This is a genomic window from Spirosoma sp. KCTC 42546, from assembly GCF_006965485.1.
Lineage (GTDB): Bacteria > Bacteroidota > Bacteroidia > Cytophagales > Spirosomataceae > Spirosoma.
Genome location: NZ_CP041360.1, coordinates 3,762,501 through 3,877,843 on the forward strand (window position 1 = coordinate 3,762,501; position 115,343 = coordinate 3,877,843).

At 47.1% G+C, this 115,343-nt stretch carries 94 protein-coding genes and 2 rRNA genes (2 of these 96 cut by a window edge); 61 read left to right on the forward strand and 35 right to left on the reverse strand.

The features are described 5' to 3' along the window. From EXU85_RS15280 to EXU85_RS15300, 5 genes are all read left to right on the forward strand, one after another. A 23S ribosomal RNA gene (locus EXU85_RS15280) occupies window positions 1-1,070 on the forward strand; it begins 1,762 nt to the left of the window's first position. 133 nt (window positions 1,071-1,203) lie between these two features. Further along, window positions 1,204-1,314: ribosomal RNA gene (rrf, locus tag EXU85_RS15285) — 5S ribosomal RNA — on the forward strand. 129 nt (window positions 1,315-1,443) lie between these two features. After that, window positions 1,444-1,941 carry a (2Fe-2S)-binding protein gene (locus tag EXU85_RS15290; RefSeq protein WP_142772923.1) on the forward strand — a complete coding sequence of 166 codons (498 nt, stop codon included), beginning with the start codon at window positions 1,444-1,446 and terminating at the stop codon, window positions 1,939-1,941. A gap of 2 nt (window positions 1,942-1,943) precedes the next feature. Next, the gene (locus EXU85_RS15295; protein WP_142772924.1) at window positions 1,944-4,100 is read left to right on the forward strand and encodes a xanthine dehydrogenase family protein molybdopterin-binding subunit; all 2,157 of its coding nucleotides are present in this window, start codon (window positions 1,944-1,946) and stop codon (window positions 4,098-4,100) included. Between the two features lie 124 nt (window positions 4,101-4,224). Beyond that, window positions 4,225-4,521 carry an antibiotic biosynthesis monooxygenase gene (locus EXU85_RS15300; protein WP_142772925.1) on the forward strand — a complete coding sequence of 99 codons (297 nt, stop codon included), beginning with the start codon at window positions 4,225-4,227 and terminating at the stop codon, window positions 4,519-4,521. Between the two features lie 73 nt (window positions 4,522-4,594). On the opposite strand, the gene EXU85_RS15305 is transcribed toward EXU85_RS15300, so the two are convergent. After that, complete coding sequence (locus EXU85_RS15305; protein ID WP_246859566.1) at window positions 4,595-4,969, reverse strand: hypothetical protein; 375 nt, start codon at window positions 4,967-4,969, stop codon at window positions 4,595-4,597. Between the two features lie 400 nt (window positions 4,970-5,369). On the opposite strand from EXU85_RS15305, the gene EXU85_RS15310 reads away from it, so the two are divergent. Both EXU85_RS15310 and EXU85_RS15315 read left to right on the forward strand, forming a co-directional pair. Next, window positions 5,370-5,894, forward strand: coding sequence for a GreA/GreB family elongation factor (locus EXU85_RS15310; protein WP_142772926.1), 525 nt, complete (start codon window positions 5,370-5,372; stop codon window positions 5,892-5,894). Between the two features lie 314 nt (window positions 5,895-6,208). Further along, complete coding sequence (locus tag EXU85_RS15315) at window positions 6,209-7,291, forward strand: Gfo/Idh/MocA family protein (RefSeq protein WP_142772927.1); 1,083 nt, start codon at window positions 6,209-6,211, stop codon at window positions 7,289-7,291. Between the two features lie 109 nt (window positions 7,292-7,400). On the opposite strand, the gene EXU85_RS15320 is transcribed toward EXU85_RS15315, so the two are convergent. The 9 genes from EXU85_RS15320 to EXU85_RS15360 all read right to left on the reverse strand — a co-directional run bounded on the left by EXU85_RS15320 (window position 7,401) and on the right by EXU85_RS15360 (window position 14,361). Next, window positions 7,401-9,056, reverse strand: a complete 1,656-nt coding sequence (locus EXU85_RS15320; RefSeq protein WP_142772928.1) for a D-alanine--D-alanine ligase — start codon at window positions 9,054-9,056, stop codon at window positions 7,401-7,403. A 178-nt stretch (window positions 9,057-9,234) separates the two neighbouring features. Continuing rightward, window positions 9,235-9,312, reverse strand: a complete 78-nt coding sequence (locus EXU85_RS36155) for a DUF433 domain-containing protein (protein ID WP_371732044.1) — start codon at window positions 9,310-9,312, stop codon at window positions 9,235-9,237. Between the two features lie 61 nt (window positions 9,313-9,373). After that, the gene (locus tag EXU85_RS15330; RefSeq protein WP_142772929.1) at window positions 9,374-9,640 is read right to left on the reverse strand and encodes a NifU family protein; all 267 of its coding nucleotides are present in this window, start codon (window positions 9,638-9,640) and stop codon (window positions 9,374-9,376) included. Window positions 9,641-9,681: 41 nt separating this feature from the next. Next, window positions 9,682-10,785 carry an Mrp/NBP35 family ATP-binding protein gene (locus tag EXU85_RS15335; RefSeq protein ID WP_142772930.1) on the reverse strand — a complete coding sequence of 368 codons (1,104 nt, stop codon included), beginning with the start codon at window positions 10,783-10,785 and terminating at the stop codon, window positions 9,682-9,684. A gap of 112 nt (window positions 10,786-10,897) precedes the next feature. Then, on the reverse strand, window positions 10,898-11,896 hold the full coding sequence (locus EXU85_RS15340; protein WP_142772931.1) for a GSCFA domain-containing protein: 999 nt from the start codon (window positions 11,894-11,896) through the stop codon (window positions 10,898-10,900). A gap of 209 nt (window positions 11,897-12,105) precedes the next feature. Next, window positions 12,106-12,549 carry a 50S ribosomal protein L9 gene (rplI, locus tag EXU85_RS15345; protein ID WP_142772932.1) on the reverse strand — a complete coding sequence of 148 codons (444 nt, stop codon included), beginning with the start codon at window positions 12,547-12,549 and terminating at the stop codon, window positions 12,106-12,108. Between the two features lie 92 nt (window positions 12,550-12,641). Next, window positions 12,642-12,893 (reverse strand): 30S ribosomal protein S18, encoded by a 252-nt coding sequence (gene rpsR, locus EXU85_RS15350; RefSeq protein WP_018620831.1) that lies wholly within the window; start codon window positions 12,891-12,893, stop codon window positions 12,642-12,644. Between the two features lie 2 nt (window positions 12,894-12,895). Further along, window positions 12,896-13,270, reverse strand: coding sequence for a 30S ribosomal protein S6 (rpsF, locus tag EXU85_RS15355; RefSeq protein ID WP_142772933.1), 375 nt, complete (start codon window positions 13,268-13,270; stop codon window positions 12,896-12,898). A gap of 149 nt (window positions 13,271-13,419) precedes the next feature. Beyond that, window positions 13,420-14,361: a hypothetical protein gene (locus EXU85_RS15360; protein WP_142772934.1), complete on the reverse strand. Its 942-nt coding sequence runs from the start codon at window positions 14,359-14,361 to the stop codon at window positions 13,420-13,422. Between the two features lie 189 nt (window positions 14,362-14,550). Between EXU85_RS15360 and EXU85_RS15365 the strand changes: the two genes are divergently transcribed. From EXU85_RS15365 to EXU85_RS15390, 6 genes are all read left to right on the forward strand, one after another. Then, a complete protein-coding gene (locus tag EXU85_RS15365) occupies window positions 14,551-15,210 on the forward strand; it encodes a YggS family pyridoxal phosphate-dependent enzyme (protein ID WP_142772935.1) in 660 nt (219 codons plus the stop codon). Between the two features lie 96 nt (window positions 15,211-15,306). Further along, a complete protein-coding gene (locus EXU85_RS15370) occupies window positions 15,307-15,684 on the forward strand; it encodes a DUF423 domain-containing protein (RefSeq protein ID WP_142772936.1) in 378 nt (125 codons plus the stop codon). A 110-nt stretch (window positions 15,685-15,794) separates the two neighbouring features. Continuing rightward, complete coding sequence (locus EXU85_RS15375; protein WP_142772937.1) at window positions 15,795-17,390, forward strand: peptide chain release factor 3; 1,596 nt, start codon at window positions 15,795-15,797, stop codon at window positions 17,388-17,390. Window positions 17,391-17,486: 96 nt separating this feature from the next. Continuing rightward, complete coding sequence (locus EXU85_RS15380; protein WP_142772938.1) at window positions 17,487-17,819, forward strand: hypothetical protein; 333 nt, start codon at window positions 17,487-17,489, stop codon at window positions 17,817-17,819. 109 nt (window positions 17,820-17,928) lie between these two features. Beyond that, window positions 17,929-18,138 (forward strand): hypothetical protein, encoded by a 210-nt coding sequence (locus EXU85_RS15385; protein WP_210422469.1) that lies wholly within the window; start codon window positions 17,929-17,931, stop codon window positions 18,136-18,138. Window positions 18,139-18,826: 688 nt separating this feature from the next. Continuing rightward, window positions 18,827-21,250, forward strand: coding sequence for an ABC transporter permease (locus EXU85_RS15390; RefSeq protein ID WP_142772939.1), 2,424 nt, complete (start codon window positions 18,827-18,829; stop codon window positions 21,248-21,250). 44 nt (window positions 21,251-21,294) lie between these two features. On the opposite strand, the gene EXU85_RS15395 is transcribed toward EXU85_RS15390, so the two are convergent. The 3 genes from EXU85_RS15395 to EXU85_RS15405 form a co-directional block, all read right to left on the reverse strand. Next, complete coding sequence (locus EXU85_RS15395) at window positions 21,295-21,687, reverse strand: barstar family protein (RefSeq protein ID WP_142772940.1); 393 nt, start codon at window positions 21,685-21,687, stop codon at window positions 21,295-21,297. Between the two features lie 468 nt (window positions 21,688-22,155). Next, complete coding sequence (locus EXU85_RS15400; protein WP_142772941.1) at window positions 22,156-23,043, reverse strand: AraC family transcriptional regulator; 888 nt, start codon at window positions 23,041-23,043, stop codon at window positions 22,156-22,158. 74 nt (window positions 23,044-23,117) lie between these two features. Further along, window positions 23,118-23,942, reverse strand: coding sequence for an SDR family NAD(P)-dependent oxidoreductase (locus EXU85_RS15405; protein WP_142772942.1), 825 nt, complete (start codon window positions 23,940-23,942; stop codon window positions 23,118-23,120). Between the two features lie 570 nt (window positions 23,943-24,512). Between EXU85_RS15405 and EXU85_RS15410 the strand changes: the two genes are divergently transcribed. Then, on the forward strand, window positions 24,513-24,950 hold the full coding sequence (locus EXU85_RS15410) for a hypothetical protein (RefSeq protein ID WP_142772943.1): 438 nt from the start codon (window positions 24,513-24,515) through the stop codon (window positions 24,948-24,950). 233 nt (window positions 24,951-25,183) lie between these two features. On the opposite strand, the gene EXU85_RS15415 is transcribed toward EXU85_RS15410, so the two are convergent. Then, window positions 25,184-25,453, reverse strand: coding sequence for a hypothetical protein (locus EXU85_RS15415; protein ID WP_142772944.1), 270 nt, complete (start codon window positions 25,451-25,453; stop codon window positions 25,184-25,186). 147 nt (window positions 25,454-25,600) lie between these two features. Here EXU85_RS15415 and EXU85_RS35365 point away from each other — a divergent pair, with 147 nt between their 5' ends. The 21 genes from EXU85_RS35365 (at window position 25,601) to EXU85_RS15510 (ending at window position 57,772) form a co-directional block, all read left to right on the forward strand. After that, window positions 25,601-25,738: a hypothetical protein gene (locus EXU85_RS35365; RefSeq protein ID WP_168207798.1), complete on the forward strand. Its 138-nt coding sequence runs from the start codon at window positions 25,601-25,603 to the stop codon at window positions 25,736-25,738. A 52-nt stretch (window positions 25,739-25,790) separates the two neighbouring features. Next, a complete protein-coding gene (locus EXU85_RS15420; protein WP_142772945.1) occupies window positions 25,791-26,438 on the forward strand; it encodes a hypothetical protein in 648 nt (215 codons plus the stop codon). A gap of 605 nt (window positions 26,439-27,043) precedes the next feature. Further along, entirely contained in the window at window positions 27,044-27,385 is a 342-nt protein-coding gene (locus EXU85_RS15425; RefSeq protein WP_142772946.1) for a FecR domain-containing protein, read from the forward strand. 23 nt (window positions 27,386-27,408) lie between these two features. Further along, window positions 27,409-30,879 carry a TonB-dependent receptor gene (locus EXU85_RS15430; RefSeq protein WP_142772947.1) on the forward strand — a complete coding sequence of 1,157 codons (3,471 nt, stop codon included), beginning with the start codon at window positions 27,409-27,411 and terminating at the stop codon, window positions 30,877-30,879. Between the two features lie 31 nt (window positions 30,880-30,910). After that, on the forward strand, window positions 30,911-32,383 hold the full coding sequence (locus EXU85_RS15435) for a RagB/SusD family nutrient uptake outer membrane protein (protein WP_371732017.1): 1,473 nt from the start codon (window positions 30,911-30,913) through the stop codon (window positions 32,381-32,383). A gap of 119 nt (window positions 32,384-32,502) precedes the next feature. Then, complete coding sequence (locus tag EXU85_RS15440) at window positions 32,503-35,235, forward strand: hypothetical protein (RefSeq protein ID WP_142772948.1); 2,733 nt, start codon at window positions 32,503-32,505, stop codon at window positions 35,233-35,235. Between the two features lie 16 nt (window positions 35,236-35,251). Further along, complete coding sequence (locus EXU85_RS15445) at window positions 35,252-37,408, forward strand: glycoside hydrolase family 20 zincin-like fold domain-containing protein (RefSeq protein WP_142772949.1); 2,157 nt, start codon at window positions 35,252-35,254, stop codon at window positions 37,406-37,408. Window positions 37,409-37,472: 64 nt separating this feature from the next. Then, window positions 37,473-40,109, forward strand: a complete 2,637-nt coding sequence (locus EXU85_RS15450) for a hypothetical protein (protein ID WP_142772950.1) — start codon at window positions 37,473-37,475, stop codon at window positions 40,107-40,109. 71 nt (window positions 40,110-40,180) lie between these two features. Beyond that, a complete protein-coding gene (locus EXU85_RS15455) occupies window positions 40,181-42,313 on the forward strand; it encodes a glycoside hydrolase family 20 zincin-like fold domain-containing protein (RefSeq protein ID WP_142772951.1) in 2,133 nt (710 codons plus the stop codon). 11 nt (window positions 42,314-42,324) lie between these two features. Then, a complete protein-coding gene (locus EXU85_RS15460; protein ID WP_142772952.1) occupies window positions 42,325-43,422 on the forward strand; it encodes a hypothetical protein in 1,098 nt (365 codons plus the stop codon). A 39-nt stretch (window positions 43,423-43,461) separates the two neighbouring features. Next, complete coding sequence (locus EXU85_RS15465) at window positions 43,462-44,199, forward strand: (Fe-S)-binding protein (RefSeq protein WP_142772953.1); 738 nt, start codon at window positions 43,462-43,464, stop codon at window positions 44,197-44,199. Next, window positions 44,199-45,602 carry a lactate utilization protein B gene (locus EXU85_RS15470; protein ID WP_142772954.1) on the forward strand — a complete coding sequence of 468 codons (1,404 nt, stop codon included), beginning with the start codon at window positions 44,199-44,201 and terminating at the stop codon, window positions 45,600-45,602. Before EXU85_RS15465 ends, EXU85_RS15470 begins: the two co-directional genes overlap by 1 nt. A 55-nt stretch (window positions 45,603-45,657) precedes the next feature. Further along, window positions 45,658-46,269 carry an LUD domain-containing protein gene (locus tag EXU85_RS15475; protein WP_142772955.1) on the forward strand — a complete coding sequence of 204 codons (612 nt, stop codon included), beginning with the start codon at window positions 45,658-45,660 and terminating at the stop codon, window positions 46,267-46,269. Between the two features lie 94 nt (window positions 46,270-46,363). Beyond that, a complete protein-coding gene (locus EXU85_RS35785; protein WP_246859567.1) occupies window positions 46,364-46,678 on the forward strand; it encodes a hypothetical protein in 315 nt (104 codons plus the stop codon). A gap of 399 nt (window positions 46,679-47,077) precedes the next feature. After that, on the forward strand, window positions 47,078-47,695 hold the full coding sequence (locus EXU85_RS35790; protein WP_246859568.1) for a hypothetical protein: 618 nt from the start codon (window positions 47,078-47,080) through the stop codon (window positions 47,693-47,695). 368 nt (window positions 47,696-48,063) lie between these two features. Further along, window positions 48,064-48,732, forward strand: coding sequence for an RNA polymerase sigma-70 factor (locus EXU85_RS15485; protein WP_142772956.1), 669 nt, complete (start codon window positions 48,064-48,066; stop codon window positions 48,730-48,732). 10 nt (window positions 48,733-48,742) lie between these two features. After that, window positions 48,743-49,750 carry a FecR family protein gene (locus EXU85_RS15490; RefSeq protein ID WP_168207799.1) on the forward strand — a complete coding sequence of 336 codons (1,008 nt, stop codon included), beginning with the start codon at window positions 48,743-48,745 and terminating at the stop codon, window positions 49,748-49,750. Between the two features lie 24 nt (window positions 49,751-49,774). Then, on the forward strand, window positions 49,775-53,242 hold the full coding sequence (locus EXU85_RS15495; protein WP_142772958.1) for a TonB-dependent receptor: 3,468 nt from the start codon (window positions 49,775-49,777) through the stop codon (window positions 53,240-53,242). Between the two features lie 26 nt (window positions 53,243-53,268). Then, on the forward strand, window positions 53,269-54,711 hold the full coding sequence (locus EXU85_RS15500; protein WP_142772959.1) for a RagB/SusD family nutrient uptake outer membrane protein: 1,443 nt from the start codon (window positions 53,269-53,271) through the stop codon (window positions 54,709-54,711). A 55-nt stretch (window positions 54,712-54,766) separates the two neighbouring features. Beyond that, on the forward strand, window positions 54,767-56,314 hold the full coding sequence (locus EXU85_RS15505; RefSeq protein ID WP_142772960.1) for a hypothetical protein: 1,548 nt from the start codon (window positions 54,767-54,769) through the stop codon (window positions 56,312-56,314). 54 nt (window positions 56,315-56,368) lie between these two features. Continuing rightward, window positions 56,369-57,772, forward strand: coding sequence for a hypothetical protein (locus tag EXU85_RS15510; protein ID WP_142772961.1), 1,404 nt, complete (start codon window positions 56,369-56,371; stop codon window positions 57,770-57,772). A 456-nt stretch (window positions 57,773-58,228) separates the two neighbouring features. Here the strand turns inward: EXU85_RS15510 and EXU85_RS15525 are convergent, their stop codons facing one another. Then, window positions 58,229-60,643 (reverse strand): ABC transporter permease, encoded by a 2,415-nt coding sequence (locus EXU85_RS15525; RefSeq protein WP_142772962.1) that lies wholly within the window; start codon window positions 60,641-60,643, stop codon window positions 58,229-58,231. A 520-nt stretch (window positions 60,644-61,163) separates the two neighbouring features. Here EXU85_RS15525 and EXU85_RS15530 point away from each other — a divergent pair. The 4 genes from EXU85_RS15530 (at window position 61,164) to EXU85_RS15545 (ending at window position 66,654) form a co-directional block, all read left to right on the forward strand. Further along, window positions 61,164-61,493: a DUF4377 domain-containing protein gene (locus EXU85_RS15530; protein ID WP_142772963.1), complete on the forward strand. Its 330-nt coding sequence runs from the start codon at window positions 61,164-61,166 to the stop codon at window positions 61,491-61,493. A gap of 360 nt (window positions 61,494-61,853) precedes the next feature. Then, window positions 61,854-63,611 carry a CocE/NonD family hydrolase gene (locus tag EXU85_RS15535; RefSeq protein ID WP_142772964.1) on the forward strand — a complete coding sequence of 586 codons (1,758 nt, stop codon included), beginning with the start codon at window positions 61,854-61,856 and terminating at the stop codon, window positions 63,609-63,611. 335 nt (window positions 63,612-63,946) lie between these two features. Continuing rightward, entirely contained in the window at window positions 63,947-65,704 is a 1,758-nt protein-coding gene (locus EXU85_RS15540) for a gliding motility-associated C-terminal domain-containing protein (RefSeq protein WP_142772965.1), read from the forward strand. Between the two features lie 338 nt (window positions 65,705-66,042). Then, window positions 66,043-66,654 carry an outer membrane beta-barrel protein gene (locus EXU85_RS15545; RefSeq protein WP_142772966.1) on the forward strand — a complete coding sequence of 204 codons (612 nt, stop codon included), beginning with the start codon at window positions 66,043-66,045 and terminating at the stop codon, window positions 66,652-66,654. Window positions 66,655-66,811: 157 nt separating this feature from the next. Here the strand turns inward: EXU85_RS15545 and EXU85_RS15550 are convergent, their stop codons facing one another. Continuing rightward, window positions 66,812-68,101 carry a choice-of-anchor Q domain-containing protein gene (locus EXU85_RS15550; RefSeq protein WP_142772967.1) on the reverse strand — a complete coding sequence of 430 codons (1,290 nt, stop codon included), beginning with the start codon at window positions 68,099-68,101 and terminating at the stop codon, window positions 66,812-66,814. 147 nt (window positions 68,102-68,248) lie between these two features. On the opposite strand from EXU85_RS15550, the gene EXU85_RS15555 reads away from it, so the two are divergent. Genes EXU85_RS15555 through EXU85_RS15565 form a run of 3 tightly spaced genes read left to right on the forward strand, consistent with a single transcriptional unit; the run spans window position 68,249 to window position 69,830 of the window. Beyond that, on the forward strand, window positions 68,249-68,782 hold the full coding sequence (locus EXU85_RS15555) for a dCMP deaminase family protein (RefSeq protein ID WP_142772968.1): 534 nt from the start codon (window positions 68,249-68,251) through the stop codon (window positions 68,780-68,782). Continuing rightward, window positions 68,779-69,378, forward strand: coding sequence for an ACP phosphodiesterase (locus tag EXU85_RS15560; RefSeq protein WP_142772969.1), 600 nt, complete (start codon window positions 68,779-68,781; stop codon window positions 69,376-69,378). Before EXU85_RS15555 ends, EXU85_RS15560 begins: the two co-directional genes overlap by 4 nt. Window positions 69,379-69,380: 2 nt before the next feature. Next, window positions 69,381-69,830 carry a rhodanese-like domain-containing protein gene (locus tag EXU85_RS15565; protein ID WP_142772970.1) on the forward strand — a complete coding sequence of 150 codons (450 nt, stop codon included), beginning with the start codon at window positions 69,381-69,383 and terminating at the stop codon, window positions 69,828-69,830. 18 nt (window positions 69,831-69,848) lie between these two features. Here EXU85_RS15565 and EXU85_RS15570 read toward each other — a convergent pair whose 3' ends face one another. The 5 genes from EXU85_RS15570 to EXU85_RS15590 form a co-directional block, all read right to left on the reverse strand. Continuing rightward, window positions 69,849-71,624 carry an alpha-L-fucosidase gene (locus tag EXU85_RS15570; protein WP_142772971.1) on the reverse strand — a complete coding sequence of 592 codons (1,776 nt, stop codon included), beginning with the start codon at window positions 71,622-71,624 and terminating at the stop codon, window positions 69,849-69,851. An 86-nt stretch (window positions 71,625-71,710) separates the two neighbouring features. Beyond that, entirely contained in the window at window positions 71,711-73,096 is a 1,386-nt protein-coding gene (locus EXU85_RS15575; RefSeq protein WP_142772972.1) for an APC family permease, read from the reverse strand. Between the two features lie 379 nt (window positions 73,097-73,475). After that, window positions 73,476-74,402: a DUF3445 domain-containing protein gene (locus tag EXU85_RS15580; protein ID WP_142772973.1), complete on the reverse strand. Its 927-nt coding sequence runs from the start codon at window positions 74,400-74,402 to the stop codon at window positions 73,476-73,478. Window positions 74,403-74,421: 19 nt separating this feature from the next. Beyond that, window positions 74,422-75,492 carry a mandelate racemase/muconate lactonizing enzyme family protein gene (locus EXU85_RS15585; protein WP_142772974.1) on the reverse strand — a complete coding sequence of 357 codons (1,071 nt, stop codon included), beginning with the start codon at window positions 75,490-75,492 and terminating at the stop codon, window positions 74,422-74,424. Further along, complete coding sequence (locus tag EXU85_RS15590; protein ID WP_142772975.1) at window positions 75,482-76,546, reverse strand: DUF1611 domain-containing protein; 1,065 nt, start codon at window positions 76,544-76,546, stop codon at window positions 75,482-75,484. The genes EXU85_RS15585 and EXU85_RS15590 overlap by 11 nt, the downstream gene beginning before the upstream one ends. A gap of 156 nt (window positions 76,547-76,702) precedes the next feature. Here EXU85_RS15590 and EXU85_RS15595 point away from each other — a divergent pair, with 156 nt between their 5' ends. Beyond that, complete coding sequence (locus EXU85_RS15595; protein WP_142772976.1) at window positions 76,703-77,176, forward strand: Lrp/AsnC family transcriptional regulator; 474 nt, start codon at window positions 76,703-76,705, stop codon at window positions 77,174-77,176. Continuing rightward, window positions 77,173-79,698 carry a serine hydrolase gene (locus EXU85_RS15600; protein ID WP_142772977.1) on the forward strand — a complete coding sequence of 842 codons (2,526 nt, stop codon included), beginning with the start codon at window positions 77,173-77,175 and terminating at the stop codon, window positions 79,696-79,698. The genes EXU85_RS15595 and EXU85_RS15600 overlap by 4 nt, the downstream gene beginning before the upstream one ends. A 149-nt stretch (window positions 79,699-79,847) precedes the next feature. Here EXU85_RS15600 and EXU85_RS15605 read toward each other — a convergent pair whose 3' ends face one another. From EXU85_RS15605 to EXU85_RS15635, 7 genes are all read right to left on the reverse strand, one after another. Next, the gene (locus EXU85_RS15605) at window positions 79,848-80,768 is read right to left on the reverse strand and encodes an AraC family transcriptional regulator (protein ID WP_142772978.1); all 921 of its coding nucleotides are present in this window, start codon (window positions 80,766-80,768) and stop codon (window positions 79,848-79,850) included. A 2-nt stretch (window positions 80,769-80,770) separates the two neighbouring features. Continuing rightward, window positions 80,771-81,781, reverse strand: a complete 1,011-nt coding sequence (locus EXU85_RS15610) for an aldo/keto reductase (protein ID WP_142772979.1) — start codon at window positions 81,779-81,781, stop codon at window positions 80,771-80,773. A gap of 116 nt (window positions 81,782-81,897) precedes the next feature. Continuing rightward, window positions 81,898-83,058: an NAD(P)/FAD-dependent oxidoreductase gene (locus EXU85_RS15615; protein WP_142772980.1), complete on the reverse strand. Its 1,161-nt coding sequence runs from the start codon at window positions 83,056-83,058 to the stop codon at window positions 81,898-81,900. A gap of 30 nt (window positions 83,059-83,088) precedes the next feature. Continuing rightward, complete coding sequence (locus EXU85_RS15620; protein WP_142772981.1) at window positions 83,089-83,847, reverse strand: AraC family transcriptional regulator; 759 nt, start codon at window positions 83,845-83,847, stop codon at window positions 83,089-83,091. A gap of 338 nt (window positions 83,848-84,185) precedes the next feature. Further along, window positions 84,186-84,629: a VOC family protein gene (locus tag EXU85_RS15625; protein ID WP_142772982.1), complete on the reverse strand. Its 444-nt coding sequence runs from the start codon at window positions 84,627-84,629 to the stop codon at window positions 84,186-84,188. 221 nt (window positions 84,630-84,850) lie between these two features. Then, a complete protein-coding gene (locus EXU85_RS15630) occupies window positions 84,851-86,068 on the reverse strand; it encodes a hypothetical protein (protein WP_142772983.1) in 1,218 nt (405 codons plus the stop codon). Window positions 86,069-86,423: 355 nt separating this feature from the next. After that, entirely contained in the window at window positions 86,424-88,250 is a 1,827-nt protein-coding gene (locus EXU85_RS15635; RefSeq protein ID WP_142772984.1) for a CocE/NonD family hydrolase, read from the reverse strand. 308 nt (window positions 88,251-88,558) lie between these two features. Here EXU85_RS15635 and holA point away from each other — a divergent pair, with 308 nt between their 5' ends. Beyond that, window positions 88,559-89,593, forward strand: a complete 1,035-nt coding sequence (gene holA, locus EXU85_RS15640) for a DNA polymerase III subunit delta (protein WP_142772985.1) — start codon at window positions 88,559-88,561, stop codon at window positions 89,591-89,593. Between the two features lie 82 nt (window positions 89,594-89,675). Here holA and EXU85_RS15645 read toward each other — a convergent pair whose 3' ends face one another. Both EXU85_RS15645 and EXU85_RS15650 read right to left on the reverse strand, forming a co-directional pair. Beyond that, a complete protein-coding gene (locus tag EXU85_RS15645; RefSeq protein WP_142772986.1) occupies window positions 89,676-90,608 on the reverse strand; it encodes an SPFH domain-containing protein in 933 nt (310 codons plus the stop codon). 91 nt (window positions 90,609-90,699) lie between these two features. Beyond that, complete coding sequence (locus EXU85_RS15650) at window positions 90,700-92,337, reverse strand: S1C family serine protease (RefSeq protein WP_142772987.1); 1,638 nt, start codon at window positions 92,335-92,337, stop codon at window positions 90,700-90,702. Between the two features lie 194 nt (window positions 92,338-92,531). On the opposite strand from EXU85_RS15650, the gene EXU85_RS15655 reads away from it, so the two are divergent. The 5 genes from EXU85_RS15655 to EXU85_RS15675 all read left to right on the forward strand — a co-directional run bounded on the left by EXU85_RS15655 (window position 92,532) and on the right by EXU85_RS15675 (window position 98,171). Beyond that, the gene (locus tag EXU85_RS15655; RefSeq protein WP_168207800.1) at window positions 92,532-93,806 is read left to right on the forward strand and encodes a histidine kinase; all 1,275 of its coding nucleotides are present in this window, start codon (window positions 92,532-92,534) and stop codon (window positions 93,804-93,806) included. 6 nt (window positions 93,807-93,812) lie between these two features. Continuing rightward, window positions 93,813-94,574: a LytTR family DNA-binding domain-containing protein gene (locus EXU85_RS15660; RefSeq protein WP_142772989.1), complete on the forward strand. Its 762-nt coding sequence runs from the start codon at window positions 93,813-93,815 to the stop codon at window positions 94,572-94,574. A 261-nt stretch (window positions 94,575-94,835) separates the two neighbouring features. Then, entirely contained in the window at window positions 94,836-97,181 is a 2,346-nt protein-coding gene (locus EXU85_RS15665) for a TonB-dependent receptor (protein WP_246859570.1), read from the forward strand. 43 nt (window positions 97,182-97,224) lie between these two features. Then, window positions 97,225-97,782, forward strand: a complete 558-nt coding sequence (locus tag EXU85_RS15670) for a hypothetical protein (RefSeq protein ID WP_142772991.1) — start codon at window positions 97,225-97,227, stop codon at window positions 97,780-97,782. 161 nt (window positions 97,783-97,943) lie between these two features. Then, on the forward strand, window positions 97,944-98,171 hold the full coding sequence (locus tag EXU85_RS15675; RefSeq protein WP_142772992.1) for a hypothetical protein: 228 nt from the start codon (window positions 97,944-97,946) through the stop codon (window positions 98,169-98,171). A 605-nt stretch (window positions 98,172-98,776) separates the two neighbouring features. Here the strand turns inward: EXU85_RS15675 and EXU85_RS15680 are convergent. From EXU85_RS15680 to EXU85_RS15690, 3 genes are all read right to left on the reverse strand, one after another. Beyond that, window positions 98,777-99,715 (reverse strand): dienelactone hydrolase family protein, encoded by a 939-nt coding sequence (locus EXU85_RS15680; protein ID WP_142772993.1) that lies wholly within the window; start codon window positions 99,713-99,715, stop codon window positions 98,777-98,779. 96 nt (window positions 99,716-99,811) lie between these two features. Beyond that, window positions 99,812-100,750, reverse strand: coding sequence for a sugar phosphate isomerase/epimerase (locus EXU85_RS15685; RefSeq protein WP_142772994.1), 939 nt, complete (start codon window positions 100,748-100,750; stop codon window positions 99,812-99,814). A gap of 171 nt (window positions 100,751-100,921) precedes the next feature. Beyond that, window positions 100,922-102,832 carry a sensor histidine kinase gene (locus EXU85_RS15690; RefSeq protein ID WP_142772995.1) on the reverse strand — a complete coding sequence of 637 codons (1,911 nt, stop codon included), beginning with the start codon at window positions 102,830-102,832 and terminating at the stop codon, window positions 100,922-100,924. Between the two features lie 635 nt (window positions 102,833-103,467). Between EXU85_RS15690 and EXU85_RS15695 the strand changes: the two genes are divergently transcribed. The 9 genes from EXU85_RS15695 (at window position 103,468) to EXU85_RS15725 (ending at window position 110,152) form a co-directional block, all read left to right on the forward strand. Then, on the forward strand, window positions 103,468-103,956 hold the full coding sequence (locus EXU85_RS15695) for a hypothetical protein (RefSeq protein ID WP_142772996.1): 489 nt from the start codon (window positions 103,468-103,470) through the stop codon (window positions 103,954-103,956). A gap of 232 nt (window positions 103,957-104,188) precedes the next feature. Beyond that, window positions 104,189-104,815: a helix-turn-helix domain-containing protein gene (locus EXU85_RS15700; protein WP_142772997.1), complete on the forward strand. Its 627-nt coding sequence runs from the start codon at window positions 104,189-104,191 to the stop codon at window positions 104,813-104,815. A gap of 21 nt (window positions 104,816-104,836) precedes the next feature. Beyond that, a complete protein-coding gene (gene hemF, locus EXU85_RS15705) occupies window positions 104,837-105,766 on the forward strand; it encodes an oxygen-dependent coproporphyrinogen oxidase (RefSeq protein ID WP_210422470.1) in 930 nt (309 codons plus the stop codon). Window positions 105,767-105,886: 120 nt separating this feature from the next. Beyond that, on the forward strand, window positions 105,887-106,720 hold the full coding sequence (locus tag EXU85_RS15710) for an IS982 family transposase (protein WP_142772998.1): 834 nt from the start codon (window positions 105,887-105,889) through the stop codon (window positions 106,718-106,720). 148 nt (window positions 106,721-106,868) lie between these two features. Then, window positions 106,869-107,153, forward strand: a complete 285-nt coding sequence (locus tag EXU85_RS15715) for an osmoprotectant transporter permease (protein ID WP_142772999.1) — start codon at window positions 106,869-106,871, stop codon at window positions 107,151-107,153. 110 nt (window positions 107,154-107,263) lie between these two features. Further along, window positions 107,264-107,428, forward strand: coding sequence for a hypothetical protein (locus EXU85_RS35370; protein WP_168207801.1), 165 nt, complete (start codon window positions 107,264-107,266; stop codon window positions 107,426-107,428). A 159-nt stretch (window positions 107,429-107,587) separates the two neighbouring features. Then, window positions 107,588-107,725 (forward strand): hypothetical protein, encoded by a 138-nt coding sequence (locus EXU85_RS35375; protein ID WP_168207802.1) that lies wholly within the window; start codon window positions 107,588-107,590, stop codon window positions 107,723-107,725. Between the two features lie 70 nt (window positions 107,726-107,795). Next, the gene (locus tag EXU85_RS36160) at window positions 107,796-107,984 is read left to right on the forward strand and encodes an ATP-binding protein (RefSeq protein ID WP_142773000.1); all 189 of its coding nucleotides are present in this window, start codon (window positions 107,796-107,798) and stop codon (window positions 107,982-107,984) included. Between the two features lie 1,691 nt (window positions 107,985-109,675). Next, window positions 109,676-110,152 (forward strand): FKBP-type peptidyl-prolyl cis-trans isomerase, encoded by a 477-nt coding sequence (locus EXU85_RS15725; RefSeq protein WP_142773001.1) that lies wholly within the window; start codon window positions 109,676-109,678, stop codon window positions 110,150-110,152. A 1,101-nt stretch (window positions 110,153-111,253) separates the two neighbouring features. On the opposite strand, the gene EXU85_RS15730 is transcribed toward EXU85_RS15725, so the two are convergent. After that, the gene (locus EXU85_RS15730; RefSeq protein ID WP_142773002.1) at window positions 111,254-112,027 is read right to left on the reverse strand and encodes a hypothetical protein; all 774 of its coding nucleotides are present in this window, start codon (window positions 112,025-112,027) and stop codon (window positions 111,254-111,256) included. Window positions 112,028-112,094: 67 nt separating this feature from the next. Then, on the reverse strand, window positions 112,095-113,357 hold the full coding sequence (locus EXU85_RS15735) for an aspartyl protease family protein (RefSeq protein ID WP_142773003.1): 1,263 nt from the start codon (window positions 113,355-113,357) through the stop codon (window positions 112,095-112,097). Window positions 113,358-113,634: 277 nt separating this feature from the next. Here EXU85_RS15735 and EXU85_RS15740 point away from each other — a divergent pair, with 277 nt between their 5' ends. Continuing rightward, on the forward strand, window positions 113,635-114,729 hold the full coding sequence (locus EXU85_RS15740) for a sensor histidine kinase (RefSeq protein WP_142773004.1): 1,095 nt from the start codon (window positions 113,635-113,637) through the stop codon (window positions 114,727-114,729). Beyond that, window positions 114,701-115,343, forward strand: partial view of a LytTR family DNA-binding domain-containing protein gene (locus EXU85_RS15745; protein WP_142773005.1) — the 5' portion only. Its footprint extends 83 nt past the window's final position; only the first 643 of its 726 coding nucleotides appear in the window; it begins with the start codon at window positions 114,701-114,703; the stop codon falls past the right edge of the window. Before EXU85_RS15740 ends, EXU85_RS15745 begins: the two co-directional genes overlap by 29 nt.

Here is a 115,343-nt window from a genome sequence, read left to right on the forward strand (position 1 = left end):
AAAGTTGACGCATAGGGTCTGACACCTGCCCGGTGCTGGAAGGTTAAGGGGGAGCTTAGGGGTAACTCGAAGGTTTGAACTGAAGCCCCAGTAAACGGCGGCCGTAACTATAACGGTCCTAAGGTAGCGAAATTCCTTGTCGGGTAAGTTCCGACCTGCACGAATGGTGTAACGATCTGGGCACTGTCTCAACCATGAGTTCGGTGAAATTGTAGTAGCGGTGAAGATGCCGCTTACCCGCCACGGGACGGAAAGACCCCGTGCACCTTTACTACAGCTTAACATTGAATGCCGGTCAGTCATGTGTAGGATAGGCGGGAGATTGCGAAGGGGTGTCGCCAGGCATGCTGGAATCAACCTTGAAATACCGCCCTTGGCTTACTGGCGTTCTAACTGGAGACAGGACCGTGTTTGGTGGGTAGTTTGACTGGGGTGGTCACCTCCGAAAGGGTAACGGAGGTTTCCCAAGGTCCGCTCATGCCGGACGGTAATCGGCAGGGGAGTGCAATAGCAGAAGCGGGCTTGACAGTGAGGCCTACAAGCCGATCTGGTGCGAAAGCAGGGTATAGTGATCCGGTGGTTCCGCATGGAAGGGCCATCGCTCAAAGGATAAAAGGTACGCCGGGGATAACAGGCTGATCTCCCCCAAGAGCTCACATCGACGGGGAGGTTTGGCACCTCGATGTCGGCTCGTCACATCCTGGGGCTGGAGAAGGTTCCAAGGGTTCGGCTGTTCGCCGATTAAAGTGGCACGCGAGCTGGGTTCAGAACGTCGTGAGACAGTTCGGTCCCTATCTGTGGTGGGCGTTGGAATATTGACGGGCTCTGTCCTTAGTACGAGAGGACCGGGATGGACTCACCGCTGGCGAATCGGTTGTTTGGCCGCAGGCACGGCCGAGTAGCTACGTGGGGAACAGATAAGCGCTGAAAGCATCTAAGTGCGAAACTGGCCTGAAGATGAATGTTCCGGTATAAAGGGGTGTTGTAGACGACGACGTTGATAGGCGGTAGGTGTAGGCATCGAGAGGTGTTAAGCCGAGCCGTACTAATGGCCCCGGACGCGTGTTTGTGATTTTGCTTACGAAAGAATGCTTTAAAGGATATCCAGTCTTAATCAGAAGTTGAATGCAAATCAGAGTCTCTCTCTGTGGGGAAAAAGACATATAAAGCTATTGATCGTAACCGATCAGAAGGGTCAATCAGGTTGGTGCTGGTAAGGCGGGTGTTCACCTCTTCCATCTCGAACAGAGCCGTTAAGCCCCGTACTGCCGATGGTACTGCTGTCACAAGCGGGAGAGTAGGAAGGTGCCACCTGAATGAAATAAGTAAAAGGCCTGTCCAAACGGACAGGCCTTTTTGCGTTTGCTCACTTTTAAATGAGTAGACATGACTAATTACCCCTTTTCTTTATCTTAGCTACTCTTAGTCAACTTAATAAACCAAATGGCTATCTTCAAACTGCAAATTAACGGTCGGGCTTATCAGGCCGATGTAGAATCAGACACACCCCTTTTGTGGGTTCTGCGTGATAATCTCGGATTAGTTGGTACCAAATATGGCTGTGGCATTGCACAGTGTGGTGCCTGCACCGTGCATCTGAATGGTGAAGCCACTCGTTCCTGCGTTTTGCCTGTATCGGCAGTTGGAAAATCTAAGGTAACAACAATTGAGGGTTTATCCGCGAATGGAACCCACCCTGTTCAACTTGCCTGGGACAAAATAGACGTGCCTCAATGCGGTTATTGCCAGGCTGGTCAGATTATGACGGCTGCTGCATTACTCAAGCGAAACCCAAAGCCTTCTCAATCTGAAATCGACGATACCATGACGGCTAACCTCTGCCGGTGCGGAACGTATCACCGGATTCGTGAGGCCGTAAAAGTAGCTTCTGAAACGACGACAACTACGTCTACTCCTTCTAAAACGTCAAAAATTAAATAGCCATGCAGACGTTAGCCAATACGAACCGAAGGAATTTTCTGAAAATAGCTGCTCTTACCGGAGGTGGACTAGTATTAAATTTTAGCTGGACTGATGCTGAAGCATTAACATCACCCGATACTATAGCAGCAATCGCCCCTGCGGGTGCAGACTTTAATAGTTATCTATCCATAAGTCCACAAGGAATAATAACCATTCTGTCGCCAAATCCTGAGGTTGGACAAGGTATTAAAACGGCCTTTCCAATTATAGTAGCTGAAGAATTAGACGCAGACTGGACAAAGGTAGTTGTGGAGCAAGCTCCCCTCGATACGAAGAAATTTGAACGGCAGGTTGCCGGAGGAAGTGGGTCCATCCCGCATTCATGGAAACGTCTTCGTGTTGCTGGAGCGACCGCTCGTCAGATGTTGCTCGAAGCGGCTGCCAAACGCTGGAGCGTACCCGTTTCTGAATGCACAACTGCCAAAGGAATTGTTTGGCACAAGACTAGTAATCGTCAGTTAGGTTACGGCGAACTGGCTACAGAAGCTGCTCAACTGCCTGTTCCTGCTGATGTTAAGCTTAAAGAGATTAAAGATTTTAAGCTGATTGGCACGACAGTAAAGAACGTTGATAACCCGAAAATCATCACGGGCAAGCCGTTGTTTGGACTCGATTTTTACCGGGATGGTATGTTGTTTGCCATGATACAACGCCCTGCTTTTGGCTATAAGTTGAAGTCTCTGAATGCGTCAGCAGCCAAAGCTATGCCAGGTATTGTCGATGTGGTAACATTCGATAATAACGTGGCTGTTGTTGGGAAATCGACCTGGCAGGTAAAAAAGGCGAAGGATGCGCTGAAAATTGACTGGGAGAAAGCCGATGCGCTGGAAAGTACGGCCGACCATAACAAGCTATTCAAAGAGATGCTCGACGGTTCAAATGCAACTGTTCGACGGAAAGATGGCGATGTTGACACGGCTTTTAAGAATGCAGCAAAAGTTGTTAAAGCCGAATATCAATGCCCGTTCCTGCCGCATAATCCGCTGGAGCCCATGAACTTCTTTGCGCATGTAAGACCTGACGGTGTCGAATTGGTTGGACCTACGCAAACTCCTGAATTGGCGCGAAATGAGACGGCTAAACTACTCGGTATTTCTCCTGACAAAGTTTCTGTTCAGCTTACTCGTATGGGAGGAGGATTTGGTCGACGGCTCAAGGCCGACTATGTGATCGAAGCTGTGCAGGTATCAAAATTGGTCAATGCTCCGGTTAAGTTGGTCTGGTCTCGCGAGGATGATATGACTGGTGGTAGCTATCGTCCGGCTGTTCGTTATCGCTTCGAAGCCGCCCTGGATGCGCAAGGGAATATGATTGGCTACAAACTGCGCGGTGCAAGTATCAACGCTGGCAACGCAACGCGGGAGGATAACTTCCCCTCAGGAGCAGTTGACAATCTATTAATAGACAGTGTTGACCACAAGTCACCCATCACAACGGGTCCCTGGCGTGCGCCCATTACTAACTTCCTCGCGTTTGCCGAACAGGCGTTTATTGATGAAGTGGCGCAGGCGGCTGGTAAAGACCCTGTACAATTCCGGCTGGAGCTACTGGACAAAGCTAAACAGAAACCGGTTGGTGCTATTAAATACGATATCGATCGGATGAAAGGCGTTATCGAATTAGCTGCCGAAAAATCGGGATGGGGTAAAAAGAAAGGCGCTGACGGGAAACTGCTAGCGCAGGGCTTTAGTGTTTACTTCTCACACCGATCTTATGTTGCACAGGTAGGTGAAGTCGTTATGCAGAAAGGTAAACCTGTAGTACAGAAAGTCTATTCTGCGGCTGATTGTGGTGTTGTTATCAATCAAAGCGGCTCTCAGCAGCAAGTTCGTGGGTGCATTGTTGATGGTATTGGCCACGCCATGTACGGCAGCATGACATTCAAAGATGGGGTCCCGCAGCAGAAGAATTTCAACGAATATCGACTTATTCGACTGAATGAAATACCCGAAATAGAGGTGCATTTTGTTCAGAATGAACTAGAACCTACCGGTTTAGGCGAGCCGTCTTTACCACCAGCGGGTGCAGCTGTTGCGAATGCTATTTACAAAGCTACAGGCAAACGGTTACGGAGCCAGCCATTTATAGAGCAGGAAGAATTCAAAGGCGTCTCGTAGTTTTCGTCCATTTTGTGCCAGAGTAGCGTATAGTGTTGTCCCGGATTACCTTTGGATTTCAGCGTTTAAATGACAGAGCTTTAAGTTCAATATGCTTATTGTTAATGTTTAACCACTAACCCATATGTATGCACGTGTCATTCAATTTCCATTAAAGCCTGACAGTATATCCGAAGCCGTTGACTATTTCAGAACGTCAGTAGGACCAGCGCTAAAAGAACTTGAGGGTTTTAAAAATAGCCGTATGCTGACTAACCCATCTACCAATCAAGGATTGATGGTAACAATCTGGGAATCAGAAGCACATCGACAGGCCGCTGAAACGAGTGGTTTTCTGCAAGGTATCCTTAAAAAAATGGGAGATTATTTCGCGGGGCTACCTACAATTGACTATTATGAAGTGAATGTGCAGGTAGCGTAAGTCAGTTACTTTTCCAGTCATAACAAAGCCCAGATTTAAAAACCTGGGCTTTGTTATGACTGGAAAAGATGGTTTACTGCATAGCAACAATACGTTCGCTTTTCTTGATTGGCGCGGTCTGTAACGTTACCTCTTTAATAATGCTACCTTCGCGTGAACTTAATTCAATTTCATACGTCCCATCAGCCAAATCATTGACATCTAGTTTAACCGCATAGGTTAACTCTTTTTTGCTGATATTCTTCCTGAATAGAACTTCATGACTTTTGTTGCTAAGTGTAAGTACAACAGTGGATTCTGCATTTTTCTTTACCGCTACCCGAATTTGATTGGTAGATGTTACAAATGCACTGGCATCAAAAGACAGGGCCTTAGGCGTAGTAGGATTGGTTAACGTAGAGGCACTCATTAGAAGGGTAGCTGCTACTTTGCTCATTAGTGTAATCATGGCTGTATTGTGTTTAGTGTTTTAAAAAGTGGTTGTTTACTGTTCGTACAAGGTAGTCCAAAGGACGTGCCAACTAATTATAGTATTGATATTCAGTGAATTGTGTTCGTGTGCCTATTTTGGCAATGTCCGTAACTGGACAATCTTCGTTCACTTGCGGACATAAGTTATTCGTGCGGCTTGAATCAGATGCGTACTCAGTATAAGGTGCTGGAATCATAGGCTAATTAAAGAAAGGATAATGATGCGTTTTGGTCAAAACTCAATTCTGAATGGGAAGGTGAGTCTGGTTTAGGAACTATAGTTATCCACGGTGTTTACTAGTGTTGAATTCGCTTTGACCGAATTCTGAACAACGGTAAACCTGGACTGTTGTAGTTGACATAAAAAGGTCAATGATATGAGCAGGGCTTTTCTTAAAAACGAATCTGCAGACGATCCAGTCGTTATTCCCGCGCGCGCACCCTTACCAGTAGGGTCAACCAATTATGTTACACCACGTGGTATTGCACTACTACTAGCTGAACGGGATGATCTGGAACGAGAACACGCACAGGTGCAAACCAGTGAACGGGATGAAACAGAACGTACCCGAGAATTAGCGTTACTGAATGGTCGTCTTGGGGCAATCAACCAGCGCATTGCTACGGCCAAAGTTGTAGCTAAACATGATCAAGCGCAGGACTCAGTAATTCGGTTTGGGGCCACTGTTACCTTTCGTACTTATCAGGTAAAAAACACCCAGATAGAACGAAAGCTGACCATTGTAGGTGTTGATGAAGCCGATGCAACGAATGGTCGAATTGCGTTTACTGCTCCAGTAGCACGACTACTGTTAGGTAAACATGTAGGTGAACGGATTGTACTCAAGACACCTCAAGGTGAGAATACAATGGAAATTATTGCGATTTCCTATGACGACTGAACTACATCAGGATCAGAAAATAACATCGTTAGTAAATATCCGTAAGAATCTTCTTTACTGACAGTGATTATTTACTGTCCTAAACCGGCACCAAGACAGATTCTCACAAACCAGTTTCGTTATTTTGTTGGCTAGAGGTTTGGTGAAAAACTCTAGCCATTGAGCGGAAACAGACTACGGACAGTATGATTGTGCCGCACCAATAACCAACCGCTAACCTGAATTCGCTGATAAGTGATAAACCTTTGACTCAGGCGGAGTATTTTTGCTCCGCCTGATTTGTGAAAATTAGTCGTAAGATTCTAAAAACAAGTATGTCAATACCTACTCAACCCATTCGGGTACTCGTTGTCGGATGCGGCAATATGGGCGCTTCTCATGCCATCGCTTATAAGACCATCGGTGGATTCGACATTTGTGGCATCGTCTCTACTGGTAACAGTAAAGTCGTTTTAAATGAACGTTTGGGTGGTGGATACACCCTGTACGATGATTATGCAACAGCATTAAAGGCAACACAACCCGATGCTGTTTGTATTTCAACCTACCCCGACACGCACGAAGCATTTGCCATTATGGCTTTTGAACAAGGGTGCCATGTGTTTATGGAAAAACCTATTGCTGATACCGTTGAGGGTGCAAAGCGAGTTATGGCTGCGGCCCAGAAAGCTGGAAAAAAATTAGCGGTAGGGTATATTTTACGGCACCACCCCTCCTGGGAAAAGTTTGTTGAAGTGGCCCAGAGCTTAGGTAAACCGCTGGTGATGCGGATGAATCTCAATCAGCAGAGTCACGGTACAATGTGGACCGTTCACCGCAATCTGATGAAAAGTCTAAGCCCGATTGTTGATTGTGGCGTCCATTACATTGATGTCATGTGCCAGATGACTCGCTCCAAACCTTTACAAGTCAACGCAATTGGTGCGCGGCTCACCAACGATATTCCCGCTGGAAATTATAATTACGGTCAGCTACAGATCCGGTTTGAAGACGGGTCGGTGGGTTGGTACGAAGCCGGTTGGGGGCCGATGATGAGCGAAACGGCCTTCTTTGTGAAAGACGTAATTGGACCGGATGGATGCGTATCCATTGTTGCGAAAAACGCAGGAGGGACCGGAAAATCGGATAACGTGGATTCGCACACAAAAACGGAATCATTACGGGTGCATAAAGCCGCTCTGGATGCAAACGATCAGTTTGTTGAATCGGATACATGGATCGATATGCAGGATGAACCTGATCATCAGGAACTGTGTAACCGGGAGCAACGCTATTTCCAGAAAGCTATTCTGGAAAACCTTGACCTGACAGACCACATGCAGGACGCCGTTAATAGCCTGCAAATTGCCTTCGCCTGCGATGAGTCTGTGCGAACTGGTCAACCGGTGCTTTTGTGATTAGTGAAATAGTGGAGTGAGTGGAGTATGTGTAGTGAGTTAAAGTTGGTAGAGCATCTTACTACGTTTACTCACTGCACATACTCCACACACTCCACTATTTCACAACTTACACATATCTCTCCGTGATGTGCCGGGCGCGTTCGTCTGTTTCAACCAACAATGGATGGCGTGGCTGGCTGAGTGCGGTTTCCAATTCATCAATAGTGTCTTTAAAAAGCAGATTTACCGGAATTTCGTGAGATTCCAGTTTACTTTTTATGTACATCAATGAGGGACGAATCGTACCTGAAGCAGCCAGTTCATTATACTGCTGTTTGGCGGCTACAAACTCTTCATCACTATTTCCGAACGAGATGACACGCTCAGGTAACGGATTCGCTTTGCGGTTGGCTAATTGGCCATCTAATTCTGCCAGCAGGTGTTTAAGATGAAAGGTATCCTTGCCCGTGCGAATGCGCTCCCGCAGTGACTGGCGAATAAGATACGTAAGTGAATTAGCCAGATTTAAACCAATTTCAGCCATCTGCTTGAAAATCAGTGAAGAAGGTGACATGCCCGGAATTGTATTTGGGTCGTGGAGTAAAACATCTCCCGCTGGTGTCAGGAAGCCGTCAATACGAGCATATACATTGATGCCAAGCCGAGAGAATACATCTGCAACGGCTAATTGTATTTTACGATTGTTCTCCAGGGTTGTGCCGACTGGAATTCGCTTTTTGGTTGTATTGAGTTTATACTTCGATTCGAAATCAAAACTCGTTACGTTATAAATTTCGGTTGGAGGCAGCGCAATTGCAATCTGGTCGTCGTCCTGAATAACCCCACACGAAAATTCCTGGCCACTAATAAATTCCTCAAATAGTACTTCATCTTCAGCGTTCAGCGATGCCAGCGTAATAGGGGCAGCACCTTGTTTTGTTAACGCGTCCAGTTTGGTAACAAAGTCTTTTGGATGCTTAATGACTTCACCCGTTTGTTCAATCACGACAGGAAAACTAATTCCTGAATCCAGGCTGACCATTTTCTGCGCTAGTTCGTGCTTGTCTGATGGTGATAAATCAGCCCATTCACTTAGCTTACTCCAGCCGTCAGGCTGAATGCTCATTGTGAAGAAGCACTGCTCAACCGCCCGACAAAATTGCGTAAGGTCCGCTTCGCGCACGATGGCAACGCCAATAGAGGAGCCCTGATGCGGAGCTTTTATAACGATCGGTAAACCAAGGTGCTCTGTGAGTGATTTGAAAAACTGGGCTTTGTCACTCTGTTCGTAAGCATCGCGGCTGATGGTAGCCGTTTTTTTCTGTTGACCGTTCGCCAGCGCAATCAGTTCGTTTTGCAGAATTTTATTGATACCCACCGCCGATCCGACAAGACCAGGCCCCGTGTAGGGCATTTTATACCATTCTAACAACCCCTGAATGGCACCGTCTTCGCAATCAGGGCCGTGCATGGACAGGAACGCCAGATCGAAATGATCGCGGAACTGTTCAGGCCGTAATTCGGGTAAAGTTGCATTTAGGACATCCGCAGCGAGTGACTCATCATAGACCGAGAAACCGGACTCATCCTGGGGCAAGGCTTCGCGCAGTGAAGGCGACTGTAGAAAGTCGGGAGTAACGAGCCTAAATCGCCCACGCCCATCGACAAATACCAGCACCGGCTCAAACAAGCCTTTATCCAAATTTGCTAACGCCGTGCGGCCACCCGCAAACGACACCTCGCGCTCCCGCGCCGGACCACCAAAGAAAATGCCTATTTTCACTGAATTGAGGGATATTACGACTGCAAAGAAACAAAAAAACGCCTGAATCGGCGTTCTAATGTTTGAGAAGTACAGGCAAGGTTTACTTAACCTTTACAATGGTTGCTCCTGATGGCAAGGGGCTCGGCTATTTTTAGCGTGGCAACAATCTGTTCTTTGGATACAGTTGGAGAATCACCTAAAAGTCATCCACTGAAATGCCAAGTTCCAAATGATCAAATAAGGATTGAACCGGCACCCGTGTTCCCTTAAACACGGGTGTTCCCCCATAACCTTTAGACTTATTGATATAACATCAGGTAACATACCCGATTCGTTTAAAACGCAGGCGTAATATTGATCGCTTCTACTTTATTAATCTCGGGCACCGCTTTCAGGATGGCTTCTTCCAGGCCTCCTTTAAACGTCATGGCCGACATAGGACATGAGCCACAAGACCCCATCAATTCGAGCCGTACAGTTTTATCCTCAGTCACTTCCAGTACCTTAACATTACCACCATCGGCAGCCAAGTAGGGTCGCATACTGTCGAGTGCCCGTTCGATTTTTGTAATTAGTTGGTCGTTGGTAACTACCGTTTCCATTGAATAATTGATTTACGGTAAATTTATACTTTCTACGTTGTTTATGCAACCTGTACGCGCTCAGTACGGTCAATGGTTGCATTGCGAATAGCAACCTGTTGTGCCAGTGCTTCAGCTACTGATTTGAAGGCTTCGCTCGCAATGGGTTCGCCTATGCTTATGGCTGGCCTGCCGTCGTCGCCCGCTTCACGAATGCTCTGGATGAGGGGTATTTGACCCAGCATTGGCACATCAAACTGATCGGCCAGAAGCTGCCCACCGCCTTTGCCAAAAATATAATACTTATGGTCAGGAAGTTCGGCAGGGGTAAAGTAGGACATATTTTCGATAACACCCAGAACAGGCACATTAATCTGTGGCTGACGGAACATTGATAAACCCTTTGTTGCATCGGCCAGGGCCACTTTCTGAGGTGTAGTTACAATGATGGCTCCTGTTACGGGAACCGTCTGCACCAAAGTAAGGTGAATATCACCCGTTCCTGGAGGTAAGTCAATAAGTAGGTAATCTAATTCGCCCCAATCTGCATCCGAAAAAAACTGCTGCAACGCTCGACCGGCCATTGTGCCACGCCAGATAATCGCCTGACCAGGTGCTACTAACAAGCCCATCGACAGCATTTTAATCCCAAATTGCTGAACCGGCTCCATTCGGGTTTGTCCATCTACCTGGAAGATACGCGGTTGGATATTCTCTGCGCCAAACATAGTAGGCATGGATGGGCCGTAAATGTCAGCATCGATAATACCCACTTTGGCTCCCGATTTATGGAGTGCAATGGCCAGATTGGCGGTAACGGTAGATTTACCAACACCACCTTTACCCGACGAAACAGCAATAATATTTTTCACACCTGGCAGGGTAGGGGCATTGGCTCGTGTGGAGGTCACGTCCGAGGTCATATCAACGGTAACCTGAATACTGGCGCCAATCTGCGTATGAATAGCATCTTCGCAACGTTTGCGAATGACCTCTTTCAAGGGACAGGCGGGTGTTGTAAGCACGACAGTAAAGCGAACGGAGTCAATACCCAGCGTGATATCTTTCACCATATTAAGCGTGACCAGGTCACGCTTTAAATCGGGTTCTTCAACGGTACTCAGCGCCCGCAGAACGGCTTCTTTAGATAATCGGTAATCAGACATTCGGGAGATGGAAAATGAATAATGAATAATGTAAAATGTAAAATGGCTCCTGTAGGATGGCTGTTACTTAAACCACGCTACATTGTTCGGAATGGGTGGCCCCAATTATCCATTATTCATTGTACATCATGCATTTTTCTAAACGACGATGTACCTCCGCCAGTTCCGTCGAAACGTCGATACAAGGTGATAGTGTTTCTAATTCGGCTACTAACTTGACCAAAAATTGCCGATGAGCCAGGCTATTATCAGTATAAAGTGGGCGATGTGCCAGCGATCTACTGATTTGCGCCCATTTCGTTACGAAACTGCGAAGCTCAGGATCAAATGCACTTTCGGCAAACTTCCCGAAAATATAGTCATGTGCCTGCTTGTTCGGGTGAATCAGGTCGGCTTCGTAAAAGCGATAGTCGCGCAGGTCATCCATCATGAACTCAAAAGCCGGGAAATAGGTAATCCAGTCATTCCAGACGGCCAATTCATGGGTTACTACACGGAGGATAGACTTACTGGCACTGTTGAGCGGTAACGTATCGCGTGTGTGCCGAACAGGACTTACGGTGAGCACCACTTTTAACTTCGCATTAACCTTATGCAGGGTTTTCAATAACCGCGTCAGATCATCACGGATGTGATCGATCTGGTATAGATATTTCTCAAATAGGGACCCTGGCATTTTGTGGCAGTTCGCGACAACCTTACCGGTTTGGATATGTCGGTATACCATTGCCGAACCAAGGGTAAGGAACAGGTAATCCGCCTTTCGTATAGCGTCAGCAGTTTGGCCTAAGCAAGCAGCTAATTTATCCCGAAGTTCGTTCTGGGTGGTGGCCCAGAGCGATGAATGAAAATCGTAGTGAAACCAAATCCCGTCCCGTTCACAGTAAAGATCCTCGTCGGGTGTGTTACCGCGCAGCGCCATCGTTAGCAGTTTCGCAATAGAAATTGGGTTGAATAGGGTACCGAACGGGTTGTTCAGCACCGTTAGTTTATTGTCGATTAATCGCTGCCCCATAACCTCGGCAAAACAAGAGCCAATCGTCACAATCTGGCTGTTTAAACCTATGCGGTAGGGGAGTGCTTCGGGCGAAAATTCTGTATGAAACTGCATAGTTTACTAACAAAAAAACGGGCTTTTTAGGTCCGTTTTTTAAGAAAAAATAAGGCAGTTAACTGATTGATTAGTAGGGGCAAATGGACTCCCTATACGTTCGAAAAAGGAGGCTTTTATATAGTGTTGATAAGGTCAACTTTAACAAAAAAAATCGACCAGCTTCGTTTAGCAACGAAGCTGGTCGATTTGGTCTGAAATCGGGTAGCTTATTCAGCCGAAACGACTTCAAATTTCACTTTATGCTTCACATCTTTATGCAGGTCAATTGACGCTTCGTAGGTGCCAAGAACCTTTACATCTTCTACCGTAATTTTCTTCCGGTCGATGTCGAATCCTTTTGCACGGAGCGCATCAGCAACCTGTGTGTTGGTCACACGGCCAAAGATTTTACCGCTATCACCTGCTTTTGCTGGAATCGTGAGCGTCATATCGCCGATACCATCTGCAATAGCCTGCGCATCGTTTTTCAGTTTTTCAGCTTTGTGAGCTGCCTGACGAATGTTTTCGGCAACGATCTTCTTGTTAGAATCGGTAGCCATTACTGCAAATCCCTGAGGAATCAGGTAATTGCGACCGTAACCGGGCTTCACCGCAACGGTGTCGTTCTTATAGCCCAGGCCGGCAATATCTGTTTTTAAAATGATATTCATTTGTGAGAGTCGGTAAGTCGATAAGTTAGTAAGCCAGTAAGTGATTGATGGGTCAGCCACTTATTGACTTATTGACTTAATGACTGATTAACTTATTTCAGTGAATCGCCTACGTAAGGCAGGATGGCTAAATGACGAGCGCGTTTGACGGCCTGGGCCACTTTGCGCTGGTTTTTAAGGGTCGTTCCGGTTAGCCGACGGGGCAGAATTTTACCCTGTTCGTTCAGCAGTTTCAACAGGAAGTTGCCGTCCTTATAGTCGATGTATTTGATACCGGCTTTCTTGAAGCGGTCGTATTTCTTACGGTTCTCGGTTTTCGAGACAGATTCGTTTTGTAAGCTCATGATTACTTGGCCTCCCCGGCGTTTTCGGTTTGTTTTTTCTTACCCACTAAGCCATTGCGCTTACGGTCGTTGTAGGCAACAGCGTGCTTATCAAGCGAAACCGTCAGGTGACGGATGATCCGCTCGTCACGGAGATACTCAGTGTTGAGCTTCTCGATGATCGTGCCGGGGGCCTTAAACTCGAAGAGTTGGTAGTAACCCGTGTTCTTGTGCTGAATCGGATAAGCCAGTTTACGTAGGCCCATGTTGTCTTCGTGAACAAGCTCCGCACCGTTATCGGTTAGCACTTTACGGAACTTGTCAACGGTGTCCTTCATCTGAATATCAGATAAAACGGGAGTTAAAATGAACACCGTTTCGTAGTTATTGAGAAACATTTTTTTTGAATTGGTTTGAAATTAGGGCGCAAAGGTACGAAAAAAGGAGAAAGGAGAAAAGGGACGAAGGAGAAAAGGGTAAAAAACTTTCAACCCCTTGTCTTTACCCTCTCGTCCTTCCTCCCTTTCCTCCTTTTATCCTTCTTTTCTTACTTTATCGTAAACTCGCCTTCTCCAATCCGGAAACCTTCGCAGTAGATTTCAATGGCATACTTGCCTTCATTGAATCGTTGGCCACCCCGTCCATAAAAGTAATCGACCCGCTGACGGGTATTATCGAAGTTAAAGCGCTGCATGGCGGTGTAAATCATGCCCTGGCCATTATAGGTAAACTCGCCTGATCCGGTAGCCATATCAGACACAACCGCTCCATTGGGGTCCAGAATCCGCATGTACAGTACTTTTTCATCCTGCTTAGCCAGGCCATTAGGGGCGAGCAAGACAGATACATGGATCTTATCCAGTTTTTTTGCTTTGTAAACGCCACCATCGCTTTCTTTGCCTTTGGCGTTGACCGAGTTGACCGTTACGGCTTCAGCTCGAAGCGCAGCGGCTATGGTGACTTTCTCCTCGAGTTCCTTATTTTTGGTGGAAACCGCCACTACTGAATCGCTGAGTGTTTGCCGCTCAGCCTTTAGACCACTGTTTTCCTGATTGAGAGATTCATTTTGTTGCGCCAGAACCCCATTTTCTTCTTTTAGGCGGGCAATTTCCTGATCTTTCTGGGCCAACAGTACCTGATAATTCCGAATCTTCTGGTCATATTTCTTACTATCGAACGAGCCGACATTCTTCAATTCTCGCTTGTCAACTTCCAACTGAGCTTTCACTTTCATCAGTGAGTCGATATTGCCTCCTAACTGTTGAATTTCGGCGATTTTGGCATCAAGCTGTGCCGAAATAGAGTCGAGCTTTGTTTTGGCAATCAGTACCTCCTCCGTTTTGGCTGCTATTGTTGCGTCTTTTGTTTTATTGTCCTGCCGTTCCTGATAATAGAAATATAGAAGGAGTACATTAAGCGCTGCCAGTATTAATAAGGCAGCCAATAAGTAGCTGCGACTGTTGTTATTGGATTGAGGTCGAGGTTCCATTGGTGTCATAAATTACGATAATGGGTTAATCATTGAGTCGTTACCAAAACAACGTAGCAAATAGAATATTGTGCGTTCGTGATGTTTCCCATGATTTTTGGCCAAAAACTACGGGTTTCCGCTTAGTTCTCAAACCTATCTTTGCACAATAATACTAAACGGTTGCTTAAGACCACTATATTGGAAAGGATGATTGCTGAAACGATTCGCCAGATTGAGCGTTCATTAAATGGAAAGGCAAAATTAATTGCCGTAACCAAAACAAAACCCGTTGAGCTTCTACGTGAGGCTTATAACGCAGGGTGTCGGCGATTTGGCGAGAATAAAGTGCAGGAAATGGCTGATAAACAGCCACAACTGCCCGATGATGTGCAGTGGCATTTAATTGGGCATTTGCAGAGCAACAAGGTCAAATACATTGCCCCTTTTGTAGCCTTGATCCATTCGGTGGATAGTTTGAAGTTGTTGCAGGAGATCAACAAACAGGCTGCCAAGCACAATCGAGTCATTGACTGTCTATTGCAGATTTATATTGCCGATGAAGAAACCAAGTTTGGGCTTTCGCCAACAGAGGCTGAACTATTGCTCAATGCACCAGAATTGAACGATATGCATAATATACGCCTTATTGGTTTAATGGGGCTGGCTACCAATACGGATGATGAAGCGCAGGTTCGGCAGGAGTTTCGGGGGTTGAAACAACTCTTTGATAAACTAGCTCAACTTCGGCATCCTCAGATTCAGTTTCAGGAACTGTCTATGGGAATGAGTGGTGATTATCACATTGCCCTTGAAGAAGGCAGCACGATGGTTCGGGTAGGGAGCGCTATTTTTGGAAGCCGATCTTAATTTTTGTCATGCTGACGAAGGAAGCATCTTCGGGTGAGGCCATATATATACCAGCTACCGAAGATGCTTCCTTCGTCAGCATGACAAAAATTAGATATGAAATTCTTTATTCAGGCAGGGGCAGTTCTGGGATTATTGGGCGTTGCCATAGGCGCGTTTGGGGCACATGCATTACGGGCCATGCTCGAAGCATCAGGGCGGACTACCACATTTGAAACGGCCGTTAAGTACCAGTTTTATCATGCGCTGGCTCTGTTGCTGGTGGGCTTATTAATGCACACCGTTGGGAGTAATGCCACAACTGTAAAATTGCTTAACTGGTCGGGTTATTCGATGTTAGGTGGCGTGATTGTTTTCTCTGGCTCACTATATATTTTATGTTTCACCGGTGTTACCTGGCTTGGCGCGATTACGCCATTGGGTGGCCTGGGTATGATTGCAGGCTGGGCGCTGCTGTTGTGGGCATTTTTATAAGGAGGAAGGAGTAAAGGGACGAGGGAGAGAAAAGGTATTCGCCTTTCTCCCCCTCGTCCCTTTACTCCTTCCTCCCTTTTGTGTAACTTTGTTGTCTGATTCTAAGAATAATGCAAACCAATATACAGGCTGAAACCGCTCGTCGGCGAACGTTCGCCATCATAAGTCACCCGGATGCCGGGAAAACAACGCTGACTGAAAAACTCCTCCTGTTTGGTGGAGCCATTCAAACGGCCGGGGCTGTTAAATCGAATAAGATTAAGAAATCGGCAACGTCCGACTTTATGGAAATCGAGAAGCAACGGGGAATTTCCGTAGCTACCTCGGTTATGACATTCGAGTACGACAATCTGAAGATTAATATCCTCGATACACCCGGTCACAAGGATTTTGCGGAAGATACCTATCGGACGCTTACAGCCGTTGATAGCGTAATTCTGGTTATCGACTGTGTGAAGGGGGTAGAGGAACAGACTGAGCGATTGATGGAAGTGTGCCGCATGCGCGATTCGCCGGTTATTATTTTCATCAATAAACTTGACCGCGAAGGGCGTAATCCATTCGACCTGCTCGATGAGCTGGAAGAGAAATTGAACATCCGGGTACGACCAATGACCTGGCCTGTTAACATGGGTTCAGACTTTAAGGGAGTATATAGTCTCATCGAGAAAAAGTTATATTTCTTTAAGGTTAATAAAACCAGAGTCGAAGAAGATGTACTGGCCATTGACCTGGCCGATGATCTGCTCGATCAAAAAGTAGGCGCTCGTGATGCCGCTCAACTTCGCGAAGATGTTGAGCTGATTGATGGCGTATACGATTCGTTTGATCGGCAAGCCTATTTAGATGGGAAATTAGCTCCCGTATTTTTCGGCTCGGCGGTGAATAATTTCGGTGTAAAGGAGTTGCTTGAAGGATTCTGCAACATCTCGCCAGAACCCATTGCCCGCCCAACTGATAAGCGGGAAGTATTTCCTGATGAGAAAAGTTTTAGCGGCTTTGTCTTTAAAATTCACGCTAACCTTGATCCCCGCCACCGCGACCGGATTGCCTTCCTGCGGATTTGCTCAGGGGTGTTCGAACGGAATAAGTTTTATCACCATACCCGTCTGGATAAGAACGTACGTTTTGCTAGCCCATTCAGCTTTATGGCCGATAGTAAGAGCGTTGTTGAAGAAGGTTTTCCGGGTGATGTGGTTGGCTTATATGATACCGGTACGTTCAAAATTGGGGATACGCTAACGGAAGGAGAGGACTTGCAGTTCCAGGGCATTCCGAGTTTTTCGCCCGAAATCTTCAAGGAGCTTGTCAACCTCGATCCAATGAAATCGAAACAGCTTGACAAGGGTATTCAACAGTTGACCGATGAGGGGGTGGCGCAATTATTTACACTCGAGCTGGGTAACCGGAAAATCGTTGGTACGGTGGGCGAGCTTCAGTTTGAGGTAATTCAGTACCGGCTTGAAAATGAATATGGTGCCAAATGCCGTTGGGTGCCGCTGAACTATACTAAGGCTTGTTGGATAACGGCCGAAAATCCAGTGAAACTCGCTGAGTTCATTCGGTTGAAAGGAAACCAGATTGCCTACGACAAAGACCAGAACCCTGTATTTCTGGCCGAATCAGACTGGATGCTCCGTATGAACCAGCAGAACAATCCTGACATTCAGTTTCACCTCACCTCTGAATTTAAAGTGGCTGTCTAGAGCGTCCGCTTACATAAATTCTTCATTTCAAAAAAACTCATTGCGAGTGAGTGGGTTAGTATGTGTATTACTCACGTTAAAAAACGAACTATACGCATGACACACTCACTCGCAACCCTTGCTTTGGTTTTGTTACTTGGCGGAACTGCCGTAGCACAAGAAAAGCAGCCCAAACGCTCTTCGCGGGCAAAGTCAGCTTCTGGTACTGTTTCACCAACTGATGCTGCACGCTCAAATCCATCGGCGGCTAACACACATGATGGAACTAATGGTGCTTCTACCGGAGCCGGAACTGGCCTGACAAATGACCAGGCTCAGGCGTCGCAAAACCCGACAAATGGACCAACTAAACTAGATGCGTCCAGTAGTGTCCGGACGGGGGCTACCTCAGTAAAGGGCAAAAAAAGAATTCCCAAAACCAACAATTAACCACCAATTAAGGAGCAACTGGAAGGTGTGTTTTAATAAAACTTTAATAACATTCTGGAAATGGAGTGGTTCTAAAAGCACAGTTAAACCACTAAAACCAGATAGACTAATGAAAAAACTAATGATTGCTGCCGTTGCGGTGCTGCTGATGTCAAGTGCTGCTTTCGCACAGGATGACATGAAAAAGGATCAGAAGAAAATGAAGCATGATGCCAAAGCGATGAAGCATGACGCTAAAAAGTCAGGTAACGACATGATGGCGGACTCGGCTAAAAGCATGAAAAAGAATGCCAAAATGATGAAAAAGCAATCAAGTTAGCATCTAGACTGTTCCTTGTATATAAAAAGCCTCTTGCACTCAGGAGGCTTTTTTCGTACGTAGAAACGAGAGTGAATTACGAGATAAGATCGTCATTGGTGGGGCTGAATTTCATTTTACTATAAGTAACGTGAACTCGGGAGTAGTCCTGGCTTAAAACAGGCATAGGTGCCGTAGCTGTAGATTTGTAGTGTTGAATCAACATATCTACCCTACAAACGCCTATATCACTGCAAATCTGCGAATAAAAACTGATTGAAATCTTTGTGCTGGTTGCTGATTTCCTCAAACCCTTTGAGCAGTACCTGGCCCAACGAGCTTTAGCCGATGGACGAGTATTACCCACCCGTTAGCCCGAGCTTTGTTCGAGCGAAGTCATCATACTGCCGGTCTATTATGGCACCGGCCACCCGGCACCACTCCGGGTATAAAAACTTTCACAGGGCCGCCTGTGCAGTACTACCAGGAGCGATTAGTGCTCTCTCAGCTGCAAAGCTACTTTGCAGCTCTGATCACCTCGTCTAATGAAGGTGGGTATGTTGAGATCATTTAACTGTGTGCTAACAATGGTGATTTTGTTAAAACAACTAATTTATTAGTTAAAAAACTAATAAATTAGTTGTATGTTTAGCCTGTAGTATTAGGATAGGACTCAAACTTAGTATCTAATCATTAATTCACATTGGCTATGTTACGAAATTACATCACAGTTGCCTGGCGTAATCTGCTGAAGGATAAGGCGATTTCGTTTATCATGGTTTTTGGATTAGCCGCTAGTATAGGTGTTTTTCTCTTGATCACTCAATACGTATTCTTCGAGTTTAGTTATGATGAATTCCATGCCAAGGGAGATAACATCTATCGTATTCGACTGGATGATTACAAACAGGGTGGCCTGACCAACAGTAGCACACTCAGCTACCACGCCGAAGCTCCGGCCATAAAACAAACCTGTCAGGAGGTCGAGAATTTCGTTCGGTTACACCGGGCTGATGGCATGATCAGCTACCGCAAACCAACGGGTGAACTAGTCAGCTACCACCAGAAAAAAGCATTCTATGCCGACTCTTCTTTATTCAATATATTTTCATTCCCGTTGCTAAAAGGGTCTACCAATCAGGTCTTACGTCGGCCAGAGTCCGTTGTAATTTCAGCAACGACGGCGCAAAAATATTTTGGTCAGGAAGATCCGATTGGTAAAACGCTTCGGTTAAGTACTGAATGGCAGGGTGGTGATTATGTGGTCGAGGGAGTTTTCGCTGATATTCCGACGAATAGTCATATCCATTTCGATTTTGTTTTTTCCATCCAGAATCTGCTCAAGAATCAGCAGTTTGCTACTGGAGGCTGGTATTGGGCTAATTTTTATACCTATTTGCTTCTGAGACCAGGCACCTCGCCAAAAGCAGTAGAGGGCCGACTGTCCAGTGTTATCGAACAGCATATTGGTAATCGACTGAAGAATTATAAGATCAGACAATCCTTCGTTTTACAACCCCTTCGTACCATTCACCTCTATTCCCAAACGGCTACAGAAGTTGAAGCAAACGGAAAAATTGGTATCGTTTGTGTACTTATCCTGGTTGCTTTACTGATTCTGGCCATCGGCTGGCTTAATTATATCAACCTAGCCACGGCCAGAGGTATTGAACGAGCTAAAGAGGTTGGAATCCGTAAAGCACTGGGTTCTGAAAAAGGACAATTGATCCAACAGTTTTTTGTTGAAGCAATGGGTATCAATCTATTATCTGTGTTTATTGGCGTTGGTCTTTTTTTACTAGCGCTGCTAGTTTTTACTGACTGGATTCCAGCTACCAACGGCTTTTCCATGCTTCAGAAGCCCCTATTTTGGATCGTATCCTTACCTATAGTTTGCCTGGGGTTCTTGCTTTCTGGATTTTATCCTGCTTTTATTCTTTCTTCGTTTAAACCAATTGCCATTCTAAAAGGGTATCTACCTAAACGGGCCGGTGGTGAATCGTTCCGTAAAGTCTTAGTGGTGTTTCAGTTTACCGTTTCGATTTGCCTGATTATTGCCACACTGGTCATTAATCAGCAGCTTACGTTCATGCAGCAGCAGGATTTAGGGATGAACATCGACCAGAAGCTCATCCTTAAAGCTCCCAAAGTATTACGAACGGATAGCTTTACCAATGACATTCGCTTTTTTAAGGATCGGATATTGGCGCATACGGGTGTCCAGCAGGTGACGGCTTCTTCAGAAGTTCCGGGGCAGGAAATTTTCTGGACGGACGAATGGCAGCGGTTCCATGAGGTTGCCGCCGATTATAAACTGTGCCGTATGTTGGCGGTTGACGAAGATTTTATTCCGACCTATAAAATCAAGTTGTTAGCGGGGCGAAACTTTAATAAAGAGTTAGTGCTTGATAACGAAGCGGTTATCATCAATAAAAGCGCATTAAAGGCTTTTGGCTTCGCCACCGCCCAACAGGCACTCAATCAGGAAATCGGCAACGTACTACCCAAAACGATTGTCGGCGTCGTCAATGATTTCCATCAGCAATCCCTGAAAACGGCCAATTGCCCTATTATTTTTCAGCATATTCCCTGGAGTAGTACCTTTCTGACGATTGGGCTACGTAGCCATACTGTACGGGAATCAATAGCAATGCTTCAAAAAGTCTATCAGGAAGCATTTCCTGGCAATGCGTTTGAATTCTTTTTCTTAGATGACCATTTTCAGCAACAGTACGAATCGGATGAACGGGTAGCCTATCTGTTGAGCTGGTTCGCATTCGTAGCGATTAGTATTGCCTGTTTAGGTCTTTTGGGGCTGGCCATGTTCACGACTAAAAATCGCACCAGGGAAATTGGTATTCGAAAAGTGCTCGGAGCTAGCGTTGGCAGTGTTGTTATGCTCTTATCCAGGGATATTCTTAAGCCAGTGGGTCTGTCTATTCTACTCGCTTCTCCCCTTGCCTGGTACGCTATGAGTTGGTGGTTAGAGGAATACGCTTATAAAACGGACATTAAGTGGTGGACATTTGTGGTAGCGGGTGGATTAGCTATAGGCATTGCCTTGGTAACCGTAAGTTTTCAAAGTGTCAAAGCCGCGTTGATGAATCCTCTCAAGAGCTTACATAGCGAATAAGTTTGGATTTGACTCAGCTCAAATCGTGACGAGCACCACCACCCTCATGCATTAATCACCCGAATGCTTGGATGATCGGCCAGGATGCTTATGATACTATCAAAATACGTTTCTCCGGTGCCAGCTTCCAGAGCTTCTAACTTTTCTGCAAACAGCTTTTTGTTGTAGGGCGAGCCAGACCTGAGCTTATCCCGATAGTAAGCTCGGGTAGCTTGATTGCCTAAAACGTTCCGGCAATGGTCCATATGATGCCAGACTAGTTCAACCGATTGGACACCTTGCAGAGCGCCATAGCCCCCATATAGTAAATCATCAAACGCGTCAAGGCTCTGACCGATCCGCCAGCTTTCGCCGGCCATTAGTACCCGATTGATCTCCTCGTAAAAGGAGGCAATGTCATTGATAGCGTTTCCATCGATATCGATCCGTTTGACCATCGTTTAATTGTGGAATCGTGAATATCAGGCTAGATCATTCCTTAGCCAAATTAACTTGTTTTCTCTTGAGTTGACCACATTGAACACATTGAATAGGAAAACTATGGTTTGGCACCCGAGGCTATACCTACCTCTATAATGCCTAAACATTGGCCGTTTTTAGCCATAAGAGAAGCTCTTTAGGCGTTAGTTGATCGGTCATCGAGGATGGAAACGGGACTATCTGGCTTGGGGGGGCGGTCTTTGGCGCTGTTGACGGGGTGTATCGCTATGATGGCACCACCCTGACTAACTTCAGACGGTAAACAGGGTCAGACCTAACGTGTTTAATGTTTTCTTAGGATGCCCCAATTTTGAAAGCTCTTTAGTTTAAGGTTGGGGAAGGTATTTTGACAATGTCCCTATTAAATTTAATACCTGTTCGACTCAATCCATAGCGTATGAACTGCGCCACACGGAGATTTATCTTCAATTCAAATAATGCTTTTTGTAGTGGTTAGGGCTCACCCCTGTTTGTTTCTTAAATAAGCGGGAGAAGTACGGTGGGTTGTCAAAACCAAGCCGATAGGCAGTTTCTACCACGGTATAATCTCCGCCATTGAGCAGATTCTTGGCCTCCGAGACCAAAGCGATGTGAATGAGCTCTAGGGCGGTTTTTCCAGTTTCCTGCTTTAGCAGATCGCTCAGGTACCGGGCCGACATGTGCAACTCAGACGCCAAAAAAGCTACCGTAGGCAATCCTTTTTCCTGTAATAATCCTTGGTCAAGGTACGCTGATAAAATGGTATTGAACTTAGTCGCTGTTGTTCCGGAGCCGATCGTTCGGTTTAGGAACTGCCGTTTATAAAAACGCTGGGAGTAGTTGAGGATCGATTCAATATGGCCCAGAATAATGTCCCGGGTGAACTCGTCCTGGTTGTTCGTATATTCGATCTCTATTTTCCGGTAAAGCTCCCAGATAATCTGCTGCTCCTTTGGGGATAGATGAAGGGCCTCATTCAGTTCGTAGTTGAAATAGCTGTACTTCTTAATGGCCGTATGTAGCGGATGGCCGCTTAGGTAATCGGCATGAAACCATATCTCGAAGCCATCACTTTCCAGGGCGATATCCTTCAGTTGGATGGCTTGCTGTGGTTTCAAAAAATACATCGATCCGCTCTCGTGGTCGTAGCGTGTTCTGCCGTAGCGGATCTCCCCGGAGCGAAGTCGTTTAAAGGCGATAATATAGAAATCCGTTGTCACTTCATAGCTGAATACGCTCCGCAACGGGTTACAGGTAAATAACGTCAGTAGCGGATTTTCCGGCCCTGGATAATTATTGCAGCGATGTACATCACTCAGGCTTTTGAAATGCATTGGATGAAACGGTAGGATCAGCCTGGGCACAGGCCTAGGCTGATCGGTTATAAACGAACAATTAGTTGATGTTCCTAGAGGCCATGGGCTTCTACAGAAACCGTATTCCACTCTTCCCAGCTAGCCAGCCGCTGCTGATAAACCGCTTTGGCCAGCGGGAGGGCTTTTTTGCCCAGGAACAAGCGCAGCGGAGGAATTGTTGCATCGACCAGCTTTAGGATAGCTGCCGCCGTGGCTTTCGGATCGCCGTAGGTATCGCTTTCGGTCATGGCCGGATTTAAATAAAGCGCTGTCCGTACCTGATCGTAAGCTGTAATGGGCTTACTCTGAATCGTTGATGCCGTGAAGTCGGTAGCAAATCCATTTGGCTCGACGATGGTTACATGAATACCCATGTCTTTGGTTTCCAGGTAAAGGGCTTCACTGAAGCCTTCGACCGCAAATTTACTGGCGCTATAGATACCCACGGAAGGAAATGTATAGACGCCCAGCGCACTGGATAGTTGCACAATATGGCCGCTGCCCTGTGCTCTTAGTATCGGTAGAGCAGCCTGGGTAATCCATAGTGAACCAAACAGGTTCGCTTCAATGATATCCCTCGACTCCTGCTCGCCGAGTTCTTCCACCATGCCAACGACACCCATTGCAGCATTATTGATCACCACATCCACCCGACCAAAATGAGATTTTGCCTTTTCCAGTGCCGAAAAGCAGGCTGCCCGGTTGGTTATATCCAGTTCCAGCGGCAGCACCGCGCTGCCATACTTCTCGACCAACTCGCTTAGTCCGCTTTCCTTTCTTGAGGTCACCACGACCTGGTCACCCCGCTCCAAAAAAGCTTCTGCCCAAATTCTTCCAAATCCGCGGGATGCCCCCGTTATAAATATTGTCTTAGTCATTGCCTCTTCTTTTTTTGATGAGGCAAAATTACCCTGTTGACCACCAGCGCACCTTATACAAAACAGCAGAATACGGATACGTTTTTACGACGAAACCAAAGGAAGGCTGTTCCAGTACCAACTTGTAAGGGATGACTGGTGGTGGAAGCGTCGGGTACAATGCCCGCACCAGCCAATTAGGGTGTAGCTTTATGAACGCTCTTTGGTCTCAAACAGGAGCCTTATCTGAAAATTGAATTCTACCAGGAGATTTCAGTGTCTTTGACCAATGGGCCACGGCAGCCGTTAAATTCGTTTAAAATAAATCAACATACGGCTCTTGGTTGGAAATAGTCAATTCGTGACCGAACGGCCAGTCCGCTCGTTGCGGAATTGACTGGCAGACATGGCAGAGTCAGTAGCGCTGAAATTTCCAAGCCAGGCAGACTCCTAAAGCGTAGTTAATGTTCCTCCCAACTACCTTCGTTGCTATTTTTGTAGGTAAAAACAAGGTGGGAACGGCTGGTTGGGTTAGTGCCTTTATCAACAAAAGCCTGTAGGGCGTCCCAATGCTCAGGCTAAACGAAATGTATGCAATCATATTCAACCCCGGAAGGCATCGTTCGCGTAGAGCGAATGAATAAAACGTTTACCAAATTTCACCTAGGCGATGGCCGGGTACTGCATCATTTTACGGCGGCTAACGACGAACTGTTTCATGATCACCCATGGCCCTTTCGCAGTACCATTTTATCAGGCGGATACGTTGAGGTTGTTGCGGAGCTAAAAGCCGACGGGAAGTTGGCCCTGAAGAAAGTGAAGCGCCTACCGGGGACAACTCATGAGGTACAGGCGGGTACCATACACAAGCTGTGTGGATTACTGCGAGGAGATTGCTGGACGATCATTGAACCGGGCAAGCCTGAGCGCAAGTCCGGCTTCTACAAGGCGGATGAGGCTGGGGTCTGGCACCGTTTCTGGGACCAGCGGAAATGGCGGTTGATCGTGGCTGTACCCAATTCGGCCTAAAACACCAACGCCCCAAACCGGGGCAACCAGCTACAGTTGCCCCTCAGGCAACAGACTTTAGCCAATAGGATATGGGCAATAGGCCGGTCCATCACAATCGGTGGACCGGCCTATTGGATACTGAATTCTAGAGCCTGTGAGATAGCTGAAGGTACAAAAAACGCCACCGAATATTGAGGCATCACGGAAAGCTTCTCTCGTCTCAAGTGGGAGCGTTTAAAGAGACATTTAGCTTATTTCTTTCGTTTAAGAAGAGCCTGCATACCCAGAATTAGCTTTCTCAGGTTCGCTTTACTGTTAGTCAGGATCACACACCCACTTCCTAACTTAGGGAAAGCTGAGATATGCGTGGGAACCCCGGTTGTACTCCCAGTATGCTGAATATCCCGATAGGAACCCGTATGGCGTACGCCCCACTCAAGGCCGATGTCGTTACGCGTTGGCTGATGCGTTAAGCGAATAGCCGGGCCTTTTTCCGCAATCTGGGCTTGGAGGTAGCGCATCACATCGGTTAAATCGGAGTGAATATCGCCAGGCTTTTACTTGTCAATGCAGGTTTCCATCAGGTTGAGCCAGGAGCACTGGGATGGTAAGGCCGCTTAGGGTGGCGTCGTATCACCTATTATGAATTAACAATCAATGATTGCGAGATGGTCACGGTTAATGACGAGCCGGGTTATCTAGTGGGCGAAACCTATGTCATTCATGTGGTTTTCACGTATAAACTAATTCCTCCCGAAGTAGAACAACTCATGGAAACAGGAGAGTATTTTTGGCATGATGATTAAAGCTATTTCAAAATACACAACATATAGGTACTTATACAACAGTTTTGACAGTATGCAGCAGACTGCAGATAAAGAACTATCCGACTATCTTTCGACGATTGAAAAATACTATCCTTTGGAGCTAATTCCCGATGGTATATCGCTTAAGCTCACTCATGAGGAATTTTTAGCCTTGTTTCCGGCTCAACTTAAAAGGGCTTGGAAAGAGGCAGAAGCGGCTGCTGGTGAATGGACCAAACTAGTTGAAAGGATTAAGGAAAAATCATGGATTCAATTTATACGAAATCATGAGTTGATGACCCGTCAGGCCTACAAACTAATCATTGGCATTAAGCAGGAAAATCTTGAACCTGGCTGTTCGATTGTTGTTTTCTTAAGTTTCATTGGCAAAAAAATTGGATTGCTCTATGTCGATCTCAATGCCCCGCTGAGCAATCAGCGTCCAGTTTATGATTACTCGCGGAACCCTAACCGTGCACGTCCAATTACTTATGCATCCTATTTTCCATTTACTAAATCGCACGAACTTTACATATCGGAGCTATTAACGGAAATTACTAGTCTTTTCCCTGAATTCACTTTGTTTGATAACCAGTTAGCCGATTATAAAGTAAATACCATTCAAACAGAGGAAGACTCCTACTTAAATATTGATTTGTTTATGGTCTTTTTTGAACGAGGGCTTCCTGCCGGTGTCTAGCCTTGAAAATGTGTATTACCCTGGTTTTACTTGACAGATTTTAAGCGACAACCTTCGTTTCCTTAGGCTGCACCTTATCCGGCTGTGGGCGCTTTCGAACGCGCCATTTTTTGTTAACTCTCCCTGCATCTGATGAGCTTGTTGGGGTGAGCCGTCCTAAAATTGCCGGATTGTGCAGGCATCATTGAATACCGAGATTGAAGCCTTAAATAAAATCAATCTTGGGGCGTCATCATACGCAATCTGGCAACCCCTATACTGCTTCTTCCTATGTATGCTATGCTTTTAAGAAAGGGCAAATAGTGGCCGTAATGGCCTCCGCTCTAAAGCTGGTGGTGATAATTTGAACATGCTTACCAAAAAGAAGCCTTATAAAAAGGCCAAAATTAAAGCTACCATAGAGTAAGGGAAGCTGGTTGCAACAAACGCAATGGGGTTTAGGTGCTTTTGTCTTAAGCCAGGACGAGTCAATCAAAATTCTGCTACGTATCATAATAAACGGAAAATCTTTGCCAGGTTCATATTTTTCTAAAAATTTTTCTATTTGACTCGGGGGTCAAGGCTGTTTTTTTGTCTATAAGGAGTAACCCTAATGACCGTGGCCAATGCAGCTGGGAGCCTTCAAGCAAAAGTCAGAAACTTTATTAAAACCCATTGATGAAACGGGCAATCCGGTAACAGAGCCGGATGCCGGATATTTCATCAAAAACTATGAGTACACGTTCCAGCGGATGCCAATGCCGGAAATTGCTGATTTACTGAAGGATAATTTCGGATTGACGGTTCAGCTCGACTCGACGCTGACGCAGGGAAAGGTAACCGGTACATTTCATGCCCATAATTCGGATGAATTGCTGCAGGCGCTGATCGATTTATTCGACATAAACGTGGTCCGTCAGGGGAAATCAATAAAACTTCTATCGTCCGAACCCAATACGATTCAATAACTAAACCTTTAAACTATTCCTCTATGAAAAAGTGGCTATTATCCAGCTGCTCGGGTGTCTTTTTGCTTACAATTTGCATCACCCAGGCACAAATGCTCGCTACTGCCTACACCAAACCGCCCGTTTATCGCCAACAGGCTACCCAGCGGATACAGTTGCAGGAAGCTTTACTGGAATTACAACGGATATACCGGGTAGATATCCTTTTTGAGGAAGAAGTGATGCAGAAGATCACCGTGCCTGTCAGCCTACTCGATCGTACAGCTACCCTGGAAAAAAATCTCCGTCAACTGCTGATACCAAACGGGTTTCGGTATAAAAAGCTGCTAAAAGGGGGCTATGTCGTACGTCGGGTGGCGCCCATCCTGGAAGTGTCCTCCCAGCAAAAATCGCCGATTCAGACCGAGTTGATAAAGCAACTGGACATACCCGCCGTGGATCAACCGGAAACGGACGACGAACTAGTCAAAGCGGATAGGCCGGTTACGGGTAGAACCACGGATGAAAAAGGAGAGGGGTTGCCCGGCGTGAGTATTGTCATTAAAGGAACTCAGCGAGGCACTACGTCGGATAAGGATGGTAAATTCTCGCTGAGTGTACCAGATAACGAGGCTGTCCTGATTTTTTCATTCGTGGGGTATTTGCCCCAGGAAATGACGATCGGCAATATGACAACGGTGAACGTAACCCTTAAAGCCGACACGAAAGCGCTGGAAGAAGTTGTTGTGGTGGGCTATGGAACCCAAAAACGCAAAGATTTAACCGGGGCCGTGGGTACGATCGACAGTCGGGAAATAAAGGAAATGTCGGTAACCCGGATCGATCAGGCACTGTTGGGAAAAGTGGCAGGCGTTCAGGTGAAGCCCGTTAGCGGAGAGCCAGGTGCTGCTCCACAAATCCGGATCAGAGGAATCGGGAGTATTTCGGCGGGAGCTGGCCCACTTTACGTAGTAGATGGCTTTCCAACGCAAACGATTGAAACGCTGAATCCCAATGACATCGAAAGCATGGACATCCTCAAAGATGCTTCTGCAACCGCTATTTACGGCTCACGGGGATCAAATGGCGTGATCATTATCAACACAAAACGGGGAAAAGCGGGTAAAGCCAGCATTTCGTTCGATGCCTATTATGGCTTGCAGAAGGTATCGAAAGTGCCTCAGTTTATGAGCGCCAGAGAACAGGCACAGTACTTCTATGATGGGGTTAAAAATCGAAATATTGATGCCGGAAATAATGTTTCAGGGCCTGGTAATACCTGGACGTTTAAGGTGCCGCAGCTGATCATGGATGTGCTGGACGGACGTAATACCACCAATGTTGAACCGCTGGACGAAGTATTACGGGTGGCTCCTCAGCAGCAGTACCAGCTTTCTGCTACGGGTGGCAGTGAGAACGTAAAATATGCCGTTAGTGGAGAGTATTTTAATCAGGATGGGCTGATTATAAACAGCAACTTTAAACGGTACTCCCTGCGGATCAATCTGGATGCCAAGTTGTCGAATCGATTAGCGGTGAAACTAAATTTTAACCCGTCGTTTATCGATAAGGGCAATGTGAACTCAAGCGGAGTGACGGTGGGAGCCGGTGATTTTAGTGTGATGGGGGCGGCCACGTCGGTTAATCCATTTTACCCGATTTATGACGATAAAGGAGACTACTTCTGGTATAACGGACTCGATGCCGTCGGGAATTTCAACAATCCGGCTGCGCTGGCCAGGGAGGTAAAGGATAAACAACGACGAATTGGGCTACTCGGGAATGTCAATGTCGAATACACCATACTGGACGGACTCAAATTTAACGTATTGCTGGGCGCTACGTTGCTGAGTAGTAAAGGATCTCGTTTTGTACCGCAACTGCCTGCCTTTTTCAATGAACCGGCTACAGGTACCGATAATGTGGCTGCGAGTTATAACTGGCTAACCGAATATACCCTGAACTATGCGAAAAGTTTTGGGAAGCATAACCTGACCGGATTAGCAGGTTTTACAGCTCAGCAGGAAACCGGGGAGTCCAACTCCCTGACGAGCAATAAATACCCCAATAATCTGGTTCCTACGCTCAGTGCCGTTAGTGGTATCATTACCAACGGTACATCAGATCAGTATCAATGGTCCTTAATCTCGTATCTGGCGAGGGTCAATTACAACTACAACAGTAAGTACTACGTGACAGCCTCGGTTCGTACGGACGGATCATCCCGCTTTGGTAGCGATAAGAAATACGGCGTTTTCCCGTCGGCAGCTTTAGCCTGGCGCATAACGGACGAAAATTTCCTGCGTGATATTCGTTCGATCAGTGAGCTTAAATTCAGAGCCAGCTATGGTGAAACCGGGAATAACAACATTGGTAATTTTGAACAGTTTGCAACGATCAATTACCAGAAATATCCGCTGGGCGAAGTGCCAGCTGCCGGGTTTATTCAGGGCCGATTACCCAATCCGCTATTAACCTGGGAAACTCAGCAGCAACTGAATACGGGGGTCGATGCCGCTTTTTTTAATAATCGGCTCCGGTTGAATATCGATTATTTCATATCCCGAAATACCAATCTGTTATTAAATGTCAATACGCCTGGCATTACGGGATTCAGTACGGCCCTGAAAAACATTGGTGAAGTACGTAACACGGGCTGGGAGTTTTCGGTCGGTACTGTAAACACGACAGGCCAATTCAAATGGACGACCGACTTCAATATTTCTACTTTTAAAAACAAAGTGGTCAAGCTTGGCCCCAGTGGCGATCCCATTATTTCGGGCGGAAACATTACCATGATCGGTCAGCCGATTGGTATGTTTTACGGCTGGCTGACCGACGGTGTCTTTTTGAATCAGGCCGAAGTGGATAGAGGGCCGGTTTTTAGTCCGGGAACAAGTTCCCGCTCCCGGCCGGGTGATCTACGGTTTGTGGATGTCAGCGGAGCCAATGGGAAGCCCGATGGGGTTATCAACAGTTTTGATAAAACGATTATGGGGTCGCCCTATCCGGAATTTTACTATGGGATGACGAACCGGTTTTCGTATAAAAACCTGAGTTTAAGTGTCAGTCTGCAGGGCGTTAGCGGCAACCAGCTGCTCAGCATTGCCCGGCGGTCGACCTACGCAACCCGGTCCCGGTTCCGCAACGCAGCGTCGCAGAATAACTACTGGAAATCAGAGCAGGAGCCCGGTGATGGTAACACGCCCCGGCCCAACGATGCGCCAACGGGAAACGTGCGTGGGGAGTATAGCCAGCGGTGGCTCGATACGGGCACGTATCTGCGGATAAATAATATCTCGCTGGGGTACACAGTACCCGACAAATTAGCCCAGAAAGCAAAACTGGGGTCACTTCGGATTTATCTGAACGCCAACAATCCCTTCATTTTTACCAAAAATATGGGCTTTAATCCGGACGTAAGCAATGGCGATAATCCGTTGACGCCGGGTATGGATATGAATGATTACCCCTTGCCGAAAAGCTTGATCCTGGGTTTAAGTTTTGGTTTTTAATGAGCATCCGTCCTAACTAAACGAGAAAAAAATGATGAAAGGTACATCCTGCGCATTGGGACTGGTATTCCTCCTGATGACGTCCTGCAATAAAGAATTTATTGAGCTTACGCCCGTATCTACCGTTAGTGTTGATGTTTTGTACAAAACGGATAAAGACTTCCAGGATGCTGTTGTTGGCGTATACAGTGGCTTTCGGGTTCCGTATCAGAACTTCTGGCAATTTGGGGATCTGCGGGGCGATGATACCAAGCATGACCTGGCCAATGGACTGGAATCGATTCGGGTCGATAATTTCCTGACGGATTATAGCGACAATATCCTCTTAACCAGCTGGCGGGGGTATTACAGCATCATTACGAATGCCAACGCTGTGCTGGCTAAAATTGCCAACGCCGATCCGGCCGTGGTTACTAACAAAGATCGTCATATTGGCGAAACTAAATTTCTGCGGGCACTGGCTTACTTCAACCTGGTGCGGATTTTTGGCGATTTGCCCATGGTCACTACGCCCATTACGCTGGAAGCAGCATACCAGACGGGCCGGGAAAAAGCCGATAAGATTTATGATGAAGTCATTATTAAAGATCTGCTGGATGCCGAAACAAAGCTGCCGGTAAAATACACAGGCGCAGATGTTGGCAGGGCTACCCGGGGAGCGGCTAAAGCGTTATTAGGAAAGGTATACCTGACCCGAAAGGATTTTGTGAAAGCTGAGGAAAAACTGAAAGATGTAACCACGCTTGGGTACGTCTTACTGAAGAATTACAACGATTTATTCGATTACACCAAAGACGAACACCATAGCGAATACATATTCGATATTGAATATCTGGCGGGTGGAATAGGGTTGGGAAGCACCTTTACCAATACGTTCACCCTGGAGTTTCAATCGGGTGGGAAGGCGCTTGTCGATGAATTATCCCGGATTTATGGCATTCTGACCGGTGCTACGGCCGCTAGTGGGGGTAACCCAACGGCAGGTATGTTTGCCGCCTTTGATCCCAAAGATCTGCGTAAAGATGTTAGCGTGGCTACCGGGGTCATTGGAGCGGATGGAAAATTTGTGGCCTTATCGACAACAGGGGTTACGTCCTTTTCCAAAAAATATATGGCTCCGCTGAAAGCCAATAACGACAGCCCGGCGAACTGGAAAGTACTTCGGTATGCAGATGTGCTGCTGATGCTGGCGGAGGCTATGAACGAAAATGGAAAAACCACCGAAGCGCTCACCTACCTGAATCAGGTTCGCCAGCGGGCTGGGCTCACGGGCTACACGGGCCTGACAAAAGACGATTTTCGCGAAAAAGTGTATCTCGAACGACGGCTGGAACTGTATCTGGAAGGTCATCGCTGGTTCGATCTGGTTAGAACGGGGCGCGCCTTATCCGTTATGGCTCCGTTTGGCATGAAACCCTATATGACCGTTTTTCCGCTTCCCCTCACAGAATTGGAAATTATCCACAACCCTGCCGTTTTTGCGCAGAATGCGGGCTATGAATAGTAAGTAAGCAGAGAGGAAATTTGGGTTTTGTTCGTAGGGAACTCCCGAGTGGGGCCAACCTGTCGAGGGTTCCTACGGACGAAGATTTGGGTAAACTACATAATTCAGCCACGTATCGTATGCATTGTAATACTGAATGGGACGAGGCAGCTGTGAGTCGGCGACATTTTCTGAAACTTGCCGGAATAACCACGCTGGGAGCCAATTTTGCGAGTTTGGGTAGCGAAAAGCTACAGGGAGTTTCTATTGTACTGGATCGGAGTGATGCCGTTGCGGGCTTGCCTTCGGTACAATGGGCAACAAATGAACTGGAGACGGCCCTGAAAGCCAGGGGCATTGCGGTGCAACTTTGTACTACACCTGAGCAGGCCAGGGCCGGAAACCTGTGCATTGCCGTATCGGGGGCCGCTTCTGCCCTGGCCCGCCCGCTGCTGAAGGGGGCTGAAACCCGTATTCCGGCTGTGCCCGAAGCCCTGGGTCTGGTGCCGGGTCGGATAGCTGGTAAGCCGGTACTATTGGCCTGTGGTCACGATGAACGGGGATTGGTATACGCCGTGCTTGAACTCGCCGATCAGGTAACCTACGAAGCCCAGCCCCTCGTTTCGCTCTCGAACCGGAACGTGCTTGTTGAAAAACCGGCCAACGCCATTCGGAGCCTTACCCGTCTGTTTGTCAGTGATGTTGAAGATAAAGGCTGGTACAACGACCGGGCGATGTGGCCCGAGTACCTGTCGATGCTGGCAACACAACGCTTCAATCGGTTTAACCTGAGCCTGGGTATTGGCTACGACTTTCTTCGGAACGTAACAGACGCGTATTTTCTTTTTTCGTACCCGTTCCTGCTGGCGGTACCGGGCTATAATGTCCGGGTGCCGGAGTTGCCAGATGCCGAGCGGGATCAGAATTTGGCGATGCTGAAATTCATCAGTGAGCAGACTGTTGCGCGTGGGATGCAGTTTCAACTGGGTTTATGGATGCACGGGTATGAGTGGATTAACAGCCCCAAGCCAAATTATACCATTGCTGGATTAACGCCCGAAAATCATGGGGCCTATTGCCGGGATGCCGTGCGTTTACTACTACAAACCTGTCCGGCCATTAGCGGTGTCACCTTCCGCGTCCACGGTGAAAGTGGCGTGAATGAAGGCAGTTACAAGTTCTGGCAATCTGTATTTGAAGGGGTGGCCAGCTGTGGACGGAAAGTAGAAATCGATATGCATTCGAAGGGCATGGACCAGACGATGATTGATTCGGCCGTAAACACAGGACTGCCCATCGTGATTTCGCCAAAATACTGGGCTGAGCATCTGGGAATGCCCTACCATCAGGCCGACATTCGCGCGCAGGAAGTTCCCGATCCGAAGAAAAAGACATCGACTCTGATGAACCTGAGCGAAGGCTCGCGCAGCTTCATGCGCTATGGGTACGGCGACCTGTTAAAAGAAAAACGGCCGTATCGGGTGCTGCACCGCATCTGGCCCGGTACCCAACGACTGCTGTTGTGGGGTGATCCGCTAACGCAGGCTGCCCATGCCCGGGCGTTTAGCTTTAGTGGCAGTGCTGGGGCTGAACTGATGGAGCCCCTTTCGTTTAAAGGACGCCGGGGGTCGGGTATTGCTGGCGGACGTTGTGCCTATGCCGATGCTACGTTAGAACCTCGCTGGGATTGGCAGAAATACCGCTATAGTTTGCGACTTTTTGGGAGGCTGCTCTACAATCCCGATGCTGAACCCGCTACCTGGACCCGTTATTTGACAAACCAGTTTGGAGCCGGGGCTGCATCGGCCGGGCAGGCCCTGGCCAATGCCAGTCGGATGCTGCCCATTGTGTTAACCGCACATGGTACGTCGGCAGGAAACAATACGTATTGGCCCGAGGTATATACCAACCAGCCTATCGTTGATCCAACCATCAATGGCAACCTCACTCATCTCTACGACACACCATCGCCTAAAGTCTTTGCGAATGTTAGCCCGCTCGATCCGCAACTGTTTTTATCCATAAACGACTATACCCGAGAACTACTAAAAGGCGAACATGGGGGTAAGTATACACCCATCGAAACGGCGCAATGGCTGGAAGATTACGCCACAGAGGCGGAAAAACACCTGGCGCTGCTCAAGGCGAAAGCAAGTAATACAAAAGAACCGGCGTTTCGGCGAATAGCTATCGACATAGCCATGCAAATCGCTCTGGGCCGATTCTTCGCCAGCAAGTTCCGGGCGGGCGTACTCTATGCCATCTTTGACCAAACCGGCGACCGCAGCGCGCTGGAACAGTCGCTGAAAGCGTATCGTACCGCCCGAAGCGTCTGGGCAGATTTGGCTAATCAGGCCAAAGGCGTCTATAAATCCGATATTACCGTGGGCGAACAGCCGTTTTTACGGGGGCACTGGCTCGATCGGTTACCGGCTATCGATCAGGACCTGGCGGCTATGACCCAAAAGCTGGAGCAAGCCGAACGGAGTGCCGACACGTCAGCAGGTCGCGCCCAGGCTGCCGTCCAGATTGCCATGGGTCGTCCCAGACGTAGCGTGACCGACTGTCGCCATCCGCAGCCGCAGCCTTTCCAGGCTGGGCAGGCGGTTCCGATAGAACTGTCACCGGCAAAGGCCATTAAATCGATTCGTCTGTATTATCGGCATGTTGATCAGGCAGAACGATACGAAATGGTGGAGATGCAGGCCGCAGGCCAGCAGTATCGAGCCACCATCCCGGCGGCCTATACCAATTCGCCCTATCCACTCCAGTATTATTTCGAATTGCAGGAAAGCCCGGAAACGGCCTCGCTATATCCGGGCTTTAACGCTACGTTAACAAATCAGCCGTATTTCCTTGTGCGTCAGGCTTGATACGATATCATTCGTTATGAAAAACATACTCATCCTAATCAGTCTTTGGATCGGAATCTGCCCGTCAGCTTTTTCGCAGCGGGTGAACATGATCTATGACCATTCGTTGCCTCAGGCTGAGTATGCTGTTCGGATGCTTGAAAAAACGTTTCAAAAGCAGGGACAGTCATCTCGAAAAGAGGCCAGTGAGTATGTCATCAGACTGTCGCTGAATGCGACTGCCATCCGTAAAGAAGCCTACTCAATTCAGCATGCCGGGAACCAGATCACGATTGAAGGGGGGGATGAACGGGGGCTTCTATACGGTTGTCTTTCGCTTTGTGATGAGGTGAAAAATGGCGTTTCACTCCAGAAAATTAGGGCCAGCCATGATCAGACCAACTTGCCGTTTCGGGCAATAAAATTCAACCTGCCCTGGGATGCGTACCGGGAGGGCGAGGCCATGAGTTTGCATCAGGAGACGTGCCGGGATCTTCGGTTTTGGGAAGCGTTTCTGGACATGATGGCCCAAAATCGCTTCAACGCCCTGACCCTGTGGAATCTCCACCCGTTTCCCTACATGATCCGGCCCACCAACTTCCCCGAAGCAAGCCCCTTCCCCGAGGCTGAACTGGCTGGCTGGCAGGCGCTTTACCGGGGTATTTTCCGGCTGGCCAAAGAGCGGGGGATTGATACGTATCTGGTCAACTGGAATATTTTTGTGAGTCCCGAATTTGCCAAAGCACACAACGTAGCGATCAGTGATCCGCAGAAACGGATTCATTATGGTGCCGCTGATACGTCTGAAATCATCAGGCGTTACACCCGCGAGTGTGTCACGCAGGTGCTCAACGAATACCCCGACCTGTCGGGACTTGGCTTTACCCACGGTGAAGCGATGGTCGGCATGACCCCTCAGCAACGCCAGGACTGGTTTGGGGAGACCATTCTGGAAGGGATGCGACGAGCTAACCGGAAAGCAAAACTCATTCATCGGGTACCGCTCGAAGCAGGAACGAATGTGGGTGGTTCAACAAGTGTTAGTACGGAGCAACTGACGCGCAAAGCGATGGAGCAACTCGATTTTGTGGAAGGACCCATCTGGGCCGAAATAAAGTTCAACTGGTCGCACGGACATTCCTCGACCAGGCTCATAAAGGTCCACGGGGGTAAACTCAACGATACGTATTTCAAACCCCAACCGACTAACTACAAGATTGCCTGGATGGTGCGGAATGAAGACTTTTTCTGCCTCCGCTGGGGCGTTCCTGACTTCATTCGCCAACATATCGCTACCAACACTCAGCCCTACGTAGGTGGCTATTTCGTGGGCTCGGAAGGCTACATTCCGGCTAAGGACTATTTCACGAAGGCGGATCAGGCTCATGACTGGCAGTATGCTTTCGAGCGGCAGTGGTTGTTCTACCAACTCTGGGGTCGGTTGCTGTATAACCCCGCTACATCGGATGGGGTCTTCAAAGCCGAGTTTGTCCGGCGTTACGGCAAGGGTACGGAGGGCCTGCTGGAGGCCTATGCGTTAGCCTCCTCAACCCCCCTTCGGCTGGCCTCCGCCTTTGATTTTACCTGGGACTTTTCCCTGTACAGCGAGGGATTTATGGCCATGAATCAGAAAAGTATGGCGTACATTTCCATCGACCGCCAGATCAGCCAGGCACCGGCCGATGCCAACTATGTTTCGGTGGCCGAGTATGTCAAAACGCTGTCGGCTGGGGGGAGCTTTGCCAAATCCCGAATCACCCCCCTGATGTTGAGTCAGGTCCTGGAGCGGGACTGTCAGAAAGCGCTGGATTTGGTAAAGTCTCTCAAGTCGACGGGACCAAATTCGCTGCGCTATGAGGTGGCGGATGTGCAGGCCTGGGCCAATCTAGGTTTGTATTATGCGCAAAAGCTGCGGGGGGCGGTCGCCTTGCAGACCTATCGGTTAACCGGTGGAGAGGCCAACAAAACAAAAGCGATTAGCTGTCTGGAAAAGGCGCTGCACTTCTGGGATGAGGTCGTTACCATTACCCGCCCCTTGTACAATGATATGCCGCTAGCCGCTTACAGTTACCCTCACGATGGGAAGCGCGCCGTTCCTGATCCAACTCATCTTTTTCATTGGGAAAAGCTTCGGCCAGCCGTTGCCAACGACATTGAAATTGCCCGAAATGCCCTGGTTTCCTATGCTAAGTAATAAGCGGTAGCCAGCTATACACCGAATTCGAACATTCGTATAATTCTCTAAAACAGCCTTTTTTATGAAGAAATTACTGTGCTTCGTCCAACAACTCCTACTTCCTTTAGCCGTACTCTGTCTGATCGTCAACGGGATGGGCTATGCGGCTACGGAAACCCCTGCTGTCTCGATCATCAACGATCAAAAGCCCGGTGTTGCGGTTGCGCATGGCCTGAAAAAAGTGACGGACGCCTTACGGGCGAAGCATATTTCGTTCGAGAACGTAGCCTCAATGAGTCAGGCTCGGGGGAAAATCGTTCTTGTATCGGGTCTGGCAGTAGGGGGGGGAGCGGCTGCTTCGTTGCTGAAAACGGGGAATCGTCCGGTGCCAACGGGAGCCGAATCCCTAACGATCTGGAAGACCAGCTCGGCTCAGAAGCCGGTGTGGGTTGTCAGCGGCTCCGATGACCGTGGGCTGATGTATGGTCTGTTGGATGTGGCTAATCGCATTGGCTGGAGCAAGGATTCAAAAACGCCCTTGAGTGAAGTCAGCGAAATAACGGAAAAGCCCGCCGTTAGCAATCGGGCCATTTCTATCTACACCATGAACCGGGCCTATTGGGAAAGTCGGTTATACGATGAAAACCATTGGGTCAGCTACCTGGATTTACTGGCCCAAAACAGGTTTAATAAGCTGGTCGTTATCTTCGGCTATGAAAACGGCGGGTTCCTGGCACCCTGTTATCCCTATTTTTTCAACGTAGAGGGGTATCCTGATGTGCAAATGGTGGGTATTACGCCCCAGCAGCAGCAACGCAATCTGGATGCCTTCAACCGGTTGATCCAACTGGCACACGATCGGGGGATTGAGTTTACCGTTGGTATCTGGGATCACATTTACCGGGGTGGGGTGCAGGGCGGTGGTATTCCTGGAACGAAAGACGCGCCCGATAAACCCGTGCCAGGCCTGGTTTGGGGACTGAATGCCGACAATCTGACGGCCTACACGAAAACGGCGCTGGTGAAGTTTGTCAAACAGGTCCCCAATCTTGACGCCATTCAGTTTCGCATGCACAACGAATCGGGCCTGAAAGAAGGGGAACAGGAAAGTTTCTGGACGGATGTGTTTCAGATGATGAAAACGGCGGCTCCCAACCTGCAACTGGATCTGCGCGCCAAAGAGTTGCCCGAATCGGTGATTCAAAGTGCGCTGAAGGTAGGCGTAAACTTTCGGATCAATACCAAATTCTGGATGGAACAGATGGGTATGCCGTACCACCCAACGCTGGTGAACCCGGATAAAAGTCCCATTCGCCACAGTTACGCCCACCTGCTAAATTATCCGCAAAAATATAAGATGAACTGGCAACTCTGGAGCGGAGGCACATCGAGAATCCTGCTGTGGGGTGATCCTGACTATGCCCGTCGATTTGCCGAAAGTACACACTTGTACGACGGCGATGGATTTGAGATCAATGAACCGCTGGCGACCAAGATGGAAGCTCAGCCACACGACGCCAAACCGTTTGAGTTGTTAAATGCGCCCTATCGATACTATACGTATGAGTTTGAGCGATACTGGCATTTCTTCCAGACGTTTGGCCGTATTGGTTATAATCCCAGGACAGACCCGGTAGTCTGGAACAAAGAATTTGAACAACGATTTGGTGAAAAAGCTGCCCCCTTTGTTTCCAAAGCCATCCATCAGGCCAGTTGGGTATTGCCTCGTATCATTACATCCAGTTATCCCTACACCAGCTTCCCGACAACGCGCGGATGGGCCGAAAAGCAGCGGCTGGGGGACTTGCCATCGTTTGCCAAAGCCGAACTGAGCGACATGGCACAGTTTGCCAGCTTCGATGAAGAAGCCAAAATGCGTATCGAAGGGGGAGAAATACCCCGCATCCTACCCTCCGCAAACAGCCGCTGGTTCCGCCAAACGGCAGATGAACTCAATCAGCTGATCGCCAATGCCGAAAAAGCTGCCGGAAAGAGCCCTACTAAAGAAGTTGTTTCGACGCTGACCGACCTGAAGATTTTGTCAAACCTGGCGCTTTATCACTCAAATCGAATCCTGGCCGCCGTCAATTATCGCATCTTCGACCGAACCCGGAACGTAGCCGCTTTTGACGAAGCTGTCGCCAAAGAACGGGACGCTGTCGACGCCTGGCGGAAGCTGGTAGCCGCTGCGGGTGATGTATACACAGAGAATCTGGCGCTGGGCGTCTGCGTTGCCGATCTGTGCGGACACTGGAAAGACGAATTGGCGGCACTGGAAAAAGGATTAGCTGTTCTGGAACAAAAAAGAACCGCTTTACGGGCCGAAGCCAGTACGGCAAAGCCAATCGTTTCGAACGCGGCATTACCCTACAAAGGCCTGCCGGAGGTCAATGTAGATCCCCACTTTCAGATTTCTCACCAGCCGGTTACGAATGCGCCGGTGGGTAAGCCCATTCGCATCAGCTTACAGGTAAGCGCTCCGGCGGGCGTGAAGTGGGTTCGGTTGCGTTACCGAAACGTAAATCAGGAACTGGCCTATCAAACGCTGGCGATGACCCTGTCTGGCGATACCTATAGCGCAACCGTACCCGCGGAGCAAATCAAACCAGAATGGGATTTCATGTACTTTATCGAAATCATGGATAAGAAGGGAGCAGGCCAGATATATCCTGACCTAAATAAAGAAACGCCCTACCGAATTGTAAAATTAATACGATGACTATGGGTTGATTGCCCGCCTGATTCATGGTGTGTGACTGCCCATTTTATCGCGATTAAATCGAACAAAACATGAGAAAAATAACCCTGTTTCTGTTGATCGGTTTAGCTGGATTTGAGCCGTATGGTTTGTCGCAGAGCGTCAGCATACAGCAGCCTGATAACTTGCCACAAACGGCCTATGCTGTCGGCCAGATAAAGAAAACGCTTTCCCAAAAAGGATACACGCTAAAGGATGGCCAGGCTGAATATGCTATAAAGCTTACGCTAAAGCCTGGTCAGTCTGATCAAGAATCGTATGCCATTGAATCAACAGCCCGAACAATTACCATTACAGGTGACGGGAAAAATGGCCTTTTGTACGGCTGTCTTTCGCTTTGTGATGAGGTGAAAAATGGGGTTCCATTGCAGAAAATCAACGCCAGTCACGAACGCGCCAACTTGCCGTTTCGGGCCATAAAATTCAACCTGCCCTGGGATACGTACCGACACAGTTATGCGCTTGACCTGCATCAGGAGACGTGCCGGGATCTTCGGTTTTGGGAAGCGTTTCTGGACATGATGGCCCAAAATCGCTTCAACGCCCTGACCCTGTGGAATCTCCACCCGTTTCCCTACATGATCCGGCCCACTAACTTCCCCGAAGCAAGCCCCTTCACCGAGGCTGAACTGGCTGGCTGGCAGGCGCTTTACCGGGGTATTTTCCGACTGGCCAAAGAGCGGGGGATTGATACGTATCTGGTCAACTGGAATATTTTTGTGAGCCCTGAATTTGCCAAAGCACACAACGTAGCGATGGATAATCTGGATCATAAAATCCATGCAACCGGCGATACGTCGGAGGTGATTAAGCGGTACACCCGCGAGTGTGTCACGCAGGTGCTCAACGAATACCCCGACCTGTCGGGATTTGGCTTTACCCACGGCGAGGCTATGTGGGGCATGACCCCTCAGCAACGCCAGGACTGGTTTGGGGAGACCATTCTGGAAGGCATGCGACGGGCCAACCGGAAAGCAAAACTCATTCACCGTATACCGCTATCGGCTAACGTAGCACTAGGTGGGTCTACGAGTGTCGAAACGGAGCAACTGACGCGCAAAGCGATGGAGCAACTCGATTTTGTGGAAGGACCCATCTGGGCCGAAATAAAGTTCAACTGGTCGCACGCGTTTTCATCGCCTACCTTAATAAAAGTCCACGGGGGTAAACTCAACGATACGTATTTCAAACCTCAACCAACCAATTACAAGATTGCCTGGATGATGCGCAATGAAGACTTTTTCTGTCTGCGCTGGGGCGTTCCCGACTTCATTCGCCAACATATCGCCACCAACACTCAGCCCTACGTAGGTGGCTATTTCGTGGGCTCAGAGTGCTACATTCCGGCTAAGGACTATTTCACGAAGGCGGGTCAGGCTCATGACTGGCAGTACGCTTTCGAGCGGCAGTGGTTGTTCTACCAGCTCTGGGGTCGGTTGCTGTATAACCCCGCTACGCCCGATGGGGTTTTCAAAGCCGAGTTTGTCCGGCGTTACGGCAAGGGTACGGAGGGCCTGCTGGAGGCCTATGCGTTAGCCTCCTCAACCCCCCTTCGGCTGGCCTCCGCCTTTGATTTTACCTGGGACTTTACGCTCTACAGCGAAGGGTTCATGGCGTTGACTAAAAAGAACATGGCGTACATTTCCATCGACCGCCAGATCAGCCAGGCACCGGCCGATGCCAACTATGTTTCGGTGGCCGAGTATGTCAAAACGGTGTCAGCCGGGGGGAGCTTTGCCAAATCCCGGATTACCCCATTGATGTTGAGTCAGGACCTGGAGCGGGACTGTCAGAAAGCGCTGGATTTGGTAAAGTCTCTCAAGTCGACGGGACCGAATTCGCTGCGCTATGAGGTGGCGGATGTGCAGGCCTGGGCCAATCTGGGTTTGTATTATGCACACAAGTTGCGGGGAGCCGTTGCTTTGCAGACCTATCGATTAACCGGTGACGAAGCGAATAAAAAGGAAGCCGTTCGGTATTTACAACAGGCGTTAACGTACTGGGACGAAGTGATTGCCATTACCCGACCTCTTTATAACGACATGCCGCTGGTTCATTTTAGCGAATCAGACGACTCCCTCCGGTTTCATTGGGCAAACCTAAGACCGGCTGTTGTCAATGATCTCGACATTGCCAGGAAGGCGACAGTGAATGCCACAAATTAACCCTTACTTATATGAAAATCTTAACCATCCTTATTGCTTCCATTTTATTCGTTTCAGCTTCCGGCAGGGAGGAGTTCCGGCTACCTTATAGTGCGGCCGGTGGCGAACGATCGACCGAGGATACGTTGAAAAAAAGGAAGGCAGGGAGTCCGCTCGATAAGCTGCCGAAAAATATTGAAGTCCTGACCGGATTTGGGGAGCGGGCCGACTTTTCGCCGGACAACAAGCGAATTGCGTTTATGACCAAAAGCTTCGGCGATGCCATGGTCCTCGATCTGGCAACCCGTCAGGTTAAATGCCTGACCTGCAACGTGCCGGCTGCCGTGTTCCTACGGGTAATGCATTTGGCAAGTGGGGACTATATTTTGATTGGGCCCGAAAAGTTTGAAGACATTCGTATCAGCCGATCCAGGGATAATGAACTCTGGTTTTTAAGCAAAGTGCCGGGCTCAAAACCGGTCAAGCTGGGCGTTCACATGAGCGAAGGCGTCGCTATTTCGAAGAAGAGTATGAAAATTGCGTACTCGCAGGTGCATGATCAGGCGCCAGAGCTTGCCGAGAAAGCCTCCCGATTGATTGTCTGCGAAGTTGATCTAACGGGTGGGACACCCAGGCTGATCAATAAAAAGACCGTTTATGAGGGAAGTGGCTACCCGTATGAGGCTCAGGATTTTTTTGATAATGACTCAAAAATGTCATTTGTTCAGTATGAACCGGTTCGGGATGCCGCAGGAAAACAAACCGGTCTTAATGCGTCGACAATGACCCTGGATTTGAAAACCAGTGAAGTCGTCAATCATTCTAAAAAACCACTGACCTATAACGAATGCGAAGGCATTTTCCCGGATGGCAAGTATTCGCTGGTTGAGGCCGACCGGCAGTGCGATTGGCTGGGTGGCAAGCGCGGTCCCGCTAATATCGATATCTGGAAACTCAAACTCGACGGAACCGGGAAAGACTTTGTTCGACTCACTCATTTTAATGATTATGAGGGGGGCAAAGCGTCTAATCCGGTCGTGTCGACTGATGGCCGGTATATGGCTTTCCAACTGGCAAATACTGCCGATCCTGCCGGGGTTGGGTATGGCCTGCTACTCTACAAGTTTTAATGCCTACCGGATTTTAAACCTGAACCTATATTTTCCTTTATGACTGTCGGACTTTTTATTCCCTGCTACGTCAATCAGTTTTATCCGCAGGCAGCGATTGCTACGTTGCAGTTGCTTCGAAAACTTGGGGTCGACGTGGTGTATCCACCCCGGCAAACCTGTTGTGGACAGCCCATGGCTAACTCGGGATTTGATCATCTAACGCAGGAGTGCAATGATCTTTTTCTGGAAAACTTTTCGGGATTTGACTACATCGTAGCCCCGTCGGCCAGTTGCGTGTTGCATGTGAAACAACATATCCATTCGACTGCTGATCCGGCACAGGCAGCGCACGTTCGATCGAGAGTGTATGAACTGGTCGAGTTTCTAACCGATGTGCTGAAAGTGGAAAATTTGAACGCTCGCTTTCCGCACAAAGTAGGCATTCACCAGAGTTGCCACGGATTGCGGGGGTTGTACCTGGCGCAGATGAGCGAACTTAATGCGTTACCGTTCTCTAAACCCGTTCAGTTGTTGAACATGGTAGACGGGCTGGAACTGGTTACGCTGGATCGCCCGGATGAATGCTGCGGCTTTGGCGGAACATTTTGCGTAGCTGAGGAAGCCGTATCGGTGAAAATGGGGAAAGATCGGGTCACCGATCACACAAAAAATGGTGCCGAATACATTACGTCCGTTGATCTCTCCTGTCTGATGCACCTGGAAGGTATTCTACAGCGGAATAAAAGTGCTGTAAAAGCCGTACATATCGCTGAAATTCTAAACTCGACCTTGTGATGGAAAAACAAACAAAGGACCATGCCGCCTTAGCCAAAGCGTTTATCCGCGATGAGGAGCATGTCAACTGGCACGATGGCGCCCTCTGGTGGATACGGCAGAAACGGGATATTGCGTCAAAGCAAATTCCGGAGTGGGAGGCCCTACGGGAAGCAGCTTCGCAGATAAAAAGTAATGTGCTATCCAATCTCGACGATTACCTGGTGCAATTTGAGGCTAATGCCATCAAAAACGGTATAAAGGTACACTGGGCAGTCGACGCCGAGGAGCATAACGCCATTGTGTATTCTATCCTGAAAGAAAAAGACATTCGCCAACTGGTCAAGAGTAAATCAATGCTGACTGAAGAATGTCACCTGAACGAATACCTGATCGAACGGGGCGTCGACGTTATCAATTCCGATCTGGGCGAATACATTCAGCAACTGGATAACGAACCCCCCAGCCATATTGTCCTGCCCTGCATTCATAAACGAAAGGAGGAAATTGGCGAGCTGTTTCATGAACACCTGGGCACTGAAAAAGGGGTATCGGACCCCACCTTGCTAACCCGGGTTGCCCGTAATCATTTACGGAATGTTTTCGTTACCCGACGTGCGGCCCTGACGGGGGTGAATTTTGCCGTTGCTGAAACCGGCGAATACGTGGTATGTACCAACGAGGGCAATGCCGATATGGGCGCTCATTTATCGGAGGTGCAGATTGCTTCGATGGGGCTCGAAAAGATCGTTCCTGAAAAGAAGCACCTGGGCGTTTTTCTACGGCTGCTGGCCAGAAGCGCAACCGGCCAGCCGATCACCATCTATTCAAGCCATTTCAAAAAGCCACGCGAAGGCCAGGAGATGCACCTGATTCTGGTTGATTATGGGCGGAGTCGTCAACTGGGTCGTCCCGAGTTTCGTGATTCCTTAAAGTGCATTCGGTGCGGAGCCTGTATGAACACCTGTCCGGTGTATCGGAAGAGTGGGGGGCTGAGTTACCACAATACCATTTCCGGGCCTATCGGAGCCATTCTGGCACCTAACCTGGACATGAAAAAACATGCTGATCTTCCCTTTGCCTCAACCCTCTGCGGCTCCTGCTCGAATGTCTGCCCTGTCAAAATTAACATCCATGATCAGTTGTATCAGTGGCGGCAGGTGATTGTCCGGGAAGGATATGCGGCCAATACGAAGGTGTTGAGTATGAAGGCAATGGCCTGGACGTTGTCGTCGCCGGGGCCGTACTCTAAAATGGGGAGGGCCGGACGCTGGGTGCTGAATACTATCCCATTCGCAGTCAATAACAAATTCAACCCCTGGTATAAACAACGGGAAATGCCCGATGGGCCGAAGGAGTCCTTTGGCGAGTGGTATGCCAAACACAACAACCAGACCCCCGAAGCGGAGAACCAGTCGAAATGAGTTATGCCGCCGGGATTTACCAAAAGAAAACCTCCTTTAACCTACAAGAGACGGAATGAGTAGCCGAGAAACCATATTAGCCGCGGTGTTGAAAAATAAGCCGTCGACCCGCCCGCTTCCTGATATTGATGTTTTCAAGGGAGATACCCAGGATATTGTCAGTACCTATTGTGATGTGTTTACCAGCATTGGCGGACACCTATACGTAGTGACGGATTTTTCCCAAGTGACCGCGCTCGTTAAAAAGAACTTCGATTCAACGAAGCGGATGATTACGACGCTTCTGCAGTTGAGTGATACGTTTGACTTGCTCTCCGCCACCGTCGATCCGCATACGTTCAATGATGTTGAACTGGCCATTATAAAAGCAGAGTTGGCCGTCGCCGAGAACGGAGCGGTGTGGCTCCCGGAACAACGAATGGGCCAGCGCATCCTGCCTTACATCTGTCAGCACCTGGCCGTAGTAGTAGAGGCTGAAACCATTGTGCCTACGCTGCATGAAGCGTATTACCAAATTGGGGAAGGGGCATATGGTTTCGGCGCGTTCATTGGCGGGCCCTCCAAGACGGCAGACATTGAGCAGGCCCTGGTAATGGGCGCGCACGGCCCCATCACCATGACCGTTTTCGTGATGAGGCAGGCCCATGATTCGCTTGTGTCCGGCTAAAGGCGATCTGCCATTTTATCTTTTTTATGTACCAATAATAACCCGATACGGGGTTAGATCAACTACTATATGCCTATTCATTCAATTGTGATTCGTGACAACCTGCAGGAATTCCCCCGATCTGCAGCGTCAATGGATTCAGGGAACCGGGCCAGCCGCCAAACCCAACGCACCCCTGGAAAGTAGCATTCGCAACGTAGCCTATGCGCTGCTGTCGGGTGCCGATGGCTGGATGTTCGATGGGGAGGATGCGCTGGGGCAGATCGCCACCATGTCGCTCGACAACCAGCGAAATCTGAAATTGGCGATTCACAAAGATCCACTCTTTTTGGCCGTTGCCGAACAGGTAGCCACCGAGATGAACCGGTGGGCGGAGTCGTTTCTGGGACACCCGACGATTACGAACTGAGAAGAGCAACTGGATTTCACCACGAAGCTATTCCGGGCCCGTGGCCTTCTCCTCGATGACCGGCATATCAGCGACGCCGATGGGGTGGCCATGGCGGCTTCGATCTGGATTTGCCGGTAGATACCATTAAGGTCTACGTACTGGTGGAACAACTGGAAGCCACCCATCAGTTAATGGAAATTCGGGGTGCTTTGGGCAGGCACTTTGTTGGGATAATACCGGACGATGGGATTACATCAATAACGTTGCCGATGCACTGGCCTGGGATAAAACGTTCATCAATCCCAACATCGAAGCAATCACCATGACCTATGGCTATATGCGGAACTATGAAGATCGGGTTCGGAGGGCGGTAAATACCCCTGATCAGAACGGAAATTTCGCCCTGTGGCAGGGGGCATGGAGCCGAATATTCCGGTAGGTTCAGAAGCGGGCGTGGCCGCCAGCATGGCCAAAGCCGTTGCCGGGGCCGAACGGGAACAACAGGCTGGAGCCAGCGGTAAATGGGTTGCCCACTGGAAAATGGTGCATATTGTCAGACCAGTCTGGGAAAAAGTGGGCGAAGCCAATCAACTGGGCCGTCCGTTTCCCCGATTAACCTACACGCAGGCGGATGCCCTCATGCAGCTTGAACCCGCTCCGACCGACATCCGGGGTGCCCGTAATCTGCTCAGCGTGGCCTTGCAATATGGTAATGCGTTTGCCCAGGGGATGCAGGCAGCTGCGCTGAAACCCGCCGATTTCTTTGATAATGATGACATTCTATACTTGATGGAGGATATGGCTACCGGCGAGATTCGGTTGAGTATTCTCTGGGAATGGCTGCACAAAGGGGCCAACTTGACAGAAACTGATTTAGAAATGGGTACTGTGCCGGGTGATCTGTTTTCCGAAACACTATTTGACAAAATACTGGATCAGGAATACCAAAAGCTACTGAATGCCACCAATAAAGATGTATTCGATGCGTCGAAAACCACTACGTTGCCCATTGCGAAAGAGATTGCTACGGTATAGGTTCTCAGCCCGATAAAAGTCCCATGGTTCATTGACCTGCTCAATGTCAACCTTAACAACATGGACATGGAGATTGCCCGGCAACGGATTCGTATGTACATGAATAGGTTGACAAACGAAGGCAAACGAATCACGGAAAATCTTGATTTCCGACTGTGAACAGTCCCATCAATATCAAAGACCTTGTTTCGCTTACAATTTCCAGGACTTATTGGACATAGATTGCCTAAAGTAAACTTCCAGAACGTATGCCAAAGTCTGGGCTAAATCTTTGCCCAATTCAGAAATATATAAAAATTTTTCTATTTGACTCAGGGGTAAAGCCTCCGGTTTTGTCTATAAGGGGTAAACCCAACTACCAGTAGCCAATGTACACGGACGCTTTGAGGCAGAACGTAAAAAATTCCGTGAAACCCATTCACATGGGTAGCTCCGCAGCTGACCCTGATGATGAGCAAGATGCGGAGTATTTCATCCGGCAGGCGTTCAAAACAGATCCGAAGAAAGGCTGCGAACTTCTGTTTCGGGCCTATTACCGGGATTTGTGTAGCACAGTTATCCGGTTTGTTTATTCTCGTCAGGCTACCGAAGATATAGTTGGCGAGGTTTTCCTGTTATTCTGGAATAATCAGATTTACCAGACAATTACTACCTCGTACCGGGCTTATTTATTCCGGGCTGTTCGTAATCGGGCGTTAAATTATTTAAAATTTGAGTTACATCGATCCGCTTCTTTAGACCTGGTATCCGATGAAAATGAATCTGATGCTGTACAGCAGCCTGATCATATACTCCAGCTCGATGAATTGCTCCGGCGTATTAATGAAATCGTACGGACGTTGCCCCTACAGGCCCAGCGAGTCTTTATTATGAGCCGTTTTGACGGACGTTCCCATGCCGAAATTGCACAGGAACTCCAGATCAATCATAAAACGGTTGAAAGCCACATTACACGAGCTCTCTCAAGCCTTCGACACTTGCTTCGTCAGGAGTTGTGCCTGCTGCTACTTGGGTTATCATATAGTCTGGGAAGCTAATCCTTATCGAATGAAAACTGCGATTAACAAAGAGCTATTATTTGCCCATTTTGATGGACGTACGACGCCATTGCAGATTGAACTTTTGCGAGAGTGGCTACAAACTTCTGAGAACCAGCAGTTATATTATACCTGGTTGCAGGAATGGGAGCATCAACATCCTCAGGTTATCACAAATCCGGAGATTGCTTACGCTGTTTTTCAGCAGAAGATTAGGGCAGTACCGCAGCGTGATGAGACGAACCGGGTCTTAAAGTTGAATCAATGGAATTTACGAGCTTATTATTTAGCGGCTTCGGTAGCTGCTCTGGTGATAACGCTGGGCTTCTTCACCCGAGATTACTGGAGTATGAGGACCATTGCTACGGACTATGGCGAGGTCCGTTCTATTGTGCTGCCGGATGGAAGCCGGGTAACACTAAATGCGAATTCAGAATTGCGTATTCCCCGTTTTCACATTGGTCCGGCGTCAAGAGAGGTTTTTTTGGTAGGTGAAGCTGAGTTTGCGATTGTGCATACCCCATCCCACGATCACTTCCGGGTACATACCCCCAATGAGGTCGATGTCATTGTGTTAGGCACCGAGTTTGTCGTCAATTCACGTCGGAACAAAACCCGGGTTGTCTTGAACCGGGGTAAGGTTCAATTACGCTATCCCACGCCTAATCAGATCAAGACATTAATCATGAAACCAGGAGACTGGGTCAATCTGTCGGCAAATGAACCACCCAAAAAGGGACATCAACCCGTTGAACAGACGACGGCAGCTGCCTGGAAAAATTATCAGTATAACTTTCAACGAACCCCAATGCCAGAAATCGCGGAGTTACTGGCTGATAATTTTGGCCTAGTGGTACAAATGGATTCTGCCCTGGCACACCGAAATGTTACGGGCACCTTTCACGCCCAAAATGCGGATGAACTTATACAAGCCCTGGTCGAACTTTTCGATTTCGACGTGATCCGTCAGGGCAAGGGGATAAAGCTTATTTCACCTGAGTCGACACAACGTCAATAGTCAACCCTTAAACATCTAATCTCTATGAAAAAGTGGCTACTATCTGGCTGCTGGGGAGCCTTTTTGTTCTCATTCAGCCCGGCTCCCGCTCAATTATTGGCGACCACTCACATCAAACAGCCTGTTTATCAGAATCGTAGCCAATCGATTCGGTTGCAGGATGCGCTGCTGGAACTCCAGCGCCTGTACCATGTGGATATTCTTTTTGAGGAGGCATCTATGCAACAGGTCATGGTACCTGCTAATCAATTCGATCGCACCGCTTCATTAGAGAAAAACCTTCGCCAGTTATTGACACCCCATGGATTCTGGTTTAAAAAGCTTCAGAAAGGGGGGTATGTTGTGCGTCGGATTACCTCTGCCCAGGGAGTAGCTTCATTACCCCGATCTGCTCCTCAGCAAGAGTTAAGTGACTTTCCTGCTTCACCTTCGCTACAAAATGCGGATGAACCACTTTCTGAATCCGCCAAAGCTGATCATGTCCTCACGGGTGAAATAGTAGATGAAAAGGGGGAGGGGTTACCGGGTGTAAGTATCGTTGTGAAAGGAACCCAGCGAGGCACTACGTCAGATAAAGATGGAAAATATAGCCTCAATATCCCTGATGGCGATGCCGTACTGATTTTCTCGTTTGTAGGCTATATGCCCCAGGAAGTGGCAGTTGGGAATAAAACGACTCTGAATATAACGCTTAAAGCCGATACAAAAGCGTTGGATGAAGTCGTCGTGGTTGGGTATGGTACGGTTAAGAAAAAAGATTTAACCGGTTCGGTTGCCTCGATTGGTATAGAGCAGATTAAGGATCAGGCCGTTGCCCGTGTAGACCAGGCGTTGCTGGGTAAGGTGGCGGGTGTGCAGGTTAAACCCGTATCTGGGGAGCCGGGTGCCGCCCCACAAATACGCATACGGGGCATTGGCAGCATTTCTGCCGGGGCAGGCCCATTGTATGTCATTGATGGATTTCCTACCGATAATATACAGACGTTAAATCCGAATGATATCGAAAGCATGGACATTCTCAAAGATGCGTCTGCTACGGCTATCTATGGATCACGGGGCTCGAATGGGGTCATCATCATTAATACCAAACGCGGAAAATCTGGCAAACCCCGGTTCACGTTCGACACCTATTTAGGTTGGCAAAAAATTGCCAAGCGACCCAAATTTATGAATGCCAAAGAGCAGGCCCAGTATTACTATGATGGTATACGCAACCGAAATATCGACGAAGGAAGAAGCGTTTCCGGTCCTTATAGCACCTGGTTTCGTCAGGTCCCGCCGGAGGTAATCGATGTACTGGAGGGCCGCAATACGTATGATGTGGATGCACTGGATGAAGTGCTCAGAACCGCGCCACAGCATCAGTATCAGCTCACCGCCAGCGGAGGGAATGATAATATTAAATATGCACTGAGCGGTGAATACTTCAATCAGCAGGGGATTATCATTAATAGTGACTTTAATCGCTATTCCGTCAGAGCGAACATTGACGCCCAATTTTCGAAGCGGCTTTCGGTGAAATTCAACTTAAATCCATCCTATACCGAATCGAATAATGTGTTGGCTGCCGGAGCCGGTACGGGGCCTAACGATGGGGTAATTGCCCAGGCGGTAATGGCCAACTCATTCTTCCCCTTACGGACGCCCACTGGTGATTACTTCGTTTTTAGTGGTCTTGCCGGGTCATCCAATCTAACGAATCCACTGGCGCTGGCCAATGAAGTCAAAGCCAATCAAAAGGGAATGCGCCTGCTGGCAAATGTTAGTGCAGAATATAAACTACTGGATAATTTAAAGCTCAATGTACTGTTAGGGGGGAACCTGCTAAGCTCCAGAGGAATGAGTTTCAAGCCGCAAATACCGGCCTTTTTCAATGAGCCAGCCGTTGGAAATGATAACTCGGCCATGCTCACAAACTGGCTAACGGAGTATACCCTGAACTATGCCACGTCTATTGGCTCGCACAATTTTACCGTACTGGGCGGGTTTACCGCTCAGAAAGAAAACTACGAATCCAATTTTCTAACCAGCAACAAATACCCGAATAATCTGGTGCCCAGCCTGAGTGCGGCTAGCGGACAGATTACCAATGGATCATCTGACTCCTACCAATGGTCACTGCTTTCCTACCTCGCCCGGGTGAACTACAACTACAAAAGCAAATACTATATAACGGCTTCCATTCGTACTGATGGATCGTCTAGGTTCGGGTCCGAAAATAAATACGGTGTCTTTCCCTCTACGGCGCTCGCCTGGCGTATTTCGGATGAGGATTTCTTGAAAAATTCCCCCTTCGTCAGCGAACTGAAACTACGGACCAGTTACGGTCAAACGGGAAATAACAATATTGGCAATTTTGATCAGTATGCAACCCTCAATTATGAGAAGTACACGTATGGTGGGGCCGCAGTAGGCGGGTTTGCTCCCGGTCGACTGGCTAATCCAAATCTTACCTGGGAAAAGCAACAGCAGGTCAATTTTGGCATTGATTTTTCCATCCTGAAACGACGTATTGGCCTTACTGTTGATCACTTCCGATCACGCAATACCGATCTGCTGCTAAATGTGAATATTTCGGATCTCACCGGATTCAGTACGGCGCTTCAAAACATTGGGGAAGTTAAAAATAGTGGCTGGGAGTTTTTAGTAAATACCGTTAACCTGGAGGGCAATTTTGGCTGGAGTACGGATATCAATGTATCCACCTATAAAAATGAAGTTGTTAAGTTAGGGCCTCAGGGAGATCCAATTTATTCGGGTGGAAATGTCACTATGATCGGGCAACCCATTGGGATGTTCTACGGCTGGATCGCCGATGGTGTTTTCAAAAACGCAGACGAGCTAGCGAAAGGTCCTATTTTCCGACCGGGTTCAACCATTGCCTCGCGGGTAGGTGATACCCGATTTCGGGATATCAGTGGTCCCGATGGTAAACCCGACGGCATTATTGACGGTGCCGACCAGACCATTATGGGATCGCCCTACCCTGATTTTTATTATGGGATGACCAATCGGTTCTCCTACAAAAACCTCAGCCTCAGCATTAGCCTGCAAGGCTCACAAGGGAACAAGATTTTAAGCGTTGCCAAGTTAGGGACATTGAATACGCGAGGACGAGTACGCCAGTTAGCATCGGCCAATTCGTACTGGAGATCAGAGCAAAATCCTGGCGATGGTCAGGTGCCCCGGCCGAATGACGCGCCAACTGGAAACAACCGGGATCCCTGGAATTCCAGGTACCTGGATGAGGGCACCTATTTACGAATCAACACGATTTCCCTGAGTTACCAGCTACCGTCGGCGTTTTTGCAAAAACTTTCACTCGGTTCGCTTCGGCTCTATGCCACGGCAACGAATCCGTTTCTCTTCACGAAAAATGAAGCGTTTAATCCCGATGTAAGCAATAGTGATAATCCGCTGACACCTGGTATCGATCAGAATAATTATCCATTGACAAAAAGCATCGTCTTTGGCCTAAATCTTGGTTTTTAACTTCACCATTTTTACGAAAAGTGGCCATGAAAAAAATACTCTTTTTCCTGCTAGGTCCAGCTTTGATCAGTTCCTGTTCGAAAGATTTTATTGAGTTATTGCCAAAATCAAACGTCAGTGTTGATGTGGTTTATAAAACGGACAAAGACTTTCAGGATGCCATAACGGCCTCTTACAACACATTACAAACCCAATACCAGAACTTCTGGAAATTCGGCGATCTGCCCGGCGAAGATATTGCCGAGGAGATTCCCAATCAGGCTGAAAATGTGGCTATCGATCAATTCAATGCCAATAGCCGCTTAGCTATAATTAGCAACAGCTGGCAAAACTATTACCGGATGATTTTTCGGGCCAACACTATATTGACGAAAATAGAGGCAGTGGATGCCGCCGTAGTCGTCAATAAAAACCGCCACATAGGCGAGGCAAAATTTCTAAGAGCTCTTGCCTATTTTGATCTGGTCCGGATTTTTGGTGATGTTCCCATGGTTACGCGGCCAATTACGGCGGAAGAAACGTATAAGACGGGCCGGGAAAAAGCAGATAAAATCTATGATGAAGTCATTATAAACGACTTACTTGATGCCGAAGCTAAACTGCCTGCCAGTTATTCAGGTGTCGATGTAGGAAGGCCAACAAAAGGGGCTGCCACCGCTTTGTTGGGCAGAGTCTATCTGACCCGTAAGGATTTTGTCAATGCAGAAGCAAAACTCCTGAAAGTGACTACGATGGGCTATGCCTTATTGCCAAACTATAAAGATTTGTTCGACTATTCTAAGAACGAACACCATAGTGAATACATATTCGACATTGAATATGAAGAAGGTATCAATGAGGGAAGCGGTTTCCCCCTGCAGTTTTTCCCGTTTGCCAAGGTAATTATGGATTATTATGGGTTCTTATCCGGGACCCCAGGTAATTCTGGTTCGCCTACCGAAACTCTGTACAATGCCTTTGATCCCAGCGATCCCCGGCGGGCGATTACGGTAAATTATGGCATAACCTTGAATGGTACCTTTATCCCGGTACCTACCCAAAGCGTACAAGCTTCCAAATCCTTTACAACCAAGTATATTGCCCCTTCGGCTATTCCGAGTGATAGTAAGGCAAATTGGAAAGTGATTCGGTATGCCGATGTTTTGTTGATGCTTGCCGAAGCCATGAATGAAAATGGGAAAACCAGCCAGGCACTCACGTACCTAAATCAGGTCAGAGAACGGGCGCGTGTAACGGCCTATGCCAATCTGTCTCAGAGTGACTTGCGCGAAAAAATTTACCTGGAAAGGCGTTTTGAACTTACCCTGGAAGGCCACCGATGGTTCGACCTGATCCGGACTGGACGTGCTTTAGCTACCTTGCAGAAGCTAGGTATGAAGCCTAACATGACCGTTTTTCCCCTGCCATTGACACAAGTCCAAATCATAAATGATCCGGCGGTGCTACCTCAAAATCCGGGCTATAATTAAGTGGCATAGCACATCTGTAAAACTCCTGACAATCATTTCTAAATCGAATAAGTAGATGACGCAACCTAATGAGTCGGAAAAACACCTGATTCCGGCAGACAAGTCGAGACGGGAATTTATAAAAAGTAGTGCCAAGATTGGCGCATTAGTTGCCGCAGCCCCGTTAACGGGTATTGCTTCGCACACTGCGCTTGGTAGCCCGAAAATCGCCGATACGGGCATGCATGGTATTCAGATTGGCGCGGTTTCATTTGTGGATGAAGGCGTCGATAAGGTACTGGATATTGTGCAAAAACGGGCTGCTGTAAACACGTTGTTTTTGACGGTTTTTACGTACGGTCGAGGATTGGCAGGGCGGCAACTCCCCGGAGAACCCTTTCCTGATCATGGGTCACAGGTATCGGATGACAAAACCTTTCATGGTGGTAATTATGCCACACCCCATCCTGAATTTTACAAAAACACGGTCCTGAAAGAAACTCGTGCAACCGAACACGGCAATTTCGATATCCTGGCCTCGGTTATTCCAGCCGCCAAAAAGCGGGGTATGAAAGTGTTTGCTTCTGTGGAGGACCAATGGCGGCCTGATGTGCCCGGCGTAAAAGAATGCTCAGAAGTAGATCTGTTAGGCCGTCGGACCAACACCCTTTGTTTATTTCATCCGGATGTGCGTTCCTTTTGGACTGGGCTGGTTACGGATATCAGCAAATCATATGACATTGATGGCGTCCTGTTTTTTAATGAACGGAACGGCCCCTTGTTAAACGCGCTGGGTGCCAGCCATTTTCAGACAATTGATTCAACCCGGGCTACCTGCTTTTGCGAACATCATCAGCGGGAAGCTCAAAAACTCGGGATCAACTTTAAACGGGCCAAAGAAGGCTATCTCAAACTCGATCAATTTGTAAAATCGTCCCTGAAAGGAGAGCGCCCCAGCGATGGCTACTACGTAGAATTCAGCCGGTTGCTGTTGAATTACCCTGAAATTGTGGCCTGGGATAAACTGTTCGACCTGGGCAAACATCAGGTGCTTGATGAAGTCTTTAATGCCGTAAAAGGTGTCAACAAAAACTTACAGGTCGGGTTTCACGTAGAGCACGTTAATTCCTTCAATCCTTTCTACCGGGCTGGTCGTAACTATGAAGAGCTGGCCGCCAAGGCAGATTTCCTCAAAGTAGTTGCGTATAACAATTGTGGCGGTGAACGCTATGCCAATTTTATCCGAAATATTCAATCAACCATTTTTCGTGATGTTCCTCTGGAAGAGCTGATGCGTTTCAATAATCACTTATTGAATTACGGGAATGAAGCCACCATCGAGCAACTGCCAACGGCGGGCTTATCGCCGGATTATGTGTACCGCGAAACACAACGGGCTATTGCCGGCGTAAAAGGGAAATGTAAGATCCTGCCGGGCATTGATGTCGGTATCCCCACAAAAAAGACAAGCCGGAAAGGGTCTCCTGAAGATGCGTATGCTGCTACGCTGGCTGCTTATAAAGGGGGTGCCCATGGCGTTATTCTTTCCCGAAAATATTCGGAAATGGACCTGGCCGATCTGGATGGGGCAGGCCGGGCCATCCGGGAATCCTTAAAAGGATAAAGAGGACCCTATTAATTGCTCGTTAGAGTTAATGTATTTCAAGCATACCCACTCATGAAAAAAACCATTGGTATACAGATTGGCCCTGATTCGTTCGTTGATGAAGGCATCGAAAAAACACTTGACCTGTTGCAACAGCGTGGGGCCATCAATACAATTTATCTGAGTACGTTTTCGTACGATAGGGGCATCACGGGTCGGCAGATCCCGGGCCGGCCTTTCCCGGATCATGGCGCCCAGGTATCGGACGAATCGTATTTTCACGGTGGTAATTATGCCACACCCCATCCGGAATTTTATAAAAATACGATCATAAAAGGGGAGCGGCTGCGGGCCCCCGATTTTGGCAAACTCGATATTGTTGCCGAGGTTTTGCCCGCAGCGAAAAAGAGAGGCATGAAGGTGGTGTGTTCCATCCAGGATGGGTTCAATTATCCGGCCGATGTCCCGTTTGTAAAAGAACTCGCCGAAGTGGATTTACAAGGTCGTAAGGGAGGAGCCATGTGTTTTTTTCAGCCAGACGTACGTGAATTCTGGAAGGCCGTAGCGACGGATTTATGTTCGTCGTATGCAATTGATGGCGTTCTATTATTCAATGAACGGAATGGCCCCTTGTTAAATGCAATCGGCGTTAGTCATGCTCAGGGCATTGATTCTGCGAAGGTTACCTGCTTTTGCGAGCACCATCAACGGGCCGCTACCGAGCATGGAATTAATTTTGTACGGGCCAAAGCGGGCTATCGTAAACTGAACGAGTACGTGCAGAATTCGCTGAATGCCAAACGACCCAGCGATGGGTATTACGTAGAATTCAGTCGCCTGTTGCTGGAGTATCCCGAAATTATGGCCTATAACCAACTGTTTGACCTCGGGAAGCATCAGGTACTCAAGGATGTGTACACAGCGGTGAAAGCCGTTCGTAAAAGTCTGCAGGTCGGTTTTCATATTGAACATACGAATTCATTTAATCCGTTGTTTCGGGCATCCCGCAGTTATGAAGAACTGGCCAACATCGCTGATTTTCTGAAAGTCGTGGTTTATAATAATTGCGGTGGCGAACGGTACCGGAGTTTCATCCGCAATATGACCTCAACAGTGTTCCGGGATGTGCCTCCGGTGGAGATGTTGAGAATGAACAATCATCTATTAAACTATGCCAATGAGGCTCCACTTGAGGAATTGCCCATGGCTGGCTTATCGCCCGATTATGTATTCCGGGAAACGCAACGAGCTAAGGCAGGTGTCAAAGGCAAAAGTCTCATTTTGCCGGGTATCGACGTAAATATCCCCACCGGTGCACAGAGCCGGAAAGCCTCGCCCGACGATACCTATGCCGCTACACTGGCTGCGTTTAAAGGTGGAGCCGATGGCGTTATTCTCTCCCGAAAATATTCGGAAATGATGTTAGCGAACCTGGATGCTGCAGGCCGTGCTGCCCGCGACGGCGAAAAGCTGTGATTGAGCTTGCTTGTCTTACCGAATCAGGCGTTAGTTGGATTAATCTTTTCTATCCTTGTCAGTGAATTTTTCAATCAACCAGCATGAGCTAGCTCACTAGCTTGACAAAAGCCTTGAATCCCCAAAATAGTCCTCTGTCCGCACTAACTGAACGTTACGGCTAAAATCAGGATGTTCCGTATTGATGATATAATTATACTCGTAGACGATGATGGCCGAAAGCACTATAGGTCAATGCCATGTTTACAGTAAGCCAATCCAAAATAATAGCATCATTAAAGTCAGTTAAGGTTTTAATCGCATTGACATGCTGCCAGTTGATGTCCTTTGTATAGAGAAAGGAAAGAATTTCGCTGTCATGGATGTGCCCAGGCACGTCCCCTAGAATAAGGCTTTCCGATATGTTGCTCGTTTCAGGATGGGGTTATTCTTCAGGACGCGTTTTCCAACTCGCGATCATTCGGTTTTAAGCGCTACGGCCGGATTCATCAAAGCCGCTTTTCTGGATTCATAGCCAATCGTCAGGACCGTAATGAGAACCGTAGTCAGCAACGTAACGGCAAAGATCCACCAGCCAAACGGAATGTGATAGACATACCCCCGCAGCCAGTTATTCATCAGAAACCAGCCAATGGGTGCGGCCAGCAAAAAACCGACGGCCAAAAGTCGACTGAATTCCCGGCCAAACAGCCACAGGAGTTCATTTGCGCTGGCACCCAATACTTTACGCACGCCAATTTCTTTGGTTTTCGCTTCGGCGATAAAGGCGACAAGTCCGTACAGGCCCAGGCAGCCGAGTAGAATGGCGATCAGAGAAAACACTTCAGCCAGACCCAGCAGAATCCGTTCGGTGAGGTAAAACTGGTTTAGTAGATCATCCAAAAAATCAGCTTTGAAGACGTGTTCGGGGAAAAGCTGATTCCAGCTGGTTTCAACCGCTTTTACTGCGGTAGGTAGATCAGCTGGATTCAGCTTCAGCGCGATCATGCGGTTTTCACGGTAATAATTCAGAATGGTCGTCGGGGGAATGGCTTCGCGTAATTCGCTGGTATGGAAATCGTTTACAACGCCGACAATGGTTTTGGCACTACCCCAGACCGTCAGCCGTTTACCTAATACGTCAGTAGGGGAGTGAAGACCCAACTGCTTTACCATCGTTACGTTGACCAGTGCTTCGCTGTTCGTTGTATCGTTGTTCAGAAAGTTGCGGCCAGCCAGGAGTTTAATGCCAAACAGCAGAACAAAATTTTTGTCGCCGACTTTAACGGTGGTCGGAAATTTCTCGGTTTCGGTATGCGTATCGTAAGTGAACGGAACCGGAATCCGGCGGTGCGAAGCGGGCGGCTCAGCGCAAAGCGAAATCTGATCCACGCCTGCGAGTTGCTCCAACTGATTCCGTACTACATCCTGTTTTATTACATTGCTTGCCGGGACAGGCACCAGCAAAATCGCTTCTTTCTGAAACCCTAGGTTAGTTTGCTGCATGTGTCGTACCTGCGCTACCATTACAATCACACCAATAATAAAAAGTTGCGTAATGAAAAACTGCGTGACCACCAGGCCGCGACGTACGGACAGACTCCCGACTTGCTTAGCGGCAAATTGCCCGTAGCCAGCTCGCAAAGCAGCTACCGGATTGAACCGAGCCAGGACTAACGATGGATAGAAACCGGCTACTACAATGACTCCGATGAGTAAACTGCCAAACCACACCAGGGCATTGGGTTTAAAAATATCGAGGATTGACAGGTCGGTATGAAGAACAGCCAGCGCCCGGTTCAGTACAGGCAGTGCCAGTTGGGCCAGCAATAGCGAGACGATAGTAGCCGCTACCGTAACCAGGGCGGTCTGGGTCATAAACTGCCCAGTCAACTGCCGACGTGAACTCCCTATCACTTTACGGACGCCCACCTCTTTCGATCGCTTTAGTGCGTAGGCTGTCGTCAGATTAATGAAGTTGATACAAGCCGCCAGGACCAGAAAGAGCCCGACGGCAATCAGGGCATAAAGAATGGGCCGGGGGGCTCGTCCACCGTATTGTGGATTATGATTCAGATCGTCGAGCGTAAGGGCGTGAAACGTAAGCTTTTTAGCCTCCTTCGTCGTTAAATAATGCTGCCGGATTCCATTCAGACCATCGATGAGCCGGGCAACGGGTGTCCCTTCGGGCAACGTAACAAAACATACGGTTGAAACGCTTTCCCAATTCTGCATCGCCTGCTTCCCCTGATTGCCAGACAGCGCAGGAATAGTCGCATAGGAAATGAAAACATCGTAACGCAGTTTTGTATTCGAGGGCAAATCTTTCACAAGTCCCGTAACTGTCAAATCAATCTGATTGTCAAAGCGTAGCGTTTTCCCGATGGGATTTGCTGAGCCGAAATACTTTTGAGCATACTGTTCGGAAAGCACTACAGTACCGGGGGCCGACAAGGCCGTTTTTGGATTGCCGCTAATCCATTCCACATCGAATATTTCGAAAAATTGTGGCTCTGTAAAGCACAGATTGCGTGACTCGTCAAACTTCTTCGCATAGCCCCCTTTGCCGTCCGGTACGCTAATAATGCGGCCGAACATATTTTCGATCCGAACGACGCTCTCGGCAAACGGAAATTTTTGACGTAACACGTCGCCCAGCGGTCGGGGGGTAGCGTCGGTGGGAATAACGTTGTCCTGCCGAATGTCGGTAACAACCCAGTACGTTCGATCGGCTTTAGCGTGGTAGCGATCAAAACTGAACAGGTAGCTTACCAGTAGAAAAATCACGATCCCACAAGCCAGGCCAATGGATAAGCCAACGATGCTGATGGTGCTGATCTTACGATTGCGCCCGAGGTTGCGTAGGGCAATTTTGATATGGTTCTTGAACATGGATATGTTGGTTATCAACTGGTTAATGCAATTAGAAATTTATGTGTTGATATAAGTTAAAGTTATATATAATTTACTTATATATAAAAGATAAATTTTTTATTGTTCGCTTCAGCAAAACATTACCGATTCCAGTCAACTAAGCAGAGGGTGACAAGGAAATCACTTAAGACTAAACAGGTTATTCAATCTATCCCTTGTGAATGTAGTTTTGCTCAGTGATGAACTCGTAAGTTTAAGCATGTAGGTAAGCCCTACTCATGCTTACCCGAAAACGCAGGAAGTTTGCTTGGTATCATTCTAGGGAGCGTTTTTTTGAGAATAAACTCTCGTGGCTGCAAATTGGAAAACCATCATTTGTCAGACGAAGTCGTGACTATTCGGCTGCTTTTTTACGCGTAAATTGCTAAAACGCTTCAAATGAATCCGCTGCATGTTTTTATGCAACGGGATACAACGAAATCAGTCGATAAGGAGTCTTACCAGAAAATTCATCCACTATTCACACGGTTAAACAGCCATGAATTACCTCATTCGTTTAGTTTCGGTTTGCCTCCTCCTGCTAATTTCGGCTTGTGACAAAAATGATTTAGAACCCGAAACCATCACGATGCGAGTAGCTGAGCAATATAAAGATTGCACAGGTGTCGGTCCGCAGAAGTGTCTGTGGGTTAAAATGGAAGATAACCCCACCTGGACGTTGCATTACTCCGGCATTGAAGGCTTTGCCTACGAAGAAGGCTTCGAATATACCCTAACCGTCAAGCGGGAACGGGTTGAAAACCCACCGATGGATGGATCAAGCATCCGCTACATTCTGGTGAAGGTCGTTGAAAAGACTAAAAAATAAACGCATTCCATCTGATCCGTCACAGAGGCTTGCCGTTTTTAGTTCTAGATGCCAGTTATATGCGCATCACGGTTTCAGTTGCTGCTTTTCCTATTAAATTCTTTCCCGTACACCGTTTCTTTACTCTTCAAATAAGAAGCAGATCCATCAAGGCACTTCGTTTCTGGTGGGTGGACCTGTTGAGACCTGGTAACTTGTAGCGCCTGTTTAAATTTTTGCTGGATTGGTTTTATGCTGCAACAAATGCAACCAATTGCTGTCATTAGAAGCACGATTGGCTGAAAAAAGCCAGTGAGCAATGGATTTGATTTAATGAAGTAGCAGAAGTTGCCCACAAGTAAACAATAGGACGTCAATAGTATGAATGCCGTAAATACCGCAAAAGCGATTTGGATTGTCCTCTTTCTAGTAGTAGCTCGTTTCACCTACGCTCAACAAACCCTCCGCACAAAAATAGGGGAGGCAAACAGTAATTACGACGTGCAGGATAGCATCCTGATAAGAACCCAGGATGGCGCAACCCTTTCGGCCATAATGGTCCGGAAAAAAGGAGTGATCCAGCCGTTGCCCGTGGTCCTTCAGTTTACCATCTATGTGCGCGATACGGGACGGGATATTAAGTCGCTTAAAGAATCGGCCGATAATGGCTATGTGGGCGTCATTGCCTACACAAGAGGGAAGCGGTTCAGTACCAGTCCGATATACCCTTACGAAAATGAAGCAGCCGATGCTTACGAAGTAATTGATTGGATCAGTAAACAACCGTGGTGCAATGGCAGTGTTGGCATGTTTGGCGGTAGCTATAATGGGTTCTCGCAATGGGCGGCTTGTAAAAAATCACATCCGGCCCTTAAAACAATTGTGCCGTATGTAGCCAACAGGCCAGGAATGGGCTTGCCCATGGAAAACAACGTATTTGTAAACCCTAACTACGAGTGGTCGTTCTACGTTGGTAACAATAAGTACCTCGATACCCTTACCGGAAACGATAGAAAGCGTTTCCGAAAAGTGATGTTTGATTGGTGGCGAAGCGGAGCGGCCTATAACAAAATGGACAGCATCGACGGAACACCAAACAAATGGTTTCAACGCTGGATTAGCCATCCTGATTTTGATCGCTATTGGCAAACGATGGCTCCCTATAAAGGCGACTTTACGCAGATCACGATTCCTGTTCTGGCGTTTGATGGGTATTACAATGATTCACAAAATTCGAGCCTATATTACTTAAAAGAGCTTCAAAAATATAATCCGAAAACACCTTGTTACCTCGTGATTGGCCCTTACGGACACTTTGGAACCCAGATTGGTGGAGAACGAGTGATTAACGGCTATCGAGTGGATTCGGTGGCGTTGTTGGATATCAAGAAAATAACCTATCAGTGGCTTGATTATGTGTTGAAAAACGGTCCAAAGCCTGACATCCTGAAAGATAAGATCAACTATGAAGTTATGGGTGCTAATGCCTGGCGTAGTGCCCCTTCGCTCGATAAAATGAATAATGGATTTTTAACGTTTTACCTGACGGACCAAAAAACAAACGTCTTCTATTCGTTAAGTCCCCAAAAGCCATCACAAACGGGTTACTTGAGCCAACAGGTCGATTTCTCTGACCGGCAAATCAGTACCAACAACTATTATCCTGACCCCATTGAGCGGAAGTCAATTGATACGAGTAATGGCTTTGTATTCGTCAGCGAACCCTTAACGGAACAACTGCTGGTGAATGGCTCATTCCTTGGTCAACTGAACATCAGCATCAATAAAAAGGATGTAGATCTTGGTCTTACCCTGTATGAGTTAACACCGGCGGGTGACTATTTTCATCTGTCGTATTACATTGGTCGTGCGAGTTATGCAAAAGACATGACGAAACGAACTCTGCTGAAGCCGGGTGAAATAACGACCATTGATTTTTCGAACACACATCTGGTCAGTAAACAGATACACAAAGGAAGTCGGCTGGTGCTGGCCGTCAACGTCAATAAGAATCCTTTTTCCCAACTGAATTATGGAACAGGAAAAGACGTAAGCACAGAAACCCTATTGGATGCTAAAGAGCCGTTGCTACTAAAGTGGTACACCAGCAGCTACATCAAAGTGCCTGTTTGGCGATGAAACACAGCCAATAGGTAAGCATTGGTGCCTGCTTACAATGCATAAGCATCCGGTTGGTGGTAGACAAATTGTAGTACTCCAGACTTAATCTGAGGCTTTGCCTAGCTAATCAGTTGTTAGTTTGCCATCTAACCAAATCCCCCAACAACTCATCGCGTTCCAACTATCGGCGACGTAATGACAAGGGACATGAATACCAGTTTGCAGCAGGTAGCGTCCAGTTGCCCAACGGGTTTATTGAACGAAATTAATTACTGGCTGTCCAGCTCAATCTGTAGGATGCCAGCATCATATACTTATTTTTCCAGTCAGACGTTTTTTGGAAAATCAGCGGTATGATCCGGTTTCTTGGTTTACTTGGTTGGGGATGGTTTTTGGCGGGTATTGTGAGTTATGGGCAGACTGTCGATTGCCGTAATATCGGTTTTGAAGAAAACTCTTTCCGGGGGTGGACTCGCTACATCGGCTTTATTAAGGACTCCGCTCAGCAACTGTCCTATGAGTTACGGCCGGGCAGTGAGTATATAGGACTTGGCAAGTTTGGCCACACCATCACCCATAATACGGACGGAGTAGACCCGCTGGTGAGTGAACCCATACCAGTCGTTGCCCCAGGTAGCCAGTATTCGCTTCGGCTGGGAGGACCTGACATTGGTACGGATGTCAATCAAATCCGGGCTACCCTGTTGGTCAGTGCAGAGAAACCCTTATTATTGGTGCAGTTCGCCGTGATTCTCCAGGAGTCAACGCATAAACCCTACCAACAGGCGGCATTCCACCTCCTTATTCGCAATGCGGCCGGAGATACGATTCCTTGCGGCACTTATACCGCTTCGGCGGCCTTACCAGCGGTCGGCTTTAAGACTGACCCCAAACGAGGCATTCTCTACCGAAACTGGACCTCAAGTGTCCTGGATTTACGACCTTATGTCGGCCAGCAACTCCAGGTAGAAGTAACCGCTCACGGATGTGCGGATGGGGGGCATTTCGGCTATGCATATTTTGATGCGCAGTGTTTATCGGCCATGATCACACCCACTACGGTTTGTTCCAGTCAAACCAGCCGTATGCACCTGTCGGCCCCTACTGGTTTTGATCAGTATCAATGGAATACAGGAGATACCACCGCTACGATTTCCATTATTCCAAATCTAGGCGACAAGTACAGCGTTAGGGTTCGGTCACGCTCGACTCTTAGACCTCAATGCGGTGCTGACCTGACGTTACCGTATCAAGTCGAAGGATTAACTGTACCCACCAGGCAAACAATTTCCTTATGCAGTGGTGAATCCTATGCTGTTGGTGATTCCGTGTATACGCGCTCAGGTGTCTACCGGAATGTGATTGAGCGTGCTCCGCCCCTTTGCGATAGTATTCTCCTAACGGAAATAACGGTGCTACCCCTGATCAATACCGTTCAACGTCTAACGCTATGTGCAGGAAGCAGCCTTACGGTTGGAGACAGTGTTTACCACACCACAGGTAACTACCAAACCCGTATTCACCGAGCGGCCCCCTTATGTGATAGCCTGGTCACTACCCAACTGGTTATAACCCAGGTTTCGCTCGATTTTCTACCAGATATGGTAGTAACGCAGGGGGACAGCCTTCAACTTAAAGCAGCCGTTCCAACTGGTAGCAACTACGTTTATGAGTGGTCGCCAAAGGAAGGTTTATCCTGTCCGAGCTGTGCGATTACATGGGCCAAACCGACCCAAACGACTCAGTATCAACTCGTCGCCCGATTGCCTGATTCTAGCTGTGAAACAAGTCGAGAGTTGACCGTTCACGTGCGGCCTTGTCGGGTAGCAATTCCCAATACGTTTACCCCGAATGGGGATGGCATCAATGATCACTTTCGGCTTATTGCCAATCCCTGCCTGGGTAGGCTTCGGCAACTGATTATTTATAATCGATGGGGACAGGTTGTGTTTCATCAGGAAATGATCTCGGCCCTTGATACGGTCTTCGAGTGGGATGGCACTTATCAGGGTGAACTAGTTCATACGGGGGTGTATAGCTACCAGTTGACACTGGAGTTCATTACTGGAAAAGTTAACCAGCAAACAGGTTCTCTAGTGGTGATCCGTTAATAACGAATGGGCGAGCAGCGGGGTAACAAAGGAGGTTGTGTTCTCCCTTATTTTTTCCAAAGTAAATTGGATATTTCTTAGTCAAGTTGTCTAGAGGTTTTTATACTAAGGGAATTTTCAGAGATCAGCCATCGTATGCAAGCCCTGAAAACAGGCTGAATTGTAGGGTAGAAAGGCGGCCGCTGGATGGGGATAAGGAAGCCCTCCAGTATGTTAAGAGAATATACCCGGAGTCGCCTTGTCAAGTATAAGTAAACTACCCCAAAAAGCGGCTTCTGAGTTACATATTGTTTGATTATATACCAACTTTATTGGTAGTCGTTCAAACCACTCAACTTATGAAATCTCTATCACTCTTTGTAGGGCTATTCGGGCTATCTATTACGCTCTTATCGGCACAAAGCCGAGTATCTATCGCACCTACCTATTGGTTTGCCTACAACCCTTATTCCTACCAGCTTGACATGACTTATAACGCAGTGCCAACTCAGATCCAGGCAGCTGGCTATAACACAGTTTCCTCTCTGGGCTTGACGACTCGTTATCATGTGAGCTTCCGATGGGATTTGTCCGTGGGAGTGCTCTATCAACGAAACACCGATCATGTTGAGAGTCCCCAAGGCCCCTATAGTGAGTCGGCAACCTTCATCAGTAAGGGCGTGCAGATACCAGTAGTGCTGAGCTACCGGTTGAACGACCATCGTTTGTCACCCTACTTTTCGGCTGGAGCCCTTTTTACCAAGAGTATCACTTTTACTGAAGCCTTGGTCAAGACCGATGGGCTAATTGGGGTGGGTCTGGACTACCAACTCCACTCCGGCTTGTCATTACTGGTTCAGCCCACAGCTAGCTACGGGATCTTCCAACCAGTCCCTGATGCGTTTCCCCGGTACATCAACTACCGCTCTTACAGCCTTGGCATACAGACTCAATTAATCTGGCACTTTTAACGTTACGGATCACTCTTTTCATCCTACTTTATGTCTTAGCTTATCGTAATGTCCCTTATTTGCTTCCTAAACTAACGTGAGATGACAGAAGAAGCCTTGTGTTCAGCACAATTTTTAGGGGCAATTCTGTAGGTTTATTAGGTAGGTTGTGATGTCTTTATTTTTTCTTCTCCACGAAAAAAGGCAGACAAGGTAAGCCGAAACAGGAGGTGAACTCATAGGCACCTATATCTACTCGTCCGCCTTGTATACGGGGTAACCCGGCAAGGTCTGTGATAGGAAGGCCTGTACTGGTTGGATCACCCGCGTTAATAGCGGGGCTATTGGGGTTTAGTCGAAAATCGTAGTTGATTCTGTCGACAAAGAGGGGGTCTGTAGTAAGGTTTCCTATTCCAGGATAGCCATCCTGGATAATAGAATAGGTAACTGAAAAATGCCGTATATTCGTTTGAATTCCTCTGTCATACAAAGCAGTGTTTCCCCAAATAAAGCAATTTGTAAGTAGTAGATGCGGGGTTGCTCTGGCAGCACTGGTATCACTTACTATGCCACCACCATACAATTGAGCATGATTATTAACGATTGAGCAGTTTGTGAGCACCATATGTCCATTGTTGTCAACAATTCCACCACCACTTAGGGAGGAATTACCAGCAATTAGACAATTTACAAGAGTAGGATTACCGTCATACCCGTCAAGGCCATTCACAAAGCCACCTCCCGTATTATTGACGATTTTGGTGTTAACCATTGCAAGATTACCCCGAATTAGGGCAACTCCACCTCCACCGTATTCTGCTGTATTATTCTCTATGATGCAGTTAATAATAGAAAGACTCTTGCTGTTGTCAGTAAAAGTTGCACTAAAGATGCCACCACCAAAATAGGCGGAATTACCAGTAATTGTGCAATTACTGATGGTTGGGGCACTATAATTATTAGCTGGAAGGTTCGGGAAGGATCGATTGGAAATTCCACCGCCATATGGAAAAGTCTCTTTTGCATTCCCACCGGTAATGACTACACCATCCAGACGAGTGTTTTCAGATACTTGAACAAACTCGACTACGGAAATGCTATTATCACTAGTATTATTTAATATACCTATATCTCCTGATAGGGTGGTACTTGAAGGCTGTGTTAGCCGACGAGATGATAAGCTAGTTTCTGAACCGCTAAAACCGCCATACAACTGAACCCCAGACGCAATTTGAAAAGGTGATCGGTCGGTTGTAGTAGTGGGCTTATACGTTCCGGCCGCTACCCAGAATTGCGTTCCGGCAGATGCAGTAGCTACTTGGTTTGGTAACTGCGTACCGGGTAACGCGTTCGACCAGGAGGTACCACTCTTGTCGCCAGCGCCAGATGATGTAACATGAACAATCGGTTGAGAATGGGTGGCAAAGGAGGTAAGCAGGCTGGAAAAAAACAGAAAAAAATTCTTCATGAAGGCAAGCTGAAGGAGTTGTATGGATACTTGAAAATAAGAACAAAAACTGTGCCTTTAGTTAACTAAAATCAAGATAAGTGACATTAGTTAGTTAAATGCTCCCTTAACCTATTATTTACCTGAATCCGCACGTACCTTTACGGGATGACACCCCCAACGGATACCCCAATTTCTCATGCCAACCCAACGGTAGACCGACCGCGATTCGATGATATTTTCATGGACCTGGCCGTGAATCTGGCCAAACGGTCGCATTGCATCAAGGCGCAGGTAGGGGCCGTGTTGACCCGCGATACCCGGATTATTTCCATCGGCTACAACGGTCCTCCGGCGGGTACCCACAATTGTGATGAAGAATTTCCCGGTATAGGTTGCCCCCGCGACTCGAAAGGCTCCTGCTCGCTGGCGTTGCACGCAGAACAAAATGCGATTTTGTATGCAGCTAAAAATGGCTCTGAAATTGAAGGTTCAACCATCTACGTGACCTTATCGCCCTGTATTGCCTGCGCCCGAATTATTTACAGTATGAAAATTGCCCGGGTTGTTTACCTGAACTCCTACGCTGAATACAAAGGTATACCTTCCGATGAGGGCGTCGATTTTCTGCGTCGGTTTGGCGTAACCGTGGAGCGCTATGTATCTGGTGTGGTGCCATCTACAGAGAAATTGGCGGCATGAACATTCTGGCGCACGCGTATCTGTCGGGCCGACAAACAGAATTACTTCTTGGGAATTTTAGTGGTGATTTTATCAAAGGTGATCCGGCCAGCCCGCGTCATAACCTGACAGCGGGTGTAGTTGCTGGCGTTCGTCTGCACCGCGCCATTGATACGTTTACGGACGGCCATCCCGATGTTGCGGCTGTACGGGATCTGTTGCATCCGCGCTGCCACAAATATGCGGGAGCCGCTGTCGATATTTTTTTTGACCACTTTCTGGCCATCAATTTTCAGTCGCTAACAGGCGAGGTGCTGGCGGAGTTTATTCCGTATTTCTATCAGACATTACAGGAAAATCGATTCGTACTACCACCTGGTGCCGCTCGCATGGCCGATTACATGATTCGGCAGGATTGGCTAACGAGTTATCAGTTTCTTGACGGCATTGACCGCTCATTGAAAGGCGTCTCCCGCCGAACGGCTTACCCCTCGGGATTAGATACGGCAATCGAGGATTTGGTAACGTATTATGACTTGATTGCCGGGCATTTCGCGTATTTTTGGCCCGCATTAGTCGAACATTGTCAACAGACGCGTATTGCGTTAATTATATAGCTATGAAACGTACAAAAGTAGTACCCTCACTGGTTGGCCTTGCCCTCATTCTCTGCCTCGTTATTGCCCAGGTAGGTTGGAAAAACGCCGAGCCCTGGCGCCCGGAACAGCTGCTCGAACCTGCCGATCTGGCGGCTACCATTAGGGATGCGAAAGCGGCCAAGCCACTCATTATCAGCATCGGCCCGGCGGCTACTATTAAAACATCAATCGGCGTTGGACCCGGTAGCGAAGCTGAGAATCTGGCTAAGTTGGAGAAATTGCTAAGCAAAGAGCCAAAGAACCGCGATATAGTGATCTACTGCGGATGCTGCCCGTTCGCAAAATGCCCAAACGTTCGCCCGGCGTTTACGAAGCTCAATGAACTGGGGTTCAAGAATCACAAGCTGCTGAATGTGAGCAAAAACCTCAAAACCGACTGGATCGATAAAGATTATCCGGTGATCGAGTAATTGAGAGAAACCATAGCATCAATTTGAGCCCTTAGGTGGGAACACCTGAAATTCGCGGATGCCGATACTGCCCGTGGACTCCTGAATAACGAGCCGAAGTCGCTGCGCCATCACCGGGGAAACTGTCTGCCGCCAGTTACTGCCGGGTTGCTGACCAGTGGCTAGGGTTACCCATTCGTTTCCCTGCTGATACTGAATCGAAAATCGTCCGATTTGAGCGATAGGCTTCGAATTGGGCTTCGATGAGAAATCGCTGACAACGATTTCCCCAATTCGTTGCGGTTTTCCCAGGTCGACTTCCAGCCAGCCAGTCGGATTATACATGGCCTGTATTGTTGGCGATTGAAACGAGAGGTCTTTTCCATAGGCTGCTTCAAAGTTTACGTCTGTCCGGCGACCTAATTTCCAATACGTGTTAGGGTCATCGTCCAGGGCAGCACTGGCATCGTGTAAAAAATGACTGAGTTCGCTGGAGGCCTTGGCTGGCTTCGTGTAAGCAAGTGACCCCGTTTTCGTGAACGGCCGAATCAATGGTATGGTCGCAGTGGGTCTATCTACAGTAAGCGCAATGATCGTCGCAATAGAATCGCGCATAGCGGCCGGAACCGTAAGTTGCAACTTCTCCTTTCCCTGATTAAAAACAATTGAACGACCATCCATCAAAGTGGCCTTTTTTAGAATCGCGGGGAGGGGCGGCAACGTAATCATTTCATCCGTACCCGACAAAATATGCACGTAAATGGTGCTGCCCTTCCGGGTACAAACGTAGGACCCGGTGGGTGTATAGGGGCCGCCCAGGGTACCGTAAATAGCGGTTGACCGGGGAGCTATCCAGGCCCCGAGTTCGTGCAGGCGGTTCGCGAATAGGGGAGGAAACTGCCCCAGACTGTCCGGACCAACATTGAGCAGTAAATTGCCATTGCCACCCACGCAACGAAGCAGCGTATGGACCGATTCGCGTAGACTCCTGGGGGTATCTCCAAATTTCCAGGACCACTGATGCCCCATGTTCGTACAGGTTTCCCAGGGTGTTTGTCCAAACCCAGCAACAAACCCTTCAGGCGTGGTGTAGTCGCCGTACTTCCCCGGCTGACTGTGTGATTCATCGGGCGTAAAGGCTTCTAGTCGGTTGTTCAGAATAATACCTGGCTGAAGTCGATGAGCGAGTTCATAAATCGGTTTCGGATTGGCAGGCGATGGTGAGCCTTCATAATCGAACCACAACAGGCTTACCTTTCCGTAATTGCTCAGCAATTCAGTAAGTTGAGCCATCAGGCGGGCGTTAAACGCATCGTTACTGACCGGATTTCGGCAGTCCGGATCTTTCCAGTCGGCTGGTGAAAAATACCACCCCAAGGAAAGGCCCGCTTCATGAACGGCATCCGCCAGTTCTTTGCAGACATCCCGGCCAAACGGGGTCGACATGATGTTATAGGGTATGGTTTGCGTATTCCACAGGCAGAATCCATCGTGGTGTTTGGCGGTGAGTACTACGTATTTCATGCCGCCTGCTTTGGCTTGAGCCACCCATTCCCTGGCATTGAAGTGTATGGGGTTGAACCGGCGATACAGCGAGTCGTATTCGCTTTTGCCATAGTCATTTCGCGACCAGCTTATTTCTCTTCCGGTGAGCGATACGGGTCCCCAGTGAATAAACAAGCCAAATCGGGCATCGCGCCACCACTGGAGTCGCTGGCTTTGGGGCAAAGCCGATTGCGCCTGGGAATTGATCGTTAGGAATAGTGCCACCACAGCAAGGTGAAGGCGGAGTGGGTTTATTAAGGAAAGCTGCATAAAACCGAAACAGGTGGCTAACTCGTAATCACGAACCCCCTGATTGGTAACAAAGAGAAGAAGCGGATTCGTCTAATGCTATACGCTTAAACAATATCGACAATGTCAACAGGATCAGACTCAGGTACGGGTGGTTTGGATTGCCAATACCAATAAAAGGGCAGTCCGGTGGCAATCAGGCCTAACCCTGTTAATGCCTCCCGGGGTTGATTGATGAGGGTCATCACGACCAGCAGTATACAGCAGCAACAGAAAAAAGCAGGTACAACGGGATAACCAATAACCCGGTAGGGGCGATGTAAATCGGGTTGTTTGTAGCGTAATAACAGCACACCAAAGGCCGTAGCACCGTAGAAAATAAAGGAGGCAAACACTAGCATGTCCGTTAACTGATCGAAGCTACCTGACCACACCAGAATGACCGACCAAACAGCTTGAAGCAATATGGCGACCGATGGCGTTTTATAACGAGGATGGATAACGGCAGCAGCTTTGAAAAATAATCCGTCGCGGGCCATGGCGAAGAAAACCCGTGCAGGCATCAAAATGGACGCGTTGGTTGAGTTGGATGTGGTGACCAATATCAGGACAGAAATAAACAGGGCACCCGCCCAGCCAGCCGCCTGACGGACTACTTCAACAGCCGCAATTTTTCCGGGGGTACTGGCCAGCGTTGCCAGGTCGCCAATGGGGAGTACGTACACGTAAACGATGTTCAGCAGCACGTAAATTCCAACAACGATACTCGTTCCGACGCCTAGGGCAATCGGTAGGTTTCGTTGCGGATTTTTGACCTCCTCGCCAATGTAGGCAATCTGATTCCAGCCTTCGTAGCCCCAAAAGGCACCCAGCGATGCAACGACAAGAGATCCTAGTAAACTTCCGTGAGCAGTGGTTGCTTTTACGGGGATGGATTCTGTCAGATTAGCAATACTGCCCGTTTTAGCCGCAAAGCCAACAACCGCAATGATGGCTACGGCACCAAACGTTAAATAAATAAGTCCCCGGCTCAGTCCCTCGGCAAATGTGACGCCCCTATAGTTAATCAGGCTTAGAAACGTTATGAGTCCAGTTGCTACACATTTTACCGCTAATTCAACCACTCCATTGTCCAGCCCTATCAAGGAAACCAGCGATTGACCAAAAATATGCGCCAATGCAGCAATCGTGGCGGTTCGCATAACCGTGAATGCCCCCCATCCGTACATAAAAGCGAACAAACGACCGTACACTTTCTTGAAATAAACGTACTCGCCACCCGATTGGGGAAACATACCTGCCATCTCGGCATACGTAAGTGCCCCCGCCAGACTAACAACCCCGGCGGCAATCCAGCAAGCCATAACCAGAAGGGGAGACCCTAACTCAGCGGCCATGGGTGCAACCTTTTTGAAAACTCCCGATCCGACAATGCCGCTCACAACCAATAAAATGGCAGGACGTAACTCGATTGTGCGCGAAAGTTTATTCATAATGATTATTTGGTTCTAAAGTAGACTCGCTGATAGAATAGTTTGTGTAATCGTAATGATACGGAATAATTTAGTTTCTGCAGTATCGGGTTCTCAAACCCGACATAACAGTTAGAACAAAATGTCGGATTCTTCAACCTACAGTGTATATACATCTTTTTTCGGTCGCGTAGTGATCTAATGTTTGTAGGGATACCCGAATTTTACCCTGTTTTCTGATCGCGTAGCGATCTAACAAGGGGTGTGATTCGATCGCTACGCGACCCATATGGTCGAATGTGACCGTTTTTGCTACAAACATTTGATGCCTAACGGCATCTCAAGGATGGGTATACACCGTAAGTTTGAGAACCCGACACCATAACAAGAATAAAAAACGTCACTTACGACACGTTTTGCCCAAATAAGCCAGCAAGGCGGGTAAAAAGTCCGTCATGCTTTTATAGGCAATCATAGCTGGGGGGGTAGTGCTGAATACACTAGCCATACGACTGGCGCGCTCCGGGTCGCTGGCTTCATGAGCAAGCAGGCTCTGGTAGGTTCGGATGCTAAACAGGACCGCTCCAGATAAGGGCAATCGGGTAAGGGTTTGCCGTTCTATTCGCAGGTAGAGTTGCTCACCAATCGTTTCGGAGGTTAGGTAGGGTAATTTTTCCCTAAGGAGCTGATCCAGGCTTGGCTTGTGTCGACTTGTCATATCCAGTTGGTCGCTTACTTTCACGCTCCAGTTCAGTCGCCAAACCGGGCGTCCCACGGGCAGGCGTGTCATTAACTGCTGGGCGGCTCGCATCATCGGCTCGACTATCGAAACAATGGGTGCATGAATTTGCCAGAAAGGGAGCCCGATTTTCTCATCCAGACTCCAGTCGTTCCCAAAACAAAGCTGACCCGCTACTAATCGGGCATCGTCGCCCGCCAGCAGAACCAAATCTTCCTGAACCTGCCGCCCCAACCAATCCAATGGATCATAGGGTAGGGTTTGTTTATCGCCAAATGTAAATGTTGTTTCTTCATTCAAACGTAGGTTTAGCCAATACCACCGATTGCCTTCCTGACGAAGACTAAACGAAGTAGGATAGAACTGAACCAGGTTTTCAACGATCAGCTTTACAACCTCCCACTGGGCTGTTTCATAACCCGATTGCGCCTGGTAGTAGTACGTTGGCAACGCTGTCAGAAGCTTCCGCTTGAGGGCAATCACCGCTGGGTAGTGCTCATCGACTTCCACAAGCCGGTCGCTTTCGAGCAGCGGGAAAGTGCCCATCTTATCGTTGAACTGTTGACCAAACGGGAAGTAGGGGAGCATGGGTTGAGAGATACGGAAGCTAGGACAGACTGGTAAGGCCAAGGCCGGGTTCGTTTGTTGGGCGCATCAGTCCATCTTTCAGTATAAAGCCCCCCGTTACGATGTCTTCGGCCAGATCCAGACTACCGTCGAGATCAATATAGCGCGTATTGGAACAGGCAAAGGCTACATGTAAAGCAGCAGCGATACTCACCCGACTTTCGTCATTACATCCCCAAAATAGGGAAATGTTAGCAGGTTTAGCAATAATGGCTATGGCAAGTGCGGCCCGTATGCCTCCACACTTCATCAGTTTGATATTATAAATACCGAATGGCTGGGGTTGATGTGCCAGTTTCAGGGCGGCTTTGTGGCCTTTCAACGACTCATCAGCTGCCAATAAACGCCTTGTCTCATCGGGTAAAGCCAATAATTCCAGCTCCTGCCCAACAGGAAGGGGTTGTTCCACTAATTCTACATCGACAAAACGAGTGGCAGCAAGAAATTTCTGTAAGTCAGCCAGTGAATATCCCTGATTGGCGTCAACCCGAATGGTTAGGTTTTTTCCATAAATCTCACGGAGTTTGACAATCCGCTCGATATCTCCGTCAACATTAAGGCCAGTTTTTACTTTTAAGACACGAAACCCCTGTTGATAAAATGCGGCTGCTTCGGCCAGCGTATCGGCTAGGTTCATGATGCCTATAGTCACTGACGTAGGCATCGACCGAATTTTCTGACCGTAGAATTGAACAATAGGGACACCCAGATACTGGCCAAATGCATCGTGAAGCGCAATGTCCAGCGCGGCCAGCGTACCAGGCGCATTTGGAAACTGGTGACGGGCTTCGTCGATCAGCGAATTAAACAGCCGGATATCGCGCCCCACTAAGCTGTTTACCCACTCACTTTGGAGATTTTGCAAAACCTGATCGGGGGATTCTCCGACTACTTCGGGCGATGGATTTGATGCCCCTATGCCTACAATACCATGAACCAGCTCAATTTCAAGAAAGACGTTCTCAACGGTCGAAATGGTTTGATAAGCAATAGTATAGGGTTTGGTTAGGGTCAAATCCCGGCAATAGGCACGAATGGCATTAATGCGCATGAACGGTGGTAGTTAAGGTCTGTATACTAGGCACAATTGCATCGACACCTTCTTCCAGTGGTAATAGCACCGGAATACCCAGTTGGTCTGCATATTGTTTTTGATAGGCAAAGGCTTCTTCCCGGCTGCAATGTTCGGTATTTAAGGCCAGGGCAATAACGGTTGCGCCGTAGGCATTGATCAGATTTATTTCGGTTTCAACGGGTGGTATACGGCCCCAGTGTTCTTCATGGTCGTAAAAGATTCTGGTGGGGGCATGAACCAGCACCACATGTCGGGCGTTTCCCGACACTAAAAACTCGGAGCCACAGGGTCCGCTGGGGTTTCGGAGGGCGGCTTGTCCTTCAATTAACAGTACATCGGCACCGGTTTCGCGCCAGCAGGAAACCAGTGCATGCTCGAGCTCGCCCGATACGAAATCGTTGAGCGTTGAATCGAAAATAAACCCGTATTGCACACCTTGCAACCAGCCGGTTTGACCGGTATAGATCATCTGGGCATTGATACCCTGCCGTCCGCAGGCTTCCCGAATCAGGCGAGTTGTGGTACGCTTGCCGAGGGCGCAGTCGGTGCCGATGACTGCAATAATTGGAGCGGTTATCTGGTTAATCTCGCCCGTCCAGAAGTGGAGCTCCTGGCGGGTCTTGGGGCGTCGAACATCAATGAGCTGCCCGCCGAATTGTTGGGATAGCGCAACCAGATCGGGTTTTTCGCTCAGGAATTCATGAAGGCCATTGACAACCGACAATCCTTTTTCCAGGCTATGACGAATATCCGTCAGCATGGTTGGTGGCAAAACGCCCCCACTCGTTGCAACTGAAACAATGGCGTAAGAAACTGGCCCAACCTGCGTGAGAGCCTCATCGACCGACGCGAATACGGGAATGTTGCGCACTTGTCCATCGAGGACAGCACCAGCGTCCTGCCCGGCGGTTGGTGCATCCACGACACCCACAATGGTATATCGGTCCGATCCACGAATTAGTCCGTGAGCCGTTTTGGCATTCGGGGTGCTTAAAATGCCATCCGTAAGTAGAATAGCCCGATTACTCATCTCTAAATTGTTCTAAAAATTTCGATAAATCTATGAATTCGTTCTTATAATCGTTTAATTAGTTGAATAAAATAATGACTTGTCAGAAATTATAGAATATTATTCTTTTTGAGCGACAGATTTGTATATTGAAAAGAAAACTAGTCTACACTGGATATGCTGGATGATACGGACCTGCGTTTGCTGACCTTATTACAGCAAAATGCCAAATTGACCATTAAAGAATTAGCGGAACAATTAGGCATGACCACGACGCCTATTTTTGAACGAATAAAGCGCATGGAGCGCGACGGGGTGATTACTGGTTATGTAGCCTTAGTTGACCCTGAAAAAGTAGGTCGGCCCTTAGTCGTCTTTTGCAACGTGTCGATGCCCGATTATACGCCTGACAATATCAGTGGTTTTGAAGAGAGCATTCGACAGATGCCCGATGTACTGGAAGCCTACCATCTGGCCGGTACTATTGATTATCAGTTGAAAGTGCTTGTGCAGGATATCAAAGAATACACACTGTTTTTGCAACAAGTCGCTACACTTCCAATGGTCCGTGTTCATAGTAGTGCCATAGCGCTATACACCGTGAAACAATCCACCATTGTGCCAACACCTGCCAAAATCACTATGCTATGACTCAATCTTTACGCTTCCTCTCGCTTGTTTTGCTGGTCAGTTGTTCGGTCGTTTACGGGCAATCGGGTAGCCCTGCGTTAGCCACCCGCCTGAAAACCCTTGACTCGACCCTTACCGTTCTTCATGACCGGGCTATGTTCAATGGGGTCGTGCTGGTAGCTGAACAGGGAAAAGTTCGCTATTCAAAGGCATTGGGAATTGCCAATATCACGACCGACGAACCGCTTACAACCAGCTCTGCCTTTAACCTGGCCTCCGTGTCGAAACAGTTTATCGCCATGATGATCATGCAATTGCAGGAGCGGGGCAAACTGGGGTACGATGAGCCGGTTCAAACGTATTTGCCTGATTTCCCGTATGCAACAATTACCGTGCGTGATCTCCTCAATCATACGTCCGGTTTGCCTGAATACTTCGACCTGGCACAAAAGTACACGGGGCCGCTCGATACACTGACCAACGATAGCATGCTTCAGTTGCTTCATCAATACCAACCCGCTGTTCTTTTCCAACCCGGCGATCGTTGGGAGTATTGCAATACGGGTTATGTGCTACTTGGTTCAATCATTACCAAAGTTGGCGGGATGCCCATTGAGACATTTTTTGACAAGAATATCGTACGCCCGCTTAAGCTGAAAAAGACCTACATCTATTACCATAAAAGCAGTACTACGCCCCGAAATCGGGTGTTTGGCTTCGGGCGTGAAAATGGGAAAAACGTTCTGAATGACCTGATCCGGCTGGATGGCGTTGTTGGCGACGGTAATGTGTACTCCTCTGCCGACGACTTACTGACCTGGAGTCAGGCGCTGTATACCGAAAAACTGGTGAAGGCGAGTACGCTCCAGGAGGCTTTTACGCCCGTCAAACTGAATGATGCCACCACCTATCCTTACGGCTTTGGGTGGATGGTTGAAGAGAAGGGGAAGGTATTGATGCACACCGGTAGCTGGGTTGGCTTTCGAACATTGATTATCCGCTATATCGACAAAAAACAAACGCTGATCGTTTTGACGAACGGGACTAATGCGGCCGGGCGAGTTGCGCGGGAGATCCTGGAAGGGAAAACAATTCAGTTACCCCAAACTCAGTTAATTTCAAATATTCGACTGATTGATGGAACCGGGGCCGCTCCCCGAAAAGCCTCCGTTCGACTGCTAAACGATCGGATTCGTGAAATTGGCGAACTAACCGCTTTCCCCAACGAGACCGTCACGGACGGTAAAGGGTTTGTGTTGGCCCCCGGATTTATCGATAGCCATAGTCACCATGTTTCGGGACTAAAACCGGATGCGCTCGCGGCTGTTAATCAGGGCATTACAACCATCGTGTCCGGGCAGGATGGCGGTAGTTATTCGATGGATACCTTACAGGCGCTACTGAAACGGCAACCGGTGGCCATCAACATGGCCACCTATACCGGACATGCCACCTTGCGGCAACAGGCAATGGGGGTCAATGGACTTTACCGCACGGCCAAACCCGAGGAGGTCGACAAAATGAAAACACTCCTGCGCGCAGAGATGCAAAAGGGCTCGCTCGGACTGTCGACGGGACTGGAATACGAAGCGGCTTTCTTCTCGAATCGTGATGAAGTACTGCAACTGGCGCAGGTTGCTGCTGATTCGGGAGGACGGTATATCAGCCATATTCGGAGCGAGGATATACAGATCGATGATGCCGTCGACGAGATTATCCAGATTGGACGCCTGACAAAGATGCCTGTTCAGATTTCTCACCTGAAAATTGCGTTGCACGACAAATGGGGGCAGTCGTCTACGTTGCTGGCTCAACTGGAACAAGCTCGCGCCGAAGGGATTACTATTACCGCCGATTGTTACCCGTATGATTACTGGAATTCGACACTTCGGGTACTGTTTCCCAAGCGGGATTATACCAATCTGGCCAGTGCTGAATTTGCGGTGAATCAACTGTTCGATCCATCGAAATCGGTGCTGGTGCGCTTTGCGGCCAATCCTGCCTATGCCGGAAAAACTGTTGGCGAAGTGGCACAAATGCGTCAGGAAAAACCGGCTCAAACACTGATGGGGTTAGTTGCTGAAGCGTCGGCGTTTTCCGAAAAGAATCCCGATGCCAGCGGAGTTGAAGCCATCATGGGTAAGTCCATGGACGAGCCCGACGTGAAGAATTTCCTGGCCTGGCCGCACACAAATATCTGCTCCGACGGGGCCAACGATGGCCATCCACGCGGCTATGGAGCGTTCACGCGCGTTCTGGGCCGCTACGTACGTGACCAGAAACTGATGCCGCTTGAAACCGCCATATATAAAATGACAGCGCTTTCGGCAGAACACCTGGGCTTGAAAAATCGGGGTGTTATTACGTCTGGCTACTATGCTGATCTGGTGCTGTTCAATCCAGATACCGTACAGGACAACGCCCGTATTGGCGACAATCAGGCGCTCTCAACCGGCATCGAAGCCGTCTGGGTAGCTGGGCAACTGGTTTATCAGGGCCAGAAAGCTACGGGTGCGCATCCAGGCGTGTTGATTCGGCGGTAGTTAAGAGTTGTTCGTATGGTGTTTAGGTGGTGTCAGGTTTGGAACCTGACACTAGTGAGGTTTCTCAAAACCTATTCATGCAATTTCAATAGGTTTTGAGAAACCTCACCACTGTCGGTTATAAGTAACCGACACCACGGGTAGTCTAGTTAGTTGAATGATTGCCTGAATTCAAGGGGTGAAACCTGGGTCTTGCTCTTGAATAGTTTATTGAACGACTGTGGGTATTCAAAGCCGAGCTGGTAGGCTATTTCGCTGACAGATAATGAGGTAGTTGATAAAATCTCTTTCGCTTTCTCAATCAGTTTGTTATGAATATGGTGCTGAGTGCTTTGACCGGTCAGGTGCCGCAGCATATCGCTTAAGTAGTTCGGCGACACATGCAGTGCATCAGAGATGTATTGAACAGTCGGGAGTCCCAGTTCCTGTACGGTAGTTCCGTCAAAATAATCCGAAAGAAGGGCCTCCAGCCTGGTCAGTATATCGTGACTGGCATTTTTACGGGTGATGAATTGCCGATTGTAAAAGCGGTTGGAATAATTGAGCAATAATTCAATATGCGACACGATTACGTCCTGGCTGTAGCTATCGATAACAGACCGATATTCCTGCCCGATGTTCTGCATAATGGCCATCATGAGTGTTTCTTCTTTATCGGACAAATGCAGAGCTTCATTCACGGCATAAGTGAAAAAACCGTAGTCTTTAATGCGCCTGGATAATTGGTAATTCAGGATAAAATCAGGATGGATAACCAACCACCAACCGTTAAGCGCCATGTCGTCTGGCGTAACTGTTGCAATGACCTGACCTGGCGAAAAGAAGGTCATGATTCCTTCATCGAAATCATAGTAGTTCTGTCCATATTTCATTTTCCCAGTGAAGTCCTTTTTGATGCAGATCGAATAAAAGTTGTAGACAACACTTTTTAGGCTTTCATCAAAATGGCAGGTTACCTCACTGAGATTGATAACGCTGATTAACGGATGCTCTGGTTTGGGTAAGGCGAGCAGGCGGTGCAATTCAGAAATTGAATTGATAATATAGGGGTGGCTGGCTTCTTTTTTCATGTTTACTGATCAATCCATTCCATACCCGCAGCATCGTAGCGGTCGCCTGTTAACGTACCCAGGGGGATAATCGTTTCGATTCGAGCCAGTTCGTCAGCCGTTAGGGGTATGCTGGCCGCTTCGATATTTTGCTCAACATACTTGACGCGTTTGGTACCCGGAATCGGTAAAAATCCCTTTGAAACCACCCAGGCAATGGCTAACTGCGATGGGGTGATGTGTTTCTCATCGGCCAGTTTTTTCAGTTCATTGACCAGCTCAATGTTTTTATAGAAAGCCTCGCCCTGAAACCTGGGAATACTCCGTCTGAAATCATCAGCCGGAAAATCGTCCGGGCTTTTGATATCTCCGGAAACAAACCCTCGCCCTAGCGGTGAATAGGCCACAAATCCAATCCCCAATTCCTGAAGCGTAGCCAGAATCCCAGCTTCTTCCACACTTCGCTCAAATAACGAGTACTCGGTTTGCACGGCCGTGAGTGGATGAACCGCATGTGCTTTTCGGATCGTTGCCGATGATACTTCAGAGAGGCCGATATATCCAACTTTTCCTTCTTTTACCAGCTCAGCCATGGCACCAACGGTTTCCTCAATAGGCGTGTTGGGGTCTAAGCGGTGCAGGTAATACAGGTCGATGTAATCCGTGCCGAGGTTCTTTAACGACCGTTCCACGGCCTTTTTTACATACGCGGGTTGTCCGTTGAATTGCCAGGTAAGTTGCTCGTTATCGTCGATCTCAAATCCAAACTTAGTGGCTATGATATACTTGTCCCGTTGACCCTTGATGGCTTTGGCGATTAACCGCTCGTTGTGTAGCGGTCCGTATAAATCGGCCGTGTCTAAAAAATTGCCGCCTAATTCCAGCGAGCGATGAATGGTGGCGATGGATTCAGCTTCATCGGCTTTTCCGTAAATATCATTACCGGCAATTTGCGTCATGCCCATGCAACCAAGCCCAATAGCTGGGACAACGAGCCCCTGACTTCCTAAATCTGTTTTTTGAAGACTGTTCATTGATTATTTTTTTTTCTTGTGAGTTTTAACCCTACAAAGGTCAGCGCACTCACAGGAAGAAAAGTAGCCCAATCTCTTGTTGTTGTATCCAGAATGGGGGTGGTAGTTGGAGAAGTCTACTGTTGACTAAACATCTCCATCATGTAAGACAGGGCATTTTCAGCGTGTAGTATATCCGTGTTGTGTAACGATTCCCGCGCGGCTTCGGATGCCCTCGTTCGCATTTGGTTTTCATAATGTGCTATGGCCGATTGCAGGTCGGGGAACTGGTTAGATGTCAGAAACTCACTTAACTCTAATGCATCCTGCATGGCCATATTTACGCCTTCTCCTGCATACGGGGGCATTAAATGAGCGGCATCGCCCAACAGCGTCAGGTTGGAAAGTGCGGGCCAGGTTTGATCCAGGGGCATATAGTATAGCGGTCGGACAATGAATTTGGTTGTAGCGTTTTCAAACAGTTCCCACCAGAAACTAGCCCATGCTGAAAACGCCTGCTTAAACCAGGCCAACACTTGCGTTGTATCGTTGAAGTCGATTCCCGAATTACGTGCCCAGAATTCATCTGTTTTACTACCTGTATAAAAGGCTAAACTACCATCGCCTTTTGCGCTAACAATCAGGGAATTGCCGTTTCCAAACGCGAATAGTTTGCCCCCTTTCAGGAGTTCGTGGATGTTGGGTGCGTTTATTGCTGACTCATATATAGTCCCTTCTACAGCGGTAACTCCTGAGTAAACGGGTTTGATGGGCGTGAGTAAAGGACGAATCTTTGAATTTGCCCCATCAGCCCCTATGACCAGATCTGCCGTAGCTGATGTACCATTTTGAAACGTAAGCTGCCAGCCACTACCCAGGGTTGACATGGATACGAATTGACTGTCCCAGATAACGGTATCAGGTTGTAACGAATCTACCAATAGGTTCCGTAAAGGTCCACGGTCAATCTCGGGCCGAAACCACTCACTGTCAAACGTTTTTTCTGCCGGTTGCAGGTGCTCGTCAAATACGATGGTAGCGGTGTTATCCAGAATCCGGATTAGATCTGCACCGGGCCGGTAGGCAGCTTTGAAGGCATCCAGTAAGCCGGCTTTACGGAGGGCGGCCAGACCTGATTCATGATGCAGGTCAAGTGTAGCCCCCTGCACCCGAACATCCCTGTTAACGTCCCGTTCATAAACCTTAACCTGAGCACCTTTTTGTTGTAAAAGCCGGGCGAGGGTTAAGCCGCCAGGCCCTCCGCCAACGATGGCGATTGATTTGTTGTCGAGTAACATAGCTTGAGAAATAGTTAGTACGCTGCAAAACTAGTTCTCGGGCAAAGTCAATAATAGTATAAATCGGTCATTGGCGTTCCTGGCTAATTCTTTTGGAATTACGCCTGAAAACTTTTTTATCTCTTTTATGAAATGGGTTTGATCGGCAAAGTTTTGCTCGGGATATAGCTTGCCTGATTTGATGTGATTCAGAGATGCTCTGAATCGTAAAATGGTGCAATATGCTTTCAACGAAATGCCAACATACGTAGTGAAATACCGGTTAATTTGGCGGCTACTCCAGCCTACGTTGTCTGCTAATTCGGCTACAGATAAGGCCCCCGCTGACGAATAGATGAGTTCAAACAGTTTTTGTTTTCGGACGTCGATGTTCCGCTGAAGTAAACCAGTCAGTGTAGCAGAAACCTTATTGCAAAAGCTGTCAAAATCAGTCAGATCATGCTCAGAAATGCCCCAGAAATCAGCTGGCAATCTGGTCGCATAGTTAACAAGTGATGATAGTTTGATGCCTAGCAAATACTCAATGGCCAGCAGCCTGAAACTGACCGCAAACATGACCGTTTTAGGTGGAATAGCGGTTGCATCCGGCTCGGTACCCAAACCCATAAGTGTACTATGGAAAGGCTCGGTTGACGAATAGGAAAAGAAAATATCAATTCGCCCATCTGGCAAAACTACAACTTTCTTTTCCTGATCAGAAGGATTGGCAAGCATCCAAAAACTTTCTACAAAATCGGAAAGCGATGAGTCTGGTTTTCTTAGTTTGTAGTCTACGTCGTTTTTAGGCATTTTTTGCTAATAATTCGAAACGTATTGTTCTGTAATAACTTGTTACTATACCCCGTTTTCTCAAGAATGAAAACCAACGATAAACCAGAATGGTGAATAAATTATTCACCATTCTGGTTTATTAACTGGAAGCTAGTTATTTAGTTGATGCTAACAGAAGTGGAAATTTTCGATAAACTATAGCGAATTCCTGACCAGATCAATAGATACAGTACCGAACTTATTAATGCCAGTAATGTACCGAAATTTGAAAAAATGCTTTGCATCCATATGGCCTTGTTTAGTACTTACTTTTTACATTTAATTAATCTGTCTACTTGTGCCAAACTAGTCCTTTACTACCCATTGAGTTCAGCATCAACTGGCTCCCATAGTTCAATCTTATTGCCTTCTTCGTCCATGATATGAACAAATTTTCCGTAATCGTATGTCGTAATGCTGTCAAGTATGGTTACACCGTTTTCACTGAGTTTGGTAACAAGCCCTTCAATATTTTGAACCCGGTAATTAATCATAAACTCTTTTTGAGATGGAGCAAAATAGTCATCTCCTTTTTTGAAAGGGCTCCATTGGAGCGAGTTTATCTCGTCAGGTCTATTAACGTTTCTGGATTCAAAAGTCGAACCCCAGTCATTGATATCAAGTCCTAAATGTTTGGCATACCATTCTCTTGTTTCTTTGGGATTGTCAGAAAAAAAGAAAATACCCCCAATTCCGGTCACCTTAGGCGTTGTGTCGTTCGTTGGAGCTGACGTTGCCGATTGATTTTTTTGTTCTTCCATTTTGTTCGTTTTTTTTATTTGTCGAGTTGTAGATGTTTTTTAAGTTGACGTATAACGGATTAGGGCTTGAGGATGTGGTGAAAATCGAAGCACAAATGTTCAGTTTTTGTACAAAAATTCATTAGAAGCACAAAACTCCAAGTTTGCAGGTCACCCCGCCTGACGCAAAACCCGTGTTAGCTGCTGCCTTTTTATAGCTCTTGTTTTCGTTTCTCATCTTGTCAAATTACGGTTACTTGCTCGCTAATTTCTTTACTGTAGTAATAAAGCAAAATTTGTTTTGTAACTTCTCTTGTTGTGTCGTTGCCACTGAATCTTATTTGAATTTTTGGTTTAAAACTGCTAGTTATTTTTAGAATATAGTCTATAAAATATGTCATTGAACTAGGAACTACTTTTGCGTCTGTTAGATCAAAGGTTATTGTGTCGCATTCTTCACAAATGTCAAAACCTATTTCTTCAATTGCTGTCCTTGAATAAATGATACCATTTACAAAATGGTAGCAACGGTCAATGAGATTATTGTCTGAAATTGCTTTACGAAAGTTAAGAATTACAGAGTTATTTTTCTGAAATTCACTTTTACCAATGTATTCAAAATCGCAAACGTCAGCATATTTGTCTTTTATGATTTTTGTAAATCTAAGTCCCGCCCCAAAGTGGTTTTCAATTTTCTTGTCAAAAGGATTGAATGAATTACCGTCATCATAGAGGATAATTCTGTCATCTTTTATTTCTATAAAACAGGATTTTGCCCTGCCGTAATCCAAGGAATTCTGGGTAAGTTCAAAGAATAATTTTGAAATATCTTCTCTAAGTTGATTGTTTATATTTAAACCTCTTTGATTAAAGAAATCATAAAGATTTGAAAGCTCACTTTTGGATTTAATTTCATAGTTGCAATTGTCTCCAGGAGCTTTCTTTAATATTTGAAGTATTTCGTCAATTTTTTGAGAATCAACAATTTTGAAAATTGAGTTATAAACACTATTTGACTTCATTAAGTCAATGAGGGCTTGTCCATTCTTTAACCTAATGAAATCAGTTTTAAGATTATATTCCTTTTCCCTTTTCCCTTTCCATTCAGCCCACCATTTAAGTTCGTCTTGATTAAAAGTCCTTGGAATACACAATGTCCAACTTTTCATTTCATAGTCGGAAGAAGTGATTGCCGTCTTGAATGACTTTTGAATTTGATTTTTTTGAGCTTGTTCAATTTCTTCAAGAAAATATTTACACTGATAAACATCAATTGGCTCTTGACCATAATCGCCAACAAAAATGTCAATTCCACCGTCACCTCGCTTTACCGCAACTTGTTGAACATTCTTGTCGCTATACTCTTTTCTGAAAACAGTTTCACAAGAGTCAGCAAATGCTTTCCTTGCTCCATCAATATTAGAGTAAAGTGCTTTAAAGTCTGTCCAATCTCTGTCCATAGTTTTGTCTTGACGTGGCGTTGTTTAAGGTTGCAGCTAACTCGTAAATAGACGCATGTTCGCATCCTTACGCAATGCTATGCAAAATTCTTGTCTTGCCAAATTTAAAGCATTATTAAAGGTTAAATTATTGACTGTCAGTAATTTGTGGTATATGTGAACATGTGCTTTGTCGAGTGGTATCACAAAATGAAAGCGTATACTTTTTTGCCGGATCAGTTGCCGACAATACAAAATGCGCATCTTTTCAACTCACTAGTTAGTAGCCACAGAGGCAGAGAGGATACGGAGTCCAACTACTGGTATTAAAACTCTGTGTTCTCTGTGCCTCTCTGGTTAACATCTAAATCCAGCTTTACTTTCCTACAACACTCAACTCTAAATGCGAAGGAGCCGCAGTTGACCGGAAAATCGTATGAGTGGCTTTCTGGTAATCCGTTTCTTTCGCTTCGAAAATATTCGGAACAAACTTTTGTGGGTTTCGGTCGATGATGGGAAACCAGGTGCTTTGTATCTGTACCATCATTTTGTGTCCTTTCTGGAAAACGTGATTGATCGAGTGTAAATCAATGCTGTACGTTTCCGTTTTATTGGGCGTAATAGCTTCGGGTGTTGAAAAACTGTTTCGGAACCGACCCCGGAAAACGTCGTTCGCTACCATAAGCTGGTAACCGCTCATACCGAGTTGTTGCGGATAATGAGCCGGATACACATCAATCAGCTTGACAACCCAGTCGGCATCGCTGCCAGTTGTGGCAGCAAACAGTTTTGCCAAAACTTCGCCCGTAACCGTTACATCTTCGGTCAGGGCATCGGTTTCCCAGGAAAGCACATCGGGGCGGTTATGGACAAACCGCTGATCTTCGGTAAGCCAGGTGCGCCAGCGCGAGCCCGGTCCGTAGGTGGCTTCGATGGGGCGCGTTCGGTAGGGAATAGGTTGGGCTGGATCAGACACATACGCATCAGAGCCGGACGCGGCCTTTGGCGCATTGAACGATAATTTTCCGTTGGCCTGAAAATACAGATTCCGTTTCGTCGCTTCTTTCGGAGGCCAGGTGTCGTAGCGTTTCCAGGTATTGGAGCCCGTTTGAAACGTGACCGCTTCCGCAAAATTTCCGGTACCTTTTCCTTTCAGATAATACGCAAACCAGGGTGCCTGAATCTCTTTGCGGAACGTAACCGACGTGGCCGTATCGAACTTGATGTTGCCCAGTGTACGCCCATCGGAGCGGCCCCAGCCTCCATGATTCCAGGGACCCGCCACCAGGAAGTTTTTATTCGATTTATCCTGCTTTTCCCACAGTTGATAGGCTTTTAATGGGCCATAGAAATCCTCCTGGTCCCACCAGCCCGCCACGTTCATGATTGGTATTTTAGGACTACTATCAATTCGGTTAATGAGTGATTGTTTCTGCCAGAACGAATCGTAATTCGGGTGCTTTACAAAATCGTTCCAGGTGGGTAGTTTGTCCTTGAAATACAGCTTGTTTACGTTCGAAAGCGCACCCAGTTTCAGGTACCAGTCGTAGGTATCATAGCTCGGGAATGGGAAGAGTGAATCCGTTTTAGTGGCTTCTTCCATAAAGGCGTACTCGAACCCATAGCTTAGCCGAAAAGCCCCATTGTGGTGAAAGTCATCGCCCAGAAACATATCCGAAGGCGTTGCCTGTTCCGAAACGGCTACCAAAGCCGGATGCGGATCAATAGCCGCTATTGCCGTAGTCCAGCCAGCGTACGAAATACCATACATGCCCACCTTTTTGTTGTTATTGGGAACATGCGCCAGCAACCACTCAATGGTGTCGTAGGTATCGGTACTCTCGTCGATTGCCTTCAAATTTTTCTTATCTCGGGTAAATCGCTGCATTTCAAACGTTCCCTCCGATTTATACCGTCCCCGAATATCCTGGTACACAAAGATATACCCATCGTCGGCCATGTCTTTCACGTATGCTATTCGATCCGGACTATCGGTTTCACTGACGCCGTAGGGCGTTCGGGTCAGCAAAAAAGGCAGCGGCTCTTTACTGTTTTTAAGGGTATAAATCACCGTATTCAGTTTAACGCCGTCGCGCATCGGAATCAGCACTTCCTGGCGTTCGTAGGGACTTGAGTTTTGAGAAAGTGTTGAGTGGGATAAAAGTAGAAGTAGTCCATGTAGCCAGATGAGGAAGATTTTCATTGCAGAAAGTGGTTGTAAGTCAAGCACTAAAGATAGAAAACGTAGCGATACTTTTCGTAGGAATTGCGTTGTACCGTTTTAAATCGATACAAATGATTGTTAAGCGTTAATTTTGTGGTTTGAAGATTCACTATTTCAGGTTCTTTGTGTGGTTTGAGTGGTGTCAGGTTCTTAAACCTGGCACTAAAGGTTTCTCAAAACCTTTAGTTGACTAAGAAATGCTGCAATCGGTTTTGAGAAACCTCCCTATGTCAGGTTTGAGAACCTGACATTACACAAAGAACCTGAACCATTAAACTGTTCTTGCATTGATTCCTGCCGTCGACGCCCTGCTGAAAGACATCCGCAACAAACGGATTGCCCCTGTGTATTTGATTCATGGCGATGAGCCCTTTTACATCGACCGTATTGCCGAAGAGCTTGAAAAAGTGGCGGTGCCAGTTGCTGAGCGGGGTTTCAATCAATTCGTCCTGTTCGGGAAAGACACGGATGCCGGAGCCGTTTTGAATTACGCCCGACGCTATCCATTCATGGCTGAGCGGCAGTTGGTTTTGGTGAAAGAAGCCCAGCAGATGAACGGCATCAACGATAAATCGACCCAAACGCTTTTTGAAGATTATGCCCTGAATCCGCTCTCCAGTACAATCCTGATGCTGTGTTATACGCGTGAAGATGGAAAACCCGCCCTTGACGAGCGGAAAGCGTGGGTGAAAGCCTTCGGAGCGAAAGGTAAATTGCTGGGTGTCAAGAAACTCTATGATAACAAAATTCCTGATTGGGTAGGGGAGTATTGCCGCGAACAGGGGGCGAAGGTTAGCCCCAAAGCCTGCCAGTTATTAGCTGATCACATCGGCAATGACCTCAAACGGTTGGCGAGTGAAATCGACAAAATCCTGATTAACCTACACGTTGGCGAAGAAATCTCGGCGGCAACCGTTGAGCGACTGGTGGGAATCAGTAAAGAATATAACGTCTTTGAACTTCAAAAAGCCCTTACTCAGCGTGATGTTGTGAAAGCGAACCAGATCGTGGATTATTTCGGGCGTAACCCGAAAGATAATCCGCTGGTGGTCATTCTGGCGCAATTGTTCGGGTATTTTAGTAAGGTGTTGCTGGTGCAGGCGTCTAAAGACCAGACCGACAAAGGGCTGGCTCCTTTACTGGGGGTCAATCCGTTTTTTGTGAAGGATTATCAATCAGCCGCCCGTACGTTTCCGTTACCCAAAGTAGCCGCTATCATTCATGCCATCCGCCGGGCTGACGCGCAAAGTAAAGGTATCGATGCACCGACTATGAATGAAAGTGATATCTTGCGGGAGTTGGTGTTCGAGGTGCTGCATTAGGAGGCCAAGTGGCTATAACGACAGAACCGGTGCAACGGCCTAACACCCATGCACCGGTTCATGATAGCTGCGGATTAGTTACCTACTTTATAGACTGGTTGCCCTTACTCATTTGCATGCTTGTCAGTTCCTGCAACAGTTGCTGCTGATTTTGCACCGATGCGTCCATGAGTAACAGATTGCCTTTGCCTTCACGGGCAATATATTTCATGGTTTCGGTCCACATCAGGAAGCTCACAAAGCTGGGATCTAAGCCAGCCCCGGTAATATCGCGGGCGGCATGGGCCACCCCACGGGCCACCTCTTCGCGGAAGAGTGCAGTACCCTGCCCGCGCAACTGCATGGCTGTTTTCTCGGCATCGGCCGCAATGCGAATCGCATTTCCTTCTGCCTCAGCTTCTTTGGTCCGTTTAATGAGCATCGTCTCGCCTTCGTTTATAGCCGCCTGACGCAGGTTATTGCTCGCTACTACCTGTGCCATTGAGCTGGTAATGACCTGATCGAAGGTCATTTCGTTGATTTGTAAATCGAGCAGATGATAGCCCCAGCCCGCCAGGGTTTCATCCAGATTGGCTTTTACAGCCTGAGTTATCTCGGAACGTAGCGACAAAATCTCAGCCTGCTTTTGGGTGCCTACAAACGCCCGAACCGAGCTTTCGATAGTGCGGGTCATGGCCTGCATGAACGACCGCTGGTCGATAAACTTAAACGCAACGCTCTTAATCGTTTCTTCCTCACTGTCGCGAACCGTATAAAGCAGCATGGTCTTGAAATACACGTTTGCCTGGTCGAGTGTAATGGCTTGAAACGAAAGCTCTTCAGATTGGTTCTGAACAGAAATCTGCCGAAAGATGGATTCCCCAAAAGGAGTCAGGCCGTGGTAGCCCGGATAGAGAACCCGCTCAAAGCGGCCCCATGAAGTGGTGACGGCTACGTTTCCTTCAGCTACGGTAACCCCCGCCGAGCGGATGATTAAAAACACAATAAATACGGCGAAAATGGCTAGAATGAACATGTGTTTTAGGAGTTTTAGATGGATAATAAATTTGTTTTTACAGACGATAAAGGGACACATTCGTTGAGAGAAGCTATTGACAGGAAATGAGCTAGAGCTTAGAGACGGTGTCTTTGAGCAGTTTTTTAGCCGTTTCGTTTTTAGGGTCGACTTTGAGAACCATGTTCAGGTCGTCGATGGCCAGGGGAATCTTACCAAGGCCCAACCGCGCCTGTGCCCGATTTAGCCAGCTTAATGCTTCTTTGGGGGCCAGGCGCACCGCCTGATCGGCTTTCAGTTCCGCATCGGCATGGCGGCCCAGTCGAAGTAGTGCAACACTGAAGTTGCACCAGGCACCCCAGGAGTTTTTATTGAGGTCAATAAAATGAAGGTAGTCGTTAACGGCTAGTTGAGGTTGTTGGATCTGGATGCGGTAATAGCCGCGTTTGAACAACCCCAATTGATTGTCAGGATTTAGCAGCAGACACGAATCCAGGTCCCGAAGCGCCCAGAGTAGCTGGTTTTGATCGGCCCATGCTGTTCCTCGTATATAATAGGCATCGGACAGGGGGTAGTAGCCAATAGATTTTGTGGCTAACCCAGCCTGATCTTTGGGTTGGGCCGTCTTTGCCTGGGCAAGGAGTATTTCTGCCTGTTGTTTCCGCGCCAGTTTACTTACCGTATCATACTCGGCACGGATCAGCGTCTCTACTTCTTCGCTGCCTGATTGGGCAATAAACTGCCTGTAGGCATACATGGCCTGAATATACTGTTGCTGCTCTGCCCGGATGCGGCCAATTAAAAGCCAGGCTCCACCCAGAAGATCGCTCTCCAGTCTGACTGAATCGGCTAGTACCGATAGGGCTAATTTGCCAGCTTCGCGTAGCCGGATCGGGCGCAGTGATACAAATGCTTTTCGGATCGAATGCCAGTAGGTCGAATCTTTTTTATTGGAGTAGAGGGCATCGGCCAGCCCAATTTTTGCCAGATTACTGGTGCTATCGAACGTAAGCGATCGACGCAGAAACTGCTCGGCCCGTAAAAAATCGGCTTGCTTAAAGGCAGCTTTCCCTCCTTCAAAATAGGCTCTACTTAGGGTAAATGCCTCCTGTTCGTTGTTGATCTGAATGTCTTCCAACGGGTGCAACTGGCCTAGTCGAACGGCTTTCAACATGTCGAGCGGAACGGCGAAGTTCAGGTTTTGTCCGTCCTTTTGCTGCGAAACGACCACACCAACCACCTCGGAGCGATGATTGAGAACTGGGCCGCCCGAGCTTCCCGGCGATATTGGGGCCGTAAACTGAAGGAGTCGTGTCCGATTTTCGCTGGTGCGATAGCCGCTCACCAACCCATTCGAAAAGGTGGCATCGAATCCCTCAGGTGAGCCGATAACAAAAATCGCTTCGGCCACCTCCGCTGGCTGATTCGCCAGATACAGGGGCTCCGGATGTTGATACCCGACGGTTTTTAGTATGGCTACATCGTTCTTCGAATCAAGTCCGGCAAACTGACGAACCACAATCGGCCTTGGCAAACTTGAGCCTATTAATGTTACGCTGGTGGCACCGGCTATCACGTGCCGATTCGTAACCACATGAACTGAATCGATAAAAAAGCCAGACCCAAACCCAATGTCGGTACGTACCGTAACGAAGGCTTTGATGGCCTTTTTATAGACAGTACGCTGTGCGTTGGCAACGGCTAAACTAACAACTACCAGAAGGGCAACCTGAATGGTGAAACGTTTCATGGACGTAGGTGTTTAAGTGTGATGTAAACCTAAATCCGTATTTTTGTTTACTATTGATGAGCCGGACCAAACTTTGTTTGTTTCCTATAGAATCAAAACCCTGCCCGATGAACCCCCGTAAAGGGTGCTTCATCCAGAGCTGAATCCATTTTATCCAGAGCGTACTTATGCCGGAAAGCAACCCTTTTACTTTTGTGAGACAGCTGTATACGCAGATGCAAACAAGTGCTTCGTTGGCAAGTCGGTCGTTTTATTTGCCTCAGCGCCAGGACTGGGCGTACTGGCTGGTTGCTTTCCTGATTTTTTACATCGACCAGGTGTCGATCTGGGGCTGGAAACTCAACCAGGGGTTTGGTTCCGCTCTGCTAAATGTGGGATTAGGCGTACTGGTCGCTTATCCGCATCTGTACTGGTTCGACCGATTCTACGGAAAGCATATGGGCTGGTATTTTGCTGGATTGGGGTTCCTGGGTTTTGTTGATAGCACACTGTACTGGTGGATTGCTAACATTCCAATTGATAGTGCGCCTTATGTTCTGCTCGATATTACGCCCACCAGCAGCAATGACCGGGCTGGGTTGAATGAATCGCCCATCGGCTGGGTTGGGAAGTATTTAGGGGAAGTTGGGCAGTCGGTAGCTCGAAATCGGCCGTCGGATAATCATACTATCTGGATTCGGAATTTTCCGGAAGCCATCATCATTATGTGGTCGCTGACGGTGGTTCATCGCCGTAAAACTCTGGCCGATGTTCGGCATGAACTGGAACATCAGAACCAGCAGCTCGATTTGCAAAATCACCAGCTTGAGCTCACAATTGCCCATAATCGGCTGCTCTACGACAATTTTATGCGTCGGATGGAGCCCCATTTCCTGTTCAATATTATTGACTCCCTGCACACGCGTGCACGTGGTAACCCCGACTTGCAGGAAACCATTGTTCAGATTCGGGACTTCATGAGTTATGTGATCAAAAATAGCCGTGAACAGGAGTTTATGGAGGGGGTTCCATTATTGGACGAGGTCGATTTTCTGAATAAACTCATCAGCTTTCGTGACGAAAAAGCGAAACGACAAGGCTTACAGCCACTAATCACCTTCGATTTTCGGGCCAACATGAGCAACCCGGTGCGCGTACCGCCCATGATCTTTGCCGAATTCGTGGATAATAGTTTTAAGTATGGCGTGGAGAAATATGGCCGCGATTATTTAGCCTCGCTTCTGCAAACGGTTCCCCTGCCGGTACCTTACGTCAAAATTGAGTTGTTTATCGAAACTACACATACCTATTTCTCCGTGCAGAACAACGTGTCCGAATCGGCCGAATCGGTGGCAGTCAGCACTGGCGAGGGGCTTCCCAATATTCGAGAGCGTTTGCGGTTGTTCTATGGCGCTCGTTTTCGAGATGACGACCTGTTGGTAAAGACCGAAAATGGTCACTTTTACGTAGCCCTTCATTTAAACAACTGACCGATCATGTTTAACGTTTTAGTCGTCGATGATGAATTGTCGGGTCGACAGCGTATCATTGATTTTAGCGACAACCATCCCGAGCTCTCGCTTACCATTCGCTGGGAGTGTGCCAATATCCGCGAAGCAGCTGCTGTAATCGGGCAGTACCGGTCGGATATTTCACTAATCATTATGGATTCGGAAATGGATGGCAACCGGCGACAGGGGGTCGATTTTCTGCTCACGCAACGGTTGATGAACGTCCAGCTACCGCCCACGATTCTACTCTCCAGTCACCCTGATTTAGGCGACTCGGCCGATGAGGCCGAAGTGCGCTACATGACCAAACCGTTTAGCGAAGGCCGATTGGTAGCCGTGATCAGAAAACTGCTACGCCTGGAAAATGACGAATCCATTGAGTTTCATTACGAAAAGGATGGCCTTATGGGCCCACAACACGTATTGTTGCGGGATATTGTCCTGATTCGTGCCACCAATACGGTAGGGTATGATGCCGTAAAAATCCTGACCGTACACCAGCAGGAGTTTTTAGTAAAGGCTTCCCGCAACAATACTGCGCCAGTTCATACCCTGAGTTTTTATACTGAAAGCTACAAGGCAGCCGGATTAGTGCGGGTCAACCGGAGCGAAGTGGTCAATGTAGCCAGAGTAACTTTTGTGAGCTATAACACCGTTTCGCTGATTCTGGAAGGCTATGCCCGCAGTATAGACATTAACGAGCAATACCGGGATGCGTTTCTGGCCGAGCGAAAAAAGCGGAATTGATTGTAAAAACAAAGCGTTTAGCATACTCCTACCGCCTTTGGCCTTTGTTGACAAGCCTTTATACCTACTTGTTGCAGTCGTATTTGTATTTCTGGCGCTGAAAATAACCTCCTGATTTAGCTACTATCACTTCTTTTTTCTATTATTGCAACGTTGTTGCATAAATGGCGTTGCTGTTTGTTTCAGTAGCGGGTTGAGAAGAGGAGACTAATGCGAAATTTTTGGAGAGCTAGTGTAGGGTGTGGGCTACTGATCAGTATCGTGACATCAGGACTGGCGCAGTCGGCTGAGTGTACGGCTACGGTAAGCGGGACGATTGTCGGTAGTGGGCATCATGAGCCATTGACGGGGGCTACCGTATACGTACGTGAACTAGCAACGGGTACTGTAGCAGATTCGAGTGGTTCGTTTCGAATTGAGCATCTATGTCCGGGTACCTACACGCTTGTTTATCAGTTTGTAGGCTACAAAACGAAAGAATTGGCCGTTCGCGTTGGGGCCGATTCATCGACCGCTGCCGCTTCGGTGCAACTTATTCCCGATAGCCAGACATTGCAGGAAGTTGTGGTAACTGAACACCGGTCCGAAGCCCAGCAATTACTGCAAACGCAGGTTAGTTTGTCAGGTGCAGCGCTCGATCAAACGCGAGGGCAGTCATTGGGCGAGAGTTTGAAATCGCTCGCGGGCTTATATTCCATTCAAACGGGTCCCAGCATCTCTAAGCCCGTTATTCACGGCCTCTACAGTAATCGGATCATAATTCTGAACAATGGCATTCGGCAGGAAGATCAGCAATGGGGCACCGAACATGCCCCCCAGGTCGATCAGTTTCTGGCGTCGCGGCTGACGGTTATTAAGGGAGCCGCCAGCATCCGGTATGGTTCCGATGCCATTGGCGGGGTAATTTTGGTGGAGCCCAAACCCATGCCTACACAACCGGGAATGGGTGGCGAACTAAACATAGTAGGAGGGACCAACGGGGGGCTGGGTGTGGCATCGGGAATGCTGGAAGGCGCTTTTGATAAGAAACTAGCGGGGTTAAGCTGGCGGTTACAGGGAACACTCAAGCGGTCGGGTTATGTACGAACGCCCAACTATTATCTGGAGAATACCAGTTACCACGAAAATAACGTTTCGGGCGATGTCCATTACGATCACCGAAATTGGGGAGCAGAAGTGTTTTATAGTCAGTTCGATACCAAAGTGGGGCTCTTTACGGGGGCTCAGGTAGGTAGTTTGGCCGATTTATACGCAGCCATTAGCAATCCACAGCCACTGGTTCAGCCGAACTTCTCGTATGCGCTTGGCCGTCCCTATCAGGATGTTCAGCATGATTTGCTGAAAGCGCGGGCCTATGTTCACGGCCCTAAAGGGGGAACATTGACGGCAACTTTTGCCCGTCAGCAGAATACCCGTCGAGAGTACGATTACGTCTCATTCAGTGGGGCACTGAATCCTGAATTATATCTCAAATTGGTTACGCACACCACCGATCTGGTTTGGGAACATGCGCCCATTAAAACGAAATCAGCGGGGCAGTGGTCGGGGAGCGTTGGATTTAATGGAATTACCCAGGGGAACGTTCGGCAGTACTTGTTTTTAATCCCGAATTTCCGAAACTATGGCGCTGGTCTCTTTGCTATTGAACGCTACGCCGTTGGGCCCTGGACGGTAGAAGCTGGATTGCGCTATGATTATCGGTGGCTGCGGGCTTACTTTCTGGATGATGCAACCAAACAGACTTACCATGAAACCCATAACTGGCAGAACGCAAATGGCTCACTGGGTGTAGCCTATCAGCTGCGCCCTGCGCTAACCCTGACGGCCAACCTCAGTACTGCCTGGCGCGCGCCCAATGTAGCCGATCTGTATTCGAATGGGTTGCACCAAAGCGCAGTCGCCTATGAGCGGGGCAATCCGAATCTAAAGCCTGAGCAGGCATATAATGGCAATCTCGTGCTGGCTTATGCAGGCAAGCGACTAAGCGGAGAAATTGGGGTTTATAACAACCTCATCAACAATTACATCTATCTCAAACCCGATTCGGTGCCCATTATCCGGCAGCGGGGCGCGTTCCCATCTTACACCTACACGCAGCTACAGGCTACATTTAGAGGTATCGATGCCACGTTGACCTATAAATTGACGGATCAGCTAACACTAGCGACCAAGAACTCCCTGCTCTATGCCTATAATCAGACCGATCATGGGTATCTGGTATTTATTCCGCCCAATCGATCTGACAACAGCCTGCGATACGACTGGTCGAAGGTAGAAAAGCTATCGAATCTATATATATCTGTAACGGGATTGTATGTAGCACGCCAAAACCGAGCCCCCGCCGTGACCTCCCGACAGGAAAATGGGCAGATCATCTTTACCGGTGACTTTGCGGCCCCTCCACCCGCTTATTTTCTACTCGGAGCCGAACTGGGATTTATGGCACAGGTGGGCCGCCATCCGATGAGTGTTAGCATAAGTGGCACCAACCTGGCCAATGTGGCTTACCGCGATTACCTGAACCGCTTCCGATACTTCGCCGATGAGCCGGGTCGTACTATCATGCTCAAAGTCAAATTACCCTTCTCAGTGGGCAAACGCTCCTGAATCAATTAAGTACAACCTGTTTCACCTCTAAAATCTGTAAATTATGAAGTACTGTAAAAACCAGTTGATCTGGCTAGTAAGTGTGGTAGTGCTGGCCGGGGCCTGTACTAAGGATGAGCAAAATGTGGCACCTACCGATGATAACGAAGCCATAACCACCGCTACGCTCACCCTAACGAATAAGGCTACACCCACAGAGAGCATAACGGCAACCATCGAAAACCTGAATACAACGGCTGACTTTAGCAAGGCTACGCTGAATCTGAAAGCGAATACGACCTATACGGGCGTAATTGGCTTACTTGATAAAACAAAGACGCCTGTACTTGACGCAACGGAAGAAATCAAGGAGAAGGCCAATGAGCACCTATTCGTTTATACGCCAACGCCGTCGAACCTGTTAACAGTAACGCTGACTGATAAAGATACGAACCCTTCACCAGGTCCGTACCCCATCGGGCTGACAACCGAAATAAAAACGGGCGCTGCCGGTTCGGGTAAATTGAAGGTTGTGCTGCGTCACCAGCCGAATGCCAAAAACGGTACGCCCACACCAGGTTCATCCGATTTAGATACTGATTTTACAGTGGTAGTTCAATAAAGAACTATAACTTATTAAGTTGTTGATATTCAATAGAATGTAGTTACCATTTGACTTTCCTGGAATAAAGTTTTTGTACTAAAAAAGTACCCTTTTTCGTGCTGAAAGTTGCGTTTTTTTTGTTCTATTAGTAGAAGGTAAACAACTAATTTGACGCAAAAATGGAGTCTCTTCACCTGCATAGTATAGCAACTCATACGCCGGAGTTGAAAATGGCGCGTGCCACTCGGCGTAAGGTTAATGGGGCAGCTACGGCAGCACTATTGATTAAGATGGCAGCCGAACTACTAACAGCTTCCCCAACACTCAGGAAAAAAGCCAATCTTACCTTAATGGATTTAGCAGCCGCTGACAAGGTGCGAAAGGGATTACTGAAAAAGGCAGATTAATACAGTAACTGTCATGATGGGTTTACCAATAAAACAGCAGAGCCTCTCTATTGATGGAGAGGCTCTGCTGTTAATGACTTTGTGGAAAGTGTACTATTAGGCTTATTTCCTGCTGAAAACGGAACAAATCTGTATATCAATACTTCTGAAGCCTTGCTGTTATTATTTTTATGCGAAGCCGGAAATAGTGGCACGGCTTTTGAGCATAACAAAAAAACGCTGACTCAAGAGAGTCAGCGTTTCCCATATACCCATATATGTAGCTCGTTGCAGCCTGTAAACAGGCGTACAATGAACATGAATTTTTATGCAAGAATTGGGCCAATTCATAGCACGAAACGGACCATTGCCTCACTTTTTAGTAACTTTATAGGTGCTGGCTGGCGGAAAAACAGGGGGCAAGTCACTAGCTGAACTTTATATACTTGTTTAACAGGCGCAAAAGGAAGGCAACAAAAAACGCCAGGTCTAGTAGGCCCAGCGTTTGTAACCCCAAATTTAACTTGCTTCACAATCCGTTTTAATTGGCTTGTGACTCCCACTTAATCAGAGTACGGGTGGTAAGACGTAAAGGTTGCGTTAGGTTGTTAGCTATCAGGTTAAACTTATAACCATTGTCTATAAAAGGCCATTATATCAGCTCGCATCCCTTCTGTTTCCTGGTGACCAGTTTCATAAATTGTAAGCTTCCAGGCGGTTGGCGCTCCATCCTGTTGATAAACTTTCGTTAACTGTTCATCAATTTTTTCAAGCCCTGCCAGCGGGGTTAACTGATCGAATCGGCCTGCTAAACTGAAGTGAGGGCGTGGTGAGATCAGCCCGTTGATTTGCGCGGTGGTAAACTGAGTTAGTAAGCTGGGAACGTAGTAATAGATGCCGTGTAAACCAAGGCCTTTTGCCTCTAAAAGCGCCTGATAATCGGTCAGGCAGCATAAGTCAACACATACGTTGATTCGCTCGTCTAAAGCGGCCAGCCACCAGGCCATCGTGCTGCCCATCGACATTCCCATGGTACCTATCCGGCGGACATCAACGTCTGGCCGGGTTGATAGGTAATCCAGTGCCCGAATATGGTCGTAAACCATCATGCCCCATAATACCTGACCATTCCAGAGCATTTCTTTAAAGGTATCCATTTCTCCACGCCCCTGTCGTTCGCCAAAGCACCAGCTATCAATACATAAGCCCGCATAACCTGCTCGCCCTAACGCCAGGGCATATGGCGGTTTCTGCATCTCAGGTCGTCCCTTCACAAATTCATCTTTTCCTACTCCGTATTGGCCGAAATGTGAATGGTTAAATAAAATCAGGGGTAATTTACCCGTTCGGTTTTTGGGTTTCGTAAAGTAGGCCGGTACCTTTTCCAGCCCGTTTATATCCAGAAGGAGTTTCTCGGTTATCAATTCATCAGTTTCTTGAGTTGAGATAAGTTCTACCGTAATCGGACGTCGGCGGTCAGGAAGTTTTCCTAACAGTTGGTACAGTTCCTTCCGTTGCCTGTTCTTACTCTGTGCTAACGCCTGTATGGAATTATGTCTGGACATACGAATTCTGACTACTACTGTTGTAGATTATAGCGCTTAATACATTGTGTTTCTGAAGGATATACAGAATCCAAAGAACCGTTAACTCCAAGGCACTTACTCACTTACTGCTACCGCTTTTTTTACTTTTTCGTAAAAGGCCGGTACTTTTTCGCGCGGATCACCTTTGCCAAGCGTTTCTATGGGCAGATAACCCCGGTAGCCCGATTCGCGAACAATCTGCATAATTTTAGTCAGATCGGTTTCCACTTCCTTGCCATTTACAAACAGATTTTCTTTGAGTTGCCAGGTGGCCGCATAGGGCGCTACTCGGGCAATTTGTTGATAGGGATCACCGATTTTAAAACTACCAATATCCAGGTTGACGGCCAGCCAGTCTGAGTTGACCTGCCGAATAATATCCAGGATATGATCGGCTGTCTGGATAAAGTCAGCATGGTTCTGCACCACAATCATCACGCCTTTCCGGGCAGCGTATTCCGTGCATTCCCGAATGGCATCAACAACCCAGGTCGTAACCTCTTCCCGTTTATAACCCACTGGAAGTTCTTTACCCGTACCTGCGAAAATCCGGATAACGGGAGCTCCCAGTCGAGCTGCCACATCAGTCCACTTCTGAACCAAGGTAACCTCCGCTTTTCGGCGGGTGAGGTCGGGTATTGTAAAGTCGTTACGAACACCTGTACCACTAATATCGAGGCCTAGTCTGAACGCTGCTCGTTTGATCTGATATATATAGTGGTCATCAGGTAAGGCAGGGTAGTTTGAGAGATAGTAGGCTGTGGGGTCGACTGCCGTAAAACCCAGATCGGAACAAAATTTCAGAACCTCATTGAGAGACATCTGTCCACTCATAAGGGGCTCATTGAACGAATAGAGGTTACAACTCAGCTTTAAAAGCCTGGACTTAGCCGTTGATGAACCAACTTGCCACACCGCTAGTGGCATTGTGCCTGCGGTTGCCAGCAGGGGGAGGCTGGCAACCGCGGTTTTGAGAAATGTCCTTCTGTCTGGCGCTGGCGTATGCGTATCCATGAGATATTGAAAAGTGGAGTCTAAATTTTTAGTGCTTGATCAAACTAGATTCTTTGGTTTTTACCCGGCTCAATTGATGCTACTGTATTAATAATCAATAGCAAAAAACTCAGCCAGTCGAGCTGCTCAGTCAACTAAACCTAGCTAGTTACATTACACCGTTACTCCTCCTTATGAAATTGGCAGCTCTATGGTAAACGCTGTACCTTCTCCTTCCTGGCTCTGGACAAGTAGTGAACCATTGTGCCCTTTCGTAATGATGTCGTAGGAAAGCGATAAGCCTAAGCCGGTACCCGCGCCTGATGGTTTCGTCGTGAAAAAAGGTTGGAATATCTTGTCTTTCACGGCCTGGGGTATCCCTGTGCCGTTATCGCTGATTCGGATAGTAACTTGATTCGCTGTTCGTTTTGTACTGATTTTTACCGTTGGATGATAATTGTCTGGCTGCTGTTTTTTTCGTTCCGAAACGGCATAAAAGGCATTGTTGAACAAATTGAGTAGAACCCGGCCTAAATCCTGCTGTACCACCGTTAACTTGCCTAATTTAGGGTCAAAGTCTGTTTTCAACTCAGCATTAAATGTTTTGTCTTTTGCCCGTAAACCATGGTAAGCTAACCGTAGGTATTCATCGCAGAGGGCGTTCAAATCGGTAGGTTGGCGTTCTCCGGTGGAGGTGCGGGAGTGCTCTAACATGCCCTTTACAATGGCAGATGCCCTGCTGCCATGGTGGGTGATCTTCTGAAGATTCAGCGTTAGGTCTCCCAAAATCTCATCGGCATACTCCTTATCGGTTTCCGGTAAATTTTGAAAAGGGCCTTCTTTCAATTCATCGACTAACTCGGAACTGACTTCCGAAAAGTTGTTAACAAAATTGAGAGGATTCTGAATTTCGTGAGCTATCCCCGCCGTTAGTTCACCCAGAGAAGCCATCTTCTCCGATTGAATAAGCTGATCCTGGGTGGTCTTCAACTCGACCAGGGTTTGTTGAAGAGCCTCTTTCTGCTCATGCAACTGCTGGTTTGCCAGATGTTTAGCCCGATTGTTTCGGGTCAGAATAATCGAAAACGCAGCTAGTAAAGCAATACAACCCACCAGGACTAACACAAATTGTCGTTGCCGGTTCGATTCCTGTTCACGTAGTTGCCGATCTTTTGTCAGCAGCTTTATTTGAGCTTCCTTTTTGAGCAGATTTTGTTTGTAAGCAAGAGAGGCTAGTCGGCGGGTAGTGGTTTCAGCGGTTAAGCTGTCTTTGTAGGCACTGTATTGCAAAAAATACTGATAAGCCTTTGCATAATCGCCCTCTTTGGCAAATGCCTTACTTAGCTCATGGCTCGAATCACGACGTTTCTTTTGTTCAGTAAGCTGGACTACAACCTGCGGGCTACTTTTATCAAAATGGATCAGTGTGTCGAGCAAACGGTCGACGATATCGGTCTTAAAGCGAAAATGGCGGTTTTGGAGTGGTTCGAAGGCTGAATTTGGTACCTGAACGACAAAATCAGAGGGATTGGCCTGGAATGCCCGTCTGTCAGGCATTTGTTTACTAGTTGATGTTGGGGGTTCAAACGGGAATGCTCGGGCACCTTTACCTCTTCCAAGCATTGATGCACTTACACTCATTGCTCGCCCAAGTGACTCCAGAACCGGGACAAATGACGCGGAAAACGAAGGCGATGTGCGGCTACTCATTCGCTGAATTCTGGAAACCTGATTCATCATCCAGACAGATTCTTTTAAATCGCGGGTCTGTTCGGCAAGTTGGCTGGCTTCCTGCAAAAGTCCTGCCGCCTGCTGGGTTTGCTGTTGCTGCAAGCGAATACCAGCCAACTGACAGAGAGCAATCACTTGTCCGGGGGGGTAAGCAAGTTGTCTAGCTACTATAAGCAGGGAATCAGCTACGGGACTAGAGGTCATATTCTGGCTCAAAGCTGCTTTCAGGCGACCAATGTCACTTTTTGAGCGTTGCCATTCGCTGGTTACGATACTGTCAACTTGAATTACCTGAGCTTGAAGGGAAATAGCAGCTAAGGTGAAAAACAGAATAAACTGAAGTACAGGCCTACAGCGAAAGAACCTTTTCATGATTAATAAATCAATAAACCACCGTACGCTACTTATTGCTACCAAAAGGAATTGATATAACGGTTACAAGTATAATCGGAAAATACGTGAAAATGCGATTCTTTGTTAGTTGCTTAATTACCACCTAACTACATAGACTGTAAATCGACCAGCTTACGTTAAATCGGTTAGGATTTTGACTATACTGTCAATTTATGTGGAAAATTTACCGGTTACGACCAGTCTAATTCAGTTGGAATATAGCAAAATTCCACTAAAGAAAGTTGGCGTCTTTACTTACTGAAAGCATGAAGAATGGGTACTAAGGGTTTTATTTTTGTCTAAGAAAATCAAGTAATGTATCTATTGAAAGAAACTTGATATTAGCTAACTACTTCTAATTCATCTTATCCGATACTACGTGCTAGTTCGAGTTAGTAAGTGAAAATTAGGAATTAGGAAACGAAATATATTGAGTACGCTATTGACACAATCTCTATAAAACAAATTTATTGCGTATTATCTCCTTAATATGCGCGCCTGAAAATAAATTGTAGATTTAAATTAATAATACTTAGTAATAGATTTGACTTTTTCGTATCCATACTTACTATATTTGCAGCTGAGGAATCCCATTAACAATAAATATTTGTCGAATGAAAGCAAAGCAAATTCGGTTCTTTTCTCCTAACGAGAACAGCGAATCTAAAAAACAGAAGAAGAAAAGTGCCGCTAAACCTGTTCCTGTTACAGGGTATATTTCGTCGGCTGGCAAGGTCGTATTTCCCGACAAAACGATCGCTCAATTAGGGTTTGATCCGCAAAACAACCTTTTTAAGGTAGGTACACAGGACGGTAAGCGGAAAATAAAATCATTATACCTTATACCTGGTGCGGGCGAAAACGAGGAAGCATTTGAACTAGAGAAAGCTGCCAAAAGTCACAGTATTTCATTACCTTATATTCTTCAAAAAGGGGGAATCGACTTTGCAAATACAAAACATACATTTACTGTTAAGCCATTTGATTATGATAATGGCGTAACTGGCTACGAACTCAAACTAGCTGCTGAAAGCACAGGCCCTAAGCCAGAATATACAGGCAAACCACGAGGCCGTAAGCGCCTGAATCCAGCGGCTGAATAAGTAATTTTATAGCGCACGTACATCTAAAAATGTACTTTCTGTATTCATTAAAAAAGCGGACATATGTCCGCTTTTTTAATGAATAGTGCTGCCAAATAAAGAAAAAATCTATGTTATTTAGCAGCACTATTCATTAAAAATCAGCCTAAAAATTAGATTTTTGGCAATTTACGTGAATGCCATCGATCTGTTTAAAACTTGAACAACAGGCTACAGACAAGGTTTTCTGTTTATGACCCGCGATCAACTCGATAATCTTATTTCACAGGGCGAGCACACCCGATTAGAATTTAAACGACAGTTGTCGGCTGCCGACCGTATTGCTCGTACACTAGCTGCTTTTGCGAACACCTCAGGCGGAACAATACTTATTGGTGTTGCTGATAATGGCAAAATTGTAGGCGTTTCGTCGGAGTTTCGGGAAATTGAAAAAATTGAAAAAGCAACAGATCAACTAGTTGAACCTGCACTGCTTGTGAGTTATGAAACAATCACTCCCGATGGACGAATTGTATTGATAATCAACGTTAAGGAAAGCGATGAAAAACCACATTATTTAGTAGATGAAGCAGGAAAGCGCACAATTTATATTCGGGCGAAGGATAAATCCGTACCAACCAGTAAACTCATTATCACGCCGGATATGGCAACAACTGAATTGCTCAGATCGCCAATGGCTCGGACATTGATTCAGTACCTACGTAAGAACGACCACATCACAGCTGATAAATTTGCGAAGCTCATTAATATTTCTGACTACCGGGCAGGTAAACTATTACGCCAATTAGCCGAGCGAGGTTTGCTAATGTTAATTGATAAACCCCGGCCTGTACGTTATTCGCTTAAGCTGACCGACTAATCAAGCCGTATCTTTGCCAACATGATAACATCAGAACAAGAATTAACAAAAGAAACAGTTACCCTGTTTTTTCAGGGTTTGCAGGACCGTATTTGCCAGTCTTTAGAAGAAGCCGACGGTACGGGCCGGTTTCGCGAAGATAGCTGGGAGCGGCCGGGCGGGGGTGGCGGGCGTTCACGAATCCTGGCTGGCGGTAGTGTAATTGAAAAAGGTGGTGTCGGATTTTCGGCAGTACATGGTGAGGCTACAGAAGCTACTCTGCGGGCCTTGCAGTTGATGGATCGAACCGATTCAGCCTTACCTACTTTTTATGCTACTGGTGTGTCAATAGTACTGCATCCGCGCAACCCAATGGTGCCCATTATTCACATGAACGTGCGGTATTTTGAGATGAGTACTGGCCATAATTGGTTTGGTGGTGGGATTGACCTGACACCCCACTATGTAGTGGACAAGGACGCTCGCTGGTTTCATCAATCGCTCAAAACGGTTTGCGACCGTCATGACCCGGCGTATTATACTAAATTTAAACCCTGGGCCGATGATTATTTTTACATTCCTCACAGACAGGAAACGCGTGGCATAGGTGGTATTTTCTTTGATTACCTTAAACCGACAGATACGGCCCATAAAGCGGATCTATTTGCCTTTGTACAGGATGTGGGCAACGCATTTGCACCAATTTACACGCACTTTATGAAGCAGAATCGGGATCTACCATTTGGCGAACGAGAGAAAGACTGGCAACTGCTACGTCGGGGGCGCTACGTAGAATTCAATCTGGTTTGGGACCGGGGAACAAAATTTGGTCTCGAAACCAACGGCCGTACCGAGTCTATCCTGATGAGTATGCCGCCACAAGCCAACTGGATCTATGATTTTCGAACCGAAGCTGGTAGTCAGGAAGAAAAAACGGTACGTCAACTTCAAAAAGGGATCAACTGGGTGTAATTAGTTAATCTAAGTTGTATGAAAGGCGATTGATTTGATAGGCAAACCCCTTAAAAAAACAGACATAGCACAAGCCAGACTACCTTTGAAGTGCGAAAACAGAGGTAAATCTAACCAGCTATGTCTGAGAAAGTAGTGGCAATTTATTGCTTTTTGGATGATTATTTCATCGAAGTGGGCAAAAATCAGGGGAGTGTAAAACCCCAGACAACTCCTAAAGTTAGCGACAGTATCGTGTTGACAACCGCCATCATATCGGCCCCTTTCTTTGGTGGCAATCAAGCCTCGGCTATGCTCTACATGGCTGATAAGCAAGGTATTGTCATGCTTGAGAAATCGGCGTTCAATCGTCGTCTTCACCGCCTGGCGACCACACTGAGTGCCTTGTTCTACTATCTGGCTGATTTTTTCAAAGCACTCAATCTGAGCGGAGAATACCTGATCGATTCGTTTCCTGTGGCAGTTTGTGACAACATCCGCATTGGCCGATCGCGGTTAGTCAAAGGGGAGGAATATCGAGGGAAGATTGCGTCGAAGCGTCGATTCTTTTTTGGCTTTCGTGTTCAACTCATCACCACCCGCGACAAGCAACCGGTTCAGTTTTTTATTCTGCCGGGTTCGTATGTGGATGTGACGGCGCTTCAGATGATGCATTTGACGTTGCCAGCAGGTAGCGAAGTCTATGGGGACTCGGGCTACACCGATTACGAGCAAGAGGATTTGTATGCTGAGGGTGAGGAGGTTAATTTAAGAATACAACGAAAAAGTAATAGCCAACGCCCCGATCAAGCTTGGGAAGCTGCTTACAAAAAGCAACTTCGCCAACGGATTGAGCAGGCCTTTAGCCAGATTACGATGCGATTTCCTAAGAAAATTCATGCCGTTACTGAAGCCGGTTTCCTTATTAAAATCGTGTTGTTTTTGATAGCCTATACCCTCGAAACAAACTTGTGACATACAACTTAGATTAGTTAGTTATTTACTCAATCCTACCAGTTGTTTATCCATCCTGGCATGTCGGGGTTTTACGGGTCAATTTTACCAACAGAACGTAGGCTAACAAAAGCACATGAGCTACGTATCCAATTAAACCGTAAAACACATGAACTTCTTCTGGATTTTTTGGGGTATCGACGCTGTGATTGCTCTCATTTTCTTTTATTTCTTTTTTGTCGGTATAGCTGATGGCTCTGTATCATCTTTTAATGCGGGCTTGTGGTTTTTACTACTTACTGTTCTGGGAGCAGTATTAATAGGAGGGTATTGGCTTCATACCCATCAACATGAGCAAGGAGCTAAGATTTTGTTAGGTTTACTGGCTATACCAGGTCTCTTATGTGGCCTTTTCTTTTTAATTCTTATTCTGACCAATCCCCGCTGGAACTAACCTGATTATGTAACCAGGATATTCTCAACACCTGTTAGGTAAAGCTGACTACTGAGGTTAGTTAATTTATTAGTTTTACCACTAAGCCGTACCATCATTTTTTACTCTTAGTGGAACCGTTTACAACCTTCGATTTTCAGCAGGCGAAAGCCAAGCATTTGCTTTTTAAAAGTCGTTTACGAACTATTCTGTACGATGAGGGCGATGTTGAATACACAACTGTTTTATCGCAGTATGCCTGCCCTGTTGGTAGTGGATTTATAGCCATGCTTTAATTCAGTATGAATACGAGAAAGTAAGTATGCTGGAAGCGCCAATTCCTGTTAATAATTTTATGGACTTCTGAATAACGTATATACTACCCGTAAGCCCTTTATTGGTAAGAAATTTTAATCAAGTTAGAAGGTACATCAGGAAATGTAAGAGATGCGTATGTGGATATAATCTATCAGCCCACGTTTACCCACTACGGAGAAACAGATGGCATTCTTGCCTTCGCCAATGCCAATAAAGTAACTGAGCAGGTGATGGCACAGAAACAAGTGGATGAACTTGTTCTGCAACGAACCTAAACTGTGATGAAATCATCGTTCAGGATAACGGGATTGGTTTCAGGCTTGAGTAAGCCGAAAGATTTTTACCATGTTCCAGCGGATTCATAACCGAAACAGCTACGAAGGACATGGTATTGGATTAACACTTTGTCGACGGATCGTTGAGAATCATGGTGGCAAGCTTTACGCAACGTCAATTAAACATCAGGGCACAACCTTTTATATTTTATTCCCAGTTAATCTGCTTAACTGGGCAACTATACATTTGGATTGTTAGCCTAGTAAAAAAGGATTATGGCTCCGACCTGGGAGTGAGAATATACCCAAACATTGCTGCCGGAAAATAGAGGCTTAGAGAAGAATAAGTTCCAGGCCAGGCAGGATTAAATCATGTAAAAGTGATGTCCGCAGGCCTTGCAGTGATACGCCTTTAAAGGTACAATACCCAGCAAAGATTTTAACAACTTAGGTCTTGGCACTCGATCCGGATAATTGTCTTTACAGATCGGACACTGTTTTTTTAACGCAATTTTTCGATACAGATAGACCAAAAAAAGCAGAAAGCTAGTAGCGACAAGCGGAAGTGTCAGTCGTGGTTGCATAGCTTATCTATCAGGTTGTGAAAGCAAGATAGATCAATTGAACAACAACAATTGATAGTAGTAAGAATATGTAGTTTGAATTTATTATTCGGTGGAATAAGTCACCATAAGGCGCTCAATATCAGACCTAATGACCGCGTCAGAAGCGGTTCCTATAGGCGCTGGGATGGATGGATGTTAAAAAATGAGTTTAATGATACCGACCCAGCAGGCTATTGAAAAAGCTAACATACCTAACCAGATACCTGCACTTATGGCGTCAGAATATGTAATACGAATGCGAATAGTCATGGTAAAGAGAGAGCGATACCAATAACCTAAAGCAATTCTAATGCCAAAAATAAATCCGTGTTATATTTTTTAATAACATGCTGATAGTGAGAGGTATATGCACATGTAGGTATAGTAGGGCAAACTTACTCGACGGCCTTAACGAGCCAAAAAGCAATACCCAGCATAGCAACAAACGCAAGCAGGTAGGCGATAAACGCAACAAAGTCAAATTCCTCAAAAAAACGTCTCATAGAGACCAAAACACAAGTGAAAAGTATACAAATTTAAGATGAAATAAAGAATAAACGTTATAAATGCGGGATAAAGTATTCTGGCAATCCTTATTTATCATTGGTTTTCACTGGAATTGACTTAATAAATTTCAGAATATACAAAGTAGGAGTGCATCAAGTAGGAGAAAAGGTGGTCTGATCAGTAAACGTCCTCCAATAACCCAACCTAGTGCGATTCAGGAAATTTTTAATAGACATGCGTGCAATGCTACAAGTAAATCTGTAACATTTACATTTACGTAAAATGGACTGGTACGGATTGTCTGAATCCTGGAAACTGATTAAAAGAAAAACCGGATGATCATCACCCAGAACAGTATGGAGATACTCAGCATACACAACCAGACCAAAACTTTGATTAGGTTGACTGATGTCATGAAAAATCGTATAGCCATAGTACGAACTGTCCTGGTATACAATTAAACAAAAAATGCGCTGAGTTGACTCCTGATTCGAAAAAATGGTATTAAACGGGACAACAGAAATTTAAAAAGCTCTAAATAAGCTGCATCCATTAAGAGGCCAACTGACTACAGGTTTGCCCAGAGCCATTTTGAGGTTAATAGCAGCAATGAGAAGATAATAAGCAGGCAAATTGCCCATGGGTTAGGTATAAGCGAATTCTTTGTAGCCATACCATTGTGTTTTTTAAACCAGAAATAGCAATATCTACGCCAATGTAGGGTATAGATGTTACCATAAAATAAATAAGGATACGCACATGGTTTGGGTATTATGCACGAACGTTCAATCGTAAAATCCGTTATCAATAAAAATAACCTGCCATCAGGCGTTTACTAATGAATAAATACGGATATGTGCTGGCCGTTTGCTGGCTACTCGCTGGTAGTTGTCGGCAAGCCGACCAGTCACCTTGCAACCTAACAACCGTTACCACCAAAGCACCGCAAGAGGAGATTGCCGCCCTTAAACAGTATATCGGCACTAACAGGATTGCGGCAAAAGCGGATAATCGTGGGTTTTATTATACTATTCAGTCGCCTGGCTTGGGTGCCAAGCCAACCATTTGCTCTAATGTGACTGTTAACTACACAGGTATGCTGACGAATGGGGCAACATTTGATAGCGGTAGTGGCATAAGCTTTGACTTAAATCAACTAATTGTGGGCTGGCAGGAAGGTATACCGCTCGTGGCGCCAGGCGGTAGTATTACACTCTATTTACCGCCAAGTCTGGCCTATGGATCTCAGGAGCAGAATGATATTCCAGCTAACTCAATTCTTGTTTTTAAGATTGACCTTATTAAAATTAATTAGAGCAGTTGTAAAGGTGTAACCTAGCTGGACCAGACAAAGCTACCTGAATCTAAACAGGAGGGAGGTAGTAAAAAGTATCACCCTTGAGGTAATATAGACTTCCAGATATTTCTCTCTGTAGAATGAAAATCTGATTAATGCTGGGCGATTTATAATAGAGTGATTATAGCAGCAACGTCAACAGGCCATAAGCATACAACAAACAAATAATGGCCGCTAATGCCCAGGTTATAAAGTTTACTAGATCAAAAGAAGTTGAACGTTGTAGGCGATTCATGGTTAGGAAAAGGAAAAAATAGTAACAAATAAATCCATGAAAACAGGAACATTACACTTTCTACTCACTTTTACCCGATAAGAAGCCTATTTGTTGGTAGGAATTACATAAAAACTTGAAAATGAAAGTATTAACTTCAAGAAAGGCTAGCCAGAAAATCAACACCCGGCTGGATAACTTGGCAAGCTGTAGGGGATACTCGGGAGCGTCGATGAGTGGGATCTATGAGTGAAAACGAGCAGGCACGGTAGTGCCAGCCACCGAATCCAGACCAGAGAGAGCCAGTTACACTAACAGGTAGTGTGAAGCAATGGCGGCCAGGGCCGAAAAAAAAAATTTTAGGAGTAAGTCTCATGGCCGTAAAAGCTTACGAATGGAACAATAAGGCAACTGCTTCCATGAAGAAAATAAGACTAATGCCAAAAACAACTGACCAGGTTATTGCCCGGATAGGGTCAGGCGAAGTGATGTGCAAACGATTCATAACCATGGAATTAATTGAAGTGTAAAAACTTAATGATGGGTATGGACCAGATTCACTACGTACGTACGGTCGATGGTGAAATTCGGATTTAAGACAAGAAAAAAAACGGAAAGTCACATTTTGTTAAAAATAAAATGTATTTCGTACTATCCGACAGTTAACGAGTAATTGGGATATAGAAAATGAAGTCAATATAGAAGGCTCAACTCTAAGCAGAGGGCTGCGATAGAGAAAATGCTACAATAGGATATATACGTCACTAGTTTTGAAGCCTACAGAAAAATTAATCAACAAGTACTCCAGATTAGCTACCCATAGCTAATTGCATATGCTTATCTCTTTACTGTACTCCTCTCCTAATCATTGAACTAGCTGCCAGGGTAAATGAAATTCCTCCCATTGCCAAAGCGATAAGTAGGCTAGTCCACTCAGTTTCCGTATGTAAATGGGTCACAACCCGAGGTATATGCAGAACAATGACCAATAAGGTAAATAGAACTCCCAGCAACGTTGCCGCCAACTGAGCCAATTTTTTCGACAGAAAACTTATCGCTGTCGCCAGAAAGGCAATTCCTACGAAATATGCCCAAAACACATGTAGTGGAATCCACGACGGGATGAGCGTAGCCACATATTGGCCATACAGGATGTGTTGAATTCCAAAAATTAGAAGAGATAACGAATATACAAGAAGTCCTGAACGGATGAGTGAATTACTAATGCGGCTTACGTATATAGCTGAAAAATCCGCGGAGAAGTGCTCAACAAGCAGAAAAGCCCCACCAGCTAGTGCAAGGAGTTCCGTAAATACCGTCCATTCACCTCCATTATATGGATTGGCTATCAATTTGGGTAAATGAATAACCAGATCGAGCAGGATGAACAGTGGACCTAACAAGATAGAAGCCCAGGTCGGCTTTTTCTGGATAATTATACCCAGGCCGCCAATCACCAGGATAGCTCCTACAACATACACCAGAATAAGTCGGCCTGGTGTATCAGAAGGAACTGGTAGTAAGGCTACAGGAAAATTGCCTGTAATGAATTGTTCAACTCCCAGCAAAAAGATAGAAGAGCCATACAGATAAGGGCCTGACTTAATCAGTTTATACATCGTATTTTTCTATAATGATCCTGACCTAACCAACTCCTGGCAACTTTTCGAGATAAGTCAGGAGAACTTATATAAGTCGTTTTAGCGTAAAGCGAACCGTAAAGCGCTGGCGATTTCGCTGGATAACCAACGCAACCAACTTTCCTTCTCCTGCCTGAAGTATTCGGTATATATCGCTGATAGTCATTGTAGTAGCCAGGCTTCCATTCACCACTAATAATTCATCTCCAACCTGTAACCCTGCTTGTTCTGCTGGTGAGTTCGAATTGACGTTGTTAATAAAATAAGTACGGAGCGTTTCGCCTTTAGCCCGAAGTTCCAGCCCACTCATGTCGTGTTCAAAACGCTCCCGCATGATTCGCCTAACTGGCTTTAATACAATATACCGATTCGGATAATTGATCGTAACGAGAAACCGGCGCAGCAGTTCACACCCTATATTGCCTTGTCGTTCGGGCATGTCTCGGATCTTAAGACTAAAATCCGAACTATCAGGAAACGAGACGAGCATATCATCCAATTGAAAGCGACCAACGTTTACCTTTTGAAACCGGCCAACTGCCCCACTAATCAATCCGTTGAATCCCGATCCCAACGGAACCTGTACAACTTTATCGGGGAGTGGTAGCGTTGGTCCGTTATGAAACCGATTGAGTAATAATGCCTGACCCGCACCCGTATCAAGCACTACACGGAGCGGCCTGAACCGAATCCCGTCAAAAATTGACAGCGCATCCAGATAGGCTTTTCGATCCAGAATTGTAATTGGATAGCGTTCACCTTTCCGATGGTGGTATCGATACTGCTGGGGTTGCATTAGGACCAACTCTCGACGCTGGAAGTCAATCGTTACAACGAGATCGGCAAATAGTTCATAGCCAATTAGGCCGTGGATGGATAGACCCGCATACTCTGACAATTTTAATACATCCTCCTCCAGAATAACTACATTGTGATGTTCTGCCCGGAGGTATCCTATGCTCAGCGTATTGTTAATAGACACAGATGCTGTTGTTGCGCTGCCTGCACCCATACCTGTAAGCTTAATCTGGCGACTTAAAGTAAGCGGACGTTTTTTGAACGCATGCCGATCCGTAATGATCGTATGAGCAACTCCGGTATCAACAAGTAATCGCAGTGAGTCAACATCATTCATACACACCGAAACAATAATCAGATTTGACTGAAACTGAAAAGGAATGCGTGTCTGGGTACGGTTACCAGTGAAGAAAAAACCATATGTATCATCAATGATTTTACAGGATTGATCGGTAGCTTTAGTAATCTGAGTGACAACCAGCAAAATCAGTATAAATGATACGGTTTTCATTTTTTAACATATATGATAATATGAGTATCAGTCATCTGATGTTTTTTCGAATCGTCCGTTAAATCTTCAGTATGTGACTGGACTTATCAACTTAATCAGATAGAGAACATCATCATATCGACAAACGCATGACTGAGAGCTACCAACGTCGTTTATCGCGCTCTGATCTGCCTTTATCTTACCTGACCTGTTGTTTGACGTTATAGCAGGATAGGGGATGGTATCCTAAGCCGACAGTTGTATTTATTCGGTAAATTTGCTTATTAACGCCAGGAAGATGACTCATTTTCAGACGCTCAGCTATCAGGAAATCACTATCCATATAGTAGCCTGGCTATGTTATATGAATCTGCAAATTCTGGCAACTGATCAATTTGAACATCAGTATATCGATCATTTGCTGATTGCGTTATCAGAGCTGCCTGCCCAGCTTCTATTTACCTATACTACGCTTTACTGGTTGATTCCGACCTATCTGTTAACGCTGAAATATGTGACATTTGGCTTGCTGACATTAGTAGTACTGGCTGTTAGCGGAGTGTTGTATTGGCAGGGATATTATTATTTGTTTTTAGCCCAGTTTGACCCGGCTCAACTTGATCAGGAAAATCCATGGGATCTCCACCGATTGGTTCTGTCGTCATTTTATATGCTCTGTACCAGCGGTCTATTGATTGCTTTCCATATGATCCGGTACGGTTTTCGACAGCAACAACTAAACCAGCAATTAGTGATTGTCAATCAGGCGGTTGAGCTGAAATCGCTTAAAGACCAGATCAACCCGCATTTTTTGTTTAATACCCTCAATAACTTATATGGTCTAACCGGCAGTAACCCCGATAAAGCCGGCGAAGTAGTTTTACGACTATCGCAACTTATGCAGTATATGCTCTATGAGGGAAGCCTGACAAAGGTGCCACTTTTCAAAGAGATCGAGTATTTACAAAACTACCTGGCCCTGGAGCGTATTCGCTATGGCAAGGGTCTACAACTGGCATTTCAGATCAGTGGGCCTACCGAGAAATTAATGATTGCCCCATTGCTGTTACTCCCATTTGTCGAGAATGCGTTTAAACATGGCCTAAGCCGTCAATTGGGTGATGCCTGGCTACAGATTCAGCTAAACGTGACCCACACGCAGTTGACCTTCAAGGTTGAAAACAGCAAGCCCGAGTTGGCTGGCCCAGCAACGTCCCCCGGTATAGGTCTGCCCAATGTTGCCAAACGGCTCCAATTAATTTATCCCGACCGCCACCGGCTTCGGCAACTAAATGGCGTGGGCTCGTTTTTAAGTACGTTGACTATCGGATTAACCGCTGACGATTACTGTCTACAGAAAGGCTATGAAAATCAAGTGTTTGCTCGTAGATGACGAGCCCATTGCATTGACCATACTTGCGGCTTACGTTCAGAAAATAGACATACTGGACTTGGTTGGTCAATGTAGTTCGGCGGTTGAGGCTTTTACCATTTTACAAAGCAAACCTGTCGACCTATTATTCCTGGATATTCAGATGCCCCAGCTTTCGGGCCTGGATTTACTCAGAACACTTTCCAACCCACCCAAAACCATCATTACTTCCGCTTACCGCGAATACGCAGTAGAAGGATATGAATTAGATGTACTGGACTACCTAATTAAGCCAATACCTTTTGACCGGTTTATTAAGGCGGTGGGGAAGATGATCACTCAGAGGTTGGCCGTTTCACTCCCAAACTCACAACCCGATGAAGAGCCATTTATCTTTGTGAAGGAAGACCGGAAATTAGTGCGTGTCGATCTCCGCGACATTATATCGCTGGAAAGCTTACGAGACTACGTAAAGATCAGAACTAGTACGCAGGAGATCGTAACCCGCCAGTCTATCAGCTACTATGAAGAACTGCTGCCCGCCGAACAGTTTATGCGGATACACCGATCATTTTTGGTGGCCTTAGCTAAAATCAGAGCAATTACCGATTGCCAACTGGAGGTGCCTGGGCAGA

Excerpts from the sequence above, each read along its gene's own strand:
- EXU85_RS15290 (WP_142772923.1), top strand. The coding sequence starts at position 1,444 with ATGGCTATCTTCAAACTGCAAATTAACGGTCGGGCTTATCAGGCCGAT.
- EXU85_RS15295 (WP_142772924.1), top strand. The coding sequence starts at position 1,944 with ATGCAGACGTTAGCCAATACGAACCGAAGGAATTTTCTGAAAATAGCT.
- EXU85_RS15300 (WP_142772925.1), top strand. The coding sequence starts at position 4,225 with ATGTATGCACGTGTCATTCAATTTCCATTAAAGCCTGACAGTATATCC.
- EXU85_RS15305 (WP_246859566.1), bottom strand. The coding sequence starts at position 4,969 with ATGATTACACTAATGAGCAAAGTAGCAGCTACCCTTCTAATGAGTGCC.
- EXU85_RS15310 (WP_142772926.1), top strand. The coding sequence starts at position 5,370 with ATGAGCAGGGCTTTTCTTAAAAACGAATCTGCAGACGATCCAGTCGTT.
- EXU85_RS15315 (WP_142772927.1), top strand. The coding sequence starts at position 6,209 with ATGTCAATACCTACTCAACCCATTCGGGTACTCGTTGTCGGATGCGGC.
- EXU85_RS15330 (WP_142772929.1), bottom strand. The coding sequence starts at position 9,640 with ATGGAAACGGTAGTTACCAACGACCAACTAATTACAAAAATCGAACGG.
- EXU85_RS15335 (WP_142772930.1), bottom strand. The coding sequence starts at position 10,785 with ATGTCTGATTACCGATTATCTAAAGAAGCCGTTCTGCGGGCGCTGAGT.
- EXU85_RS15340 (WP_142772931.1), bottom strand. The coding sequence starts at position 11,896 with ATGCAGTTTCATACAGAATTTTCGCCCGAAGCACTCCCCTACCGCATA.
- rplI (WP_142772932.1), bottom strand. The coding sequence starts at position 12,549 with ATGAATATCATTTTAAAAACAGATATTGCCGGCCTGGGCTATAAGAAC.
- rpsR (WP_018620831.1), bottom strand. The coding sequence starts at position 12,893 with ATGAGCTTACAAAACGAATCTGTCTCGAAAACCGAGAACCGTAAGAAA.
- rpsF (WP_142772933.1), bottom strand. The coding sequence starts at position 13,270 with ATGTTTCTCAATAACTACGAAACGGTGTTCATTTTAACTCCCGTTTTA.
- EXU85_RS15360 (WP_142772934.1), bottom strand. The coding sequence starts at position 14,361 with ATGGAACCTCGACCTCAATCCAATAACAACAGTCGCAGCTACTTATTG.
- EXU85_RS15365 (WP_142772935.1), top strand. The coding sequence starts at position 14,551 with ATGATTGCTGAAACGATTCGCCAGATTGAGCGTTCATTAAATGGAAAG.
- EXU85_RS15370 (WP_142772936.1), top strand. The coding sequence starts at position 15,307 with ATGAAATTCTTTATTCAGGCAGGGGCAGTTCTGGGATTATTGGGCGTT.
- EXU85_RS15375 (WP_142772937.1), top strand. The coding sequence starts at position 15,795 with ATGCAAACCAATATACAGGCTGAAACCGCTCGTCGGCGAACGTTCGCC.
- EXU85_RS15380 (WP_142772938.1), top strand. The coding sequence starts at position 17,487 with ATGACACACTCACTCGCAACCCTTGCTTTGGTTTTGTTACTTGGCGGA.
- EXU85_RS15385 (WP_210422469.1), top strand. The coding sequence starts at position 17,929 with ATGAAAAAACTAATGATTGCTGCCGTTGCGGTGCTGCTGATGTCAAGT.
- EXU85_RS15390 (WP_142772939.1), top strand. The coding sequence starts at position 18,827 with ATGTTACGAAATTACATCACAGTTGCCTGGCGTAATCTGCTGAAGGAT.
- EXU85_RS15395 (WP_142772940.1), bottom strand. The coding sequence starts at position 21,687 with ATGGTCAAACGGATCGATATCGATGGAAACGCTATCAATGACATTGCC.
- EXU85_RS15400 (WP_142772941.1), bottom strand. The coding sequence starts at position 23,043 with ATGCATTTCAAAAGCCTGAGTGATGTACATCGCTGCAATAATTATCCA.
- EXU85_RS15405 (WP_142772942.1), bottom strand. The coding sequence starts at position 23,942 with ATGACTAAGACAATATTTATAACGGGGGCATCCCGCGGATTTGGAAGA.
- EXU85_RS15410 (WP_142772943.1), top strand. The coding sequence starts at position 24,513 with ATGCAATCATATTCAACCCCGGAAGGCATCGTTCGCGTAGAGCGAATG.
- EXU85_RS15415 (WP_142772944.1), bottom strand. The coding sequence starts at position 25,453 with ATGCGCTACCTCCAAGCCCAGATTGCGGAAAAAGGCCCGGCTATTCGC.
- EXU85_RS35365 (WP_168207798.1), top strand. The coding sequence starts at position 25,601 with ATGGTCACGGTTAATGACGAGCCGGGTTATCTAGTGGGCGAAACCTAT.
- EXU85_RS15420 (WP_142772945.1), top strand. The coding sequence starts at position 25,791 with ATGCAGCAGACTGCAGATAAAGAACTATCCGACTATCTTTCGACGATT.
- EXU85_RS15425 (WP_142772946.1), top strand. The coding sequence starts at position 27,044 with ATGCAGCTGGGAGCCTTCAAGCAAAAGTCAGAAACTTTATTAAAACCC.
- EXU85_RS15430 (WP_142772947.1), top strand. The coding sequence starts at position 27,409 with ATGAAAAAGTGGCTATTATCCAGCTGCTCGGGTGTCTTTTTGCTTACA.
- EXU85_RS15435 (WP_371732017.1), top strand. The coding sequence starts at position 30,911 with ATGATGAAAGGTACATCCTGCGCATTGGGACTGGTATTCCTCCTGATG.
- EXU85_RS15440 (WP_142772948.1), top strand. The coding sequence starts at position 32,503 with ATGCATTGTAATACTGAATGGGACGAGGCAGCTGTGAGTCGGCGACAT.
- EXU85_RS15445 (WP_142772949.1), top strand. The coding sequence starts at position 35,252 with ATGAAAAACATACTCATCCTAATCAGTCTTTGGATCGGAATCTGCCCG.
- EXU85_RS15450 (WP_142772950.1), top strand. The coding sequence starts at position 37,473 with ATGAAGAAATTACTGTGCTTCGTCCAACAACTCCTACTTCCTTTAGCC.
- EXU85_RS15455 (WP_142772951.1), top strand. The coding sequence starts at position 40,181 with ATGAGAAAAATAACCCTGTTTCTGTTGATCGGTTTAGCTGGATTTGAG.
- EXU85_RS15460 (WP_142772952.1), top strand. The coding sequence starts at position 42,325 with ATGAAAATCTTAACCATCCTTATTGCTTCCATTTTATTCGTTTCAGCT.
- EXU85_RS15465 (WP_142772953.1), top strand. The coding sequence starts at position 43,462 with ATGACTGTCGGACTTTTTATTCCCTGCTACGTCAATCAGTTTTATCCG.
- EXU85_RS15470 (WP_142772954.1), top strand. The coding sequence starts at position 44,199 with ATGGAAAAACAAACAAAGGACCATGCCGCCTTAGCCAAAGCGTTTATC.
- EXU85_RS15475 (WP_142772955.1), top strand. The coding sequence starts at position 45,658 with ATGAGTAGCCGAGAAACCATATTAGCCGCGGTGTTGAAAAATAAGCCG.
- EXU85_RS35790 (WP_246859568.1), top strand. The coding sequence starts at position 47,078 with ATGGAGCCGAATATTCCGGTAGGTTCAGAAGCGGGCGTGGCCGCCAGC.
- EXU85_RS15485 (WP_142772956.1), top strand. The coding sequence starts at position 48,064 with ATGTACACGGACGCTTTGAGGCAGAACGTAAAAAATTCCGTGAAACCC.
- EXU85_RS15490 (WP_168207799.1), top strand. The coding sequence starts at position 48,743 with ATGAAAACTGCGATTAACAAAGAGCTATTATTTGCCCATTTTGATGGA.
- EXU85_RS15495 (WP_142772958.1), top strand. The coding sequence starts at position 49,775 with ATGAAAAAGTGGCTACTATCTGGCTGCTGGGGAGCCTTTTTGTTCTCA.
- EXU85_RS15500 (WP_142772959.1), top strand. The coding sequence starts at position 53,269 with ATGAAAAAAATACTCTTTTTCCTGCTAGGTCCAGCTTTGATCAGTTCC.
- EXU85_RS15505 (WP_142772960.1), top strand. The coding sequence starts at position 54,767 with ATGACGCAACCTAATGAGTCGGAAAAACACCTGATTCCGGCAGACAAG.
- EXU85_RS15510 (WP_142772961.1), top strand. The coding sequence starts at position 56,369 with ATGAAAAAAACCATTGGTATACAGATTGGCCCTGATTCGTTCGTTGAT.
- EXU85_RS15525 (WP_142772962.1), bottom strand. The coding sequence starts at position 60,643 with ATGTTCAAGAACCATATCAAAATTGCCCTACGCAACCTCGGGCGCAAT.
- EXU85_RS15530 (WP_142772963.1), top strand. The coding sequence starts at position 61,164 with ATGAATTACCTCATTCGTTTAGTTTCGGTTTGCCTCCTCCTGCTAATT.
- EXU85_RS15535 (WP_142772964.1), top strand. The coding sequence starts at position 61,854 with ATGAATGCCGTAAATACCGCAAAAGCGATTTGGATTGTCCTCTTTCTA.
- EXU85_RS15540 (WP_142772965.1), top strand. The coding sequence starts at position 63,947 with ATGATCCGGTTTCTTGGTTTACTTGGTTGGGGATGGTTTTTGGCGGGT.
- EXU85_RS15545 (WP_142772966.1), top strand. The coding sequence starts at position 66,043 with ATGAAATCTCTATCACTCTTTGTAGGGCTATTCGGGCTATCTATTACG.
- EXU85_RS15550 (WP_142772967.1), bottom strand. The coding sequence starts at position 68,101 with ATGAAGAATTTTTTTCTGTTTTTTTCCAGCCTGCTTACCTCCTTTGCC.
- EXU85_RS15555 (WP_142772968.1), top strand. The coding sequence starts at position 68,249 with ATGACACCCCCAACGGATACCCCAATTTCTCATGCCAACCCAACGGTA.
- EXU85_RS15560 (WP_142772969.1), top strand. The coding sequence starts at position 68,779 with ATGAACATTCTGGCGCACGCGTATCTGTCGGGCCGACAAACAGAATTA.
- EXU85_RS15565 (WP_142772970.1), top strand. The coding sequence starts at position 69,381 with ATGAAACGTACAAAAGTAGTACCCTCACTGGTTGGCCTTGCCCTCATT.
- EXU85_RS15570 (WP_142772971.1), bottom strand. The coding sequence starts at position 71,624 with ATGCAGCTTTCCTTAATAAACCCACTCCGCCTTCACCTTGCTGTGGTG.
- EXU85_RS15575 (WP_142772972.1), bottom strand. The coding sequence starts at position 73,096 with ATGAATAAACTTTCGCGCACAATCGAGTTACGTCCTGCCATTTTATTG.
- EXU85_RS15580 (WP_142772973.1), bottom strand. The coding sequence starts at position 74,402 with ATGCTCCCCTACTTCCCGTTTGGTCAACAGTTCAACGATAAGATGGGC.
- EXU85_RS15585 (WP_142772974.1), bottom strand. The coding sequence starts at position 75,492 with ATGCGCATTAATGCCATTCGTGCCTATTGCCGGGATTTGACCCTAACC.
- EXU85_RS15590 (WP_142772975.1), bottom strand. The coding sequence starts at position 76,546 with ATGAGTAATCGGGCTATTCTACTTACGGATGGCATTTTAAGCACCCCG.
- EXU85_RS15595 (WP_142772976.1), top strand. The coding sequence starts at position 76,703 with ATGCTGGATGATACGGACCTGCGTTTGCTGACCTTATTACAGCAAAAT.
- EXU85_RS15600 (WP_142772977.1), top strand. The coding sequence starts at position 77,173 with ATGACTCAATCTTTACGCTTCCTCTCGCTTGTTTTGCTGGTCAGTTGT.
- EXU85_RS15605 (WP_142772978.1), bottom strand. The coding sequence starts at position 80,768 with ATGAAAAAAGAAGCCAGCCACCCCTATATTATCAATTCAATTTCTGAA.
- EXU85_RS15610 (WP_142772979.1), bottom strand. The coding sequence starts at position 81,781 with ATGAACAGTCTTCAAAAAACAGATTTAGGAAGTCAGGGGCTCGTTGTC.
- EXU85_RS15615 (WP_142772980.1), bottom strand. The coding sequence starts at position 83,058 with ATGTTACTCGACAACAAATCAATCGCCATCGTTGGCGGAGGGCCTGGC.
- EXU85_RS15620 (WP_142772981.1), bottom strand. The coding sequence starts at position 83,847 with ATGCCTAAAAACGACGTAGACTACAAACTAAGAAAACCAGACTCATCG.
- EXU85_RS15625 (WP_142772982.1), bottom strand. The coding sequence starts at position 84,629 with ATGGAAGAACAAAAAAATCAATCGGCAACGTCAGCTCCAACGAACGAC.
- EXU85_RS15630 (WP_142772983.1), bottom strand. The coding sequence starts at position 86,068 with ATGGACAGAGATTGGACAGACTTTAAAGCACTTTACTCTAATATTGAT.
- EXU85_RS15635 (WP_142772984.1), bottom strand. The coding sequence starts at position 88,250 with ATGAAAATCTTCCTCATCTGGCTACATGGACTACTTCTACTTTTATCC.
- EXU85_RS15645 (WP_142772986.1), bottom strand. The coding sequence starts at position 90,608 with ATGTTCATTCTAGCCATTTTCGCCGTATTTATTGTGTTTTTAATCATC.
- EXU85_RS15650 (WP_142772987.1), bottom strand. The coding sequence starts at position 92,337 with ATGAAACGTTTCACCATTCAGGTTGCCCTTCTGGTAGTTGTTAGTTTA.
- EXU85_RS15660 (WP_142772989.1), top strand. The coding sequence starts at position 93,813 with ATGTTTAACGTTTTAGTCGTCGATGATGAATTGTCGGGTCGACAGCGT.
- EXU85_RS15670 (WP_142772991.1), top strand. The coding sequence starts at position 97,225 with ATGAAGTACTGTAAAAACCAGTTGATCTGGCTAGTAAGTGTGGTAGTG.
- EXU85_RS15675 (WP_142772992.1), top strand. The coding sequence starts at position 97,944 with ATGGAGTCTCTTCACCTGCATAGTATAGCAACTCATACGCCGGAGTTG.
- EXU85_RS15680 (WP_142772993.1), bottom strand. The coding sequence starts at position 99,715 with ATGTCCAGACATAATTCCATACAGGCGTTAGCACAGAGTAAGAACAGG.
- EXU85_RS15685 (WP_142772994.1), bottom strand. The coding sequence starts at position 100,750 with ATGGATACGCATACGCCAGCGCCAGACAGAAGGACATTTCTCAAAACC.
- EXU85_RS15690 (WP_142772995.1), bottom strand. The coding sequence starts at position 102,832 with ATGAAAAGGTTCTTTCGCTGTAGGCCTGTACTTCAGTTTATTCTGTTT.
- EXU85_RS15695 (WP_142772996.1), top strand. The coding sequence starts at position 103,468 with ATGAAAGCAAAGCAAATTCGGTTCTTTTCTCCTAACGAGAACAGCGAA.
- EXU85_RS15700 (WP_142772997.1), top strand. The coding sequence starts at position 104,189 with ATGACCCGCGATCAACTCGATAATCTTATTTCACAGGGCGAGCACACC.
- hemF (WP_210422470.1), top strand. The coding sequence starts at position 104,837 with ATGATAACATCAGAACAAGAATTAACAAAAGAAACAGTTACCCTGTTT.
- EXU85_RS15710 (WP_142772998.1), top strand. The coding sequence starts at position 105,887 with ATGTCTGAGAAAGTAGTGGCAATTTATTGCTTTTTGGATGATTATTTC.
- EXU85_RS15715 (WP_142772999.1), top strand. The coding sequence starts at position 106,869 with ATGAACTTCTTCTGGATTTTTTGGGGTATCGACGCTGTGATTGCTCTC.
- EXU85_RS36160 (WP_142773000.1), top strand. The coding sequence starts at position 107,796 with ATGTTCCAGCGGATTCATAACCGAAACAGCTACGAAGGACATGGTATT.
- EXU85_RS15725 (WP_142773001.1), top strand. The coding sequence starts at position 109,676 with ATGAATAAATACGGATATGTGCTGGCCGTTTGCTGGCTACTCGCTGGT.
- EXU85_RS15730 (WP_142773002.1), bottom strand. The coding sequence starts at position 112,027 with ATGTATAAACTGATTAAGTCAGGCCCTTATCTGTATGGCTCTTCTATC.
- EXU85_RS15735 (WP_142773003.1), bottom strand. The coding sequence starts at position 113,357 with ATGAAAACCGTATCATTTATACTGATTTTGCTGGTTGTCACTCAGATT.
- EXU85_RS15740 (WP_142773004.1), top strand. The coding sequence starts at position 113,635 with ATGACTCATTTTCAGACGCTCAGCTATCAGGAAATCACTATCCATATA.